Here is a 113,610-nt window from a genome sequence, read left to right as displayed (position 1 = left end):
CGTTGTATCCACTTCAAAAGGTGTCCTAACAGATAAAGAAGCTCGTGAACAAGCCATCGGCGGCGAAGTTCTAGCTTACGTCTGGTAATAAAACGAACAAGACAGGAGGTGCAAAAATATGTCTCGCGTAGGATTAAAAACTCTTGAGATTCCTGAAGGTGTAGAAATCATTCAGGACAACCAAACGATTACAGTGAAAGGTCCAAAAGGGGAACTGACTCGTACGTTCCACGAGGACATCACTGTTACAGTTGAAGATAACGTTCTATCTGTATCGCGTCCAAGCGATCACAAAGAGCACCGCGCTCTTCACGGTACAACACGCAGCCTGATCGGCAACATGGTTGAAGGTGTATCTAAAGGTTTCGAGAAGAACCTTGAAATCATCGGTGTCGGTTACCGTGCTCAGAAGCAGGGCGAAACAGTTGTTGTGAACGCTGGTTATTCCCACCCTGTAGAAATCGAAAAACGCGAAGGAATCGAAATCGAAGTTCCTTCCAACACAAAAGTTACTGTTAAAGGTATCGACAAAGAACTAGTTGGTGCTGTTGCTGCTAACATCCGTGCTATCCGTCCTCCAGAGCCTTACAAAGGCAAAGGAATTCGTTACGAAGGCGAACGTGTACGCAGTAAAGAAGGTAAAACAGCTAAATAAGGTTCTAAGGTAACGTATAGAAAGGAGTGACCAAGATGATCACGAAGGCAGATAAAAATGTCGTACGTAAGAAGCGCCACGCCCGCGTTCGTAAAAATGTTGTCGGCACAGCTGAACGCCCACGCTTGAACGTATACCGCTCTAACAATCACATCTATGCTCAACTCATCAATGATGAGAGCCAGGTAACAGTAGCAAGTGCATCTACTGTAGATAAAGGTTTTGACCTTGACCAGACTGGTAACGTGGAAGCTGCTAAGAAAGTCGGTGAAATGGTAGCACAACGCGCAATCGATAACGGCTTTAAAGTTGTTGTATTCGACCGCGGAGGTTACTTGTATCACGGCCGTGTCAAAGCACTAGCTGAAGCAGCCCGCGAAACCGGACTTGAATTTTAATAGTTAAAGGAGGGACACAAATGAATTTAAACATCGACCCTAACAAACTTGATCTTGAAGAACGCGTAGTCACTATCAACCGTGTAGCGAAAGTAGTTAAAGGTGGACGCCGTTTCCGTTTTGCTGCGCTTGTTGTAGTTGGAGATAAAAATGGTCATGTTGGTTTCGGTACAGGGAAAGCCCAAGAGGTACCGGAAGCAATCAAAAAAGCCATTGATGATGCTAAGAAAAATCTAATCACAGTACCAGTGAAGAACACGACGATTCCACACGAAATCAACGGACGTTTTGGTGCAGGTAACATTCTTATGAAGCCGGCAGCAGAAGGTACTGGAGTTATTGCTGGTGGACCTGTCCGTGCGGTACTTGAGCTTGCAGGTGTTCAAGACATTCTATCTAAGTCTCTTGGTTCTAACACGCCAATCAACATGGTACGTGCTACACTTACTGGACTTAGCGAGCTTAAGCGCGCAGAAGACGTTGCAAGACTTCGCGGTAAGTCTGTACAAGAACTAGGATAAGGAGGGAAATAAAATGGCTAATCAGTTAGAAATTACCCTCACGCGCAGCGTTATTGGTAGACCACAAGATCAGCGTGCTACGGTCAAGGCTCTTGGTCTTAACAAGATCCGACAAACTGTCGTAGTTGAAGATAACCCGGCGATCCGAGGTATGGCTAATAAGGTGTCTCACCTAGTTACGATTAAGGAAGTTTAATAGAAGAAAAGTAATAAGGAGGTGCAACGCATGAAACTGCATGAACTTAAACCGGCTAAAGGTACTCGTAAAGAGCGTAACCGTGTAGGCCGTGGTATGGCTTCTGGTAATGGTAAAACATCCGGACGTGGACACAAAGGTCAAGGTCAGCGTTCCGGCAGCAAAACTCGCCCAGGTTTCGAGGGTGGACAGATGCCACTATTCCAGCGCCTGCCTAAGCGTGGTTTTACAAACATTCACCGTAAAGAGTTCGCAATCGTTAACCTTGATGCCCTGAACCGTTTCGAAGAAGGTACAGAGGTTACTCCTGAGCTTCTACTTGAATCCGGCGTGGTAAGCAACCAAAAAGCAGGAATCAAAGTATTGGCTAAAGGTTCTATCGAGAAGAAACTTACAGTGAAAGCTCACAAATTCTCTGCTTCCGCAAAAGAAGCGATTGAAGCGGCGGGCGGTCAAACTGAGGTGATTTAATGTTCCGGACAATCTCCAATTTTATGCGCGTGGGTGATATTCGACGGAAAATCATTTTCACTTTGCTGATGCTCGTTGTGTTCCGCCTGGGAACCTTCATCCCGGTGCCTTTCACAAACAGAGACGCCATCACTTTCATGGATGAACAGAACGCATTTGGGTTTCTGAATACGTTCGGAGGCGGGGCATTACAGAACTTCTCCATCTTTGCTATGGGGATCATGCCCTACATTACAGCCTCCATCATAATGCAGCTGCTGCAGATGGATGTTGTCCCGAAATTTGCTGAGTGGAAACAGCAGGGTGAAGTTGGCCGTCGAAAATTAGCTCAGTTTACCCGCTACGGAACTATTGTTCTCGCTTTCGTTCAAGCCATTGGTATGTCCATTGGTTTTAACGCTTTGGCAGGAGGTCAGTTGATCTCGGATCCTGGTGTTACCAAGTTCTTAGTCATTGCGCTTGTGCTGACAGGCGGAACAGCTTTTCTAATGTGGCTTGGCGAGCAAATCACTGCACATGGCGTAGGAAATGGTATTTCTATACTGATTTTCGCAGGTATCGTTGCGGCGATTCCGAATGGTGTGAATCAGTTGTATGATCAGTACATCTCCGGTGCAGGAGACGAACTGTTCATCAATCTGGTTATCATCGCGTTGATTGCCTTGGTCATCGTTGCGGTCGTGGTTGGAGTTATCTTCATCCAGCAGGCCCTTCGTAAAATCCCAATCCAGTATGCGAAGCGTTTAGTGAATCGTTCCCCTGTAGGTGGACATTCCACTCACCTTCCACTCAAAGTGAATGCTGCAGGAGTTATTCCGGTCATCTTTGCGATATCCTTTATCATCGCTCCGAGAACCGTCGCCGGCTTCTTTGAAGACAGTGAAGTAGCTTCTGTTATCCAGTATATCTTTGATTACCAGAACTGGCCGGGAATGATTATCTATGTTGCGTTAATTATTGCCTTCACGTATTTCTACACGTTTGTTCAGGTTAATCCGGAACAGATGGCAGAAAACCTGAAGAAGCAGGGCGGTTACATTCCGGGGATTCGTCCCGGGGCTAATACTGAAACGTATCTGACCCGTGTAATGTACCGATTAACCTTTGTAGGATCCATTTTCCTTGCAGCTGTCTCCATCCTTCCAATCATCCTTGGTTCCCTGGCGCAACTGCCGCCGACGGTCCAAATTGGAGGAACAAGCCTGCTCATCGTTGTCGGGGTTGCCCTTGAAATGATGAAACAGCTTGAAAGTCAGCTTGTAAAACGCCACTATAAAGGATTCATTAAATAATAAACATCCTGCTATTGAATAAATGAGAGCGAGGGGAAGACGTTGAATTTAATCCTAATGGGTCTCCCTGGTGCCGGAAAAGGTACTCAGGCAGAGAAAATAGTCGAAAAATATGACATCCCTCATATCTCAACTGGAGATATGTTCCGTTTAGCTATCAAAGAAGGAACATCCCTTGGTCAAGAGGCCAAATCATATATGGACAAAGGCGAACTCGTTCCCGATGAAGTTACCATCGGAATCGTTCGCGAACGTCTAAGTAAGCCGGATTGTCAGAAAGGCTTTCTGCTCGATGGTTTCCCTAGAACCATCGCTCAGGCAGAAGCCCTTCACAACCTTCTGGCCGATATGGAACGGTCACTGGATTATGTTCTTCATATCGATGTTCCAAAAGAGAAGCTTATCGAGCGTCTGACTGGACGACGCATCTGCCCGACCTGCGGTGCTACGTACCACGTTGTGTTCAACCCTCCTAAAGAGGACGGGATCTGTGATAACGATGGTTCAGCATTGACTCAGCGGGAAGACGATCAGCCTGAAACCGTTAAGAAACGCCTCGAGGTCAACGTAGAACAGCAGCAGCCTCTGCTTGATTTCTATCAGGATCAAGGCTACCTGGTCTCCTTCGAAGGTGATAAAGACATCAAAGAAGTATTTGTTGACATTGATCAAAAGCTTGGAGCACTGGCTGAATGATTATATGTAAGACTCCGCGGGAATTAGATATTATGCGTGAAGCAGGTCGCATTGTCGCCCTGACGCACCAAAAGATGAAAGAAAACATCCGACCAGGTATAACTACTGGAGAATTGGATAAGATTGCTGATAAATTCATACGCAGTATGGATGCAATCCCTTCTTTTAAAGGTTATAATGGATTCCGTGGCAGTATCTGTGCATCTGTCAACGAAGAACTTGTTCATGGTATTCCTGGAGACAGGGTCCTGAACGATGGTGATATTATCAGTATCGATATTGGGGCAAAATATAAAGGCTATCACGGTGATTCGGCCTGGACGTATCCGGTCGGCACTGTTGATGAGGGCACATTGGAGCTGCTGAGAGTTACCGAGCAGTCATTGTTCAAAGGACTTGATGAAGCAAAACCAGGTGAACGCCTTTCAAATATATCGCATGCCATCCAAAGCTATGTGGAGCCTGAAGGTTTCTCCATAGTCAGGGAATATGTCGGTCACGGCGTTGGTCAGGAACTTCATGAGGATCCACAGATTCCTCATTATGGACCTCCCAACAAAGGCCCCCGATTGAAACCTGGAATGGTATTAGCTGTTGAACCGATGATCAATGCAGGTTCACGTTATGTGAAAACCCTGAATGATCAATGGACGGTTGTAACGCAGGATGGAAAGATGTGCGCACATTTTGAGCACACCATCGCGATTACGGATGAGGGTTACGAAATATTAACAAAATCCTAAATGAAGGTGATCGTTTTTGAACGAATCTGAGTCGAGTCCGCGAATAGGTCAAATTGTTCGTATTGTGCAGGGGCGTGAGGCAGGACAGTACGCAGTGGTGATCGGTGTGCTGGATGGCCGCTTTGTGCTGCTTGCCGACGGAGAGAAACGTAAGTATGATCGACCAAAGAAAAAGAATCTGCAGCACGTTGAGCTTATGGATTTCATCTCTCCGGAAGTCCAGGACAGCCTTCTGGAAACTGGTCGGGTCACAAATGGCAAGCTTCGATTTGCCGTAGCAAAATATGTCAATGAAGCAGTGACTGATTTGAAGAAGGGAGATCAACTCGATGGCGAAAGACGATGTAATTGAAGTAGAAGGGACCGTCGTTGAAACCTTACCGAACGCTCAGTTCAAGGTTGAACTTGAAAACGGTCATACCGTTCTTGCTCATGTTTCCGGTAAAATTCGCATGCACTTTATCCGAATCTTACCTGGGGACAAAGTAACGGTAGAACTTTCTCCTTATGATTTGACAAAAGGACGTATTACGTACCGTTATAAATAAAACTCCGATCTTAAAGGAGGTATGGATGATGAAGGTAAGGCCTTCTGTAAAACCAATTTGCGAAAAATGCAAAGTCATCAAACGTAAAGGTAAAGTCATGGTTATCTGTGAAAACCCTAAGCATAAACAAAAACAAGGTTAATCTTAAAGGAGGTGCACGTAACTTATGGCACGTATTGCAGGTGTAGATATTCCCCGCGACAAGCGCGTGGTTGTTTCATTAACTTATGTCTATGGTATCGGTAAATCCCTTGCTGCAGACATCCTGGCTGATGCTGGTGTATCTGAGAGTACCCGCGTTCGCGATCTTACAGAAGACGAACTAGGTAAGATCCGTCAAGCTGTTGAACAGCACAACGTAGAGGGTGATCTTCGTCGTGAGAACTCTCTAAACATTAAGCGTCTGATTGAAATCGGTTCTTACCGTGGAATCCGTCACCGTCGTGGTCTTCCACTTCGCGGACAAAAGACGAAGAACAACTCCCGTACACGTAAAGGTCCACGTCGTACAGTAGCTAACAAACGTAAATAATAATTAATACAAAGGAGGTAAACTCATCCTATGGCACGTAAAGGAAACACTCGCAGTCGTAAACGCCGCGTGAAAAAGAATATAGAGACGGGTATGGCTCATATCCGTTCTACATTCAACAACACAATCGTAACGATCACTGATGTCCAAGGTAATGTTATCAGCTGGAGCAGTGCAGGTTCTCTTGGTTTCAAAGGTTCCCGTAAATCTACTCCATTCGCTGCACAAATGGCTTCCGAAGCAGCAGCGAAAGATGCTATGGACAACGGCATGAAAACTCTTGAAGTTACAGTAAAAGGTCCTGGTGCAGGTCGTGAAGCTGCGATCCGTTCACTACAGGCAGCAGGTCTTGATATTACGGCAATCCGTGACGTAACTCCAGTACCACACAATGGTTGCCGCCCACCAAAACGTCGTCGCGTATAATAAGTTCTGAATAGAATTTGTCACCCTGTCTATAATGGGTTATGATAGCTTTTAAATCAGCACCGCAGTAGACAGAGCCATTAAGCAGTTATCTTATATCGGGACTGCCTACCTGAGGAATTTCGGTTAGACCTGTCGTCTAACCGGGGTTTCGACGTTTTGAAGGAGGGTTTTGAGTAAATGATCGAAATTGAAAAGCCAAAGATTGAAACGGTCGAGATCAGCGATGAGTCTACTTTTGGTAAGTTCGTCGTAGAACCGCTAGAACGTGGATATGGTACAACTCTAGGGAACTCCTTGCGTCGTATCCTATTATCCTCACTTCCCGGATCTGCTGTCACTTCTGTTCAAATTGACGGTGTACTTCATGAGTTTTCCACGATTGAAGGCGTCGTTGAAGACGTAACAACTGTTATTTTGAACCTGAAGAAACTAGCTTTGAAAGTTTATTCTGACGAAGAGAAGACTTTAGAAATTGATGTGCAGGGTGAAGGCAAGGTTACCGCGGCTGATATTACGCATGATAGTGACGTTGAAGTTCTAAATCCAGATCTTCATATCGCTACACTCGACAGCAATTCCAGCTTCCGTGCTCGCATTACAGCAGAACGCGGTCGAGGATATCGTCCGGCTGAAGGAAATAACCATGAGGATCTACCCATCGGCGTGATTCCCGTTGACTCTATTTTCACACCGGTTTCCCGTGTGACGTATCAAGTAGAGAATACTCGAATCGGTCAAACATCTAATTTTGATAAATTGACATTGGATGTTTGGACGGATGGCAGCATTCGTCCAGAAGAGGCGATCTCTCTTGGAGCTAAAATTTATATGGAGCACCTCAATATTTTCGTCGGCCTTACTGATGAAGCTCAAAAAGCTGAAATCATGGTCGAGAAAGAAGAGGACCAAAAAGAAAAAGTTCTTGAAATGACGATCGAGGAACTTGACCTTTCCGTTCGTTCCTACAACTGCTTGAAGCGCGCAGGTATCAACACTGTGCAGGAGCTTGCCAACAAGTCTGAAGAAGACATGATGAAGGTGCGCAACCTTGGCCGCAAGTCACTTGAAGAAGTGAAGCATAAACTGAACGAACTAGGTCTTGGACTAAGAAAAGACGATTGATAGAACACATCTAAGAGATCCAGTTAAGGGAGGGATTATCAATGGCTAGAAAACTAGGACGTACTACAGATCAGCGCATGGCTTTGCTTCGCGGCTTGGCAACTGACCTGATCGTACACGAACGTTTGGAAACAACAGAAGCTAAAGCGAAAGAGCTTAAGTCTGTTGTAGAAAAAATGATTACACTAGGTAAACGCGGCGATCTTCATGCCCGTCGTCAAGCGGAAGCATTCCTATATAATGCACAAGCTGATGAGGAAGGAGAGCAGACTGCACTGCAGAAGCTATTCTCTGACATCGGCCCACGCTACGAGGACCGTCAAGGTGGTTACACTCGCGTATTGAAGCTTGGCGAGCGTAAAGGTGATGGAGCTAAAATGGCAATCATCGAACTAGTATAATGATTACCATCGGGGTAAAAGGGCAGGAGTGAATCTCATTATGAGGTTACATCCAGCCCTTTTTTTATACTTTTTTATACCGATGCGGGAATACCTCCCGTTATGAAAGGGAAATTCTCTTTATAACGGGGAATGGTGTCATATTTCCCGGGAAATCGTCAGCTGAGCAGAGGAGGAACAGAGATGGGAGAGAGACAAGTCGAGTTCCGGAACGTATCTTTTCGCTACCAGGAGGACATGCCCTGGGTGTTGAGGAACGTAAGCTTTACAATCGGACCGGATGAATGGGTGGCTGTAATCGGTCATAACGGCTCAGGAAAGTCGACCATAGCGAAATTAATGAATGGACTGCTGTTTCCACAGGAAGGGGAAATCCTGGTAGATGGGATGCCCGTCAACGAAGAAACCATCTGGGATGTTAGAAAACAGGTAGGCATGGTCTTTCAAAATCCGGACAACCAGTTTGTCGGGACTACTGTGAAAGATGATGTCGCTTTTGGTATGGAGAATCACGGCATGCCCAGGGAGTTGATGCTTGAAAGGATCAAAGAGAGCCTCTCAGCCGTAGGGATGGCTGATTATGAGCAGCAGGAACCGCACCGTCTGTCAGGCGGACAGAAGCAGCGGGTAGCTATCGCGAGTGTCCTTGCCGTGTCACCGAAGTTCATCATTCTTGATGAGGCCACTGCTATGCTCGACCCGAAAGGGCGCAAGGAAATTATGAACACGGTCCACCGCGTTCAGGAAGAACGGGACCTGTCCCTGATTACCATCACTCATGATCTGCATGAGGTTACTCAGTCTTCCAGGGTGATTGTCATGAATAAGGGAGAGGTTTGGATGCAGGGATCTCCTAGAGACGTATTTTCCAAAAAAGAACACTTACAAGAAATTGGCTTGGATACTCCATTTGTTAGTAAATTGGCCGACCACCTGAAAGCAGAGGGTGTGCCGCTTACCCGTGAGCCATTGAATCACCAGGAGTTGTTGGAGGAATTATGGACATCACGTTCGATCATGTAAGTTATACGTACCAGCCGAATACACCATTCGAACACAGAGCTTTGGATGATTTGTCCTTTACCATCCAATCCGGTTCTTTTGTAGCGGTCATCGGTCACACCGGGTCAGGTAAATCCACATTGATTCAACACCTGAACGGGCTGCTTCAGCCGACAGAAGGGCAGGTGCAGGTGGGCCCGTATACGATGGCAGCCGGGCAGAAAAACAAACAGCTGATGAAGCTTCGGGAAAACGTCGGCGTCGTGTTCCAGTATCCTGAGCACCAGTTGTTTGAAGAAACTGTGGAAAAAGACATCGGCTTCGGTCCGCAGAATTTCGGAGTTGGACAGGACGAAATCAAACGCCGGACGAAAGAAGCGGTCCAGGCGGTAAAACTGCCGGAAGAGCTTCTGGAACGCTCTCCCTTTGATTTAAGCGGAGGACAGATGCGCCGCGTTGCCATATCCGGTGTTCTCGCCATGGCTCCTGAAGTGCTTGTGTTGGATGAACCGACCGCCGGACTTGATCCGAACGGGCGTAAGGAAATCATGGATATGTTTTATCACCTGCATCAGGATAAGGGTCTTACAACCGTGCTTGTAACCCACAGTATGGAGGATGCTCTTGCCTATGCCGATCATATTATCATCATGAATCAAGGGAAGGTTTACAGGGAAGGGTCCCCGCTGGAGATTTTTAAGCAGCAGCAGGCACTGGAAGATGTGCAGCTGGATGTACCGGAAGTCGTTTCCTTTTTGAAAATGGCCCGGGATTACGGCCTTGATCTTGAATACGAAGGCCAGACGATAGCGGAGTTAGCAAAGGAAATAGCCCTGAAAGTGAAGGGGGGCGGCGATCATGAGTAGTTCCCTGATTATCGGTCAATACATTCCATCGGATTCTGTTATTCACCGCCTGGATCCCCGCTCCAAAATCGCTGTCATCTTTTTTTATGTCGTGATCGTCTTTTTTGCTAACTCTGTTATGAGTTATGGGGTGCTCGCCTTGTTCGCTCTGTCGAGTGCTGTTTTATCGAAAGTTCCATTTTCCTACATCATGAAGGGATTGAAGCCGGTCTGGTTCCTGGTCATCTTCACGTTTCTCCTTCACTTGTTCGTGACAAGGGAAGGGGAGGTTGCGTTCAGCCTGTTCGGCTGGGCGGTTTATGAGGAAGGGTTGATCCAGGGGGCAGCGATTTCCCTGAGGTTCTTCCTGTTGATTCTCGTTACCTCCCTGTTGACGTTGACGACGACGCCGATTGAGATTACCGATGCCATTGAGGAGCTGCTGGGTCCTTTGAAAAAAGTGAAATTCCCTGTCCATGAACTGGCGCTGATGATGTCGATCTCCCTGCGTTTCATCCCAACATTGATGCAGGAGACAGAAAAGATATCCAAGGCACAGGCCTCAAGAGGTGTAGACTTCCGCACAGGCGCTTTTAAAGACCGTGTGAAGGCCGTTGTACCTCTGCTGGTCCCTTTGTTCGTCAGTGCCTTTAAACGCGCAGAGGAGCTCGCTATGGCGATGGAAGCGCGTGGGTATCAAGGGGGCGAAGGAAGAACGAAGCTGAGAGAATTAAAACTGGAGCGGAGGGACTGGCTGCTCTTTGCTGTTTTCATTCTGCTGGCCGCAGCTCTCTTCCTGACCCGTTCATGATCGGAGGTGCTGGGTATGAATCGTATACGTATGACCATCGCCTATGATGGCACCGGTTACGCAGGCTATCAGGTTCAGCCGAATGGCGGCACGATTCAGGCAGAGCTTGAGAAGGCTTTAAAAAAGATTCATAAAGGAAATACCGTAAAGGTGACGGCTTCGGGCAGAACCGATGCCCGTGTGCATGCTGTCGGGCAGGTGATTCATTTTGATACACCGCTTGAGATTCCCGTCAGTAACTGGCGGCGGGCGCTGAACTCCATGCTGCCGGATGACATTCAGGTGAAAGAAGCTGAGCAGCCGTCCGGTGGTTTTCATGCCAGGTATGATACAACCGGAAAAGAATACCGGTATTTTGTGAGGAATCACCCTGATCCAGATCTTTTCCGCCGTCACTACACTTCTCACGTCAAAGCTCCCCTTGACATCACAGCTATGAAAAAGGCGTGCGGCTATATCGAAGGAGAGCATGATTTTACATCCTTCTGTTCACCGAAGACAGATCTGAAGGGGAGCAAGGTACGCACGATTTTCAAAGCGGATGTAGAAAGTCGTGGAGAAGAAGTGGTGTTCACTTTTAAGGGATCCGGATTTTTATATAATATGGTAAGGATTCTTGTCGGCACACTTCTCGAAATAGGAAAAGGAGAGCGTGCCCCGGAGGATATTCCTGTTATCTTAAAAGCCCGCACACGGGAAGCGGCAGGCCGGACGGCTCCTCCTCAAGGGTTGTTCCTATGGAAGGTCGATTATTAAGAGGTTCTGAACAATTTCCATTCATTGGGTCCTCTGTCTCAGAAAAAAACAACGAATCCAGGTGTGCATTCCCTTGACACATGAATATAGAGTGTTATATTATATTCTATGGCATTTTATTTCTGTACCACGGTTAGCCCCGGAAAACTAATCGTACTTTGAGATAAATGATAAAGCAGTTAATCAGTCTATGTGATAATAAAACATTTCAGGAGGGAAACCGATATGCGCACAACTTTCATGGCAAATGAAAACAACGTTGAACGTAAATGGTATGTTGTGGATGCTGCAGGGCAGACACTCGGCCGTTTAGCGAGCGAAGTTGCTGCGATCCTTCGCGGTAAGAACAAACCAACATACACACCACACGTTGACACTGGTGACCACGTCATCATCATCAATGCTGGTGAGATCGAACTAACAGGTAACAAAATCAACGATAAGGTTTACTATCGTCACTCCAACCACCCTGGTGGTCTGAAGTCCCGTACGGCTAACGAAATGCGTACGAAATATCCAGAGCAGATGCTTGAACTTGCTGTTAAAGGCATGCTTCCAAAAGGAAGTCTTGGACGTAAAATGGGCAAGAAACTTCATGTATTTGCAGGATCTGAGCACAAACATGAAGCACAACAACCAGAAGTTTACGAACTTCGCGGATAATTAAAGGAGGTAATCTAGTGGCACAAGTACAATACTCCGGTACTGGTCGTCGTAAGAGCTCAACAGCTCGTGTACGTCTTGTTCCAGGAACTGGTCGTGTAGTAGTTAACAAACGTGATGCTGAAGACTTTTTCCCATATGAAACCCTTCGTATGATTCTTAAACAGCCTCTTGCTGTAACAGAAACTGAAGGTAACTATGATGTCTACGTAAACGTAGACGGCGGTGGATTCACAGGACAAGCAGGAGCAATCCGTCACGGTATCGCCCGTGCATTGCTTAAAGCTGACCCAGAATACCGTACACCACTTAAACGCGCAGGTCTATTGACTCGTGACGCACGTATGAAAGAGCGTAAGAAATACGGTCTTAAAGGTGCCCGTCGCGCGCCACAATTCTCCAAGCGTTAAGTTTTGGACGATCCGAAAGACTCCCGACCATTATGGTCGGGAGTCTTTTTTTTGCTTTCCTATACGTTCAGGGTGTATCCTCCAGTTCCTGCGTTCAGTTTCCAAGCTGGTAGCTGAGGTTGACCTGCTCATATTTTTGTCTCTTGTCCCATACAATGATTCAGGGGAAGTACAAGGGAGTGTGAGCGATTGTGAGTCGACGATTGAAGACCTTTTTGTGGCTGGCTGGTGTGATTGTCCTTGTGTGCATGGTTTCCTATCCGATTCAGGAAGTGAAGGATGCATGGACGGTTTGGTCATCGCCGCTTTCCGGAAAAGTGATCGTTCTTGACCCGGGACATGGCGGTCCGGATGGTGGGGCGGTAGGCGGGGATGGTACAGAGGAAAAAATCATCACCCTGAAGATGGCGGAATACCTGCAGGATTACCTCCAGCAGGCAGGGGCCCTTGTATATATGACGAGGTACGAAGATGCTGATCTTGCTTCGGAGGGAACATCCGGTCTTTCCAGGAGGAAATCGGAAGATATACGTAATAGAGTGGAGTTTATCGAAGAAAAAGAAGCGGACTTATACTTAAGTCTGCATTTGAATGCCATTCCATCTGATAAGTGGAGCGGGGCACAGACGTTTTATTATCCGGAAAGCGAGGAAAGTGAATATCTCGCCAAGTTCATTCAAGCTGAAATACAATCCAACATGGGCAATACAAAGCGCGAGGCTCTCGGGCTCAGCAATATCTATATCCTGAAGCATGCACAGGCTCCCGGCGCCCTTGTAGAGGCGGGGTTTTTGTCCAACGACCGTGAACGGGAACTGTTGAAATCAGACGATTATCAAAGGCAGATGGCTGCTTCGATCTATCAAGGGGTGCTGCGTTTTGTCACGGAACGGGATTTCCCTGAGGAAAATGGATCGTGAGCAAATCACTTAGAAAGCGTTTCATGTATGTTATACTACAGGAAACGATCATTTTCTAAGGATGGTGAACCGGCTTGTTGACACAAGAGAAAGTACTAGAAATCCTGAACCCTATTCAAGATCCATTTTTACATAAAACACTGGAAGAAACCGGTGGAGTGGAAGAAGTAAAAATCAAGGAAGAAAAAAATCATGTCAGCGTGAAGATTCTGATTGGAAAGACGAATACAGCGGAGCAGATGGAACTGCAACAGACCATCGTCAATGCCCTGAAAAGCGGGGGAGCGGCGACAGTCGGTCTTCGTTTTGATCAGCTTCCGGATGAGGTTATTCAGAAATTACAGCCGGCCGATCAGCAGTCGGAGGATGCCTCTTTACTGAGCGGCAATACGAATACAAAGTTCATTTCCATCGCCAGCGGTAAAGGCGGGGTGGGTAAATCAACCGTAACGGTGAACCTTGCCGTAGCCTTAACACGTCTTGGGAAGAAAGTCGGCATCATTGATGCGGATATCTATGGTTTCAGTGTTCCGGATATGATGGGCGTGGAAGAGCGTCCGGTCGTCCGCGGGGAAAAAATCATTCCTGTTGAACGATTTGGAGTGAAAGTCGTTTCCATGGGTTTCTTTGTGGAAGATAACTCTCCGATCATCTGGCGTGGACCGATGCTTGGAAAAATGCTGACAAGCTTCTTTAAGGAAGTGGAGTGGGGAGACCTTGACTACCTGCTTCTAGATCTGCCGCCTGGTACGGGAGATGTAGCGCTGGATGTCCATTCGATGCTTCCTTCTTCCAAGGAAATCATCGTAACGACCCCGCACCCGACAGCTGCTTTCGTAGCCGCGCGTGCTGGTCAGATGGCGATTAAGACGGAACACGAGATTCTTGGTGTTGTGGAGAACATGGCTTACTTTGAAAGTAAAGAAACAGGAAACAAAGAGTTCATCTTCGGCCGTGGAGGCGGAGTGAAGCTTGCGGATACGCTGCAGACAGCTGTACTTGGCCACGTGCCACTTCAACAGCCATATGAGGAAGAAGAAGTCTTTGCTCCTTCTGTTTATCAGTCGGATCACCCGATCGGTGTCATTTATCGGAATATGGCCGCTAAAGTCATTGATAAATATTAATAAAAACCACGCGTCCCTTCACGGGGCGCGTGATTTTTTATAGACTTAACCGCTTTGTCCTTCTTCGCCGCCACTTTCAGATTGACTTCCGCCACTCTGCTGGCCGCTTTCCTCGGAATCGCCGCCTTGTTCTTCCCCGCTTTTCATTTCCTCTGCGGCTTTTAACAGTGTTTCAGTCATTTTTGCCTGGAAGACAGGACTATTCAACGTTTCCTCGATGGTGGTCTCCAAGTGTGCCTTGAACTTCTGTCCCTGCATGACAGTTACCATCTGCTCCATCATTTCAGGGTTTTTATAAATATCGATCATCAACTTCTGATATTCTGCATCTTTCATGAGCCCTTTCATCAATTCTTTCTGCTGATCCTCCAGAACTTTGCTGAATTCCTGGACGAACGCAGGGTCTGAAAAAAGCTTGCTCCAAAAAGCTTTACCTTCTTCAGATATCAACGTCTGCTGGACAGCTTGAGAGACGACTTCGGACTCTAAAGCCATGGACTGCTGCATCTCCTCATCGGAAAGGACTTCAGTCATCGCCTTTTTTCCATCATCGGACTTGAGGATATCGACCATCATTTTCTTGGTGGTATCGTAGTCCGCCTGTTCACTTGCTCCTGATGAACCATTACAAGCGGCCAGGAAAACAAGAACGAGAACGGGCAGCAATATACGGAGTCTGGACATCATTGCATGTCCCCTTTCTTATGTTCTCCATAGCCTTACTATTCGCGTTTCGACAAATTTTATACGTTCGGAGGCAAAGAGACAGGCTTCATGATAAAATACGGGGAGAAAGTTTTTGTACATATAGGGGGAGCGCTTGTGAACAGTCGTAAATGGGTACAGTTATTTTTATCAACGTTATGGATCGGCGGCGGGGTGACCCTGGCGGCCAGTTTCTTTTTTAAATTTGATTCGTACGCCGAGTTTTGGCAGCCCTTTCAATTATTTGAGCTGTTCGGTCTGCTTTTATTTTTTGCGGGTATGGGCTTTATATTCAGTATCATCAGTCAAATGGGTTTCTTCGCCTATTTGACCGTCAATCAATTTGGAAAGGGCCTGTTCCGTTCTGTATGGACACCGGTACAGCTGTTTTTAATTGCCTTTACTCTTTTTGATTTGGTGTATTTTCGATATCAGGCAGCTGAAAATGGGGCATCTGTCTGGGGATATGTCGTGACAGCGGCTGTGCTTTTGGTTCTATCGCTGATTGTTGCTTACATTAAAACAAAAGAGACAAATACCCATGCATTTATCCCCGCCCTATTCTTTATGGTTGTCGTTACAACGGTGGAATGGGTGCCGGCACTTAGAGCGGCAGGGAGTGATTATGTATGGTTGATGGTCATTCCTTTATTTATCTGCAATGCCTATCAGCTTCTTCTGCTGCATCGCCTTACGGGGCCTGCCCGTAGTGAAAATGCCTGACAAAAGCCGCCGTATCCTACGGCGGCTTTCTTTTATTATTGGATCTGACTCGTCCTGGCTTCGCCGCCACTTGCTAATTCGGTGATACTGACGAAGGAAAAGCCTTTTTGTTTCAATCCGGGGATAATGACCTCAAGGGCTTTAGGCGTCTGTTTGACCGAATCGGAAGCATGCATAACAATGATATCTCCTTTAGAGCTTTCGTTTAACACGGCATCGATGATGGCATTGGTGCCTGGATTTTCCCAGTCCCTTGGATTCAAACTCCACTGGACGGCCTGCAAATCGTTTTGTTCGATGGTTTTTAACACTTCTTTATTCATATGACCATGCGGGGGCCGGATCCATTGCATGTCTTCAAAGCCAAGCTTGGCAAACACCTCATCTGCCTTTTTCAAATCGCCGGCTACCTGGTCTGGTTCTTTCTCAAGGTAGCTCTCATATGTGTAGCCCATCATCCCGATTTCATGTTTTCCTTCTTGAATGGTTTTGACGATATCCGGGTGTCTCTCCGCCCATTCTCCGCTCAGGAAGAATGTAGCCTGGACTTGGTGGGCTTCCAGCTGCTTTAACACTTCATTGACCTTTTCCGTTCCCCAGCTGATGTTAAAGGTCAGCGCGATATGGTCCTGATCGCTGCTCCCTTGTGTAAGAGCGCGCGGCTCTCCATTATTAGAGAAAGCGGGCAGCTGCTCCCAGCGGCCGATCCACAGGGCGAAAGCACAAAATAAAGCAAGAAGAGCGATAATGCCGTAACGCTTAAGTCTTTCTGTTTTCCACGTGTAAAAGCTCATGGATCGACTTCCTTTCCTACCAATATGTTCTATACATATGAAAAAGCGGACAACCTATGCTAAAAACAATGAAATTAGGGTAGAAATAAATAGAGTCGTTTATCAGGGAGGTACTTTCAGATGCATGGGTTAATTATTAATGAACAGGAGCGTCGTGAAATAGAGTACTTATTAAAGCGGGAAATGGAAGAGATCACTTTTGATATGGGTGATCACCGGATTGATCAGGGAATGAAGCAGGCGATGGAAGAAAGGTATGAAGTGCTTTTTCAGATCTTCCGACGCTTTGCCGCAAGGGAAGAATGCCTGCAGTATATGCCAAGGAAAAAGAAGCAGAACTAACAGCTCGATAAATCCTGTCATCCGCACAGGATTTTTTTATTAAAAAAACATTAAAAAGTATTGCATTTGTTTTTTAACCTGTGCTATATTATTAAACGTTGTCGGGAAACAAAACGACTTGCCAAGCAGTTTGAAATTGAATTGAAATTGATTTGAAAAAGTTGTTGACACTGCTTCCCACAAATGATAAATTATTACTTGTCGCCGAAAACGACAGCCAAACGCTTTCTCAACTTAATGAAAAAAGTTGTTGACATGAAAAACAACACATGTTAAGATGATTAAGTCGCTGTTTTCGAACGGCCGACAACATTTGATCTTTGAAAACTGAACGAACCAACCAGTACGTCAAAACATTTCTTCTTTAATGAAGGAATTTGAAACAAGCACATTTGGTGTGCAGATGAGCAAGTCAAACTACTTTTATGGAGAGTTTGATCCTGGCTCAGGACGAACGCTGGCGGCGTGCCTAATACATGCAAGTCGAGCGCGGGAAGCGAGCGGATCCCTTCGGGGTGAAGCTCGTGGAACGAGCGGCGGACGGGTGAGTAACACGTGGGCAACCTGCCTGTAAGATCGGAATAACCCCGGGAAACCGGGGCTAATGCCGGGTAATACTTTTCTTCGCATGAAGATAAGTTGAAAGATGGCTTCTCGCTATCACTTACAGATGGGCCCGCGGCGCATTAGCTAGTTGGTGAGGTAACGGCTCACCAAGGCAACGATGCGTAGCCGACCTGAGAGGGTGATCGGCCACACTGGGACTGAGACACGGCCCAGACTCCTACGGGAGGCAGCAGTAGGGAATCTTCCGCAATGGACGAAAGTCTGACGGAGCAACGCCGCGTGAACGATGAAGGTCTTCGGATCGTAAAGTTCTGTTGTCAGGGAAGAACAAGTACCGTGCGAATAGAGCGGTACCTTGACGGTACCTGACGAGGAAGCCCCGGCTAACTACGTGCCAGCAGCCGCGGTAATACGTAGGGGGCAAGCGTTGTCCGGAATTATTGGGCGTAAAGCGCGCGCAGGCGGTTCCTTAAGTCTGATGTGAAAGCCCACGGCTCAACCGTGGAGGGTCATTGGAAACTGGGGAACTTGAGGACAGAAGAGGAGAGTGGAATTCCACGTGTAGCGGTGAAATGCGTAGATATGTGGAGGAACACCAGTGGCGAAGGCGACTCTCTGGTCTGTTTCTGACGCTGAGGTGCGAAAGCGTGGGTAGCAAACAGGATTAGATACCCTGGTAGTCCACGCCGTAAACGATGAGTGCTAGGTGTTAGGGGGCTTCCACCCCTTAGTGCTGAAGTTAACGCATTAAGCACTCCGCCTGGGGAGTACGGCCGCAAGGCTGAAACTCAAAGGAATTGACGGGGGCCCGCACAAGCGGTGGAGCATGTGGTTTAATTCGAAGCAACGCGAAGAACCTTACCAGGTCTTGACATCCTTGGACCTCCCTAGAGATAGGGATTTCCCTTCGGGGACCAAGTGACAGGTGGTGCATGGTTGTCGTCAGCTCGTGTCGTGAGATGTTGGGTTAAGTCCCGCAACGAGCGCAACCCCTAATCTTAGTTGCCAGCATTCAGTTGGGCACTCTAAGGTGACTGCCGGTGACAAACCGGAGGAAGGCGGGGATGACGTCAAATCATCATGCCCCTTATGACCTGGGCTACACACGTGCTACAATGGATGGTACAAAGGGCAGCGAAGCCGCGAGGTGTAGCAAATCCCATAAAACCATTCTCAGTTCGGATTGCAGGCTGCAACTCGCCTGCATGAAGCCGGAATCGCTAGTAATCGCGGATCAGCATGCCGCGGTGAATACGTTCCCGGGCCTTGTACACACCGCCCGTCACACCACGAGAGTTGGCAACACCCGAAGTCGGTGAGGTAACCTTTTTGGAGCCAGCCGCCGAAGGTGGGGCCAATGATTGGGGTGAAGTCGTAACAAGGTAGCCGTATCGGAAGGTGCGGCTGGATCACCTCCTTTCTAAGGATATTACGGAAACGTACTGTGTTGGTTGTTCAGTTTTGAGAGATCAAACTATGAAAATAGCATGTTCTCCATTATTGAATGGGCCTGTAGCTCAGCTGGTTAGAGCGCACGCCTGATAAGCGTGAGGTCGGTGGTTCAAGTCCACTCAGGCCCACCATTCAAAAATGGGGCCTTAGCTCAGCTGGGAGAGCGCCTGCTTTGCACGCAGGAGGTCAGCGGTTCGATCCCGCTAGGCTCCACCATTTAAATGTTCCATAAAACACAAGCGTTCATGTTGTGTTTTATATGTAACCTTAAAATGAATTGAACCTTGAAAACTGGATAAGGAATTATGACTCATCTATCGATGAGATCATGATGACAAGACATCTAATTGATTTATATAAACGTCTTTTCACGAAGATAGTTAAGTGAATAAGGGCGCACGGTGGATGCCTTGGTACTAGGAGCCGATGAAGGACGGGACTAACACCGATATGCTCCGGCGAGCCGTAAGCAGGCTTTGACCCGGAGATTTCCGAATGGGGAAACCCACTGTTCGTAATGGGACAGTATCCTATACTGAATACATAGGTATAGGAAGGCAGACCCGGGGAACTGAAACATCTAAGTACCCGGAGGAAGAGAAAGCAAACGCGATTTCCCAAGTAGCGGCGAGCGAAACGGAATCAGCCCAAACCAGAAAGCTTGCTTTCTGGGGTTGTAGGACACTCCTTTGGAGTTATCAAGGAGGAAGATAGACGAATCGATCTGGAAAGATCAGCCGAAGAGGGTAACAGCCCTGTAGTCGAAATCTTCCTCTCTCCGGAGTGGATCCTGAGTACGGCGGAACACGAGGAATTCCGTCGGAATCCGGGAGGACCATCTCCCAAGGCTAAATACTCCCTAGTAACCGATAGTGAACCAGTACCGTGAGGGAAAGGTGAAAAGCACCCCGGAAGGGGAGTGAAATAGAACCTGAAACCGTGTGCCTACAAGTAGTCGGAGCCCGTTAATGGGTGACGGCGTGCCTTTTGTAGAATGAACCGGCGAGTTACGACCGTATGCGAGGTTAAGCAGCAGAAGCGGAGCCGCAGCGAAAGCGAGTCTGAACAGGGCGAGTGAGTATGCGGTCGTAGACCCGAAACCGTGTGATCTACCCATGTCCAGGGTGAAGGTCAGGTAACACTGACTGGAGGCCCGAACCCACGTAAGTTGAAAATTACGGGGATGAGGTGTGGGTAGGGGTGAAATGCCAATCGAACACGGAGATAGCTGGTTCTCTCCGAAATAGCTTTAGGGCTAGCCTCAGAATAGAAAGTCATGGAGGTAGAGCACTGATTGGACGAGGGGCCCCTATCGGGTTACCGAATTCAGTCAAACTCCGAATGCCATAGACTTTGTTCTGGGAGTCAGACCGTGGGTGATAAGGTTCATGGTCGAGAGGGAAACAGCCCAGACCGCCAGCTAAGGTCCCAAAGTGTGTGTTAAGTGGAAAAGGATGTGGAGTTGCTTAGACAACCAGGATGTTGGCTTAGAAGCAGCCATCATTCAAAGAGTGCGTAATAGCTCACTGGTCGAGTGACTCTGCGCCGAAAATGTACCGGGGCTAAACACACCACCGAAGCTGCGGATTGATCTTATGATCAGTGGTAGGAGAGCGTTCTAAGTGCTGCGAAGTCAGACCGTAAGGACTGGTGGAGCGCTTAGAAGTGAGAATGCCGGTATGAGTAGCGAAAAAAGAGTGAGAATCTCTTTCACCGAATGCCTAAGGTTTCCTGAGGAAGGCTCGTCCTCTCAGGGTTAGTCGGGACCTAAGCCGAGGCCGAAAGGCGTAGGCGATGGACAACAGGTTGATATTCCTGTACCACCTCCTTTCCGTTTGAATGACGGGGGGACGCAGGAGGATAGGGAGAGCGTGCCATTGGATGTGCACGTCCAAGCAGTGAGACGGTCGGAACAGGCAAATCCGTCCGGCAACGTCAAGCTGTGATGGGGAGGGAACTATAGTACCGAAGCTCCTGATTTCACACTGCCAAGAAAAGCCTCTAATGAGGAAAGAGGTGCCCGTACCGCAAACCGACACAGGTAGGCGAGGAGAGTATCCTAAGGTGAGCGGGAGAACTCTCGTTAAGGAACTCGGCAAAATGACCCCGTAACTTCGGGAGAAGGGGTGCTCCTCTGCCGAGGAGCCGCAGTGAAAAGGCCCAAGCGACTGTTTACCAAAAACACAGGTCTCTGCGAAGCCGTAAGGCGAAGTATAGGGGCTGACACCTGCCCGGTGCTGGAAGGTTAAGGGGATGCGTTAGCTTATGCGAAGCGTTGAACCGAAGCCCCAGTAAACGGCGGCCGTAACTATAACGGTCCTAAGGTAGCGAAATTCCTTGTCGGGTAAGTTCCGACCCGCACGAAAGGTGCAACGACTTGGGCACTGTCTCAACGAGAGACCCGGTGAAATTATACTATGTGTGAAGATGCACATTACCCGCGACAGGACGGAAAGACCCCGTGGAGCTTTACTGCAGCCTGATATTGAATGTTGGTACAGCTTGTACAGGATAGGTAGGAGCCTTGGAAACCGGAGCGCCAGCTTCGGTGGAGGCGCTGGTGGGATACTACCCTTGCTGTACGGACATTCTAACCCAGGACCGTAATCCGGTCCGGAGACAGTGTCAGGTGGGCAGTTTGACTGGGGCGGTCGCCTCCTAAAGAGTAACGGAGGCGCCCAAAGGTTCCCTCAGAATGGTTGGAAATCATTCGCAGAGTGTAAAGGCACAAGGGAGCTTGACTGCGAGACCTACAAGTCGAGCAGGGACGAAAGTCGGGCTTAGTGATCCGGCGGTACCGTATGGAAGGGCCGTCGCTCAACGGATAAAAGCTACCCCGGGGATAACAGGCTTATCTCCCCCAAGAGTCCACATCGACGGGGAGGTTTGGCACCTCGATGTCGGCTCATCGCATCCTGGGGCTGTAGTCGGTCCCAAGGGTTGGGCTGTTCGCCCATTAAAGCGGTACGCGAGCTGGGTTCAGAACGTCGTGAGACAGTTCGGTCCCTATCCGTCGTGGGCGTTGGAAATTTGAAAGGAGCTGTCCTTAGTACGAGAGGACCGGGATGGACACACCGCTGGTGTACCAGTTGTTCCGCCAGGAGCATCGCTGGGTAGCTACGTGTGGTCGGGATAAGTGCTGAAAGCATCTAAGCATGAAGCCCCCCTTGAGATGAGATTTCCCTCTGCTTCGAGCAGATAAGATCCCTCAGAGACGATGAGGTTGATAGGTCCGAGGTGGAAGCGTGGTGACACGTGGAGCTGACGGATACTAATGGATCGATGACTTATCTATATGAAGAAGGCGAAAGCGACTGGTCAAATCCGACTGGCTAAGCAAACATTCGTAAAGGCTGTGTTTTTCAGTCTTGAAGAAGGTGTGCTTAGAACAGCGAGGATTTAGGAGCTGCAGCCGGACTGAACTTCGTGAATGATGTTTCATCAATAGTTGTTTCCTTATCCAGTTTTGAGGGTTCACCTCAAACTTTATATCGATGTGGTGGTGAAGGCGAAGAGGTCACACCTGTTCCCATGCCGAACACAGCAGTTAAGCTCTTCAGCGCCGATGGTAGTCGGGTTTACCCCCGTGAGAGTAGGACGCTGCCACATTGATTCTCTTTCCTTATTGTTTTGAAGACTTTTATGATTCCAACGTAGCTCAGTGGTAGAGCAATCGGCTGTTAACCGATCGGTCGTAGGTTCGAATCCTACCGTTGGAGCCACTTGCTTCCATAGCTCAGTGGTAGAGCACTTCCATGGTAAGGAAGGGGTCGCCGGTTCAAATCCGGCTGGAAGCTCTGAAGGTTTTGTACGACTGGCCCGTTGGTCAAGTGGTTAAGACACCGCCCTTTCACGGCGGTAACACGGGTTCGAATCCCGTACGGGTCACCAATATGGAGGATTAGCTCAGCTGGGAGAGCACTTGCCTTACAAGCAAGGGGTCGCAGGTTCGATCCCTGCATCCTCCACCATATTTTAGCCGGCCTAGCTCAACTGGCAGAGCAACTGATTTGTAATCAGTAGGTTGGGGGTTCAAGTCCTCTGGCCGGCACCACTTTTCAAGTGGAGGGATAGCGAAGTTGGCCAAACGCGGCGGACTGTAAATCCGCTCCCATCGGGTTCGTAGGTTCGAGTCCTACTCCCTCCACCATTTTTATTTTATTGTTTCATAAGAAGCTGACTTAATCATCAGCTATTTTTTATGAAAAAATTCCACATGATTGTATAATATTCTTAAGTTGGTTATACTAATTTTGTACTTGTTGGGCCATAGCCAAGCGGTAAGGCAACGGTTTTTGGTACCGTCATGCGCTGGTTCGAATCCAGCTGGCCCAGCCATATTTCCTTTAAGAATAAGACTACCATGTGTTGAGCATATTCCATATATTGAGCGCATTGCTCATAAAAAACGAGTATCATTCTTCATAGGAGCCATTAGCTCAGCTGGTAGAGCATCTGACTTTTAATCAGAGGGTCGAAGGTTCGAATCCTTCATGGCTCATCTCTTTTTCGCGGGAGTAGTTCAGTGGTAGAACACCACCTTGCCAAGGTGGGGGTCGCGGGTTCGAATCCCGTCTCCCGCTCCATATGGGGCCTTAGCTCAGCTGGGAGAGCGCCTGCTTTGCACGCAGGAGGTCAGCGGTTCGATCCCGCTAGGCTCCACCATTACATAGAACCAAATAGATCCTGGTGATCTTTTATACGATAGAAAGCCTGACATAGAACTTGTCAGGCTTTTTTTATATCTGGTGATCGTTGTTTTGGCAGGCAGCTTGTAAACATGCATGATTACCACTATAAGGCAGGAAATAACGTATATATATACACAATGATGTCCAGTTGAGTCATCTTTAATAAAACGGATACAATGAAAATAGTGTAAAAAGGAGGAACTTTAATGAATAAACAGCTTTCAGTAATCGGAGTACCCATGGATCTTGGTCAAATGCGCAGAGGAGTCGATATGGGTCCAAGTGCTATCCGGTATGCAGGGATGGTTGAACGTCTAGAGCAGTTGAGTTATACCATTGAAGATCTAGGAGACATTGAGATTCCTCGTCCGAAGCATCAGACGGATGTAAAGCATGATAACCTCAGGAACCTTCACGAAATAGCTGAAGGAACGAGCAGACTGGCTGAAGCGGTCGATCAGGTCATCGAAAACAACCGTTTCCCTCTTGTATTAGGAGGAGATCACAGTATTGCTATGGGGACTCTTGCAGGAGTCGCAAAACACTACAATAATCTCGGAGTGATCTGGTATGACGCTCACGGGGATTTAAATACAGCGGACAGTTCACCGTCCGGAAATATTCATGGCATGCCGCTGGCAGCAAGTCTGGGGATCGGGCATGAAAAGCTTACGGGTATCCATGGCTATTCTCCTAAGATTAAGCCTGAGAACATTGTCATCATCGGTGCCCGCTCTCTGGATGAAGGAGAGAAAGTACTGATTAAGGAGCAGGGAATCAAAGTCTATACGATGCATGAAGTGGATCGTATGGGAATGACTAAAGTCATTGAAGAAGCCGTGGACTATTTGAAGGACAGGACAGACGGCGTGCACCTCAGCCTTGATCTGGACGGTCTGGACCCGAATGATGCGCCGGGTGTCGGGACACCTGTTATGGGCGGCCTGAGCTATCGGGAAAGTCATCTGGCTATGGAGATGCTTCATCAATCGGAAATGATTACCTCCGCAGAATTTGTGGAAGTCAATCCTATCCTCGATGAAAAAAATAAAACCGCCGGCGTAGCGGTCGGTTTGATGGGTTCTTTATTTGGAGAAACTCTGAAATAAGTTCGATCATTAACAGTAACCTGCTTTACTTAAGGCGGGTTGCTGTTTTTTATATTGTACTTCGTCATATTCATTAAGAAGCTGATCCAGCTTAACGCTCACTTTGACAACTTCGGGGGATGTTAAGTGATGGAGGCGGGCTAAACGGCTCATTTCCAAACGACAAGCTTCGATTTCTTCCGTCAACGAAGTCACTCGCGTCATGTTTTGTAGTCCTCCTAAGAAATTTTTTACATTTACAGCTTTATATCCGATACTAAAAAAAGTTAAACTTATATTTAGGAAAAAGATATATATTTTTTTATATGTTTTTTTGAAACTTTGAGGCGAGGTCATCCGTAAAGGATATCGACCGCACATATAGCGGAGGTATAACAAATGGAAACCATGATAAAACAGAAAATAAAACAAGTGAAAAAGGGAGATCAGGCAGCATTTGAAGACATTGTTTCTTTTTATCAGAACAAGGTCTATCATATATGTCTGCGGATGATCGGGAACTCATACGAAGCTGAAGATCTTGCACAGGAAGCATTTATCCGGGCCTATACAAACCTCCACACGTTTGATGAGCGGCGCAAATTCTCAACATGGCTCTATAGAATAGCCACCAACTTATCGATCGACCGCATTCGGAAGAAGAAGCCGGACTATCACCTCGATGCTGAAGTGAAGGGCACGGATGGACTGGATATGTACTCTCAGCTGGCTGCAGACCAGGCACTGCCTGAGGAAGAGGTCGAAAGCCTTGAGCTGCAGACGTACATCCATAAGGAAATCCTTGCCCTGCCTCCGAAATATCGGAGCGTGATTGTTCTGCGGTATTTGGATGAGTTAGCTCTCCAGGAAATCGCCGAAGTTCTTGATATTCCCGTAGGGACGGTGAAGACAAGGGTGCACAGAGGAAGGGAAGCACTAAGAAAACGGCTTCGCCATGTATGAAGGAGTTGAGAGGGAATGAATTGCAGTAAAGAAGCCATTACACTCATGCATAAGTATTTAGACGGCGAATTAAACACAGAGGAAGAACGACGACTGAGAGATCACCTGCAGAGCTGTCCGTCCTGCCAGAGCCATTTTCATGAATTGAAGCGGACGACTACGCTGATTACCAATACATCTCCAGTTTCTGCACCGCCTCGGTTCACGGCAAATGTGATGAACAGTCTTCCAAAGCAGAAAAAACGGAGAAATTATATACGCCGGCTGCAGCAGCATCCGATTCTGACCGCCGCTGCTGTATTCTTTATTCTCATGTTCAGTGGCATTTTCACAGCATGGAATCAGGATCAGCAGGTAACGGTATCCAAACAGGAAAACCTTGAAATCAGAGAGCACACGGTGATTGTACCGGATGGTGTCACGGTTAAGGGGGACCTTGTCGTTCGAAACGGAGACCTGCGGATTGACGGGGCTGTCGATGGAAATGTGACCATCATTAACGGAGACATCCTGGAAGGAACATCCGGGGACCAGGGATCAGGGGAACTGAACCGTTCAGATCTCAGAGCCTACTCAGGGGAATTGACCGAAGTGAACCAGATTTATGAATGGGTTTGGTATCATACGAAACAAACCGTGTCAGATATTTTCTCCTTCGGGTCCGAACAAGAAGACTAAAGGCAGGATGACATAGGTCATTCTGTCTTTTTTTTGGGTATGATAAGATCAGGACAGGTTCTGATATATTCAAAAAAACTTATGTGATATAATGGTAAATGTGAATTTTTCAGATTTATTTTATTTAAAAGGAAGTGTAGGCATGCTTGATGGGGGACTGGATGTTTTAGATTACCTGCTGATAACTGTGGATATCGCCCTTGTCTGGTTTGTTGTATATAAATTAATCATGCTGATCCAAGGGACGAAGGCGGTCCAGCTTCTAAAAGGAATCTTCATTATCCTGGGGATATGGCTGCTGAGTAATTTATTTGGACTAACCACACTGCGATGGCTCATGTCACAGGCCATCACCTGGGGTTTCCTTGCTATTATCATCCTATTCCAGCCGGAGCTGAGAAGGGCTCTGGAACAGCTCGGGCGGGGAAGCTTTTTCAGCAGGAATTCGTCAGAGGAAGAAGATACGGAAAAAACACTGCAGGCGATCATTAAATCCTGCAACTATATGGCCAAGCGCAGAATCGGAGCCTTGATTACGATCGAGCGCGATACGGGCATGGGAGACTATGTGGAGACAGGGATCCGGGTTAATGGACATTTATCCAGTGAGCTGCTCACCAACATATTCATACCGAATACACCGCTTCATGATGGAGCCGTCATACTTAAAAATGATGAAATCGTAGCTGCTGCCTGTTATCTTCCGTTGTCGGAGAGTCCTTTTATCTCGAAGGAACTTGGAACACGGCACCGGGCGGCGATGGGAATCAGTGAAGTGACAGATGCGCTGACAATTGTTGTATCTGAGGAGACCGGGGCGATTTCCTGTACGAAAAATGGTGAGCTGCACCGCGAGCTCGATCAGGTGAAGCTCGAGGAAATGCTGCGTACAGAGCTTGATTACTCTGCTCCTGCCGTTAAAAGCTGGAACTGGAGGGGGAAAAAGAATGGATAATTGGTTTAAAAGTGTATGGTTTATCCGGATTATCTCCCTTCTTTTAGCCGGTCTGCTCTGGGTGACGGTCAATGTCGATAACAACATGGATTCTGACTCGCTGTTTTTTAATGAGACATCGTCGGAATCTGAAACGATGGAAAACATTCCACTTGAAATCCGCTTTGACAGTGAAGAATATGTGGTCAGCGGGATCCCTCAGGATGTGACCGTGACGGTCGAGGGTCCAGCGGGAGCTGTAGCCCCTGTTTCACGTCAGAAGAACTTCAACGTATTTGTCGACTTGAATGACCTTGGACCTGGAACCCATGAGGTATCCCTCCAGCATTCAGGAATCAGCAGCCAGCTGGCTGTTTCCCTTGAACCGAAAATTATTGAAGTGGAAATTGAAGAAAAAACGACCGAAAATTATGATGTAAGCATCGATTATGCAAATGAGAACAATCTGGACACCAGCCTGGAGCTTGGAACACCGGAAGTCTCTCCGGCTCAGGTGGAGATTACAGGCGCAGCATCGGTCGTTGAACGGGTAGCTTCTGTAAGAGCCATCGTTGATGTGGGCGCAGCTGAAGATACCGTTGAGCAGGGAGAAGCCCCTGTAAAGGTTTACGACAATCAGGGCAATGAACTGAACGTTCTTGTAGAGCCTGCGGCTGTTGATGTAAGCGTCCCTGTATCCAAACGAACGAAAGAGGTCCCTGTGACGCCGGAAGCAAGCGGCGGTACTCAGGAAGGGGTTCTGATTGAAGAAGTAACAACGGAAGTCGAAAATGTAACGTACCAGGGCCCTGAAGAGGTCCTGGCCGGTATTGAAGAACCTGTTGAAATTCCAGTGGATGTTACAGAAGTGACCGAAGATCAGGTGGTTGACGTTGATGTACCCCTGCCGGACGGCACGACAGCCGTATCACCGGAAACGATTGAAGTCACCATTGACGTCCTTGATGATCAGCAGGGAGAGTAAACCAGAATAATTATACTTAATTGATATGCATAGGACAGAAAGAGAGGTTCGTTGAAAATGGGTAAATATTTCGGAACAGACGGCGTTCGTGGGATCGCCAACAAAGAATTAACACCAGAACTGGCTTTTAAACTAGGACGTTACGGCGGTTATGTTGTAACCAAAGGGGTGGAACGTCCGAAAGTTTTAATCGGCCGTGATACTCGTATTTCCGGCGAAATGCTGGAAGGGGCACTTGCTGCTGGTCTTCTCTCTATTGGAGCGGAAGTGATGCGTCTCGGCGTCATCTCCACACCAGGGGTGGCCTTTTTGACCAAAGCGCTTCAGGCAGAGGCTGGAATTATGATTTCTGCTTCCCACAATCCAGTGGAAGACAACGGCATCAAATTCTTCGGTCCGGACGGCTTTAAGCTGACGGATGACCAGGAAGCGGAAATCGAAGCACTGATTGATGCAGAACAAGACGATCTTCCACGCCCATCCGGTGCGGATCTTGGTCAAATCAATGACTATTTTGAAGGCTGCCAGAAATACCTGCAGCACTTGAAGCAGACCGTGGATTATGATTTTGACGGCCTTCATATTGCGCTTGATTGTGCACACGGGGCGACGTCTTCACTCGCTTCTCATCTGTTTGCCGATCTGGAAGCGGATATTTCCTCCATCGGTTCGTCTCCGGACGGCCTGAATATTAATGCTGGGTTCGGGTCGACGCACCCGGAAGCTCTTCAGGCCCTTGTTAAAGAGAAAAAAGCGGATATCGGACTTGCTTTTGACGGCGATGGGGATCGTTTGATTGCTGTCGATGAGAAAGGAAATATTGTAGACGGCGACCGTATCATGTTCATCTGTGCCAAATATATGAATGAGAAAGGTCTCCTTAACCATTCTACAGTCGTATCCACTGTCATGAGTAACCTTGGATTTTATAAAGCTGTGGAAGCCAACGGCATTAAGAGTGATAAAACAGCTGTCGGCGACCGCTATGTGATGGAAGAAATGCGCCGTGGCGGCTACAACCTCGGTGGAGAGCAATCCGGACACATCATCTTCCTTGAACATAACACGACAGGGGACGGGATGCTTTCCGCTCTGCAGCTTGTAAACGTCGTTAAAGAGACAGGAAAGCCTCTCTCAGAGCTTGCTGCGGAGATGGAGAAGTTCCCACAGGTTTTGATAAATGTAAAAGTCATTGATAAAAACCGTGTACAGACTCACCCGCGCATTCAGGAAGCCATCCAGGCAGTGGAAGAGGAAATGGGAGACAGCGGCCGTGTCCTTGTCCGCCCTTCCGGAACAGAACCACTTGTGCGGATCATGGTGGAAGCTCCGACAGAAGAGCAATGTGAAACTTACTGTAACAAAGTCGTTGCAGTCGTTGAAGAAGAATTAGGTATGGAATAAAGCATGGACGCGCAGCTCTTCACAGGATAGGAGAGCTGCGCATATTCTATTACAAGGTCCTTACAATTCATGATCGCCTCTAATTTTTATTGACCTTTTTCACAAGGCTCAGGTAAAATATGACTTGTACTTGAAAAATCTGTCGAAATCCTTTTAATAGGGAAAAGCTAAGGGTAACAGATGAGAGAGGCTTTATTTTGAAACAGATAGGGAGGATAGAGGTCATCAATCATTAAAAGCGCCAGGACTGTGCAGATGGAACGTTTCTATGCGCAGTTGACGAGGTGGAGGTTCATCGAGCATTCGGCGGATGCCTCCCGGCTGTGACACTTCAGCCGTTGGTTCAGCTGTAAAACGGAAAGGCGACTTTTCGAACAATACGGCTGGATAAAGTGCACAAGATATAGATCGTTGAGGGAGAGGGGCAGCGAATAGCCCCGTGCTGACATTCGTTGCCCTTCTCGTAAATTAAGGAGGACAACAATTATGTGTGGAATTGTAGGATATATTGGACAACAGGATACAAAGGAAATTTTGTTAAACGGACTGGAAAAGCTTGAATACCGCGGATATGACTCTGCCGGAATTGCTACCTTGAATGATAACGGCGTTGAAGTAACGAAAGTCAAAGGCCGTATTGCAGCGCTGCGCAGTGCAGTCGATGAAAACGTAGCATCCACTCACGGCATCGGCCATACACGCTGGGCCACTCACGGAGCTCCAAGTGAAGAGAACGCCCACCCGCACCAGAGTACTTCCGGCCGTTTTACACTCGTTCATAACGGCGTTATCGAGAACTATGTAGATGTGCGTGATGAATACCTGGCAGGCGTCGAACTGAAGAGTGAAACAGATACAGAGATCATCGTCCAGCTGATCGAAGTCCTGCACAATGAAATGAACGATGTAGCGGCTGCCTTCCATAAAGCTGTGAAGCTTCTGACAGGTTCCTATGCGATTGCTCTCATCGATCGTGAGAACAAAGACACGATTTATGTAGCAAAAAACAAGAGCCCGCTTCTTGTAGGTCTTGGTGATGATTTCAACGTTGTAGCGAGTGACTCTATGGCGGCGCTTCACGTAACGGATCAGTTCCTTGAGCTGATGGATAAAGAAACAGTGATCGTCCGCCGTGACGGTGTTGAAATCCTTTCTCCTGAAGGTGACGTGGTCACTCGTGAGCCGTTCACAGCTGAAATCGACGCGACAGATATCGAAAAAGGCACCTACCCTCACTTCATGCTGAAGGAGATTGATGAGCAGCCTTTCGTTATCCGTAAAATCATCCAGGAGTACCAGGATGAAAACGACGACATTAAATTGGATGCTGACATCCGCAATGCGATGAAGGAATGCGACCGTATTTACATCATTGCTGCGGGAACAAGCTATCATGCCGGTCTTCTCGGCAAACAGTTCATCGAAAAACTGGCGAATATTCCAGTTGAAGTCCACGTGGCAAGTGAATTTTCCTATAACATGCCGCTCTTGTCCGAGAAGCCGTTGTTTGTATACATCTCCCAAAGTGGGGAAACGGCAGACAGCCGTTCCGTTCTTGTTCAGACGAAAGAACTTGGCCACCCGGCCCTGACGATTACCAATGTTCCAGGATCCACCCTCTCCCGTGAGGCGGATTATACACTGCATCTGCATGCGGGTCCTGAAATTGCGGTAGCGTCCACAAAAGCTTATACAGCCCAGATGGCTGTCCTTGCGATTCTGGCTGTGGATACAGCCCGCGCTAAAGGAATTGAGCTTGATTTTGATCCGATGCAGGAGCTTGGAATTGTAGCGAATGCTATGGAAGCCTTGACGGATCAAAAAGAAGAGCTGGAAGAGCTGGCCCGTGAATACCTGCCGGTGACACGGAACTGCTTCTTCATCGGTCGTGGAATCGACTTTTATGTCGGTCTTGAAGGTTCATTGAAGCTGAAGGAGATCTCCTATATCCAGGCGGAAGGATTCGCTGGTGGAGAGCTTAAGCACGGAACCATCGCTCTGATTGAAGAAGGCACGCCGGTTGTAGCGCTTGCGACACAGGAAAACGTCAACTACTCCATCCGCGGAAACGTACAGGAAGTGGAAGCACGTGGAGCTAACAGCATGATCATCAGCATGAAAGGTCTGGATAAGGAAGGCGATGCCTTTGTCATTCCTCACGTTCATGAGATCCTGACACCGCTTGTATCTGTTGTACCGCTTCAGTTGATTTCCTATTACGCAGCACTGCACCGTGACTGTGACGTAGACAAACCACGGAACCTTGCGAAAAGTGTAACCGTCGAATAAGACCAAAAAAGCTTCAGAGGAATCGGTCCTCTGAAGCTTTTTTTATTCTCCGAACATATAGGTTTTATGATGGTACGATATCGAGAAAGCGATGCCGAGGGCCATCAGGTTTCCTAAGAGGGCACTCCCCCCATAACTGATGAATGGCAGCGGAATCCCTGTAATAGGAAGGAGCTGCACAGACATGCCGATGTTTTGGAAGACGTGGAAGGCGATCATACTGATAATCCCTACCATGACATAGGAGCTGTAATGACTGTTCGCTTTAAAAGCGATTGTCGTGAAGCGGTAGATCAGGAAGAAAAACAGGATAATGACGACACACGAGCCGAGAAATCCATATTCCTCCGCAATGATACTGAAAATAAAGTCCGTTTGAGCTTCAGGCAGATACACTTCCCTTTCCCCGAAGCCTTTACCATACAGCTGCCCCGATCCTATCGCCCGCATGGCTTTGACGAGCTGATAGCCTGAGGAATCTTCATATTTGGTCGGCTGGAACCAGGAATAGATCCGTCCCAGCTGGTATTCCTTTACCCCGAGGTATTTATCCAGAATTTGTGGAGCTTGGATCGCCAGCCAGATCAGGCTTGTCCCCAGTGCTGAAATGACAGCGAATATCGGCAGGATAATTTTCCATTGGATTCCGGAAACCAGGACAAAACCTGCAAGTATGGCTAGAAAGACAAGGCCTGTCCCTAAGTCAGGCTGCTGCATGACTAAAAGGAATGGGACGCCTGCAGCGGCTCCCAGCTTAAGAAGGAGCAGAAAGTCCGACTTCAGCGTCGAGACGCTTTTGCTGTTATGATTAACGGCAATTCTTCCGAGAACGAGTATCGTAAAAATTTTAACAAGCTCTGCAGGCTGCAGAGACAAACCTGGCAGGGTGAACCAGCTTTTCTGTCCTTTAATGACAGGAGCGATGGATGATGGTGCCAGGATCAAGGCAATAAGTAAAACAAGACCGAAACCATATAAGTACCAGCTGATCTTTTTAAAATCTTCGGGATCCACGATCATCATAAACCCAATAACGACTCCGCCGACCCCGTACCAGACCAGCTGTTTGAGTACGAAATTCTCATTGTACTGCGTACTTTGCTGAGCGCTGAACAAGGCGACGGAGCTGATCGCAATAAAACAGCAGATAATAAAGAACAGCTGCCAGTCAAACCTTTCTTCGAATTTCATGATTAGTCCTACATCCTCTCGTGTTGGCGACGCATGCAGAATAAGCGTGCTGTTGACTATTATAAGCACAGAATTGGGTTTTGAAAAGTGACGGCGGCCTATATTTCATAATAATTTCCTTAGGATCAAACCATAAAAAAAAGAAAGACAGCTTCCTTTGTCTTTTTTAAAACGAACAGGTGAACAGGCGTTGGAATTTCATATAGTTATACATCGCACGGGCGTGACGTCCCTCACGGGTCCGTGGGTTCTGGAGCTGTCCTAAACGACGAATGAAAGCATCATCACAATAACAGTAATTCTTTGTATAGCGGTAGCACTCATCATGTGCTTTACAGGCAGCATCGACGGCATTGACCGGCTCTCCCGGGCCGCTGCATCCAGGACCGCAGTATTTGTAACCGGGAAACACACAAAATCCAGGGCGGCGTGCAGGTCTTCTTCGTCCAGGCATAGAATCACCTCCATATCCATGATCTGATGATAGTGTATGCTCAAAGCGCCGATTTGGGGTGGTCACTTGTTTATCCCTGTTTAAAAAAGTAGAAGGCAGCTACGGGTCCGTTTTAAAAGTGGAAGAGGAAACCTCCCTTGTTTATGGAAAGCGGGAACGTCTGATGAGAGGGGGCTTCCCTGCCCCCATCTTTCATCAGTTCCTAAGGGAGAGGCATGACTTTAAGCAAAAAGGGATATAACACTAATACGAGTCATTTTAAAGGAGGCACTTCTATGACCTACAAATCTGTCATCTTAGGAACAGGACCGGCTGGTTTGACAGCCGCCGTCTATCTTGCACGCGCAGACATAGAACCCCTGGTGATCGAGGGACCTGAACCTGGAGGTCAGTTGACCCTGACCACGGAGGTGGAGAACTTCCCCGGTTTCCCGGATGGCATCATGGGGCCTGAACTTATGGATAATATGAAAAAGCAGGCCGAGCGGTTCGGCGCTGTTTTTAAACGGGGCTGGGTAACAGATGTCCAGGTGAATCAGCGGCCATTTACCCTTCAGGTGGATGGCATCGGCGAAATACAGACGAACAGCCTGATTATCTCCACAGGGGCTTCCGCCAAACTGCTCGGTATTCCCGGCGAGAAAGAGAATATCGGAAAAGGAGTGAGCACCTGTGCAACCTGTGATGGGTTCTTTTTCCGCGGGAAAAAAGTTGTGATCATCGGCGGCGGCGATTCGGCGATGGAAGAAGCGACCTTCCTGACCAAGTTTGCGAGTGAGGTGCAGGTGATCCATCGAAGAAATGAACTGCGTGCTTCTAAAATCATGCAGTCGCGGGCACAGGAAAATGATAAGGTGACGTGGGCTCTAAATAAAACGCCGGTGGAGATGGTCTCAGACGGGATGAAAATTTCGGGCATCAAAGTGAAGGATAATGAAACTGGTGAAGAGGAAGTTATCGATACAGATGGGATTTTCGTTGCCATTGGTCACAATCCAAACACAGATTTTCTGAAAGGAAAGCTGGATATGGATGAGAAGGGTTATCTTCTTGTGGAACCAGGAACGACCAATACGAATATCCCCGGCGTCTTCGCCTGCGGGGACGTCCAGGATCAAAAGTACCGTCAAGCCATTACGGCAGCCGGCACAGGATGTATGGCTGCAATGGATTCTGAACGCTTCCTGGAAGGCGAAGCGGCTGTCGATTGGAGCCAGAACCTTTCTTAGTAAAAGGCTGCCCTGGAAGGGGCGGTCTCTTTTTTTTCAGATACACTTAATTGAATTTTTTGGAATTAGTAGGTAGAATACAGTCACTGAATGTGTAATGAAAGAAAGGGGAGGGAAGCTTGATTTGGCAGCAGACGAACGGGTTATTCCTGCAGCGTTTCGACCAGCTTGGGGAAAGATCATGGAGAGAAGACTTTTCTTGCAAGCTGATCTTTTCGCCTGCGGGTAAAGGAAAGTATCAGACGAAGTTTGGAGACATGTTCATAGAAGAAGGAGCATTTCTTCTAATGAATCCAACTGCACCACATAAACAGCCTCATGCCTTTCAGGAGAAATTTCTTGCTGAGGTGGACCCATTCTTTATTCAAACCGCTCCTGCTCTCATATATAAACGAATATCTGTGTTGTTCCATAGGGTTTTATACATAGGCCCACATCCCCGTTGATTGTAAGGTAGAGAATGGAAAAATCGTCTGAAATATTGGTGGAATAACAAGCAAGAATCATAAAGGGTGAAAAGCTTTGAACGTTTATTTAGATTCAAACATCATTTATTGATCCATTCTTTTAAGAAAACTATAGTCTTTTGACTTTAGAGTTAAGCAAGGAATCATAGATATTTTCACGCCTACATTAGTATATGATGAAGCTTGGAATAACTACAAAGAACAAATTGAAGGTATATAGACCATGTAAGCACCCCTCATATCTTTTCTTGATCCATAAGAAGATCAATGAACCAGTGAAACATTAAATATATGGACAACACCCCAATAATATTATGAGATCAATCTCTAACCAACAAGTCCAGTAACTAAACTATATACTCCAAACGACGATAATATAATTCCAGAAATGCGATTAATCAGGCTCAAATAATCATTCTCTAGTCGATTGCCTAATGTTCCTGCAAGGCTACTTAATAATAACCACCATAATGATGAACCTATAAAAATCCCTGCGACTAAAATTAAGCCAGGTGCCGTTGCATTGTTAGTTGTAATTCCTAGGCCTGAGATAATGGCGATAAATGATAAAATTGTAACTGGATTAGTAATAGTTAAAAAGAAAGTAGATATGAAAGCTGAAAACGGTTGGTTACCTTTGGCTTCAGCTGATCTATTTGAAGGTTTTGAAATAAATATTTTCACTCCTAAATAACATAAGAATATACCGCCAATAAGATGAAGCCACAATTGTTGACCAATTAAAAAGTTTGTTATAAATGTTAAACCGAGACCAGCGATTATTCCATATATTCCATCTGCTGTTGCAGCCCCTAATCCAGATACAAATCCAGTTAACTTACCATGTTCAAGAGTTCTGCGGATACATAACACCCCAATTGGTCCAACTGGAGCAGCAATACTAATTCCAATGAACAGTCCTTTTAGTAATAGTTCCCCGAACATTACTGTTCACCTGATTTATTAAATTTTGCTTTTTGTAAGGGGACCCGCAAAGTTTCTTTTGTTGTATCCATCACAATTGTTGTTTTTGTCCTCCGTACACCTGCAAGGTTTTTAATTTCATAACTTATTACTCGGTCCAAATCCTTTGTATTTTGGCAACGAATTTTCAATAAATAATCATCTTCCCCGGCAATATGATGACATTCCTGCACTTCTTCCAAATCCTTGACAAGCCTTAAAAAATCTTTCCTGAATGTTGGTTTTTCTAATGAAACTGCCACAAATGCTGTACATTCTGTTCCTACACTTTCCCCATTTACCATTGCGCCAAGTTCTTTTATTACTTCATTGTTTAACAAACGATTAACACGGTCTGCAATAGATGGAGCAGATAATCCAGTTTGGGAAGCTAATTCAGCCCAAGTAACCCTTCCATTATCAATTAGTGCTTTCAATATTTTGTAACCAAAGTTATCCAACTGATTTTTCCTCCTTTTATAAATTTTTTACTATCATGTTATTTATAAAATAAAAAGTAAAGGTTATTTCCATTAACCTCCTGAAAGGTTTTCGGCATACTAATCCTCATCACAGGTTTGATAAGGTGTTTGCGACGATAAGCGACCGGGGTAAGTTATCCGTTGAGATTGTATGACTGGCGGCAGAAAAGGGGACGATGTTAAAGAATTGTCATAGAATCCTCAGGCTTCTCTTTAGAAAAAAGGGTGTCTTTCCTTTATAATAAAGGTAATGTGAAAAACTTCACAAAAAATACGTGTAAGGAGTTTTCTATAGATTATGAAGCATCTCAGCCGCTTTGCTTTTGCTGATCGAAAAGGGATGACGCTGTTAATCCTCACGTCTCTTCTCATCGGAGCCAGTGTCATCGGTCAATCCTATTATTTCGTTGCGATTGTGGATCGGATTTTTCTTGGTCAGCAAAGCCTCCAGGATGTTCTGCCTTTGTTTGCCGGGCTGTTTCTCGTGTTGGCTGGACGTACTCTCTTCACATGGCTCAATGGAAAAACGGGCATCCGTCTTGCTTCGAGAGCTAAAGAGCATTACCGGCATCGTTTGATTGAAAAAATGTCCAGGCAGTCGATCTCCACATCGGTGACCGGGCGGTCCGGACAAAAGGTGAGTGTACTCATGGATTCCGTGGATGAACTGGACGGCTATTTCAGCAGCTATATTCCACAAATGATCCAGACCCTCATTATCCCTGTGATGATTTTGGCCGTTGTGTTTTCCGCCCATCTTTATTCCGGGCTGATCATGGTAATCACAGCTCCGTTCATTCCGATGTTCATGGCGATCATCGGTGTGATGACGAAGAAGAAATCGGAAGACCAGATGGAGAAGCTTTCGGCTTTTTCCGGACAGTTTCTGGATACCCTTCAAGGACTTGTTACGTTGAAGCTCTTCAACCGCAGTCATCGCCAGCAGGAGGAAATAGAATCGAGCAGTCTCGGATTTAAAACGGCTACGATGGAAGTGCTGAAGGTGGCCTTTGTGTCCTCCCTCATGCTTGAGTTCATCTCCATGCTCAGTATTGGCCTGATTGCTCTTGAGATTGCCATCCGCCTTGTTGTGTATGAAAGTGTCTCTTTTTTCACCGCTTTTTTCATTTTGATTCTTGCACCGGAGTTTTACTTGACACTGAAGGAGTTCGGCAGTGCGTTCCATACGGGACGTGGAGCTTCCGGGGCCTCCAAGCAGCTGGAGGAGACGTTGAACGAAGAGGACCATTCGTTGGTATGGGGAGATCAGGGGCTCACGTATGAACAGCCTCCGGCCTTGTCTCTCCGCGCTGTTCAGTTTCAGTATGAGGAAGGATTCGCTCTTGATCCGGTATCGGTGGACATTCCAGCAGGGAGTCATCTGGCGGTGGTCGGAAAGAGTGGATCAGGCAAGACAACCCTGCTCAATATTTTTTCGGGACTGCTTGCTCCTTCATCTGGTGATGTAGACGTGAACGGACGTCCGCTTTATTCGTACAAGGAAGCGGACTGGTTCAACGGTGTCAGCTACATCTCCCAGCACCCGTATCTTTTTTCGGGTACGATTGCAGAGAATATGGCGATTGGAGTTCCCGGCGCCTCCAGGGAAGAAACGGCCCGTGCAGCGGAGAAGGCCGGCCTTTCCCAGCTGCTTGAGACGTTGGAGGATGGATTGGATACATCAATCGGTGAGGGCGGAAGAGGTTTATCCGGCGGGGAGAAGCAGCGCATTGCACTGGCCCGTGCCTTTTTGAAAAAGCCTTCCGTCATTCTGTTTGATGAGCCGACAACAGGGCTGGATGTGAAAACAGAGACTGTCCTTCAGCGCTCCATTCAAGAGCTGTCGGAGACGGCGACTATGATTACGGTCGCCCACCGCCTCCATACGATTCAGGCGGCCGACCAGATTCTTGTACTCGATGAGGGACGTGCTGTGGGTACAGGCACCCATGAACAATTAAAAGCTGAGCTGCCTCTATATCGGCAGATGGTCACAATGCAGAAAGGAGGAGAGGGGGCATGAAAGATCTCAAAGAAGTCATTCGTCTCGTTACGCTTGAGAAAAAAGATATTCTCCTTTCGATTCTCTTTGGTTTTCTCGCTGGTCTCTCTGCTGTGGGCTTGTTTGCTTCCAGCGGGTACTTGATATCCAAAGCGGCACTGCTTCCTCCTTTATATGCCTTGACTGTCCTGATTGCTTTTTTAAAGCTGTTTGGGTTTGCCAGGGCGCTTGGCCGGTACGCCGAGCGGTACTTTTCCCACAGAGCGACCTTTTCGATTCTGAGCCATCTGCGAGTTACGTTTTATAAGCGGCTGGAACCGATCGCCCCGAGGCTGTTTCAAAAGTATCGGAGCGGAGACCTGCTTGCACGGATTGTCGGGGACGTGGAAAGTCTGCAGAACTTCTTTTTACGAGTGTATTATCCACCCGTCGTGCTCGTCATCATATTCTTAGGGACAATGGTGTTCACGTCCATCTTTTCGCTTTCGGTGGCCGTGGTTCTGCTGCTCGGACTCGTTGTAACGGGACTGGTGATCCCGGCCTGGTACAGTGTGAAGCAGAGGAAATCGAGCCGGTTTGTCCGCGAGTCCAGAGGACAACTTTCTACAGAGGCCACTGAATTCATCTATGGATTCAGAGACTTGAAAATTCATCAACAGCTTTCTGAAAAACAGGAGATGCTGCAGCAGGCTTCACACGTTTACCTCCAACAGCAGGAGAAGGACAGCCGTGAGATGCTTGCCAGCCATTCCTGGAACACGTTCGTGACGCTGATCGTTTCATGGGTCGTCCTGGGCCTCGGAGCGTTTCTCGTCTCTTCCGGGGACTTGAACGGGTTGTTCCTTGCGATGCTTGTGATGATTTCCCTGACTGTTTTTGAAAATGCGGCACCTATGGCTGTTCTGCCTGCGCATTTGGAGGACAGCCGGAGAGCATCTGCCCGGTTATTTTCCCTGGTGGATGAAGAAAAAACAGAGAACGGGACAAAGGAAATGGATGATTCCGATGCCCCCTCTATCCGGATGGAGAACGTCAGCTGGCGGTTTCCTGAAGAACCGCGCCAGGCGTTGACGGATGTTTCCTTTTCCATTCCTTCCGGCAGTAAAACAGCCATCGTAGGAGCAAGCGGCTCTGGGAAGTCGACGATCTTCCAGCTGCTGTTAAAGTTCCATACGGCAGATGCGGGCGTCGTGAAAGTCGGTGGAGAGGATATCCGGACCCTTGACGAAGAGAGTCTCTGGGCCCACACCAATGTGATGCTGCAGGAGAACCACTTTTTCTTCGGTACCATCGGTGACAATTTAAGTATGGCAAATGAGGGTGCGACAGAAGAGCAGCAGCAAGCGGCTCTTGCTTCTACAGGGTTGCCCTTTTCCCTCGATAAACAAGTCCTTGAAAAAGGAGAGAATTTATCAGGAGGGGAAAAACAGCGTCTGGCGGCTGCTCGTGCCTTCTTAAAAGGGAAGCGGCTGTGGCTGCTTGATGAACCGACCTCTTCGGTGGACACGTTGACGGAGAGAGGCATTTACGACCGCTTATTCCACCAGGCTCAAGATGATACCGTCATTCTGATAAGCCACCGGCTGAACGGATTGGAAAGGATGGACCAGATCATCGTTATGGAAGATGGGAAAATTCAGGAATCCGGATCCTATGAGGACTTGATGAGCCGCCGTGGTCTATTTTATGAAATGAAACAGATTGAGCAGACGATTCTTGCGTGAATGAAAAAAGGCCGCCACACGATTGTGGCGGTTGTTTTAAGTTCGTTTGAGATAAGACATAAGCGTGATTCCCTTAGTAATAGTATGGATATGGATAAGGGTAGTAATAGGGATACGGACGGAAGGCGTAAGGGAACAGAGCTAAGGTGGCGAGACCGGCAATCGGATAAATGCCTCTTCGGAACCGGCGGGCCCTTCTGCGTCTATATCCATACTGGCGTTCATCCATCACCTGTCCTTGCTCATCGACGACGACGTCTTCGCTGATCAGGATGGTGAAGCTGTCTCCGGAAACGTCTGTGAGGATCCCATCAAAGGACCGGCCATCCTCCATCTCGACCATCACGTGAAAGTGCTTCATCTTTTTACAATCGCTGTACCCCGGTTTGGAAGGGGTTTGTGGATGACGTTCTTCAGTCATTGAAACCAACTCCTCACCACCCATGATATTCACCCAGCCCATTTTTGTGACTCTTTCTCTACACAAGAAAACGTTATCATTTTATGGAAACTTCTAGTAAACTGAAGATAAATCTAAGGGAGAGGTGAGCCGATTGGAAAAGAAAGCACCCACAGCATTAGGGGAGGATCTGTATCTGATTGACGGTTATGATTTAGGCTTTGAGGGACGTACAGGTACATATGTATTCAAAGAGGAGTCTCCGGTGTTGATTGAAACCGGACCGAGCCCATCCATTCCATATGTGCTGGCTGGACTATCAGATCTGGGGATCCGCCCGGAGGATGTGACGTCGATCATTTTGACTCATATTCATCTGGACCATGCCGGCGGGGTGGGGCTGCTTTTGAAGGAATGTCCCAACGCTGAGGTGATTGTCCATAAGAAGGGGAAACGCCACCTGGCCGATCCGTCCAGACTGGTGAGGGGAGCCCGTATGGTGTACGGGGATGTTTTTGATCAGCTGTTCGACCCTGTCCTTCCTGTTCCGGACGAAAGGCTGGTTGTAAAGGAAGAGGGGGAGACTTTGAAGCTGTCAGATCACCGGACATTGACGTTCTATGACAGCCCTGGTCATGCCGGCCACCATCTCGCCGTCTACGATTCACGAAGCAGAGGGCTTTTCACCGGTGATACCGCAGGGATACGTTATCACCACGTGGAGGACCGGATGGAACCTTTCTTCCTTCCTACAACCTCTCCCAATCAATTTGATCCGGACGTGATGATTTCCTCGATCGAAAAGATGGAGAGCCTTCAACCTGAACGCTTGTATTTCGGTCATTACGGGGCGTCGGAGGATCCTGAACAAGCGTTTGATCAAGTCAAGAAATGGATTCCTGTTTTCGTAAGTGAAGCGAAGGACGCTCTGGAACAAGGAGAAGGTATAGAAGGAATACAGAAGCGGCTTCATCTGCGTGTGTCCGCCTACCTCAACCGAAATGGCGTTCCCGATGTTCACCCGGTATACCAACTGCTTCAGCTCGATTTTGAAGTGTGTGCCATGGGTCTTGCGGATTATCTCCAAAAACAAAATGTCTGACCTCTTGATCTTCGTTTGATAGATCAAGGGCGCTTCCTCTATCCGTCCTTCGGAAAACTTTTTGAAACCAAAGAAGGGCGGATACGTAAATAAGCTGTAGACATAGAAAGGAGTTCTGACTTTTATGATAGGAATGCTGATTACAGCTCTATTATCTTTTATTTTATTTTTCATCCTGACGTTCATCGTCTATTGGAAAAACCGTATGAGAAGAAAGAAGATTATGAGGACAGCCGCCGGCGTATTTATTTTCGGCTTTATCCTCATGTTCGCGATTGCCTATGCGTTCATGCCGACCATTACGATTCCGAATATGCTGATCTTGAACAGTATTACCGCCATCCTGTTCGTGCCGCTTGTTTATGGCGGAGCCAAGGTGCCTGTGCAGTATCAGACGATGCACCGCTCGTTATCGGGCGTCATTGTTCTTGTGACCGCTGTTTTAATCGTAGGCGTATTCGTCTACAGCATTTTTGCCCTGCAGGACAGCCATGATTCGATCGCCAAATCGGAGGAGGCGGAGGCCCGCCCATTGAATGAGGAAAATACACCGATTTCTGTCGCGCCTGAATCGGCCCGTAACAAAGTGCAGAAAGCGATGAGTGTCGTCCCGAACACCCAGTTTTATGATCTTGGAAAGCTTCAGGCGCAGCAGGTGGACGGGGATATCGTCTACGTCGCTCCAGTGGAATTCTCAAGCTTTTGGCGCTATGTACGGGGAAATGAGACGGAAGGATACTTCACGATCGCAGCGACGAACATTAATGCCCAGCCTGAGTTCGTCCAAAGCAAAATGAAGTATACCAACTCGAGTTATTTCAACCATAACGTCCAGCGCGTCGTTTACAGTGCCCACCCGGACCATATTCAAAGCGGGGAAGCCCAGATTGAAGTGGATGATGAAGGGAAGCCATGGTACGTACAGACGATTTACAAACCGCTGTTCTTTTCCAACCGGCCGGATATGCAGGAAGTCAAAGTCGCCGTTGTAGACCCGGTGACCGGCGATGTGGAAACCTATCCAGCTTCAGAAGCGCCGGAATTTGTTGAAGGATCGGTCAGTTCCGAACTGGCTGCCACGGAGAATGAATACTTCGGGAAGTACATCAACGGATGGTTGAACTCCATTTTTGGTAAAAAAGATGTGAAAATCCCGAACGAATCCGGAACAGAGAGCAGTGTGACCCCGATATTCGATGAGAACGGGGCCATGTACTACTTTACGGATATGGCTTCACCGAAAGAAAACATCGATTCAGCCCTTGGTTATACATTGATTGATGCCCGTACTGGTGAACTGACGTATTACAACGGTCAGCAGAACCAGGGGATCATGGACAGTAAAGGGGCAGTGCAGATCGTGAACAAGCAGTATCCAGAGAAAAACTGGACCGGAACGATGCCGGTGCTTTACAACGTGGACGGACACCCGACGTGGATTGTCAACGTTCTGGATCCGAACGGCCTCTTTAAGCAGTACGCCTACATTAAGGCCGCCGATTCTGATTTTGCTGTCTTCGGGGATACGGCCAAACAGACGCTGAACGCCTACCGTCTCCAGATTGCCCAGGACCCAAGCAATGTGGAAGGTAGTCAGGAAGTGGACCTCACGGAGAAGAGCGGCGTCATCAAACGTGTACTCGTAACCTCCACTGAATCCAGACAGTCGGTGCAGTTCCTCCTTGAAGGAGAAACGACCATATATACCGTTACGACCAGCAAGGCTCCGTTATCGATCTTCCTGAAAGAAGGAGATCAGGTGAATCTTGAAGCGCGTATCCGGGAAAATGGAACCGGTACGGTGGAAACGATGCAGATCGAAGGCATCAGCAATTAAGAAGTCAGCAGGGGTTTGGCCTCCTGCTGTTTTTTCTTTATGATAAGATAGAAAACATAGAAAAAATGAGGAGGAATTTTTATGTCTGAAAAAACGTTTGCCACCGCTATCAACTGTATGGATGGAAGAGTACAGCTGCCGGTTATTTACTGGATGCAGAAAAAATACGATACAGCCTACATCGATATGATTACAGAAGCCGGCCCGACGAAGTTCCTTTTGGAAGGGTCAGATGAGCAGCTGGCTGCTGTGAAAACAAAAATCAACATCTCCACCGATAATCATGGATCCAATGTTGTCGCTGTTGTCGGCCACCATAATTGTGCCGGAAACCCAGTCGATCGTGAAGTGAAGGAGGGGCAGATCAAACAGTCTGTCGACCTTGTGAAGTCCTGGGGCTTCGGTGTAGAAGTCATCGGTCTGTATGTGAATGATCAATGGGAAGTGGAAGTCGTTGTAGGATAGAGGATTTTCCTTCCCCGCATCGAATGTATACCGTACAACGGGGGATCGGCCCGCGGTTATACATTTGATACGGTAAGGAGTGGGGAAATGGAGCAGGTGAATGGATTTGACTTCGTTGGCAGCGCGCACGATCCGATTTTTTTGGAATTAAGGAAATTGACAGAGGGTTGTCCAACCGTCACCATCGCTTCCTACACCGTCACGCTGAATGCTTTTTCACTCTTTGAGATCGAAAGCGTCGGCATCCATGACTGTGTAAGTACCTTGGAGCAGTGCTATCGCTACTTATGTACACACACAGCGGAATGACTGGGAAAAGGCGTCTCAGGCTGTAGAAAAGTCCGTGTTATCCAGTTAGAGTTGTCCGTATGTGATGTTGAGAGGGCACGTTCCGCTTATCGGTGGATGCCTGCCGCGGGCACGGCCTCAGCTGACTTGGTCAAGAAAACTATTGGACCAAGTGGATCTTCGGCTCGCGCTGTTCCCGCAGACGTCACCACTGAACGCTCCACGTGCCGATGCCTGTGGGAAGACAGCTTTATCCTATGATATAAGAGAACGTTGAGCATAGCTGCTTCGCCGTTTCAAAAGGACAGGCTGCGTTACGGCCGCCTGCGTGGGGAAATTCTATCCATGACCACTCCTTTGGAGGCACTGGAAAAAAGGTTTCTCCACAGAAAAAGGCGTCTCAAAAGGAGACGCCTTTTTCTATGGAGAGATTTGAGTCCCGGCGCATTGTCCTATACAATAGATGCAGACAATGAGCGTGAAAAGGAGTTCGTTATGAAGAGATATATCATCGTAGGAGCAGGTATTTTAGGAGCCTCGACCGCTTACCATCTGATCAAAGAAGGGGCGGACGTCACTATTGTGGACCGGAAGGATGAGGGTCAGGCCACAGAAGCCGCTGCAGGCATTGTCTGTCCGTGGCTCGCACAGCGCCGGAATCAACGGTGGTACCGTCTCGTCAAAGGCGGCGCAAGGTATTACCCTGAGTTGATCCAGCAGTTGGAAGCGGATGGCGAGCACGAGACCGGTTATAAAAAAGTGGGAGCAATCAGCCTGCACACCAACCCGGAAAAACTGGAGAAGACCATTGAACGGGCGGAAAAACGGAGGGAGGATGCACCGGAAATCGGTGAAATCACACGACTTTCGCCGGAAGAAACACGCACCTATTTCCCTCTGTTATCAGAGGAAAGCTATGAAGCGGTTCATGTCAGTGGCGCGGCCCGTGTCAACGGCCGCGCGCTCCGTGACGCATTAATCCGAGCTTCAAAAAAGCGTGGAGCCGTCATGATGCATGGCGATGCCTCCCTCACTTTTGAAGGGGATACCGTGACAGGCGTGGAAGTGGACGGACGGAAGCTGGAAGCGGATGAAGTGATCGTCACCGCAGGCGCCTGGGCGAAGCCGTTGTTCCAGCCGCTCGGGATCCAGTTCCTTTCCCGTCCCCAGAAGGCACAGATTGTCCATTTGGATGTAGAAGGTACGGAAACCGCAGACTGGCCGGTGGTTATGCCGCCGAACAACCAATATATGTTGTCTTTTGGTGGGGGACGTATGATTGTTGGAGCCACGCACGAGACAGATGCCGGATTCGATCAGCGTCAGACAGCCGGAGGCCTTCATTATATTTTAGATAAGGCTCTGGAGGTGGCTCCTGGTCTTCAAGACAGTACTTTTGTGGAAAGCCGTGTCGGGTTCCGGCCGTTTACGCCGGGTTCTCTGCCGGTGTTTGGCCGGATTCCTGGATGGAAAGGCGTGCTGACGGCCAATGGTCTCGGGGCTTCCGGTCTTACCTCCGGCCCCTATCTTGGCGCAGAGCTTGCCAGCATGGCCCTCGGACGTGATACAGAATTGGATGCAGAAGACTACAGCGTGGCAGAAGCACTGGAAGAAGCGTAAAAGACCGTGTATTCAGTCAAAGTTGTCCGTATATCGTGTGGAGAGACATGTTCAGCGGGAGAACATCGAGCACAGCTTCGCAGACTCAATGGAACCTGTCGTTTGTGTGAGACAGGTCATGTTTGTGAACAAGCGCTGCTGAGGCTTTTAGAGGCACTGGACAAGAACGTGGTTTCTTTACAAGTTGAAAAGACAGGGGACCAAGAGGTTCCCTGTCTTTTTATCATTCCTGCTTGTTCGGATAGTCGCAGTATTCAATGATGGTGCCCTCGGTGTCGGCGGGATTCAGATAAATGAGCCGTCTTCCGTGCTTGTTTGTTCTCCGGGACCATTCCAGGGTGCGTATCCCTTGAGCATGAACCTCTTCTATGGCTTCATCCAGGTTCTCCACTTCGTAGGCGACGTGGTGGACGCCTTTGCCTTTCTGCTTAATGAAGCGGGCGATCGGCGAGGTGGTGTTATTCGTCGGCATCAGCAGTTCTGTGCGGCTGCCGTGCACATCCATCACAGCAATTTCACTTTCCACGCCTTCGGCTTCATTTCGATAGCGGTCAATCAGGGTTCCGCCTAAAACCTCTGTGTAGAATGTAATGCTTTCTTCAATAAGGCGTACGGCAACGCCGATATGGTCGAGTCTTTTTTCCAACATGGATTCTCCTTTACAATCTGCGTGCGTTTATTGTAGCACAGCTGCGGATGTGCGGCAGGCATCTGCCCTTTTTATCCGTTGTCCACTAAAACGTACAAGCTGATTTGGAAAAAATACATACTGTAGAGCAGGAGGTGAAAGTTCATGCCTGCCTGGATTAGTCACAGTATGAAAGTTCTGCTTTCCATCCTGCTGTTTATCTTTTCTACAGCGGTGCTGACAGCAGGACTCCTTTTCGCCTTTCTTACAGGATGGACATTCCTGAAGGGGGCGGGGGCGGCAGTGCTCCTCGTTTTCTGGCTGATCACTTTCGGGGTTCTCTCCCGCCGGCTGTACCACTATTTGTTTCACCCACCAGGGGAGGACCAATAAGAAAAAAGCTTGTAGAAAAACACCATGTTTTTCTACAAGCTTTTTCCATGTCTCCATCCTTCTTTTTGGACAGCCGAAAGGGACCCTGAATCAGGATCCCTTATTTCTTACTGATTTAACTGTTTTACGACTTCTTTGGCTGCGGCTTCTGTGGATTGAGGGTTCTGCCCGGTAACCAAGCGTCCGTCTACTTCTACATGCTCTGCCCAGTTGGCCCCATTTCGGACTTGTGCACCAAGTTCGCTCAGGCGGCTCTCCAATAGGAAAGGCATATGCTCATCAAGGCCTGTTTCTGCTTCTTCCGCGTCTGTAAAAGCACTGACGCGTTTCCCTTTTACGAGAGGGTCGCCGTTGGATAATGTGGCACCGACAAGACCTGCGGGGCCGTGGCAGACAGCAGATACGACTTTTCCATCTTCATAAAATCCTCGAAGCAGTTTCTGCAGTTTTTCGTTATCTGGAAAATCAAACATCGTCCCGTGTCCGCCTGGGAGGAAGATGGCATCGTAATCGTCCGCTTCCACGTCGATCAGCGGGGTCGTATTTTCTAAATGAGGTTTGGTATCCAGGATTTCCTGTGGTTCGTCGTCACTGACACTGTTCGGATCGATCGGAATTCCGCCGCCATTTGGACTGGCGACAGTAATGTTGTAGCCATGCTTGTTAAATTCATTATAGGCTTCTCCGAATTCAGACAGCCAAAGACCTGTGGACTGTTCTTCCGTAATCGTGTCGTGGTTCGTGACGACCATTAGAACGTTTTTAGACATAAACGATTGTTCCTCCTTTATCGGTTCTACAGTAGAAATTCCCGGCAGGGGCGGAGAGTAAACGTCTCCCTCCATTGACAAAAGGAGGAGAGGGACATACGATGAATTTACATTTCTCTTCACTATGGTAAAGGAGGCAGCAGGATGGCTGACGAAAAGGAACAAACGATGACAGAAGAGGACCAGAGCCCCCTGGATGAGGAGACGTTATTCGTCGTTTCCCAGACGTTTAAGGCATTGGGCGATCCAACGAGAATCCGTATCCTGCATTTGTTGTGCGAGAAGGAGATGTCTGTCAACCAAATTGCCGATCATTTGAACCTAAGACAGTCCACCGTGTCTCATCAGCTGCGTTTTTTAAAAAATTTAAGGCTGGTCAAATACAGAAGAGCAGGCACGACGATTTATTATTCCAACGATGATGACCATGTCATTGACCTTCTGCAGCAGACGATCAGCCATGCCAAGCATAATTGATAATTGTATGAAAATGGAATATTTCTCCTTCAAACGATTCAGTTTCCCTGCCATACAGCAGAAAGGTTTCAATGTCTTTGAAGAACGGGTAAAGTACGTAGTAAGGTATGTACCCCATGAGCGGTAAATAGTGGGTCAGCTTCCGTTAATCCCACGGAGGAACCGTACATAGTTCACCTGCAAAAAGACGACGATAAAGTTATATAAAGAGTGAGGAAAATGAACATGAATCTTTCATTTGATCAAATCCCCCAATTGAATATAGAGGCCCTTTACGGCCCAACTGAGCAAACGGTTTCCTCCCTCGCCTTTCATTCCGGACGTATACAGCCGGATGCCGCTTTTTTCTGTTTAAAAGGAGAAACCTTCGACGGCCATGCGTATGTCGAAGAGGCGATTGCCGGCGGGGCCAACGTCGTTATCGGGCATGAGGATGAGCTGTTCCGGCGTATGAGTGAGGTCTATACGCGGACAACGTTTATTGTCACTTCCCATGTACGATCGGCCATGGCTGGTTTCTCCAAGTACTTTTATGGAGCAGCCGATGATGAGCTGAAGACGATTGGTGTCACTGGTACGAACGGTAAAACGACTGTAGCCGCCTACGTGCGGTCTCTGCTTACGCTTCTTGAACTTCCGGCAGGATCCATCGGAACAACAGGAATCTGGACATCCAGCAGAAAGCTCTCCTATAAAAAAAGTACGCCGACCACACCGGAATCAATGGATCTGCATCGCATTTTCCGTGACCTGCGTACCCACGGAGATGAAGCAGCCGTGATGGAAGTATCCTCCATTGCCCTGGATCAATCCCGTGTGGAAGGCATTCAGTTTGATGTGGCGATCCACACCAACTTTTCTGAGGAGCATTTGGAATACCACCATACCATCGACCACTACAGGGAGTGTAAAATGCGTCTCTTCAAACAGGCCGATCACCGCGTCGTGAATATCGATGACGACGGCATGGCCGCTGAACTTCTCGCAATGGGAAGGGAAGGGCTGCTGACGTACAGTATAGAAGGCCGTCCAGAGGCTGATATCAGAGCGGAAGACATTGAGGTGACAGAGGCGGGCTCCACCTTCACACTACAGGTGTACGGACGTTCGGAAAACGTACAGGTACCTGTGTACGGCACCTATAACGTCGCGAATGTTCTGTCTGCCATCGGCACAGCTCTTCACCTTGGATTCACCATCGATCACATCCTCTCCGTCCTCCCGGCCATGCAGGGACCGGAAGGACGCTTCCAAGTTATCGATACTCCAATGAATCAGAAGGTGATTCTTGATTACGCCCATACGCCTGTAGCTTTAAACCGTCTACTGGAAGAAGTGAAAAAGCTGAGACACCGCCGTTTAATTGTCATGATTGCCGGGATCGGCATCCGTGATTTCAATAAAATGCCGAAGATGGCAGCGGCGATTGAAGGCCGGGCCGACGAAATCATCGTAACGGTCGACCATCCCGGCTACCACGATCCGCAGATTATCGTTGATCAAGTCTGCACAGGATTTTCCCATCCGGAATCTCCGCATGTCCATCAGACCCGCACGCGGGAGGAAGGCGTTCTGCGTTCCCTCGAGCTGGGGGGAGAAGGCGATATTATTCTTCTGACCAGCGGGTGCATCAATAATGCGCAGATGGTGAAGGGAGAGGAAATCCCTCATTCAGACGAGGCGATTATAGATAGCTTTTATGCCGGAGTGGCTCAATAAAAACATCCAGTTCCTGTTTGGGAACTGGATGTTTTTTTAATCAAACGTTTGTTCAACCAGTTCTGCGTACTCTTGAAAAAAGGGAGGAGCGTCCTGTTTGGAGAGACCATTGTACATAGCTGAAGCCACCGATTGATAATACCATTTCTGCTGGGAGTATCCCGCGTTGAAGTTATCCCACACCTTTTCCCCGAGGCGCTGCTGGGCCGTATGGATGGAGCGCAGGTTATCAAGCTTATCTGCTGCAATCAGGGACTTGATTTCCATACGGCCGTCCCGGACCACGTTGATGGTGTGCTGTTTGCGCTGCTGCCAGGGAAGCCGTTTGTCCTCCGTATGCGCCGCCACAAGCTCTGTCACCTGATTACCAAACTGCTTCTGAATATCCTCAATGGTCACCTCTGTATCTTCTACGACATCATGGAGCCACCCTGCACAAATAAGTGCTTCAGAAGCTCCGCATCCTCTGAGGATTTCACTCACTCTCTGCGGGTGAACAATGTAAGGGTCAGCTGAGTTCTTCCGTTTCTGCCCTCTGTGGGCTCTGGCTGCCAGCCGTTCCGCCTGCTCAATCATGCTTTTCCTCCTTTTCTTTTGATCATAACAGAAGAACAAGGGCAGAATCATTGCAAAAACTGTCCAAGGTTGATTAAATAAGAATGGATATTATATAATTAGAAGGTTTAATCAACAGGTTGAAGGGGATGCTTTGTTAATGGAACTGATTGAAGTACAAGGACGACCACCTGAGAATCAAGAGCCCGTTGTTTTAATTATCGGGAAGATGGACGGCGTACACCTGGGGCATCAGTCGCTTCTACAGGAAGCAGAGAAGCTGGCCCGTCCGGAAGATAAGATTGCGGTTTATGGTTTTTCTGATCATCCCAAATGGGTGCTGCGCGGCGAGGAATCCTTTAAGTATGGGTTGTCTACACTTGAAGATAAACTGGCCCGTCTGGAACGGTTCGGGGTAGATCGTTACTATCACGTCCATTTTACAAAAGAATATGCAAAAACATCTCCCGATGAATTTGTACTGGAGCATTTGAACCGCTTGAATATCCAGCATGTGATTGTAGGAGAAGATTTCCGATTCGGAAAAGGCCGTGGCTCTGACGCGGAAGGACTGGCAGAGCTGTGCGGGGAAATCGGAGCCGGGGTATCGATTGTACCCGGTGTGATGCTTCATGATTCTAAAGTGAGCAGTACCGATATCCGCACGCATGTATCCAACGGAAGGATGGAAGCGGCCCAGGCGATGCTCGGGCGCCCTTATGAAGTTACAGGTTTCGTTGAAAAAGGGGAGCAGCTTGGACGCACGCTTGGTTATCCGACCCTGAATGTCGGAGGAATCGATGACTACATCAAAGCCAAGCCGGGCGTCTACCTCGGTCTTGTGAAGCTTGTACAGGATTCTCCTGAATATTATTACACATTAATCAGTGCCGGTTACCGCCCGACGGTAAACGGTGATTCTTATAAAGTCGAAGCTTACCTTCTGGATTTTTCCGGTGATCTCTACGACAGGAAAGTGACCGTTCAGTTTTTACGGCACTTGAGAGACGAGGAGAATTTTGACGGGGTCGATGCCCTTGTCACGCAGATGCAGAAGGATGAGCAGAAGGCCCGTCGAATTTTAGGCTTACCCGAATAATACACCTTAGAAAGGAGTACACCTGATGGGAATCGTTGTTGTTGAAGTATGTGACGGCAACTTGATCAATGAACTGGACATCGAAAGCATCATTGAATCCGAATATCCAGAAGTCGCTGTACTCATGAACGAATGTTTATCGTTCTGCGGCATGTGTGCCGTCCGTCCGTATGCCATTGTCAATAATCAGCGCGTTTTCGCAAAAACACCCGAAGACGCCCTGGAGAAAATCCGTACAAAGATTGAAGAAGAACTGGCCATTTACGCTGAATAAGGCAGGAGAGACTCATGGGGTTTTTTGATTCGTTGAAGAATAGTCTGCGCCTTCCAAAAAAAGAGGCGATGTTCCATTTGAATAGAAAAGGCATTACACAGACGATCGGTTATTTGTTTGTGCTTCTGTTTGCTTTGTTCCTGCCGGATATGGTTTTTTCGATTATGTATCTGGAGACGAGCGTTACAGAAGTATCCAGAGGAATGTACATCGTGCAGTTCCTCGTCTTTTATCCGCTGTTGATTGTCTTTTTAATCCTTGTCGGGGTTTCCATATTGGCCGGAGGTGCGCTCCTGCTTTGTAAGGCCCTTGAGAGAAAACTGAGCTATCAGCTGCTGTGGAAGCTGACCGCTTATGCTGCCACACTGCCGTTGATTCTCAGCGTCGTGCTGAAATATGCAGCGGTGCCCAACGTGATCAGTGCTCTTATTTTTTTCATTCTTTTCAGCTTTTATATGTACCGGATGATCATCATCTATCCAAAAGCACCTGTCCGTTCGTAGGACTGGTGCTTTTTTATGTTGCTTTTTTCAAATGAATTATTTAGAATGTTCCTAATTTAACAGGATGGAGGTTCTGCGAATGGGAGCACTCGTATTTCAATCGGATTTCGGACTCGGAGATGGTGCAGTGAGTGCCATGCACGGGGTGGCGCATGGAGTGGATGACTCGTTGAACATCTTTGATTTGACCCATGACATTCCACCTTTTCATATATGGGACGGCTCATACCGGCTGTGGCAGACGATGGGGTATTGGAGAACAGGAACAGTCTTTGTGTCTGTCGTGGATCCTGGCGTCGGATCTGCCCGAAGAAGCATCGGGGTCCGGACCGGGTCCGGCCATTATGTCATTACACCGGACAACGGAACGTTGACGCATATAATGGCGGCCGAAGGAATCGTCGAGGTCAGGGAGATTGACGAGCGGGTCAACCGTCTTCCGCGCTCCGGTGAATCGTTTACGTTCCACGGCCGGGACATTTACGCCTATACAGGAGCAAGATTGGCTTCCGGAGTGATTTCTTTTGAGGAAATCGGTCCTCCTCTTGATCCAGCGGAACTTGTGAAGCTCCCGGTGAAAGAGCCCGTGCTTCAGCCTGGGTCTGTATCGGGGATCCTGGATATCCTTGATGTGCGGTTTGGAAATGTATGGACCAACATTCCCCGTCGGTTATTCCTTCAGACAGGCGTCGATTACGGCAGTCAACTGGATGTGCAGATCACTCACAATGGCCAGGAGGTGTATCACAATACGGTGACGTTCGGCCGTTCTTTTGCAGCTACGCACATCGGAGAGCCTCTCTTATATGTGAATTCGCTCGATCATATGGCCGTCGCCATTAACCAAGGCTCCTTTTCCAAGGCGTATGGTATTCGGACAGGATCGAATTGGGAAATACAATTGAAAAAGCCGTGAGCAGATTAGAAGCCCGCATGAAAGCGTTATGATACACTACAATTTGAAATCCCTAAGCAGAAAAGGAGAATGACAATGAAGACGGTTACGCTACATAGGCAGATTGAAATGCCTCAGCTCGGTTTCGGTGTTTGGCAGGTAGAAGAAAAGGAAGCAGTGCCTGCGGTAACAAAAGCCATCGAAACAGGTTATCGTTCTATTGATACAGCAGCCATTTACGGCAACGAAAAGCAGGTCGGGGAAGCCATCCGCCAGAGTGGCGTTGCGCGCGATGAATTGTTCATTACGACAAAGGTATGGAATACAGACCAAGGGTACGACAATACATTGAAAGCTTTTGAAACTTCTCTTGATAAGCTTGGCCTCGACTATGTGGACCTTTATTTGATCCACTGGCCGACACCGGAATTCGATGAGTACGTTGAAACCTATAAAGCACTTGAGAAACTGTATAAAGACGGTAAGGTAAAAGCTATCGGAGTCTGTAACTTCGACATCGATCATCTGCAGCGTCTATTGGATGAATGCGATGTGAAGCCTGCAGTCAACCAGGTGGAATGCCATCCATATCTTGCACAGAATGAGCTGAAGGATTTCTGCCGTGATCATGGTATCCTCGTAGAAGCATGGAGCCCTCTCATGCAGGGGGGAGAAGTTCTGAAAAACGAAGATGTTCAGTCCATTGCCAAAAAGCATGGGAAAACACCAGCGCAGGTGATCATCCGCTGGCACCTGCAGAACGATACGGTTGTCATTCCGAAATCCGTGACACCATCCCGCATCGAAGAGAACTTTGATGTGTTTGACTTTGAATTGACGGCCGACGATATGGCGGCCATCAACAAATTGGACCGTGGAGAGCGTAAAGGTCCGAAGCCATCAGAAATGAATGTAAGATAATCATGAGGAAAGGGCTGCCGGACGCCGGCGGTCCTTTTTTTATTGGAAAAACAGAGGGATCGTTGATTACATTATTAACCTTTTCCATTATGGGGAAGATAGAACTATACCATTTTGTGAGAAGGAGTATGTTTATGATCATCCGCTTCGGCTATGTATCCCACGCTCTATCGCTGTGGGAGGCCGCGCCTGCAAAAACGATGACTTTTGCCCGCTACGAGAAACTTGGGCGGGAAGAAGCGTTGAAACAGCTTCATACGATTGCAGAAATGAATCTGCGCCGTACCATTCGGATTCTCCACTATAATGTGGCCCGGCAGATCCACCTATACCGGATGTCTTCCTCCTTAATTCCGCTTGCCACCCATGATGATGTGGAGTGGGACTATATTACACCCTTTGAGTATTTGTTCAGGGAAATCGGGGATATTGTCAGAAGGCACCGGATGAGGACGAGTTTCCACCCCAATCAATTTACGTTGTTTACCAGTGACAGGCCTGAAGTCACGATCAATGCCGTCAAGGATATGACCTATCATTACGCGATGCTGGAAGCGATGGGCCTGCATGAGGAAGCCCATATCAACCTTCACGTGGGCGGTGCCTACGGAAATAAAGCTAAAGCACTCGGCCGTTTTCACGAGAATATCAAGCAGCTCCCGGATCCAGTCAAACAGCAGATGACGCTTGAAAATGATGATAAAACCTACACCACATCGGAAACACTTGACGTGTGCGAAAAACACAACATTCCAATGATGTTCGATTATCATCACTATAGGGCCAATCATACAGATGAAGAATCACTGAAGGATCTCCTGCCCCGCTTTTTCCGGACGTGGGAAGGCATGCATGTGCCTCCGAAAATCCACATCTCCTCCCCGAAGTCGGAGAATGCTTTCCGTAGCCATTCGGATTATGTGGACGCTGATTTTATTCAGCCGCTTCTAAAGGAATTGAAAGCAATGAACCAGCCGGTCGATTTTATGATTGAAGCGAAAGGAAAAGATCTTGCTCTCATGAAGCTGGTGGAGGACATGGCTGCTGTCAGAGGTGTGAAAAGGATAGAAGAGGCCGTGCTCGATCTATAAAACAGTCCTTTGCATGCTGCTTCTATCCGTTTATACCGGATTGCTTTTAAGATGAGCATTCACTGACAAGAGGTTTGTGAGCATTTATTCTGCAATCAAAAAAGAGCTGCTTCTTTGCTTCGCAAAAGAGCAGCTCTTTTTTCTCGTCTATCTCTGTCAAAGTCTCCGGGTATTGGAGAGGGATCTTACTTCAGAATTTTGGCTGCTTCCACAAAACGCTGGATGCCTGTGAATAGTTCTACGGCAAAGAACAACAGCGTTGACCAGAGCAGATAATCCGGAAACAACATCATAATGCTGAATAAAAGGAAGCCTTCTGTCCGTTCGGCCGCCCCTGCCTGATAATAGAAGGACTTCACCCCTGCTTTTTCAGACACAGCTCCAACGACAAGGAAAATCGTCATCGAAATGATGATGGAGGCGGTAAGAAGAAGAAGCGGCCACAGCACGTCCGGGTGCACGTAGGCGATCGCAAGAATGATTCCGACTTCGACGACCCGGTCGAACGTAATATCCATCACGGTGCCGAAGGGGGATGTTTTCGTGTGGCGGGCCATTGTCCCATCTACGGCATCGAGAAATCCGGAAAACCATAAAAGGACGACAGCAGCCACCGGATGGCCGAGCATGTAAAGGATACTGGTGCCCAGACCGATGAATAGAGCGGTGATGGTGATTTGATCGGCTGAACGGCCCTGTTTTAATAAATAGTGGGCGGTTTTATCAATGGAAGGCTGTACATATTTCCTGGCGTGGGTATCGAGCATGTGAACACCTGCTTTTCGTTGTTTTCCTGCGTGTTTATCCAATATCCTATCCTCTTAGACGATAGCATAATCAGGGCTGGGAAGAGAATTGAAAAGGTCCATGTGTAAGCTTTCTTACAATCGGAGGACAGCCCATAAAAAAAGCTGACGGGAAAAGTCCCCGTCAGCCGGCTTCCGTACAGGAAGGGTTCAGCTGGCATCTTCCTCTTCCTCAAACAAGGAGATGTTCCGTTTGGAGGTTTTCTTTTTATACACCCGGTTTACGTAGTCATCGGTCAGTGCCGCGATTTCCTTGTGCAGGAACAGGAGCGGGATGATATTCGCAAGAAGGACAAGGGCTAGAAGCAGATCAAGGAACTGCCATACAAACTGAAGGCCTCCGAGAGCTCCGACGAAGACGGCTAGAATATAAACGATTCTCATCCCTTTGGCCGCTTTCAGCCCATATAAGTATTCCGCCTGCTTCTCTCCGTAGAATACAAGAATTCCAATCGTCGTAATGACGAAAAAGAGCAGGAAGACACTGATGAAGCTTCCTCCGAACGCGTCGCCGAACTCACTGCCGATGGCGACGTTGATCATGTTGGAGGCGTCGCTGCCATCGACTTCTGTCCAGGCCCCTGTAACGAGCACGACAAGGCCGGAAACGGTACAGATCAGAATCGTATCTACGAAAACGCTGAAGATCCCCCACAGCGCCTGGCGGGAAGGGTGATCGGTCTGAGCAGCAGAATGGGCGATCGAAGCTGTCCCGAGTCCTGCTTCGTTGGAGTAAAGACCGCGCGCAATTCCCCAGCGGAGCGCCTGGGCTACGGCGGCCCCGGCAAATCCGCCCGTAGCGGAAACAGGGGTGAAGGCGTGCTGGAAAATAAGAGCAAAGACGGCAGGGATTTCACCCATGTTGGCAAAGATGACGTAAAAACAGACAGCAAGGTAAATCAGCACCATCCCCGGCACCATTTTATCGGTGACTTTGGCGATGCGCTGAATGCCACCAAATACCACGAGGGCAATAGCCACGCACATGATGGCGCCGGTAACTTCCACCGGCCACCCAAAGGCTCCTTCGGTCTGGGTGGCAATGGAATTGGACTGGACCATGACACTTGGTATCAGTTCAATCATAAGGAGAAAGGCAAAGGCGGTGGAGACCCATTTCCAGCCGAGTGCTTTTTTTATGTAATACTGCGGGCCGCCGACCCATACGTTCTTTTCATTCTTTTCCCTGTATTTCACCCCGAGAAGAATCTCGCTGTATTTTGTTGCCATTCCAATAAGCGCTACCACCCACATCCAGAAAAGTGCCCCCGGCCCACCGAGCGATATGGCTACCGGAACCCCTACGATATTTGTGGCGCCCGCTGTTGAGGCAAGGGCTGATGTGAACGCCTGGAAAGGAGTGATGCTTCCTTTCTGTTTGTTTTTCTTGAAAATCTGGCCCACGGTTTGATGGAGAACATGGCCGAAGAAGCGGAATTGAAAAAACTTGATGCGGAACGTGAGGAAGATCCCGCCGAGAATTAAAATAATAGCAAGAGGGTATGTCCATAAAAAGTTGGATACAGTGGCTAATGCATCTTTAAAGGCACTCCATAAATCTCCCAATAAAAGAAACTCCTTCCTATTTTTAAATGTTAATCATACATTCCCTTTACCATTTACTGTTAAACGTTGAATTACTCTACATGATGTGGAAGAACATGGATTCTAGTACAATGAAAAGAAAAGGAGGAGAAGCAGGATGAAAATCGGAGAAAATCAGTTTCATGAGCATCGTATGAGTAAGCTGGTGAAAGGGGCCGTCGTCCCTCGTCCCATCGCATGGGTGTCTTCTCTCAGCTCTGATGGTGTGGCCAATCTGGCTCCGTTCAGTTTTTTTACAGTGGCTTCCATGGACCCGGTCACGCTTTGTTTTTCCATTGGTGATGGAGCACGGGAGAAGGATACTCTTGTCAACATAAGGGAAACCGAAACCTTCATTATTAATCTTGTGACAGAACAACTGGCTGACCAAATGCACGAGAGCAGTAAAAATCACAGCCCGGATGTAGATGAGTTCCATGCCGCCGGCGTGGAGTCGGAACCCGGAGATTTTGTAAATGTTCCGAGAGTGAAGGAATCTCCTGTGCATATGGAGTGTGCGCTGTCACAGGTTGTAGAGGTGGGGTCCGGTCATTTAGTGCTCGGCCGTCTTGTTGGTTATCATGTGAAGGACGATGTCTATGTGGACGTGGATAAGATCGATCCCCATAAACTGAAACCTGTTGGAAGGATGGCAGGAGATTATACATACGTCCGGGAGTTTTATTCCCTGCCCACCCACGGAGAATAATGGACAAACATCGAGACGGCCGGGATTTCACCCGGCCGTCTTTTTTTATGATCCGGCAGCTAAAAGTGGGAAGTTGTTATTTTTTCAAACCGGGACTTCTCAAAATATGGAGTGACGTGTATACTACTGTATTAGTAGTAATAATACAGTTAATACAGAAGAGGCGGAGGTGGATCTATGTTTGAGCTGGATATCAGGAGCCGTAAGCCGATTTACGAGCAGCTGATCGACAAACTGAAGCAGCTGATTATTCACGATGTGCTTAAGGAGGATGAAAAGCTGCCTTCTGTGAGGGAACTGGCGCAGCAGTTGACGATCAACCCGAATACGATTCAAAAGGCATACCGGGAGCTCGAGTCCCAGGGCTACATTTACTCGTTGAAAGGGAAAGGAAGCTTTGTTCATCCTTCAAGTAAAAACGGACGGAAAGAGGAGCTGGAAAAAGTGAGGGAAGAGTTGAAGAAATTATTTGCAGAAGCGATGTATTTAGGTATGAGCCGGGAAGAGATTGCTGAACTTTTAAAGGATGTGGAAGGGGGAGAACGTCATGATTGATGTGAGAAACGTCGATAAATCGTTCGATAAACAACAGATTTTAACCAATGTCAGCTTTCATGTGAACAAGGGATCGATCTACGGGCTGCTTGGGTCCAACGGGGCCGGTAAAACGACGATGATGCGGATGCTCGCAGGAATCCTGCGGCAGGACGACGGTCAGGTCCATATTGACAATGCTGGAATTTATGAAAATACGAAAACAAAGCAGCGGCTCATTTTTCTGCCGGACCACCTGTATTTCCTTCCTCAATATACCATTCGGCAGATGGGGGACTATTATCGATCCTTGTTTCCCGGCTGGGATGAAGAGCGGTACGAAAAGCTGAGAACGCTGTTTAAGCTGGACGACAAGCAGAAGCTCAGCCGTTTTTCAAAAGGGATGCAGAGACAGGCAGCGTTCTGGCTCGCATTGTCCACCGTGCCGGATGTATTGATTCTTGATGAGCCGTTTGACGGCCTGGATGCTGTCATGAGACAGAAAATCAGAAACCTGATTATCCAGGATGTGGCTGAACGTGAAATGACGGTTTTGATTTCTTCTCATAACCTGAAGGAAGTGGAGGATATCTGCGACCACGTCGGCATCCTGCATAAGGGCGAGATCCTGCTGGAACGTGATTTGGACGACTTGAAGGAAGACGTGCATAAAATTCAGGCCGCCTTCAAGGAGGATGCGTTCGATCCTGATGAAACAGATCTTGACGTCCTTCATGTAGAAAAACGGGGAAGCGTATATGTTCTTATCGTCCGCGGCACAGAGAAGGAAGTGGCACAGGAAATTCAGTCATGGCATCCTGTGGTTTATGACCGCCTGCCGTTAACGCTTGAGGAAATTTTCATTTATGAAATGGGAGGTGCCGGATATGCGTTCGAAAACATCCTTGTTTAATAAGGAAATATTCAAGCAGGATTTCAGAGCTGTAGGGTGGATCAGCATCGTCTATTTTCTTGGACTTTTCTTTCTCGTTCCGCTGCCGTTGTTTATGGATTTGAATACAGCCGCTCCTATGGCTTCACCGGTGGATAATGACGGAGGGCTCTTCGGTTCGATGTTCGCCTTTGTACTTCAAGCCGTTTTTCTATTGATTCTGCCTGTCTTGATGGCTGTCTTTTTATTCCGGTATCTCCAAACGAAGGATGCCTCGGACTTTGCTCATAGCTTACCGATCAGCCGCGGCAGGCTCTTGAACCATCATCTGGTGTCAGGGATTGTTCTGCTGCTCGTCCCGGTTCTCTTGAATTTCATCATTCTAGTTGTAACTTCACGGGTCGCGGACGTATCGGGTTATTTCACGATCGGAAATGCCGCCTACTGGCTCGCTGTTTTCTGTGTCATGTCCATCCTTTTATTTATGACCGGTGTCTTTGTAGGGACGCTGACCGGTTTATCCGCTGTCCATGCAGTAATTACGTATATTTTCCTGCTATTTCCTGCCGGGATGTACTTATTGATCAGCTATTACCTGGACATGACAGTCAATGGTTTTTCAGGCGTCATCGCTCAGGAAGAAACGATCCAGCATTTATCACCAATCACAGATGTGCTGACGGCGTCCTCTTCCGGTGGTGAAGTCTCCAATCTTCCATTATCCCAAGTTTCTTTATGGACGTACGGTTTGGCATCTGTCGTCATGTATGGCCTTTCTTATGTCATTTACCAAAGGCGTGCGTTGGAAACGGCCACAAAAGCTGTGACTGTACCAGCGCTGCGCCCTGTCTTCAAGTTTGGTGTCACCTTCTGCACCGCGCTGCTTGGAGGGATGTATTTCGGTCTCAGCCTGAGTTCGTACGGCTGGATGGTGTTTGGCTGGGTATTGGGCGGAACCTTCGGATATATGGCAGCAGCTATGCTTTTGGAAAAGACATGGCGTGTCTTCCATATCCGGCTCATGAAAAACTGGCTCATCTATACGGGAAGCGCTGGTGCTGTCCTGGCTCTCCTTCCGTATGGCTGGCAGAGCTATGAAACTTATATTCCAGAACAGGAAATGGTTGTGAAGGCTTATATCAGTGAGGGATATGGTGAATACGAGCAGTACCAGAACGCCGAAACGCCGATCCCTTCTATCACTTCCGGAGAAGGAATTGAGTCGGTGCTGAATTTACATGAAGCCCTTGTCGAATACAGTGAACCTATGGAGATGGGAGAAGACTATTACTTTATCAACTATGAACTGGAAAACGGTCGGAAGGTCCAGCGGCAGTACCAGACGGGTGATCGAAGAATCGAAGCCGCCCGGCAGGCGGTTTATGAAACAGATGAAGGTAGAAACATCCGTTATCCAGCTATAACGCTGGAGAGTGGACAGGTGGACCGCATCCATCTTGATCCTAATGGGAAAGGAAGTCCGCATACAATCGTGGATGAGGAGAAAGTGACCGGCTTGTTGAAGGCTTTGAAAGAAGATCTGCGCAGCCAGTCTTATGAAGAGATGGCCCATCCAAGCGGCATGTATTCATGGATTTCCTTCCGTGTGAGGGACGAATCCAATGAAATCATAACCAATCCTTATCAAACGACCGTATATGAAGGATATGAACAAACGACGGCCTGGCTTAAAAAGGAAGGGTTATATGAGGACTTCATGGTCGGACCCGAGGACATTGCCGAAGCGGAAGTGTTTGAATGGCCGGAGGAACAGTTCACCGAGGATTACCCGAGATTTATCTTTGATCGTTTATTGGAACAGGGCGTGGAGCCACTGGCCGTGGAAGGGAAAGAGAAAATAGAGCCTCTGCTTCAAGGCGGACACAATCAGGATGAGGGCGCCTATATAGTCGCCCTTTACTATGATGATACCAACAAAGACTATAATGAAATTGTGACGTTCACCAAAGAAAATGCTCCCGATTTCGTTCGTCAGCATTTTGAGTAAGGGGGAGATCCGGATGGATATTTATGAACTTTATGAGCGTTATCACCGGCGGGTCTTTTTCTCTGCATATAAAGTGGTGAATAACTACAGCCTTGCTGAAGATGTGGTGCAGGAAACGTACTTGAAAGCCTATCACAAACTGGATGAACTGACGGATGAGGAAAAAGCAGGGGCCTGGTTGTCGACGATTGCCGCAAGAAAAGCGGTCGATCTGCTGAGAAAAGAGCGGCGTGCCGTTGTAGTATCGCTTGAACATTTCCCGCTGCCCGATTCTTTATGTCAACAGGGCTCTCTCGTTGAAGCAACGTGTGAACGGCATCAGCTTGAGGAGGAGATCCTATCATCCATCGGCTTATTATCCCCTAAAATAAGGGAGGTTCTTCAGTTAAGCTTTCAGTACAGCATGAAGGAGAAGGAAATTGCGGACCTTCTGAACATAACCCAGAGCGCGGTGAAGTCGAGACTGCACCGCGGTCGTAAACAGTTAAAACAGAAATTCGAACAGAAGAAGCCGGTGGAAAAGACGGCATGAAAGATTTGTTCTGAAGATGGACTCCCTTCAGCTTGTAGAGGAACCTGTGCTTTTCTATTATCCCCATAAGTCCGGATCATTGGGTGACCTCGGACGCTCTCTGAGTACCATATGCTGTTTCTGAATAAACAAAGGCCGCCCCGGTTTCCGGGGCGGCCTTTGTCGTTCATTTTAAAACGATCCGATTAAAGAGCAGGGGTTGGAGTAGGTTCTGCATACCCGTTTTCATATGCTTCATCAATATCTGCACGGATGTCCTTGATTGATTTCCCCTGCTGATAATCGTTGATGGAAGAGGCAGCAATTTCAAGGCAGACCCCGCATTTCGTTCCGTGGTCATCCCACATGATCTTGCCGTCGTCATGATTTTCATGAACGAAGCAGTCGTAATTATCTTTATGGCCGGCGCTTTCTCCGCAGCCACAGTAACAAGGGATGTTTTCAAGCAGATCGCGGTGCTGGGCAGCAGCCAGGTAGATGTTCTGGACATTTTCAGGTTTTCCGTCCATGAAGTCTGGGAGGACATCCGCTGAAGCCGTTTCTTCACGTAGATCTCCGTTCGCATGTTCAACATGACTCTCTTCACTTTCCGATGCTCCACATCCTGTGAGGGACAGTCCGGATACGAGTATACCCACGATGAGTACATTTTTCAGCAAAACAAAGCACCCTCTTTATATAGATTATCTCTATCATAAAGAGGGCGCAGGAAAGATTCAATCGTTTTCAAAAAAATGACAGACGTTTATAGATTTATTTTCCGAAAGAAGAAAGGAATTTGACTCTATCGCCCATAGGCGGGACATTGTCATCCACAAGGGAAATCTCAAGAACAGCTGGTCCGCTGCTGTTCAAAACCTCTCCGAGTGTTTCTTCATTCACATCTTCCATGGAATGGACGGAAACGGACGGCACACCAAGAGAAGCGGCCATAGCCGTAATATTGACCGCTTCCTGACCAAACCGCTCATGCGCACGCTTATACTGCAGCGTATGCCCGTGATGGACCATGCCGAGCCGTGCATTATTCATCACGATAAACAATACGGGGATGTGGTATTCTTTGGCTGTCAGCAGTTCCATCCCGTGCATGAAGAAGCAGCCATCTCCGGTAAGGCTTACTACAGGTCTTTCCGGCTCTGCAAGCTTGGCACCGATGGCACTGCCGATGCCGCTTCCCATTGCTCCGAAATGGACATTGATATCAAAAGAATCTGTGGAACGGACGTTCATATAGTGAACGACATAAGCCATGAATTCTCCGATATCCACTGTATAGCGCGTATTCAAAGGGAGGAGCTTCTGCAGGGAGAGCAGCACGTTCCGGGAGTTATACTCCGATGTGATTTCCTGTGAGCGCTGTGGGAAGGCAGGCATTCGTTTCTGCCTGTGTCCAAGCTGGTTCAAAGCTGTAATCAAAGAAGATACCGTCACATTGATATCCCCGTGTACAGCCATGTCTACCGGATACTTCCGGTTGAAAACCGTAGCATCGTAATCAACCTGGATAAGCGTACGGTTGGCGGCCAGATTGGGATTCCAGTTGTTCGTAGCCGTTTCTCCGAGGCTCGACCCAAGCACAAGGATGGTTTCAGCTGCATTCGAATGAATGAATGCGGAAGCCTCTTCGTGCCCGGCAAATCCGAATATCCCTTTCAGAAGCGGATGATCATCCGGGATGAATCCCTTCGCCTGAGGGGTCGTGATAATCGGCCATTCCAGTGTTTCAGCCAGTTCCAGTACGTCTTCGACAGCCCCTCGGATCCCTTGGCCGGCGAAGATGAATCCACTCGTTCCGGCGAGTTTTTCAGCCGTTTCCTGGATTTTATCATCATCGGGAAGAAGGGGGACGCGTTCAGGAAAAGCCGGAAGAGCGGGGGGCATAACGGATGAAAGCTGAACGTCGATCGGCATAGCGATATGCACAGGGCCTGGAACACCGGTCAGGGCAATTTCCACCGCTTTATGAATTTCTGGAAGCAGGTCCTCTGCCCGGTCCACACGCTGGCTGTATTTTGTAACCGACTGATACAGAGGGTCCGCATGCAGTTCCTGGGACGCGTTCAATCCGACCGTATCCACAGGGACAGCTCCGGTGAGAAACAGGACAGGTAGGTGCTCCCGCATCGCATTCGCCGCTCCTGTCACCAGGTTTGTCCCTCCGGGTCCACTGCTTCCGATGCACACACTCAGCGAACCGGAATACTTAGCATAGGCTGCAGCCATATAGGAGGCTGCTCCTTCATGCTTAGCAATTACAGGTGTAATGGAAGGCGTATCATAAAGCTCATCAAAAAAGGCATTCACCGATCCAGCCGGAATTCCGAAAATATAAGAGACATTTCCTGAAACTAAATAATCCAGTACAGCTCGAACAGATTTCATTTCGTTAGCTCCTTTGTGATTGTGATGGGACATACCGTTTCTCAAATTCAGATACAGGAAGAGGGCGGCTGTATAAATATCCTTGAATCCAGTAGCACCCGTGCCGGGCAAGGAAATCAGCCTGATCTCTGCTCTCGACCCCTTCTGCAATGACGTTCAGTTTCAGACTGTCAGCCAGAGTGATGATCGTTTTGATGATGGCGGCATTGTTCGCATTCGTTGTCATATGATCAATAAAGGATTTATCAATCTTAAGTGTATCCACCGGGAAATCCTTCAAATAGCCGAGAGAGGAATACCCCGTGCCAAAATCATCAATAGATATCTGCACACCCAGGTCCTTCAGTTCCCGGATCGTTTTAAGGGTTTGATTGGTATTGTTGACGATTAAATTTTCGGTCAGCTCCAATTCCAGCAGCTGTGGTGGAAGACCGGTCTCTTTAAGAATAGCAGCTACCTTGGACGCAAGATCGGTCTGCTGGAACTGCTGCGGCGACAGGTTGGCGGAGACGGCGAGCTGCGTGCACCCTTTGTCGTACCATTTTTTCATCTGACGGCAGGATTCTTTGATGACCCATTCCCCAAGGGCAGTAATCAACCCGGTTTCTTCCGCCAGCGGAATGAACCGGCCGGGGGAAAGCAGACCGAATTCCGGATGATTCCATCGGATCAGTGTTTCCGTGCCGATCAATTCATCGGAGCGGACGTCGAATTTGGGCTGATAATACAGTTCAAACTCTTCCCCGCGCTGGAGGGCTTTGAATAAGTCATTCTCCAGCTTGATCTGTTCAACCGAACGTTCTTCGATATCATTGGAAAAAAGCTGATACCGATTACCTGCGTAATCTTTCGCCTTATACATCGCTACATCGGCATGTTTGATCAGCGATTCGACATTGTCCCCATTCTCCGGATATAAGCTGATACCGATGCTGGTTTTTATGCTTACTTCCTGGGATTGAATCGTAAAGGGCGTATCGAAAGAAGCCAGTACCCGCTCTGCGCATGCGACAGCATCTTCTGTCCGGTCGATTTTAGGAAGAAGGATGATGAATTCGTCGCCTCCCTGTCTGGAAACCGTCGCCTCCTTCGGAATGGCATGCTCCAGACGCTGGGCGGCCTGCTGGAGCACCATATCCCCGAAGCTGTGTCCGAACGTATCATTGATTTTCTTGAATCGGTCGAGGTCCAGAAACAGAATGGCCAGCGATTTTCCTGTTAATTCTGCATAGCTGAGCGCCTGCTTCAGCCTGTCTCTGAACAGGACACGGTTCGGAATATTGGTGACGACATCGTAATAGGCATGGTACTTGATCTTTTCCTCCATCTGCTTGCGTGATGTCACATCTTTGAAGGTCACTACGTACCCGATGGTCTCATCGTTTTCCTGCTTAGGTGTAATGACATATTCGACAGGAAACGATCCGCCGTCTTTTTTTATGAAAAAGTGCTCCTGCCCGCTGTAAGTTTCCTTCCAGAGATAGAGATCCTTGAAGGAGTGGATGTCCACACTCGGATCTTCCCACTTGAAAATCCGTGCGTAGGACAAGCCTACTACATCGGTTTCATCGGCGTAACCGAGCAGACTGGTGGCAGAAGGGTTCGCAAAGGTGATATTTCCATCAAGATCGATGCCGAAAATCCCTTCGCCCGCTGAATTCAAGATCAAATCCTTTTCGCGGCTGATCTGCTTCAATTCTATGAAAGCTTCCTCCAGTTCCCGGTTTTTCTCTATTAATTCAGAGGTGCGGTCCTGGATGATAACCTCCTGCTTTTCTATATACAATAGATTGAATAAAACGGGGGCTGTGGTATCCACGATGGATTCAGCGAGCTGGCGGACAGAGGGGGTGAAACGGAAGTTCGTTTCAGTCAGATTGACGATGGCGATGGCTCCAAGGACTTCTCCAAGTGATACAAGAGGAATCATATACAGTCCTTTAATTCCAAACTCCCTGCAAATGTGCTTGTTGACGCGGTCATCTTCATACACATCCGGGACAAGCACGGACTTTTTCGTTTCAATCACTTCCTGAAAGATCAGGTCTTCCTTATGATCGAACCGTGTCTTTCGGTGAGTGGCGATCCAGTCTTCCTCGGTCCAATCACTATTTTTGTTCAGGCTCGCAGGCTTCAGGCGGTCTTCTGCTACAGGATCGATAAAATGGGCGCCGATGTTCTGGTTTCCAAGGACTTCCCCAAGGTAATAAAAACATTTATCAAGAGCTTCCTGCAGCGAAGAGCACAAAGATAAATCGCGTGTCACGTTAAGGAGAAGCTGCTTTTCTGAAATCAGTTTTTCTTTTCTTGTCAGGTTGTTGGCATTTCGCAGCGCTACAGCGGCCATGTGAATATAGGCTTTGACACTTTCAATCTCAGAGTCCGTCAAATCCATGGGGATCCCGTAGTCAAACAAGAAGACGAGTCCATACAATTCATCTTCATAGGAGATGGGAGCGACAAGCAGCGATTTGATTTTAAACGCCTGGACCGCCCGCTGGTCCGGGCGGTCATCCTTGGAAGTGTCTGGAATATAAATTGCTTCCCGTGTTTCAATCACTTCTTTGGCTAACAGATCCTGTTCCGGATCGACAATGTGCATATCCAATGTCATGCCGTTAATGGTATTGGGTTTTCCTACATACCCCTGGTACGTGCCGTCTTCCCGCGGCAGATAAATCCCCACGGAATCGCACCGCATGATTTCTTCTGATATGGCTGTTACTACATGCTCTAATACTTCGCGCAAATCCAGCTTGGTGTTGATCAGCTTGGTAATTTGAGCTAGTCGAGAATATCTGGTTTGCTCTTCAGCCATGCGTTTCCCTCCATAGTTTCATCTTTTGATAAAGTTCGACTATTATAGTGAACTTCCTGCATAAGATCCAAAGTTTTTTGAATAAGATCGAAAATAAAAGGCACAAAAGAAAGTCTTTTGTGCCTGGTTTCTATAACATATTGAGCACAGCTCCTGCAGCAACCCCGATGATAACGATGGCCCATGCCGGGACTTTAAAGAAATGAAGCAGGGAGAACAGGATGGCGGCGAGAGCGAAATCTTCTCCGCTTAAAATCGAGCTCTTAAGGACCGGATCATAAAAGGCAGCCAGCAGGATGCCGACGACGCTGGCGTTGACGCCTGTTAGAACCCCTTGGAAAGCCGGCCGCTTTCTAAGTTCGTTCAAGAACGGGAGCGCGGCTACAAGAAACAGGAAAGACGGAAGGAAAATCCCTGCCGTCGCGGCGACAGCTCCAGGTATTCCCTGAATCATCGTACCGAGATAGCTTGAAAACGTGAACAAAGGTCCGGGAACAGCCTGGGCCATTCCATATCCGGCCAGAAAATCACTGGCAGATAAAAGCCCGGTCGGAACAACTTCCCGTTCCAGCATCGGAAGGACAACATGACCGCCCCCGAAAACAAGAGACCCGACCCGGAAGAATGTATCAAACAGCTGGATGAACAGATTGTCTGTATTCCTGGCCAGCACAGGCAGGAAAATAAGCAGGCCGACAAGAATGCTGAGGGACGCGATTCCTGCTTTTTTAGAAAAGGTGACAGGAAACGGCTGAATTTTAGATGGATTCAATCCGGAAAACATCTTCCATCCGAAGACGCCCGCAGCGAATATGATGACCAGCTGCATCCAGGCGGATGGATAAAGCAGCAGAATCAAGGCGGCTGCCAGGGCCATCGCAATTCTCGGCTTGTCCGGGGTCAGCTTTTTACCAAGGCCCATCAATGCATGCAGGACGACAGCTGCGGCAACGACTTTAAGGCTGTGGATGAAACCGGCATCTGCCAAGTCAAAGGATTGATAAAGCATAGCGAATAGAATAAGAACCAGAATGGACGGCATCGTAAAACCGAACCAGGAAATCAATCCTCCAATGAACCCTCCGCGCAGCATACCTATGGCAATCCCTACCTGACTGCTTGCCGGGCCGGGGAGAAATTGGCAGAGGGCAATGATATCAGCATAGGTTTTATCATCGAGCCACTTTTTACGATCGATGTATTCGTCCTTAAAATAGGCAAGGTGCGCGATAGGACCGCCGAAGGACGTGAAGCCGAGTTTTGTCGACGTGCGCAGTATTTCCACCCAGTTACTTTTCTTTGATGGACTCATCTGAAATTTTCCTCCAATCTTTTCCTAAGATTTCTTCAGCAAGTTCCTGGACCTGCTGTTTTCCTTCTTTCAGCACCTGCTGTCCTTTATTTGTAATGACATAGTATTTGCGGATTTTTCCTTCTACCTTCTCCTCGTATTTTTCCAGCAGCTCATCCTTGTGCAGCTGCTTGAGCGTAGGGTAGAGGGTCCCCGGGCTGATGTCATAACCGTGGGAAGCAAGCTCCTCCATAAGAAACGCGCCGTATATCGGTTCTATACTGGCGTGATAGAGGATATGGATCTTAATCGAACCAAGAAAAAAATCTCTCAGCACATCGATCACCTCCATTATCAAAATCCGATATCATAATACGATAACGGTCTGGGGAAAGCAATGGAATACCTGTAACCTTTACAAAAGATTTACTTTTGCATTCTATTTCCGCCCTCCGTACAATGGGAGGTAAACACGTGTACGAACATATATGAAGCGGAGAAGGTGACAGAGATGGAAATGTATGATGTAACCATTATCGGCGGAGGTACGACGGGGATGTACGCCGCTTTTTATAGTGGGATGAGAGGGTTGAAGACGAAGGTGATGGAAGACCAGCCGGAAACAGGTGGCAAGGTTTCGTTCTTTTATCCGGAGAAACTAATTTATGATGTCGGCGGTTTTCCCGGGATTTCGGGAGAGAAACTTGCGGCAAATGTGGAAAAACAAGCACAGAGCATTCAACCGGCTCTTGTGACAGGGACGAAAGTAAAAGACCTTCAGAAACAGGAAGATGGGACGTTTCTTCTCGTGACCCATGATGGGTCCGCTCATTATACAAGGACCGTCCTGATCGCTTCCGGACTGGGGACTTTCCAAATGCAGCCTCTCCAGGTGAATGGCGCCGCTGCTTATGATGGCACACAGATCCACTACACGATAAAAAATAAGGAACAGTACAAAGGACTGAAAACCGCTGTTGTATCAGAAAACCGTGTCGGAATCGACTGGGCGCTTGCGCTGGAAGAATCCGCTGATGAAGTGACGCTGATCAATAGGGGGAGCGCCTTTAAAGCTGTTTATGAAAAGGATGAGGAAAAACTGCTGGCATCTTCTGTCCACGTCCAGTACGGCCGGACTGTTCAGCAGTTGAAAGAGGCAGACGGACAGATGACAGGGGTGATTCTGAGCGATGGTACAGAGCTTTCTCTTGATCACCTTCTCGTTTATGAAGGGCTGCAGATGGAGAAAAGTGTGTATGATCAGTGGGGAATCCATACCGATAAAGGACGGATTCCTGTAGAAACGGACATGTGTACCAATATTCCCGGAGTATTCGCAGCAGGGGATGCGGTGGTCTATCCGAGTAAAACGATGCTGATTGCTTCCGGATTCAATGAAGCAATGGCTGCCATCAACAGCGCTGCCATTTTCCTGGATCCTAAAGCGAAGACGCAGGTATACAGTACCGTCATTTATAAATACCGCGATGACAAATAAGTCGCGTCACAGGTCTTTTGTTCTGTAAAAACGGCCATTCGTGGACGAGCGCGGCAATCAAAGGATAAACCCGTACAGTGACTCAGAAATCTTGGTCTCTGTACGGGTTTTATATCGGTATAGAGCTTTTCCGCTTCGTTTTAATGAACGTTGAAGTAACGGGCTTCCGGATGGGCAAAGACCATCGCTGTTACGGAAGCTTCCGGTTCCATCATGCATTCCTCTGTCAGATCAATACCAATATCCTCTGGTTGAAGAAGTCGGAACAGCTTCTTCTGATCTTCAAGCTCTGGACACGCCGGGTAGCCGAAAGAATACCGCTGTCCCTGATATTTGGCTGAAAATCGTTCCTGCATTGTAAAGTCTGTCGCATCCGGGAATCCCCAGCGGTCACGCATTTCCTGGTGAATCTTTTCAGCCAGCGCTTCGGCTGTCTCCAGAGCCAGTGCCTGCAGCGCATGGCTCTCCAGGTACCGGCCGTTATTTTTCAGTTCCACGGACCGCTGTCTGATTCCTTTGCCTGCGGTAACTGAAAAAAAACCGACATAATCCATCTCTCCGCTTGAAACGGATCTTACATAGTCTGCCAGGCAGAGGAACGGTTCTTTCTGCTGCCTTGGAAACGTAAAGCGTTCCATGAGACGGGTTTGATCCCGGGGGTCGTAGATCAGGACATCATCGCCGTCGGACTGCGCGGGGAAAAACTGGTATAAGGCAGAAGGTTCGATCCAATTGTTTTGTTTGGCCTGCGTCAGCAGTTGATTGACGACTTCGTTTAAATGGACGGCTTTTTGATTTCCTTCTGCCAGCAGCTTCTCGAATCTACCCTTTAATCCGAGGTGGTGTCCAATCAACATCTGCTTATTGATATACGGTTCAACGTGTGCGACTGGGTGTCGGCTAATCAAATGCCGCTGAAAGTCATGTGGCTGGTAGACGGGTCCATTTGCAGCAACCGTTGAGACTGGGCGGACAGCCGTGGTTGTGCCTCCGCCTCTGTTTTTTTCCGGGGCTGGACGGTTCGATCGCTCGACTGCAGCTGCCTGTCTTTCAGCCTGTTCACTCAGAAACTGTTCCCTGGAGTCTTCACTGCTTAATTGATTGGATATAGCCAGCCCGTCCATGGCATCCTTGGCATATAAGACAGGCCCTCCATATTCCGGTGAAATTTTTGTATGGGTGAACTTCCGCGACAGGGCAGCGCCGCCGACAAGAATCGGCAGGTGGATGTTCTGCTGTTTCAAGTCCTGAGCGGTTAATACCATCTGCTGGGCAGACTTCACAAGAAGACCGGAGAGTCCGACAATGCTCGGTTTTTCTTGCTGTATCTGCTGAATCAGCTCTGCGGGTGTCACTTTGATTCCGAGGTCGACGACTTCAAAACCATTGTTGCTTAAGATGATTTCGACCAGGTTTTTGCCGATGTCATGAACATCTCCTTTGACTGTCGCAAGCAGAACCTTGCCTTTTTTATTGGAAGCATCCCCTTTTTTCATATGCGGCTCAAGGTAGGCGACGGAAGCCTTCATGACTTCGGCACTCTGCAGAACCTCAGCGACAATCAGCTGGTTATCATTGAACAAGCGGCCGACTTCAGCCATGCCGGTCATTAATGGACCGTTAATAATCGAAAGAGGTGTGTCATACTGTTGGAGGGCGAGGTTCAAATCAGGGATCAGCCCTTCCTTCGTACCTTCCACAACATAATGAGCGAGCCGCTCCTCAAGAGTCATGGTTGATGTCGGCGTTTTGGATTCCTTTTTCTTTCCGCGGTAAAAAGCTGTGAAATCTGCCAGTGTTGCGTCATTGGTATGAAACAGCAGTTCATCGGCGAGGGAGATTTCATCCCCGCCGATCGAGGCGTACCGCTCGAGCTTTTCCGTATTCACAATCGCGTAATCGAGACCCGCTTTTGTACAGTGATACAAATAGACAGCGTTCAGCACTTCCCGGCCGACTGGAGGAAGCCCGAAAGATACATTACTCACCCCGAGGACAGTCTGGCAGAGAGGAAGGTGCTGCTTCATCAACCGGATGCCTTCAATTGTCGCTTCTGCTGACCCGATATACTGCGCATCTCCGGTACCGACGGGGAAGACGAGGGGGTCAAAAATAATATCACGTGGGTTGATTTCGTATTCGTTTACGAGAATATCAAAGGAACGTTCGGCGATTTCCAGTTTCCGCTCTGCCGTAACGGCCATCCCCGTTTCATCAATCGTCCCGACAACAAGTGCCGCTCCGAACTGCTTAGCTAGGGGAAGCACCTCTTTGAAGCGCTCTACACCATCCTCCAGGTTGATGGAGTTAATGATCACTTTCCCCTGGGAAAAGGTAAGTGCTTTCCGGATGACGTGATAATCCGTGGAGTCGATTACCAGAGGCACCTTCACCTTATTGACGACCTGCTTCATGAAGGCTTCCATATCCTTGATTTCCTCCCGGTCCGGGTCGGCGAGACAGATATCGATGACCTGTGCTCCTTTTTTCACTTGGGCGCGGGCAATTTCCGACGCTTCCTCGTATTTTTCTTCTGCAATCAACCGTTTGAACTTTCTGGACCCGATTACGTTCGTCCGCTCCCCTACAAGGATCGGGCGGTCAGCGGGGTCATCATAAATCAACGGCTCGATTCCGGATAGTGCGTGGGCATGGTCTTCCGGGGCGGTTCTTGGAGTGTACTCTTTGACGGCTTCCGCTATGGCACGAATGTGATCCGGCGTCGTGCCACAGCAGCCGCCGACAATATTCAACCATCCTTTTTCAGCAAAACCTGCCACTTTAGATGCGAGAGAAGCCGGGGTTTCATGATAATGTCCTTCTTCATCGGGCAGTCCTGCATTGGGGTAGCAGCTGACGGAGGTGGCAGCAAGATCCGAAAGAGAGCGCAGGTGATCCCGCATAAACTCCGGCCCTGTGGCGCAGTTCAACCCGACGACAGCCGGATTCATATGTTCCAGCGATAAATAAAAGGCTTCTATGCTTTGTCCGGCAAGGGTCGTTCCCATCGGCTCAATCGTACCGGAAATCATAAGGGGCAGCTCGATTCCGAGTGCATGACCGGCTCGTGTAATCCCGAGATAGGCCGCTTTGACATTCAGCATATCCTGGGACGTTTCCAACAACAGAAGGTCGACGTTTCCCCTCATTAATCCGCGTGCCTGTTCCTCATAGGTGTCCGCCAGCTGCTCGAATGTCGTCCCACCGGTGACGGATAAGGTTTTCGTCGTCGGCCCCATCGCTCCTGCAACAAAGCGGGGGTGATGTTCTGTGCTCATTCGTTCTGCAGCCGTTTTAGCGATTTGTGCTGCTTTGATATTGATTTCCTCAGCCAGGTGACCGAGATTGTATTCATCGAGGACAAGGCTCGTCGCACCAAACGTGTTGGTTTCGATAATGTCCGCTCCCGCTTCCATATACCGGGTGTGGATGGTATCAATCAACTCCGGGCAGGTGAGGTTCAAATATTCATTGCATCCGTCGTAGTCCTCGCCGCCAAAATCCTCAGGGCTCAGGCCGGCTTCCTGAAGCATCGTCCCCATGGCTCCGTCCAAAATGAGAATCCTCTTTTTCAGTTGTTCGTCAAACCATGTGGATGCCATCGGACATCTTCCTTTCCTGTTCCTTTGTTTTCTGTTTAATGTACTTCGTTAGTTCCACCGTCATCTCGTAGCGGAGGAACGGGGTGATCAAGTAAATGCCGTTAAACAGGTCAACCGCTGTATCGATGAGGGACTTTGCTATGCTGATGCCCTCGGCCTGTGCTTGTTTCCGGTCCTGTCCGGCTTTTTCCATTTTTTCCAGTATGGAAGGAGACAGGGTGATGCCGGGCACTTCATTGTGAAGGAATTCAGCATTGCGTGCGCTTGTCAACGGCATGATGCCGATGTAAAGAGGGGCTTCCACTTGTTTTGTCGCTTCATAGACTTCGAGAAGCTGCTCTTCGTTAAACACAGGCTGACTGATAAAGTAATCGGCGCCGGAGGTAATTTTCTTTTTCATTCTTCCGACGGCACGGTTCAAATTTCTTACATTCGGATTAAAGGCTGCAGCGACTGAGAATGATGTTTGGTTCCCGAGAGAATTTCCGGAAAAAGAAATGCCTCTGTTCATCTGCTTAATATAGTGAATGAGATCCAAAGATGACAAATCATAGACAGACGTCGCTCCAGGAAAATCCCCGATCTTCGTGGGATCGCCGGTGACCGCCAGGACTTGGCGGATGCCTTGTGTATGAAGACCCATCAAGTGGGACTGCAGACCGAGAAGATTGCGGTCCCGGCAGGCGATATGGACGAGTGGATCGACATCATATTTTTCTTTAATGATCGAAGCCATGACAGAGTTGCTGATTCGTGGAGAGGCTAGGGAGTTATCCGCAATGGTGATCGAGTTAACACCAGCTTCCTGAAGCGCTTTGGACCCTTTAAGAAAACGATCGATGTTCAACTTTTTCGGGGGATCCAGTTCGACAATGATGGACCGGCCTTTCTTCGCCGCTTCATGGAGGTGTGGTCGTTGATCTTTAGTGGATTGGACGGCTGTTTCGGTCTTTTGTCGGACAACTACAATCTTTTCTTTGATCGGTGCTTTTCCTTTTACTTTGGATGCGATGGCTTCAATGTGCTCCGGTGTTGTGCCGCAGCACCCGCCGATGATCCGCGCCCCTTGGTCGTAAAGCGCCCGGGCGCTTTTTTGAAAGTAGGAGGGATCTGTCGCATAAACCAGTCTGCCATCCTGAAAGGCCGGCAGACTGGCATTCGGATAGACCGATAGAAAAGCTTTTTCGGGTAAGGGCACTTCTTCTAAGGACTGGATCATATGGTACGGGCCGAGACGGCAGTTGATGCCTGTCACGTCCGCTCCGATTTTTTCCAGATGAGTGAGCGCGTCAGGGAGTGGTGTACCATCCTGCAGCACCCCGGGTTCATGCATCGATACCTGGGCAATCAGAGGAAGGTCTGTTTCCTTCCGGGCGATCGACAGAATGGTGGAGAGTTCCTCTAGATCATAGAAGGTTTCAAAAAGAAGGCCGTCCACTTGTTCAAACAAAAGACAGTAGAGTTGTTCGCGGAAGCTTCGTTTTATTTCCTCAAGAGAAACAGCTTGTTTCTGAACCCCCCGGATGCCGCCGACCGTTCCGAGTACATACGCCTTGTCGCCGGCGGCATGTCTTGCGAGCTGGACAGCGGCTGTATTGATCTCCTTCACGTGATCCTCGAGGCCGTAACGGCCAAGCTTGATGTAATTGGCGCCGTACGTATTGGTTTGAATCAAATCGGCTCCTGCCTGGACGTAAGCGTCATGAACGCTTTTCACTTCTTCTGGATGCGAAAGGTTCAGTTCCTCGAAACACTGGTCGACCCCGTAGGAATAAAGAAGAGTCCCCATCGCCCCGTCTCCGACCAGTGTTTGTCTATGGAGGGCTTCACGTAATGTCATATACTCACCCTCCTGTCTTCAGTAGTCCGTTCGATTTGGTTCAAAGCCTGCGAAAAGTCTGCGATCAGGTCCTCCGGCTTTTCCAATCCGACCGATAAACGCAGCAGTCCGTCCGTGATGCCGCGTTTGGCCCGTTCCTCCTTAGGCATGGAGGCATGGGACATCCGCGCCGGGTACGATAAGATCGACTCGACAGCTCCAAGACTTACGGCATACACCGGAATTTCGACCGCTTTTGTGAATTGGCGGACCGCCTCCTCGTCACGGAGGCGGAACGATAGAACGGCTCCATACCCGTCGGATTGATACGTGTGGGTGGAATTCCCCGGATGACAGCGGAAGCCTGGGTAGTACACGTGCTCGACCAGAGGGTGACTGGATAAAGCTTCTGCGACTTTTGCCGCTGATTGAGATGATTGGGTGATTCGGCAGTGGAGTGTCTTCAGGCCGCGGAGCACGAGCCAGCAATCGTGTGCGCCCAGAATAGATCCGAAAGAATTCTGTAGAAAAGAAAGAGCCTCTGCGACATCTTCCCTGTTGGTCACAGCTAAGCCGGCAACGACATCACTGTGTCCGGCAATGAACTTCGTTGCACTATGGAGGACAAGATCGGCGCCAAGGTCGAGCGGACGCTGCAGGGCTGGTGTCATAAAGGTGTTATCGACAAAGGTGAGGCAGTTGTTCGCTTTGGCGAGTTTTGCCACTGCCCTTATATCAGTGATTTCAAGTGTTGGATTGGAAGGAGTTTCAATATATAACAGCTTCGTATTCGGCTTTATGGCTGTAGCCACTTCATGAAGATCGGTCATGTCAACAAAGGTGTGATCGATTCCAAAGCGGTGGAGAACATCGTGGATCATTCGGAAAGTCCCCCCGTATACGTCCTTGGTTATAACGATGTGATCCCCTTTGGATAAAAGCATGAACGCTGTGGAAATCGCTGCCATTCCGGAGGCGAAAGCAAAGCCTTTCGTGCCGTTTTCAAGGCCGGCGATCGTCTCTTCCAACGCTGTTCTTGTCGGGTTTCCCGACCGGCTGTAGTCGTAATCCCCCGGTGTGTCAAAATCCTGTTGGTGAAAGGTTGAGGCCTGTTGGATCGGGACACTCACCGCTCCGGTCTGCGGATCGAACTTCTGGTCGTTGTGAAGCAGGCGGGTCTGCAGGGAATGGGTATTCATTGGACGGATTCCTCCTTAGGTAATTGACTCAAAGTAGATTGAAGATCTCTCAAAAGATCATCGATGTGCTCCACGCCTACGGAAAAACGGAGCAGTTTATTGCACACGCCGTAGCGGACGCGTTCTTCTTCAGGGATATCGGCGTGGGTCTGGGTGGCGGGGTAGGTGATGAAGCTTTCCACACCTCCGAGACTTTCCGCGAAACTGATTAAATTCAATCCTCTTAGAAAAGGATCGATCCAGGCTTCTTCCTTTAGTCGGAAGGACACCATGCCGCCTTTTCCTGGGTAGAAAATATCACTCACACATGGATGATCCTCCAGGAATTGAACGACGGCTTTCGCGTTGCCTTCATGCTGCCTCATTCGTAGAGGCAGGGTTTTCATGCCGCGCATGACGAGCCAGGAGTCAAACGGCGACAGGACAGCTCCGGATGTATTTTGATGAAAAGCGAGCTTTTCGCTGATGTCTGCGCCTTTACTGACAAGCAGTCCGGCCAGAACATCGTTATGTCCGGCCAGGTATTTCGTCGCGCTGTGAATGACGACGTCTGCTCCTTCCTTCAGCGGCTGCTGGAGAACTGGTGTATAAAGGGTGTTGTCGACTATCAGCAGGAGGTCTTGTTTTTCTGCTAGTCCGGCCATCTGCCTGATGTCGGTTTGGTGCATGAGCGGATTTGTCGGAGTTTCAATGTAAACGGCTTTCGTACGTTCGGTCACATAAGAAGGCAGGTCATTCAGCTTTTCGTTTTCCAGGTAGGTAAACTGCAGACGGTAACGCTCCTTCATATGTTCAAATAAGCGGTAGGTCCCTCCATATAAATCTTCGGATACGAGAATTTCATCTCCTTCGCGGAAAAGAGAGAGGACGGTCTGGATGGCGGACATTCCGGAACTGAAGGCAAAACCTGCATCACCTTCTTCGATATCGGCGATGGAGGCTTCCAGGATTTTTCTTGTCGGGTTGCCCGTCCGCGTATAATCAAACCCTGTAGATTCCCCGAGCCCTGGGTGCCGGTAAGGGGTGGAAAAGTAAACCGGTGGGTTGATCGCTCCATACGGTTCGTTCCGCTGGTTTCCTGTCTGGACGAATTTTGTTTCCGTGTGACACATAAAAATACTCCTTTCGTTTATGAACCGATCAAGAGAGGAAGCAGTGTGAAAACAAAAAGGACGCCTTCTCTAAGAAGAAGGCGTCCTGGATATCCAAGGCTTCTTCTTATCTTTCAAGTTGATCAACAACTTGCTGGAGTTAGCACCCTTCTGGTCGATACCAGGGGTTGCTGAGGCTTCACAGGGCCAGTCCCTCTGCCTCTCTTGATAAGAATATAATTGTAAGTTCATGTAAATGTTGATGACTACTCTACACTACTCAGAAAGTTTTGACAATATGCATGCGGAAGATTTTCCAATTTTTAATCGGAACGTCCTGATTTTATCCGTATTCCTTTTGGTGGGCCCGTTTTTTCTCAAGGTATTCTTCATCTTCGCGGACTTTGATCCATTTCTCTTCGAAAATCCGGGCTGATTCTGCTTTTTCCTCATCTATATCCCGGTCATTGATATCTCCATCGTCATCGTATTTTTTTCCGCCTTTATAATTGGCGTACCGTCGCGAGCGTGTATACCCCATCTGGAGGAATTTACGGGCCATATCCATGCCGACAAAATCATCGTTTTTCTTATACTCTTCGAACATGGCGTAGATTTTTTCTGACGACTCTTTTGCGATCTCAGGTGTTTTGAAGCGCCAGTGCTGCAGAATTTCACTTTTGTAGGGCTCGACGAGAAGCACCCCCTGTTCTCCGCGCCCGACGCGGTATTTTCCGGGTTCTTCTCTGAAATCAATGGAATCAAAATCCAGATCGTAATCAAAAGGCATGGTCCTTCGTCCTTTCTGTATTTTCTATGCCGAACATATTTAATTTCAGGTCCCTGGACATTTTTTTGATCAAAGCGCCGCCGGCTGTACTGTTTCCCTTTTCATCAATGGCAGGGCCGACGACACCGATGCCCATTCTTCCAGGAACCGTACCGATGATGCTCCCGGATACTCCGCTTTTACACGGGAATCCAGCTTCGACTGCGTAGTGACCGGAGGAGTTGTACATCCCGGAGGTCATCATGATGGCTTTTACGGTTCTTAGGTGGTGGGCAGGAATCAAGCTTTCTTCCGTATCTGGATCGAGACCGCCTTTAGCAAGGAACAAGCCGACCCGGGCAAAGTCATGACAGCACATCATGACTGAATTCATACGATAGTATAAATCCAGCGCTTCTTCCACATCGGTCACAAGGGTTCCTGTGCTGTGCATAAAGTAGGCGAGGGAACGGTTGCGCGAGCCGTTCGCCTTTTCTGCTTCGTACATCTCACCGCTCATTTCTAGATGATCGTTGCTGGTGATTTTCTTTAAGAAATTCATGTAGCGGTCGAACCGGTTTTCCACGCTCTGTCCTTTAATAAGGGAAGCTGTAGCGATGGCGCCCGCGTTAATCATCGGATTGAAAGGCTTGCTTGTGTCATAGGATTCCAGCTGGCTGATGGAATTGAAGAAATCTCCCATCGGCTCCATTCCTACAGTTTGAAAAACACGGTCCTTTCCGAAGTCCTGGAGAGCAAGCATCAAGCTGATGACTTTTGAGGTACTCTGCATCGGAATGTATTTATCATGATCCCCGGCGCTGTAACTCGAGCCGTCTGTCGTGATGATGCTGACGCCGAGGTAGTCTTTATTTGCCTCCCCGTAATCAGGAAGGTTCATATTCACCTTTCCTTGAGAAGCATAGGGACGGCTGTCTTCAATGGCTTCTTCCAAATAGGAGTTCGATAGTTCTGTCATAGCGTTTCTCCTTTTTTGTAGTTCAGTACCCTTTTACAGAAAGTGGGTAAACAAAAAAGAGCAGCCATCCCCGCAGGGAAGTGGCTGCATGTGCTTACTGCTGCTTTAAGTAGCGCCGGTCTTTCAGGAACAACCTCCAGAATAAATAGAAGGCTGGAATCAAAATTCCGAACCCGACGGCGTAAACGATCAGCATCGGATAGAAGGTGGACGCGTTGGTGAACCCATCGCTGACTGTTAAATCAGGGTAAATCAAGTACGGCAGGTGGGCGGATCCGTAGGCATAAATAGCGAATCCGTACTGCAGCACGATCATGATGACGGCAGGTCGGGCCCGTCCCTTTCTTCCGTCCGGTTTTTTCAAAAACAAAAGAACATAGCCGATCAGGAAAAACAATAAGGAAAGACCGAAGATGAGCCAGTTCTGCTCAATATTATCAACGATCCAACCAGCTTCTTCAGGAAACGTTCCAATGGTCAGCATAGCGACGGCGATGCTGACAGGTCCGAGCCAAAGAGCATGTTTCCGGAAGGTATCATACGCGTCCCAATCTTCGGCTTCCTTGGCATAATCCATTAAGAAGACGGAAGAAATGAACAGTTCTGTCGAAAGGCCGAACAATACGTGCATGTACAGCGTCGGATGGGTCAGAAGATCTCCGTATTCCAACCGTGGATAATCATCTTCGAAACTGATGAACCCACCGAGGGTGATCGGGAGAATACTAACGAGCAGGGCAGGAATGATCAGCCCTGTGACCCCGGAGGTGACACGAAGGAGTCCGACAAATTTCCCAGCATAGTGCTGGAACACCATAAAGGTGGTGCGGATCGTCAGGAGCAGCAGTCCGAGCGCGACAGGAACAAGCAGGACACTGCTCAGAAGCGTCGTTGCATAAGGGAAAAACGTGACCACAGATACGACGAAGATGACGAGGAATACATTGGTGACCTCCCACGTCGGAGATAAAAAGCGGTTCGCAATTTGGGAGGCGCTTTTCTCTTCACTTTTTCCATAAATCATCCCCCAGAACCCTGCTCCAAAATCAAGAGAGCCAAGCATTGCGTAAATGAACAGCAGGCTCCACAAAATGGTGACGGCCAGTGTTGAAGCTTCCATGAAATGTTCTTCCTTTCTCTGCCTTTATTGAGAGCTCAAGTCCCGGCTGACAGGGTTTCTCTTGAAATAGAACCGGAGGACGAATCCTGTGACGAACAACAGAGTGATGTACAAACCCATGAACAAGTAAAAGAGAAAACCGACACTTTTGGATTTTGTTGCAGCTTCCCCTGTTCTCAGGACATCTGTAATCGTCCACGGCTGACGCCCGATACAGCTGAAGCACCAGCCGGCTTCAATCGCCAGCAGAGCCAGCGGGCCGCTGACGACAAGGATGGCGAGAATCCATCCGGGAAACTCTTTTTTAAGAACAAGTTTCCAGAACAAGGCGGCAAAAGCGACGGCAATCAGGACGGTACCGATGCCGACCATGACATTGAACAGAATATGGACATACAAGGGCGGCCACAGCTCCTGCGGGTATTCATTCAGACCGATCACTTCGGTATCAAACCGGTCACCAGCAAGGAAGCTCAGTCCGTATGGAATTTCAATGGCGTACTTCACCCGCTGGTCCTCGAGGGATGTGTAGCCTCCGACAGAAAGCGGGGCATAACGCTGAGTTTCGAACAGCCCTTCGGCAGCTGCCAGTTTTCTTGGGTTGTATTCATGCAGCATTTGAGCGGTTTCGTGGCCGTTGATCGCTGTTCCCAAAGACATCAACGCGCCGAAATAAAGGGCGATCATCAACGCTTTTTTATGGTAGGCCCGCTCCTGATCAGTGATTTTTGATTTCATCAAGCGGAGGGCGGCTACGGAAGCCACAAGAAAAGCCACCGTCATGTAGGCGGAAAGGGTAACGTGAATGGCGGTGACGCCGAAGCTCGGGTTGAAAAAGGCCGCCCACGTATCGATGTCTGTAATCTCCCCGTCCGGCAGCATCCGGAATCCCGCCGGGGTGTTCATCCAGGCATGCACATCCGTAATCAGTATGGCCGACGCAGTCGCTCCAAGAGCAACAGAGATGATGCTCACAAGACGGAGCGTCGGCGGCAGGCGGTCCGCCGCATATAAATAAATCGACATGAAAACCGCTTCAATCAGGAAAGCGAAAATCTCCATCTGGAACGGCAGGGCGATGACTTGGCCGACGATTTCCATGAAATCAGGAAACAGCAGGGAAATCATTACGCCGACAATTGTTCCGGATGCGATCGATACAGCAAGCAGGATGGCGAAAGCCTTCGTCCATCTTCGCGCCAGCAGGGCATAATCGCTGTCTTTTTTAATGAAATACATAACTTCCGCAATAATGATCATCACGGGAAGCCCTACACCGATAGTGGCGTAGATGATATGGAAGCCCAGGGAAGTTCCGAAAAGGGCACGGGCCATGACGACGATATCCATTTGATTTCCCACCTCACAACAAGTTTCAATATCCTTTGGTTATTCTTCCTATGAGGTGGAGGATTATTCGTTAGCAGGAACCTTTTTCTACAAGAACCATATACTCGTCGATGGAAAAGTGTTCAACACCTGAATCTGATGATGTAATCGAAAAGTAGGCTTTCGTATGGCTGTCGGCCGATAATAAATCCTGTTCTATGGCGTGCTGTTCTGTTGGAGAAGGCTGGGTGCGGGCCACCCACGACGAAAAGGGGAGGGTCTTCTGTCGTCTCAAGTGTTTCTTCACAATCAGCGATTGGTCGTTGAATAAGGCCTCCCATTCCGATACCTTCAAGGCGCGGACGTGGCTGGGGTCCCTCCTTTTTTCAAGAGCGTTGTAAAAATGATCAAGCCGATCATCTTCAGGGGCTGTGTTATCGATCATGAGGAAGCGGCCGCCAGGTTTCAGGACGCGGGAGACTTCCGATACAAAGGTATCGGGTTCAGGAAAGTGGTGGGGAGCAATCCGGCAGGTGACCGCATCGAAGTAATCGTCAAGAAAAGGAAGCTCTTCAGCATCCGCTATAATGAACGCGATATTGGCCATGCCGGAAAGATGGGCGGCTGTGTTCTGAAGCATTTCCTTTGTCAGATCCGCCGCGTAAACACGGTTCACGAACGGCTGCACGGCCTTGGCCACATGACCGCCGCCTGTAGCTGTATCCAGCACCCTCCAGTGTTTTTCCGGCTTCAGCCATTCGACCAACAGTCTCAAATCATCAGGGTTGTTATGGGTGGTGCTTTGGACATAGGCCTCTTTGTTTTTTGAGAAAGTTTCCTGTACACGCCGTTTCTGTTCGTTTTTCATCACAGACACCCTTCCTTCAATGGAGTTGTTTATAGTGTAATCCGAAGCTTTGGTTTTGGATAATACCAATCTTTGATCTGCCGTGATCACCAGAACAAATCAAAGATCCAATCGTAAAAAGTGACAGAAAATCAGTGGGGGTGTAAAGTGAAATCCACACGTATAATCCGTAGGGGAATGGGCGAAGATGGGGGTAAGAAACTTTTTGACATCCCTGACGTTCCATTGTACGATTAGAGAAGATACGTATAGTTTCATTGACGGGAAGAGTAAATCGATCACCTGACCTGTAGAGAGTCGCTGGCTGGTGGAAAGCGACGGCGGAATCGGTTGAAGATCATCCCTGAGAAGTTCTGCTGAAATGATTGAGAGTAGGTGGAACCGGCTGACGTCCGTTATCCGTTTTTTACCGAGCGCCGTGCGGCTGAACCTGCACGGAATATGGGTGGTACCGCGGAATGAACATCCGTCCCTGTTTTCATACAGGGGCGGATTTTTTGTTTTTTTCAGGGAAACTGTATCCAGTTGTGTCCCATGTGATTATCTATACAAAATAAAAGGGTAAGAGGTGGAAGAAATGCGCAGTGTCAATACGAAGGAAGTGGCTTTAGACCGCGAGAATCGTGTCAAAGATTACTGGAAACAAGAAGATGTCTTCCGACGCTCCATGAATGAGCGCGAAGGCGCAGAAACTTTCGTTTTTTATGAAGGACCTCCGACAGCGAACGGACTTCCGCACGCGGGTCACGTCCTCGGCCGGGTCATCAAGGACTTTGTGGGCCGTTACAAAACGATGCAGGGCTATCAGGTGCTGCGTAAGGGCGGCTGGGATACTCATGGTCTTCCGGTTGAACTGGAAGTTGAAAAGCAGCTCGGCATTTCCGGAAAGCAGCAGATCGAGGAATATGGTGTAGAGAAGTTCATCGAGAAGTGTAAGGAAAGTGTCTTCAACTATGAAAAAGAGTGGCGTGAATTCACGGAATCCATCGGGTACTGGCTCGATATGGATGATCCGTATGTAACGCTTCAGGACCGTTATATTGAAAGCGTCTGGTACATCCTGAGTGACCTTCATAAGCGCAACCTGCTATCCAAGGGTCACCGGGTTACTCCGTACTGCCCGAGCTGTCAGACAACCTTGAGCTCCCACGAAGTGGCTCAAGGCTATGAAGATGTGAAAGACTTGTCCGCGACAGCGAAGTTCAAGGTCAAAGGGACAGAGAATGAATTCTTCCTTGGCTGGACGACGACGCCTTGGACACTTCCGGCCAACGTTACCCTGGCTGTCCATGCAGATCTCGATTACATCAAAGCAGAAAAAGACGGCGAAGTTTACATCGTTGCTGAAGCTCTTGCTGAGAAAAATCTTGGCGAAGATTATACGGTCGTATCCAAGCATAAAGGAAGCGAGTTCAGCGGTGTATCCTATGAAGCACCATTCCCGTTTGTAAAGCCTGAGCGTGGTCATTTCGTTGTCGAAGCAGATTTCGTCAACGCCGAAAGCGGTACGGGTGTTGTTCACATCGCACCTGCCTACGGGGAAGATGACTACAACCTCGTCAAAGAACACAATCTTTCCTTCTTTAACGTTGTAGACGGACAGGGACGCTACACAGCAGATATCCCTCCATTCGAAGGACGCTTCGTGAAAGACTGTGATGTAGATATCGTGAAGTACCTGGCTAATGAAGGTCTTCTTTTCCATAAAGAAAAATATGAGCACAGCTATCCACACTGCTGGCGCTGTGATTCACCACTGCTTTATTACGCAATCGAAAGCTGGTTCATCAAAACGACAGAGCTTAAGGATCAATTCCTTGCCAACAACCAGCAGGTCGACTGGCATCCGGATCACATCAAAGACGGACGCTTCGGAAACTTCCTCGAGAATATGGTCGACTGGAACATCGGTCGGAACCGTTTCTGGGGAACACCGCTGCCGATCTGGATGTGTAATTCCTGTGACCACCAATACGCTCCGCACAGTAAAGCGGACCTTCAGGAAAAAGCGATCGGAGATATCGGAGACGTTGAGCTGCACAAGCCTTACGTCGACCGTGTTCAGGTTTCCTGTGAAAAATGTGGCGGCACGATGGACCGTGTGCCGGAAGTCATTGACGTCTGGTTCGATTCCGGTTCCATGCCGTTTGCCCAGCAGCATTACCCGTTCGAAAACCAGGAGCAGTTTGAAAAGCAGTTCCCGGCTGATGTGATCTGTGAAGGAATTGACCAGACACGTGGCTGGTTCTACAGCCTGCTTGCGGTTTCTACGCTGTTCACAGGCAAAGCACCGTATAAGCGCGTCCTTTCCACCGGCCACATTCTTGATGAAGAAGGCCGTAAAATGTCGAAGAGTAAGGGAAATGCCCTTAATCCGACAGACATCGTCAATAAGTTCGGTGCCGATCCGTTCCGCTGGGCGCTTCTTGCGGACAGTGCCCCTTGGAACAACAAACGTTTCTCTGAGCGTGTCGTGATTGAAGCCAAGTCCAAAGTCATTGATACCCTTGTGAACACGCACGGTTTCTATACGCTGTACGCGAATATCGACGGCTACACGTTCAATAAGGATGAAACCGGGGAGAAGACGCTGCTTGACCGCTGGGTCCTTTCCCGTTTGAACAGTGTGACAGCTGTCGTGGAAGAAGCCCTTGAGGATTACGACTTCACCAAAGGAGCGAAGGCTCTTGAGAAATATATCGATGAAGTGAGTAACTGGTACATCCGCCGCTCCCGTGACCGTTTCTGGGAAGAAGGCATGACCGAGTCCAAAAAAGCGGCCTACCATACGCTTCATGAAGTGCTGACGCAGCTGAGCCAGTTGATGGCTCCGTTCACACCGTTCTTGGCTGAGGATATCTACCAGAACTTGACGGGTGAAAGTGTGCACCTGGCCCACTTCCCGAAAGTGGACGATGCTGTCGTCAATAAACAGCTGGAAAAAGATATGGACGCTGTCCTGCAGGTGGTCGAGCTTGCCCGTGGTGTGCGTAATACAGAAGCGATCAAGACGAAACAGCCGCTCTCTGAGCTTGTCGTCATTCCGGTCAACCCGGATCTGGGCAAGGCGCTGGAGGAATACAGCAGCATCATCCGTGATGAGATCAACGTCAAAGAAGTTGTTGTTAAGCAGTCTTCCGAGGATCTTGTCCGTTATGAAGTGAAGCTGAACTTCCGCGCAGCCGGCCCGGTACTTGGTAAGAATGTCGGTCTCGTCAAAGGCTATCTGGAAAAGCTGTCGGAAGAAGAAGCCGCAGCCGTTGTCCAAAATGAAAAAGCAGTCGTGCCAACAGCCGATGGTGAGGTTGAAGTACCGATGGATCTGTTGAACGTGGAACGTGTGGCCGACGCCGGCCTGTCCATGGGGTCCAACCAGGACTTCCACGTCGTTCTTGATACATCCATCACAGAAGAGCTCCGCCTTGAGGGCCTTGCCCGTGAAGTGATTCGTGTGATTCAGGATGAGCGGAAGCAGCAGGACCTGCCGATCGATCTTCGTGTCGACATCGCTCTTGCCGGTGATGAAGAAGTACAGGAAGCCATTAAGCAGAACGAACAGCTGATTCGTGAGAATGTCCTCGTTAAGGAGCTCACGGTCGGCGAAAAAGAGGAAATGAAAGAGTATACCGTTGGTGATCATACACTGAAACTGGCTCTTACACAGTAAGGATGGAAAGTCCCGGCTCCGGCCGGGGCTTTTTTGCCGTTCCGGTGTTTTGACTTTTTTTGCAGGATGTCCCAAAATAAGAAGCAGATGAAGAGGTGAAATCATGGCAGAAAAGGTATCAAGCACACGATGGTTTGGGATGGCTGTTCAGGCCCTTGTCGTCCTTGCTGAAAATGAAGGACTCTGCCCGAGTGGAAAGCTTGCCGAAAAGCTGGAATCCAAATCTGTGTTCTTAAGAAAGATCCTCCGTCACTTAGTGAAGGCGGGATTGATTCACGCCAAAGAAGGTAGAGAAGGGGGCTATTCCTTAGTGAAAGACCCCGAAGATATAAAGCTGTCAGAAGTCTATGAAGCAATGAGAGCGGAAACTTTTCCGAAGGGTTTCTTTAATGTCGGAGGCAAAGAATGCTTTGCGCCTTCTACAAGGGAATCCTTGATTGAACTCCGTAATGATATGGAAAGCTGGGTTGTAGCCGGGCTTGAAGAGAAAACCATTGCCGACCTGATTCAAAAGGAATCGTAATGTTGTTTTAGACGGACTGTCGAGAGAATTCTCGGCAGTCCTTTTTTTCTGTAAAATCCGAGATGTTTTTTGTATGGAAAATGGACGACCTTTTATTCAACAAAGGGCACCCTCAAATTCAGCTCATGATTAGTAAGGTCACGTTCCGCTTATCGGTGGATCTTTTTCCCACAGGCGTCACTACGGAAAGCTGGAGTTGATCTCGCCATTCCATTCGTAAAAAGGGTCTTATGAACAGAAACGGATGGAAGCGAAACGTTATGTCGGGCTTTTCTTGGGTTATCATAAACTGTAGTTGACAAAGGAACAGTTAAATCATATACTGTTCTTGTGATAAATACAGTTTAAAGGAGCATCATCATGTCTCAAAATACAATGAGTAAAGAAGAATACCTAAATAAAGTAAAAGAAATCGATACAACGAAAGAAGCACCGAAGCAGCTGGAGGATACGGATTTTCTAACCGTAGCCAAAGAACGCCGCTCTGTCCGCCAGTATGATCCTGAATTCAAAATGGAAGAAAGTGAAATCCGTGAGATTCTGGAAACAGCGGTTCTGGCTCCATCTTCCAGTAACCTTCAATCGTGGAGATTCCTTGTCATCGAAGATCAGGCGGAAAAAGAAAAGCTTCTACCTATCGCCAGCAATCAGCAGCAGATCGTCGATGCATCCGTCGTTGTGGCTGTTCTTGGTGACCGTGAGGCCTATAAAAACGCAGACCAGATTTACAGCCAGATTGCTGAAAAAGGCAACATGCCTGAAGATGTGAAAAACATGTACGTCAACAGCATTTTTGATAACTACGGAAACTTCCCGACAGAGCGTCTTGCGAAAATCGCTCACATTGATGGCGGAATCGTGGCCAACCAGCTGATGCTTGCAGCAAAAGCGAAAGGCTATGACACCGTACCGATGGGCGGTTATGATGAAGCGCAGTTCCTGGAAACTTTCAATGTTCCTGAAAACTATGAAGCTGTTATGCTGATTTCCCTTGGAAAAGGTACAAAAGCTGGTTTTCAAAAGACCCGTCTTCCATTGGACGAAGTGGTGCAGTGGAACCGTTACGAATAAATAAAGCATGCCGTTCCGATATGGGGACGGCTTTTCTTTTCGGGAATTTTCTATCCACGGAAGGGAATGGACGTTGTCTGTCGAATGATGTAGAAGAAGAATTTAAAGGAGGTTTTCCTATGTTTAAAAAGCTGGCCAGTGATGCCCTCGGGTTGAGTGATATCGGGAGAATTATTTCTAAAGAAGATTTTGATAAGACCCAGTCGGATGATTTTGTCCTGACGGAAGATGGAGAAAAGATCCACTTTCTGATCAAATCAAAAAGTGATGAGTACTGCTTTACCAACCGGGCCCTCATTCACCTGGACGGGGAGAAAGCCTCCAGCAGCAAACGGAATATTCTGCGCTACGACTATTACAAAAATCCGATTCGAAACGTAACCATAGAAACCGCAGGAACCATCGACCTTGATCTGGAAATCAAATTTGCCATCGGCAGTCAGTCCATGAGTATTGATATTGCTAAAGATGAAGGCGAGGCCATTGCCGATCTTTATAAATCCCTTACAGCGATTTCTCAGATTCAGGAAGACCATCAGCTCCATGCGGAATATGCGAGAGAAAGTCTGGAGGCTGCCCGTGATCTTCTGCGCGAAAACAGGTTCCATGACAATCAAGTCTCCTCTGAGTTTAAGGAATCCGTAACGTTCACCTATGATTGGCTCGCTCAAAAGCACACCGAGCATACACGCAAGGATTTCAGGGAGATCTTCGAAAAGTACATCCAGAATTAAGTTCTCTGCGCAGTATAATAAGAGGGCCGTCCTCTGATGATCCTGGTTATAAAAAAGCCTGTAAAGACATCGTGTCTTTACAGGCTTTTTGTATATTTAGTTATTCATCCCGTTCACTGATCCAGTTCTTTGAGTTCGTACAACGGAACTTTCTGAACGATATTCGGCTGATCCGTCGGGTGAATCCTCGCCATTTCACTGCGTTCTATCACTTCTTCAATATAAATTTCCCGGTCCTTATGATGGACCTGGATCCTATCAGGGGAATGAAAGATTTCTTTGGCGCGTTCTTTGTTCATCATGGAGACCTCCTGTCGTTTACGTTTACTGTCTGCCTCCACGACGGTTTATATGCATCACCGCCCGATAATGAAATCGAGCTTTCTTTTGATTCCGTTCAAAAACATCTCCAGGGAAACTTCCTCTTCATACACGTACAATAGAAACTCGAAAGCCAGGGAACTGTATATGATTTCGGCAGCCTGATTGGCGTTAAAATCCGCGGGCAGGAGCTCTTTTTCCTTCATCTCATTCAAAAGAACGATCATTTCGTCCACCAGCATGAAGTCGATACCGATCATTTTTCTGCGATTTTCGGCGTCGCCTTCCATCACGGGGAAGAGGCTGTTCATCATTTCTTTGAACACGGATTTATCCATCGACGTGAACTCCTTCATCCGGTTCCATAAGTACATATAAATCATTTCCGCCGGCTCTTGATTCGTCGATGGATGGACCTCTACAGAGGTGGTCTCCAGCTGCTGAATAAAGCTTTCAGAAAAGGAATCAATAAACAAATCCATCAGGGATGGGTAGGTACGGGCAGCTGACACTTCAGAAACTTCCGCTTGTCCGGCGATTTCCTTTACGCTCGTTCCACTGAATCCTTTGGTGGAAAAGAGGCTGTAGGCCGCCTTCAGCATCCGCTGCTGTTCTTCTTCGTTCATGTGCATAGGGATCAGCTCCTTCAAAACAGTAAGTACTCTCCTTTTGAGTGTACGCTCTTTTGCAGGAAATGCAACGGAATCTAAGCGTGATCCAACATCCGGTTCAGGGCAAGACGTGCCGGCCCGGCCACTTGTTCGGCCACTTTGATCCGGTTCGGAGGTTGGCCTTCAGCCAGCGATTCGAGAGCCCATGCCAAATGGGGGAGGTCAATCCGATTCATCGTCAAGCATGGACACATCCTTGGGTTAAGTGAAAGGATATGCTTGTCCGGGTGCTCCTGGATGATCCGGTTTACGAGGTTCATTTCCGTTCCGATTGCCCATGCGCTGCCCGGAGGAGACTGTTCGATAGACTGGATAATCATATTAGTGGATCCGGAAATGTCAGACGCTTCGACAACCTCTCTTGAGCACTCCGGGTGGACGATGATCTTCATATCCGGATATTCCGCACGAATGTGATCCACATTCACGGTGGTGAAATTTTCATGAACAGAGCAGTGTCCTTTCCATAAGATAACCTGGACCTCATCCATGGGGCCGCTGCCCACCAGCTCTTCCTGAACCGGATCCCATACGGCCATTTTTTCTAGAGGAATTCCAAGCTCGAAAGCTGTATTCCTGCCCAGATGTTGATCAGGGAGGAATAACAGGCGCGGTTTTTGGTTGAACGCCCACGTCACCATATCCGCTGCATTCGATGACGTGACTGTCGCCCCGCCATGTTCCCCGACGAACGATTTAATCGCAGCTGTGGAATTTACATAGGTGAGAGGAAGAATCGTGTCTCCAAACAAAGCCGTCAACTGCTCCCATGCCCGTTCCGTCTGGCGGATATCAGCCATGTCAGCCATGGAACACCCTGCCCGCATATCGGGGAGGAAGACGTGCTGATCTTCTCTTGTTAAAAGGTCCGCCGTTTCCGCCATAAAGTGAACACCACAAAAAACGATGGCTTCCGCCTCGTGCTGAGTGGCGGATAGTTGGGCAAGCTTTAACGAATCTCCGCGGGCATCAGCAAATTGGATGACTTCATCTTTTTGGTAGTGGTGTCCGGGAATGAATAACCGAGGACCCCATTCTTGTTTCACTCGTATAATCCTCTCTTCAAGCTCTTCATCAGCCATCCTCTTGTACCGTTCAGGCAGGGAGGGGCGTGTCGAATTCAAAGTTTCAAAAAGGTTCATAACATCTCCTCCTTCATTAAAACCGCCCGGGCGCTGAAATCAAGCGATCGGACGCTGTGGGTTAAAAAGCCGAGGGAAATGTAGTCCACGTTCAAATGGCGGTAAGTGGAAAGGTTGTCCAGATGGATGCCGCCGGAAACTTCGGTCGTGATGGTCTCTGGAATAGAAGGAAGCATCCGTTCAATGTCTTCAGGAAGACGGTTGTCAAACATAAGGACGTCCACCCCCGCATCCACCGCTACCAGCACCTGTTCGTCTGTCTCGGTTTCCACTTCGATGTTCACCATATGGCCGGTTTTTGCTTTGATATGCTGGACGGCGTTTGTAAGAGATCCATAAAAAGCGATGTGGTTGTCTTTTAACAGGACAGCATCATATAGTCCGAAGCGGTGATTGTATCCGCCACCGGCGCGGACGGCTTCCTTTTCAAACATCCGCAGCCCCGGCGTCGTTTTCCTCGTGTCACAAAGACGGATCTTTGGATTCCCGAGGGTCCGGACAGCTTTCCTGGTCAGAGTGGCGATGCCGCTCAGCCGCTGAATGCAGTTAAGGACGACCCTTTCCCCTTTCAGAAGATCCGTCATCGGTCCGTAAACCTCAGCCAGACAGGTGCCCGGCTGGAATTCGTCTCCGTCCTGGACAAGCACCTTTGTTCTAACCTTTTCGTTGAGGAGATGGTAGCTGTCTGTAACCACCCATCCTCCGCAGAATATTCCTTTTTCTTTAGCGGTGATGCGCAGCATGCCGTGCTGATCGGCAGGAAACAGCAGATCCGTACTGACATCGTAATCTCCAATATCCTCGATTAAGAAATCCTTCAGTTTATCCAAGCGTTTGATGCGGTTCATCATTCGTCTCCTTTGTGTGGGATTGAAGCAGGATAGTCCGGTCCTTCCACTCTGCCTGTTCTTCGGGATAGTCAGAACGAAAATGACTGCCTCGGCTTTCCTTTCGTTCCAAAGCAGCGGTCGTAATCAACCGGGCTGTATGGAGCAGGAATAAAACCGTTACCTGCTCCTTCGTCAACATCCCTTTATCAAAACCATGACCCGTTGGGAAAGAGTCCAGCCATTTTTTATGGGCATGCAGATCCTTATGGTTTCTTACAATTCCTGCTGCTTCCATCGTCCGCTTCTGAATAACCTGCCGTTCAGGGAGATGAAGGGGAACGGCAGGCGGCGGACTTTTTTTCCGTCGCTGCTCGGGGAGAGAGGATGACAGGGAGTTCAAAAACCGTGCGGCTCTTCTGCCGAAAACGAGGCCTTCCAACAGGGAATTGCTCGCCAGTCGGCTGGCACCATGGACTCCTGTACAGGCGTTTTCTCCAACAGCATATAATCCGGGAACGTTCGTCCTGCCCCTGTCATCTGTTTTGACCCCTCCCATAATAAAATGACACCCAGGTGCCACAGGAATCAGACCTTGCTGAAGGTCGACCTGATGCTTCAGGCAGAGGGCGGTGATGGAAGGAAACCGTTCCTGAAAACGAGGCACGTGCCGGATGTCCAAAAAGACCGGCCGGCCTTTTTGACGGTAGTGAAAGATGGTCTGAGCCGTCACATGGCGCGGGGCAAGATCTTCCATCGGGTGGATCCCTTTCATGATTCTTCTGCCGGTCTCATCGACAAGCACAGCTCCCTCTCCTCGTACAGCTTCGGAAATTAACCCGGCGCCCTGCCCGTTAATGTAAAGAAGGGTGGGGTGAAACTGGATATACTCCATATCAATCAACTCCGCTCCAGCCTCAAAAGCAAGAGCGATGCCGTCCCCTTCAGCGGATGCTGCATTGGAAGTACAGGCATACACCTGGCCGCACCCTCCTGCAGCGAGGACGGTATGGGGAGAAAGGAAGGTATGGATCTTCCCGTATGCATCCTTACTTCGTGCACCAAAACATTCTCTCTGATCGTTGATAAGTAATTCAAAAACGAACTGATTTTCCAGAACAGTTACGTTTGGCGGCAGCACATCTGCCAAGCATTCCACAAGCCTCCTGCCGGTTTGATCTCCCCCTCCGTGGACAATGCGGCTTTGTCCATGGGCGCCTTCCCGTCCCAGCTGAAACTGTCCCAATGAATCTTTATCGAATGCGCAGCCGATAGAAGCCAGATCATGGATGACGGAGTTCGCTTCCCGGGTCATAATGTGAAGGGGCCGCGATGCATTGGTAAAGCGGCCGGCTTTAACGGTGTCGTTGTAATGGGAGGAAGGGCTGTCATCCCCGCCAAGTGCTGCCGCAACTCCGCCCTGCGCCAAGAAAGAATTGCTGTGTTGTAATGTGGACTTTGTGAGTAATATCACATTCATTGTCGGACGAAGGTGTCTGGCAAGCTGTAAAGCAGAAGCGCCGCTTCCAATGATCAAAACATCTGCATCCATGTCGTTTCCTCCTGTTAATGTATATACATATGTATTGACACTAATGTTCACATAAATTTAAACTGAAGGCAAGCGTTTTTTGAACAGGGGGATCGATCATGAATCGATATTTTGATTATGCGGCCACAAGTCCGGTGGATCCAGAGGCATTGGAGGCTTATGTCCATGCTGCCACTCACTACTATGGAAATACGCAAAGTCTCCACGATCCAGGAACAAAAGCTTCCTCATTATTGGAACACTGCCGGAAGAAGCTTGGGGAACTCCTTCACGTCCCTTATGAAGGAATTGCTTTTACGAGTGGAGGAACAGAAAGTAATGAACTGGCTGTATCGGCATTAATAAGGGCACTTAACAGTCAGCATCTTGTCATTTCCGGAGGGGAACATTCTTCCATTCACAATCTGGCAGAGCGGATGAAAGGACAGGGCATCCGAGTGACGATCATCCCGCTGCATCCAAATGGGCAGGTCGATCTTACAAAACTGGAAAAAGCCCTGTATGATGAACCTGCTGTCGTCGCTCTTCACCATGTCAATGGAGAAATCGGGTCCATCCAGCCAGTGGAAGAAGCTGTCCATACGGCAAGGAAGTATGGATCTCTGCTCCACTGTGACTGCGTACAGTCCTTTGGGAAAATTTCCTTAAGCACCATCGGATCCATTGTGGACAGTTTATCGGTTTCCAGCCACAAAGTGTCCGGGCCCAAGGGGACAGGGGCTGTATACATACGTCCTGATCTTTCCTTTCAGCCTCTTACCCCAAACGTGACCCATGAAAAAGGGGTACGCCCGGGAACCGTGGATGTACCGGGGGCCGCCGGATTCGTTACGGCTGCGGAAAAAGCAGTCAAGCACCTCCCTGTACGTGCTGCTTATCATCAACAATTAAAAACATCTTTTCTTGAGGAGTTAACACCGGGATATTGGCAGCTGGCCGGAGACACCGAACATCAGCCTGTGCCCATCATAGGTCTGATGATCGATAACCATCAGGGGCAGTGGATGATGCTGGAAGGCAGCCGGAAGGGGTACTTCTTTTCGACGGGCAGCGCCTGCCGCACCCATACGCAGCAGCCATCGTATACGTTAAGCGCCATGGGGGTGAAAGAAGAAGACGCGAAGTCTTTTATTCGGATATCCTTCAGCCATCACCATTCAAAAACGGATATCCTCGATCTTGCCCATCATCTGAATCAGTATCTGCCTCGGGAGCACGTTTGAAAGGCAGGGACATGCTTCCTATTTTTCTTTCATACAATGAGGGAAAGGGGGGATAGGATGGGGATTTTTCATGAATTCAAACAGTTCACCATCCGGGGAAGCGCTGTCGATATGGGGGTTGGAATGGTGCTTGGAGCTGCATTCAGCGGTTTTATCGACTCCCTCGTCACCGACCTGCTTCTTCCTCCCATCGGTGTTCTGTATTCCAGTATGAATTTCGAAAATATGTTCATCAGTTTGGACGGCTTGTTTTACCCTTCCCTCGCGGCAGCGAAGGAAGCAGGAGCGGCAACCATCAATTATGGACTTTTTCTTACCGCTTTCATCCGTTTCGTCATTATTCTATTTGCTGTCTTCCTCGTTGTAAGGCAGATGAATCGTTGGAAGAAACCACATCAGCACCCGCTGGACGGCCTGACAAAAAAAGAGTGTCCGTACTGTTGTCTTCCTATTCCGCCCCGGGCAGTCATCTGTCCGCATTGTTCATCCTCGCTGGAAGAGCAGAAAATTTCCTCCCGGACACATGGCACGACGTGGAGAATCAAATAAAAAGGCGCAGTGATGACACTGCGCCTTTGGTTATGTGCGTTATTCAGCTGATTCTTCCTCAGATTCTTCTTCAGAACCCTCTTCGGAATCTTCGCCTTCCATTTCAGAGGAATCCTCTGATTCTGTATCACCGGATTCCTGCTCTTCTGTCTGCTCTTCCTCTGTGTTGCCTTCCTCTTCACTTTCTCCGCCGCATGCTGCCAGTGTTAAAACAGAAACCATACCTAAAGCCAGTAACCATTTCTTCAACATCAATAAACTCCCCTTTCAAAATTGAGGTACGTCCACAAGATACCTCCTCATTGTTAAGATAAATTGAATAACTTGTTATATTATGGTAAAGTCTGATAATTTAAAAAGATTTGGTTCATTGGTCGGGTGACTTTAGGAGGGATTTATTTCCTGAGGAGTGGAGGGAGAGATTCAATGATTTGGGACATCCTACAACTATGAAGATGTAGGAGGTGCCGCTTTGGATAACAAAGTCAGCGGCTGGTGTCTCGTCAGTATGGCTTCTATACCTCTTGTGATGACGCTTGGCAATTCCATGTTGATTCCTGTACTTCCGATTTTTGAAAAGAAGGTAGGCATTACGTCTTTCCAGTCCAGTACGATCATTACCAGCTATTCCATTGCTGCTATTATTCTCATCCCTATTGCCGGTTATTTATCGGACCGCTTCGGGAGGAAGATGATCATCCTGCCCAGTCTCGTACTGGCTTTTATCGGGGGTTTGATTGCTGGTTTTGCATCCTGGAAGCTGGAGGAGCCGTTTCTATGGATCACCATCGGCCGCGTCCTTCAGGGAATGGGAGCAGCGGGAGCAACGCCCATTATCCTTCCGCTTGTGGGGGATTTGTACAAGGATGATGATGCAAAGGCAAGCTCATGCCTGGGGATCATTGAAACATCCAATACGTTCGGGAAAGTGCTCAGTCCCATTTTGGGAGCAGCTTTTGCAGCCGTCTTATGGTTTTTACCATTTTTCTCGATCTCTTTTTTCAGCCTCATCTCAATTGTTTTAGTCTTTTTCTTTATTCAGGTGCCAAAAGGCGGGGAAGAAAAACCCCGGCCTTTTAAGCAGTTTATTAAAAAAACGAAAGAAATTTTTAAGCGGGAGGGGGCATGGTTATATCCTGTTTTTCTTATTGGTGCCTATGCCATGCTCGTTTTATTTGCCGTCTTGTTTTTTATGTCGGATATGCTGGAGAAGGTCCATGATATTAAAGGAGTAAAAAAAGGATTTGTGCTGGCCATTCCTTTATTCACCTTGTGTATGTCTGCCTTCATCACAGGGAGAAAGATTAAGGGAGATACTGACGTCATGAAAAAGGTGCTCCTTTTTTCTCTGCTGACGGCCGCTGGTAGCGTCGTATTTACAGGCTATATGCATGAGCGGCTGGTATGGCTGCTTGTCATGACTAGTATCCTCGGCACGTCTATCGGGGCGATGCTGCCTACGCTGGATGCTTTGATTACAGAAGGTATTGAGAAGGAGGAAAGGGGGACCATCACCTCGTTTTACAGCTCTTCAAGGTTTATCGGAGTAGCCGCAGGTCCTCCGCTGATGTCTCTTCTGATGAAAGAATATATGAACGTCAGCTATATGGCGGCAGGGGCAGCAGGGGCTTTGTTGTTTATCATCGTATGGAAGCTTGTGCAGCCTGACAACCAAAAAACAGCATAAACCAGACGGTCGATAGTGTTCGCGGCCGTCTTTTTTTGATAGAGATCATCCGGCCCCGCCCTTAAAAGTCATCCTTTCTGGAAGGATGAAAAAAGCCTGCAGGAAAACATGCGGTTTTCTCTGCAGGCTGAAAGGTTTCAGCAGTATTCGTTGTAGGCCTTCGTCAGGTTCGCGGTAATTTCCTCGACCTCATAATCTTCGATGTCTTCTCTTGGAATGAAGTGGACGACCTGTCCGTCTTTCAATAAAGCCATGGAAGGAGAGGAGGGTTCGTACCCTTCGAAGTAATCACGCATACGCGCAGTCGCTTCGCGGTCCTGTCCGGCAAATACGGTAACAAGGTGTTCCGGTGCCTTTTCGTTGTTCAATGATTCTCTTGCAGATGGGCGCGCAAGTCCTGCAGCACAGCCGCAGACGGAATTGACGACAACGAGGGATGTTCCCTTCGTTTCGCCGATGAATGTATCGACTTCTTCCGGTGTTGTTAATTCAGTAAAGCCGGCGTTCGTTAATTCATCACGCATCGGCTGGGAGATTTCTTTCATATACTGCTCATATGGGTTCATGGGGTGGACCTCCTATTGTTGTTTTTGCTGAGTGGCCTGTGTCATCTGATGCCACACAGATCCTTTGGCTTCTTCTCCGCCTTCAATTCTTTCTATAGCCATATTCACCTGCAGGCGTACTTCGAATTCCGGGTCATCCGCCGCTTTTCTTAAGGCAGGCAGAGCAGATTCATCTCCGAGTTCGTAAAGGAACATGGCTGCACGCCAGCGGACAAGCTTGTTGGAATCACTTAGAGATTCCATCATTTTGGGCATGGCTTCCTTGAAGCCGAGGTCGGATAAGCAGTCGCCGGCTGTGCGCCGGACAGTGACTGTCTTATCATTCAATGCTTTGTACAAATAAGGAAGGGTTTCCAGCTCTTCGATCATGCCGAGATAAGCAGTCGCAAGCCTGCGGATCGAAGCTTTCCCGTCATCAAGCGCTTTATCGAGAATCCGGTAATCCTCAGCTGTCGGATCCATTTGATCCAGAGCGGCATACCGGACCTTCCAATCGTCATGATCCAGAGTCTCCAAGGTAATGGAGGCTTGTTTTTCCTGATTATCTTCGACAGGAATCTCCTCATCAAACGCTTGTTTAACGAGCGTTTCCAGTCGGTTTTGATCATAGCTTGCGGAAATCTCTTCTTTTACCTGTTCCCCGATTTCCTGGACATCACCGTAACGCGGGCTCTGCTCGACCCACTTTCGTTCCATAATCATGTTTGGAGAGGCAGGAGAGGCTTTCATAGCCGCTTCCATAAAACGTTCAGGAAGTCCTACCCGCGTCTCCTCGTCCCCTTCTTCGAGTTTCACCTGCATCGGAAGTCCTTTGAACATTTGGATGAAGACGCGTACTTCGCCGAAATGCTCGTCCGGCTGAACGGGTTCTTCCGTCTGTTCTGCCGCTTCTGCCTCGCCAAAGACTTCACGTACTTGGGGAAGAATAGCTTCCCAGGACACACGGGCATTTCTCTCGAGGGCTATGAAGTCGGTCACATGATAGGCTCCCTTGACGCCTTCCACAGCAAAGAGCTGCTGGATGAAATTCGGGGATTGTTCATGGTCGTCCCCTTTTTTGTAGTTATGCGTTTCGCCGTCCGGGAGTGTCTCACTTAAGTTAATCTTCATGGAGTTCGGACTGGGTGTTGGTTCAATCGAAACAATTCTCATTCAACATTCCCCCTAAACGTTCCTTATCTTTTCATTTTACCAAAGATAAGCAGCAGCATCCAAAAATCCTCCTTCTGTCCATTCGGGCATTTGGATGAAGGGGGAACAACGAAAAATGAAACCATTTGTGAAATAAAGACGTATGTATATTGGAGACTAAGAAAAAAGGAGGGGAAAGAAATGTCGGAAGCAGTCATGCAGCTGAAGAATGTTAAGAAGACCATCGGCAGGAAAGAAATCATCAAAGGGTTGGATTTTGATATCCATGCTGGAGAGGTTTTCGGTTTTCTTGGTCCGAACGGGGCTGGAAAAACAACTACAATCCGAATGATGGTCGGATTGATTGAAATGACCGAAGGCGATGTTGTAATTAAGGGACACAGCATAAGCAGAGAATTCAAGCAGGCGGTCCGCCACGTTGGTGCCATCGTTGAAAATCCGGAGATGTACCCGTTCCTAAGTGGCTGGAAAAACCTTGTTCACTATGCAAGAATGATGCCGGGGATTACAGAAGAGAGAATTCATGAGGTGGTCAAACTTGTCGGCCTTGAAAATCGGATCAAGGAAAAAGCAGGGAAGTATTCCCTCGGCATGAGACAGCGTCTTGGTATTGCCCAGGCCCTTCTCCATAATCCATCCGTATTGATTCTGGATGAGCCGACCAACGGACTGGATCCATCAGGTATCAGGGAAATCCGTGCCTACATAAGAAAACTTGCGGAAGAAGAAGGAGTGGCCGTCATCGTATCCAGTCACATCCTTTCCGAGATGGAAATGATGTGTGACCGGATGGGCGTGATTAAAAATGGCGAGCTGATTTCCATCCAGATGGTTCACGAAGCACACCAGAGCGAGGATGTCGAAGTCGTATTCACGACATCACCGGTCGGTCAGAGTGCCGCAGCCTTGAAAGAGTTGACGGGTAAAGACGTAGAGGCCGGGGAAGAGACATTGACCGTCCAGATGACAAAAGAGGCGATCCCTGACGTCGTTTCCGGGCTCGTTCAAAAAGGGATCCGGATTTATGGAGTAAATATCCACCGCTCCACACTCGAGGATAAATTCTTAGATTTGATTGGAGAGGGAGCCATTGAGTAATTTTTTTCAATTAGTCAAAAATGAATGGATGAAGCTGCTCCATCAGAAATCCACCTGGATTATGATGGTAATCCTGGCCGTGCTGGTTTTAGGGGCGGGCATCCTTTTTAAAGTGGATGCAGCCTTTACGAACGGCGACGTGCCGAGCGGGGATAACTGGAAGCAGGAATTGCAGGAGCAGAACGAACAATTGATGGAGGATCCCACAGGAGAAGTAGAATATCCGAACTACCGGAATATGGAGGAGAACCAGTATCGGATTGATAACGATCTTGCACCGACCGCATATAACGGCTGGGACTTTGTCGGAGATAATCTGGGACTCTCTGCACTTGTCGGCTTGTTTGCTATTATTGTAGGTGCGGGAATTGTTGCAAATGAATTTCGCTGGGGAACGATCAAGCTGTTATTGATCCGTCCGATTACTCGGCTGAAAATTCTATTGTCCAAATACGTTACAGTCCTTACATACGCGCTGGCCATGATGGTGTTTTTGTATGTGTTCTCGTTGATTACGGGCGCTGCTCTGTTCGGTCTCGAAGGTTTTTCAGAAACTTACGTCTATCAACAGAATGGTGACTATCAAAACACAGGGTTGTTTTCTTTTTCATTGTTGAAATATGGTTTGAGCTTTATAGAATTAACCATTATGACGACTTTTGCATTCATGATTGCTGCTATATTCCGGAACACATCGCTTGCCATCGGTTTAAGCATTTTCTTGATGATGGCCGGAAGTTCCATCATTTTCTTCCTTATTGAAAAGGAATGGGCGAAGTTTATTCTTTTCGCTAACACGAACTTGAACCAGTTTTTCGAGGGATCACCGATCATTCCCGATCTGACTCTTGGGTTTTCTGTAACGGTTTTAGCGGTATATTATATAGTATTCCTGCTATTATCCTGGGTATTTTTCACGAAGCGCGACATCGCTGGATCATAATTAAAGGAGGAATTGGATATGAAACGAACAGCAGAAATTGTACTTACGGTTATCGGTATTGTCTTGTTTGGACTGCCTGTTATTTTGAGCGGGGTCCTTTTGAATGCAAAGGATAATCCGCAGGTGCGTCAGGAACTAGAGAGCTTTATGAATTCTCCGGAAATGCAGATGGAAGGTCAAATGAACATCAATCAAATTGTAGACGCTATGGGATCTTTTGCAATGTTTGTCCTCATCGCTTCGCTGATTGCCATCGGCTTGGGAATACTGGCAATCGTCTTCCTTAAAGGGGATAAAAAGCCGAAAGCCGCGGGTATCATTCTGATCATTACCGCTGTCATCTTCACCTTTGCCACCTTCGGCATGGGTCTTTTCGGAGCGGCAGCCTTCCTGATTGCAGGAATCGTCGCTCTTGTTCGTAAGAAGAAATCAACCGTAGAAGATGAAGGCACAATCGATTATTAAGGAAAAAGCACAGCCGCGGCTGTGCTTTTTTTAATCCATGTAGCGGTTCTGCTCGTCCACTTCGGCAGCCTGGCGGTCATACACACGCCCGTACTGGGGTTGGAATCCACTCCCTCCACAAATCCGGCACGTGTAACGCCATGCCTCATCGTCCATTAATAACCCTTCGCCGTTACAGGCGAGGCACAATTTGTCCTGTTTCATCACTCAGATCCATCCTTCCCTTCTCCTGCTTTCCTGCTCTTACTTTTTCACAGGGAGAATTTGTTATGCAGGGATTATGTTTTTTCAGAACGGGGAATGCAGTAATCATTGGAGGGATGAGTCATGAGCAGGGAAGAGGATTACGTGGAAGAACAGGAAGAGCATGAAGAGATAAAAAACGGAAAAAAAATAGACCGGCCCGGCCGGCAGTTTTATATTCCATCCCAGATCGTCGACGAATTCGGGGAAAAGGGAAGAGATCACTTAAATAAACCGTTCAGGGCCCAGTTTCTGCTGGCTTTGACAGCGGGTTCCTTTATGACCTTCGGGGCGGTGTTCTCCATCCTTCTTGCTGTTGGAGTGGAGACGAAAGGACTTTACCATCTGCTATCCGGCCTCGGATTCGCCGCCGGGTATTCGATGGTGTTCATTTCGGGAGCGGTTTTGTTTACAGAAGTCAACGTTCTTCTGCCCTCCTACTTATTTAACAAGCAGGGATTAATGAGCAGGAATATTTATAAATTCTGGCTGTCCTCTTATGTAGGTAACATTCTTGGTGCCTTTATGGTAGCTGTACTCATTTATATGTCCGGCTCTTTATCCACTACGTTCAATACTGAACTATCCATGTATCTGGATCACAAAATGAAATTTCTTGATCATGGATGGAAAGGTTGGTTCCAGATTCTGATTTCCGGGGTGCTGGCTAACTGGCTGATTGGTATGGCCGCGTTCCTGACAACGGCTGCCCGCGATATTACAGGGAAAATCCTGGGAACGATGCTGCCGGTTATCCTGTTTGTTGCTGGTAACTTCCAGCACAGTGCAGCAAATATGGGCTATTTCAGCATGGGTTTTCTAATTTCAGATCAATACACATGGTATGAATACATCCTTCTTAATCTGCTTCCCGCCAGTATCGGGAACTTGATTGGAGGAGGGATTCTCGTTTCCCTGCTGTTTTCCTACGCCTATAAGGAAGATATCCAGACCACACTCGGGAGAACCAATGGTTCAAAGAAAAAATAAGAAAAAAGCCTGCGGAGAAACCCCTGTTTCCCCACAGGCTTTTTTTCTTGCCGTCAGGAGCACCACTTCTTGAAAGTACCTTGTGACCCGAGGCAGGCATCCACTGATAAGCAGAACGTGCCCCTCCATACGACATACGGCCAACTCTACCTGGATAACACGGACTTTTTTCCGTGGAGACTTCGATGTTTAGAGGCGCTTGGTGATGATGTCTTTGAAAACAGGTGTCTATTTTCATTCAAACAGCAGCACTTCAAGGTCTTTGTTGTAGGAATGCACCAGCATAGCCTGCAGCTGCCCGCGGTGATGGTACATATGAGCAACGATCTGGACGAGCCATTCATACCGGGTGTAGCGTACGTCCCACCAGGAGGTCGTCTCTTCCTGGAGTTCTTCTTCTGTATAATATTCAAACTGGGCTTTCAACTGGGCAAAGTTATGAAAAAGATGATCGAGAATTTCCTCTTTCGTTTTCATGTTGACCGTTTCATAGAACCTCTCCATCTTTTCTTTTGAGGCCCCTTCTGTTATGTATCCGTCGGCCGCCGGAATAGTGGCCATATGGGCCAGCAGTTCGCCGATGGAGTATTTGCCCCGGGTCGGCCTTAACTGCATATCTTCTTCTGTCAGCTGACCAATAATTTCAGAAAGGGAGGCGATGACTACTTCCAACTGATGAAACGCACTTTGGCAATACATATTCATAAGAACACAACCTCATTTATAATGGTATTTCATGTTTTACTTCTGCGGATTCTGTCTGAATTCCTTTTTGAGGTGAAAAACTACATAGAACGACGAAATAAGTGTTTTTTTTCAATGCCCTGTTTCGTGAAAAAGGATTGACCCTTACGCTGCGTGAGCGCTTATGGTTAAAGAGGAGGTGATGATCGATGTACAAAGTGAAGGAAATGGCGGAACTTGCCGGCACCAGTATCCGGGCGCTCCATCATTATGATGAGATCGGCCTGCTCACGCCCAAATGGACAAACGAGAAAGGCTATCGGTTTTACGGAGAGGATGAAGTGAAAAAACTTCAACAGATTCTTTTTTTCAAAGAGATGGACTTCCCGCTTGCCAGGATTCAGCAGATTATCGAAAATCCGGACTTCAACGAAGCGGAAGCCCTGTCCCAGCATAGAACGGTGCTCATGAAGAAAAAAGAACGACTGGAAAAACTGATCTCGTCTGTCGATCAATCCCTTCAGTCCCTGCAAGGAGGAAAAGAGATGACACATGAAGACAGATTCACGCCCTTTAACAAAGAGGAAATCGAAAAGCACCAGCAGCAGTATACTGCTGAGGTAGAGGAGCGGTGGGGGCATACTTATGCCTACAAAGAGTCGAAGAGAAGAACAGATCAGTATAAAGACGAGGACTGGAAAAAAATCCAGGAAGAAAGCATGGCTATTGACCGGAGCCTCTCGGCGAGAATGAAGGATGGACCCGCTAATTCAGAGGTGCAGCGGTTGATTGGTGAAAAGCGCAGACATATAACCGATCATTTTTATCCGTGTACACTGGAAATATTCAGGGGACTGGGAAGCATGTATGTGCACGATCCGCGATTCAAGAAAAATCTGGAGCAGTGGGGAGAAGGGTATGCCGCTTTTCTTCATGAAGCCATCGACATTTATTGTGACCGAGTGTCCTCGTGAAAAAAGGTGGAGGCGGCCCGTATGGGCGGCCTCCATCTTTTTTTACCGCGGGCGGCAGATCAGTCCGTTATGAACTTTGATATAACCGTGCCTGAGGATATCAAAGCCGTTCTCATACATATATAAACCCATCTGTTCAACGGTCATCAGTTCTCTGTAAGTATGATTCATCACATCAGCCATTACATGGTAATACAGGCGGGACCGGAGCTGGTTCCTCGGAGTTGTAAGAACGGCATAGCCGTTGTCCTTCAAAAAACGCCTGTGCCAGTCTACCGCTTCCTGTTTATACTCATCAGGGAAATGCTCCAGCAGACCTACCGAAAGTACGATGTCGAATTCTTTCCCATAAGGAAGGTTCCGGATATCGTTCACCACATATTCAATGTTCAAGTCATCCTTGTAGACGATTTTATCCTGGCCAGTTTTTGGGTTGTGTCCGAGAAAAGGGTAGCTTTCCGGAAACTCAGCAAAACGTGTCGTTTTGCAGTATTCATCGTAATCAACCATGACAATTTCTGCACCGGGGTACATGGCAGCGAGCTGCATGGCTTCATATCCTTCCGCAGCTCCGAGAAAAAGAATACGGGGGCGGTGGACGAGCAGTCCCTGGAACAGGGCTCTTTTTCCCCGTGGATCCCAAATGCCGTCCTGGATTCGGTGCACGTAGTTCCATAAGTGCAGTCGTACAAGGTTTCCGAGTGCCTGATTTACTTCAGACGGTTGAAACGAACGAAGACTGCTCAGGAATTCCTGTTTGGTCCGGTCTTTTTCCTCGGGTACATCTTTCATGAACCACTCATGAAAGGCTCTGTTGAAATAGGTCCATGAGGTGTGAGGATCCATCGTTACTTCGTTGGATTGTTCCCATTCCTTCCGTTCTTTGGCGTACCTTTTTACTTCGAAAGGTTTTCCGACGTCTTTCCAGGACAACAGTGACCAGTCGGACACCGTATTGACGCGGACGAACTTATTGTATTCCTTTTCCGAATATTTCCTGAGGTCAACGCGATGCCGGGGGAGGACAACTGTATTTCCGACATCCTCTTCACGGTAAGGTTTGGATGACTGGTTTTCGAGTACGGCTTCCTTCATCAACGATCCCACCTTTTCCTTTGTTAGGTTCACTATACTTATTTTTGTAAACGTTTACAATATTTCGCTTCATTATATGGGCATCCTTCTTTCTTCTATATATTACAGACTGGTAAAGTCCTTGTAATGTATGAAACGTATTTGTTGCTCTTCTGTTATTGGAATCCTCGCTGTACATGTTAGAGTAGGTCTTGTGATTTTAAAGCAGCGCTTAGCCGAGAGCTGAGCGAGACTGTTTACCAAGGAGGAAATTGAATCATGATGAAAAAAACTATCGTTTCTTTGGCGGCGGTCGCATCGGTTTCGGCAGTAACAGCAACAGCAGTAAGTGCAGAAGAAGTAACAGTGAATAAAGGAGACACACTTTGGGGCATTGCTCAAAACCATAATGTGTCTGTGCAAGATATAAAAAATAACAACGGATTAAACTCTAACTTAATTTTCCCGAATCAAACGCTGACCGTAAACGGAGGCAACAATAATGGACAAGCTTCCTCATCCAGCGATGTCCACAAAGTCGTTTCCGGCGACACACTATTCAGTATTGGTCAAGACAATGGCGTGAGTGTAGAACAGCTTCAGGCCTGGAACAACATTGATTCCCATTTAATCTACCCTGGCGAAGAGCTTTCTCTTCAAGGCTCGGCTGTAGAAACGTCTACAGAGCAGAGCGCTCCTGAAAGCCATTCATCTGATCAAGAGGCAGAAGCTGAACAGACATCAGCAAATCCTGCCGGTGGGGACGAAGCCGTTAAAACAATGACAATGGAAGCGACAGCTTATACAGCGTTTTGTGAAGGCTGCTCCGGTACGACAGCAACCGGTATTGACCTTAGAGCCAACCCGGACCAGAAAGTGATCGCTGTCGACCCTGATGTGATTCCGCTAGGTACAGAAGTTTATGTTGAAGGTTACGGCAAGGCTGTAGCCGGCGATATTGGTGGTGCGATCCAAGGGAACCGTATTGATGTTTATATGGAAGACCGTTCTGACGCGCTTGATTTCGGACGTAAATCTGTAGAAGTAAAAGTTTATGAATAATATAGAAGAAAGACGGCCCTGATCCGGGGCCGTCTTTTTTTACATTTGTTTGAGAAATGCTCTCCAATTAACGAAAATACGTTTAAAAATCAAACACAGCGGAAACCGTTGAGTAAGGATGATTCCTGATATAAAAGGATGTAATAGAAAAAATGCTATAAAACATAAATTTTGCTTGCATTAACGTCGTTTTACTAATAATATCAAGAGGAATCATTTCATATCCTAAAAAGAAAAGGAGGACACCACGATGACTCTGCTCTATTCAAAAGCCCGTGAGTTGTTCGATCAGGACTACAAAAACAGCCCTGAAGGTCAGGCACAGGAAAAAGGTAAAGGGGTAAAACGCACACGGAGTGGAAAGGTTCTTTTCTCTTTCCGTAAGCAGAATAACAAACGTAAATAACTTTAGACGTGGTGAAGCCAGCTATGAGAAGAAATATGAGACGAATAAACATGGCCGACTATTTAAAAAATAGAGTCCCATGGATCAGCGCTTATTTGACGGAATCAGTCAATAGGCGCTGATTTTTTTATGCAAAGGTTTAGGTCGTCCTCGTTGCGGTAATGGTGTAGTCACAAGGAGGCGGACAAGGATGACCATTTTTTCTAAAGAAGCTCTGAAGGGCGAACATATCATCGTAACGGGAGCAACAGGTGGAATTGGATATGAAGCAGCGAAGGAAATTGTCCGTGCAGGAGGACATGTAACCATTACCGGCCGGAACGAGGAAAAGCTTTCTTCATTGAGAGAGGATTGCGCCAGCATCAATGGGGCGGCACAGATTTATGTAAGTGTAGCGGATCTGAACAAGACGGAGGACCGAAAGAAAATTGTCCACGATGCAGCACAGGCCATCGGGCCCGTTACCGGAGTTGTCAACTCTGCGGGGATCATTGGCGGCGGGCCGCTGGAAGACCTCACAGAGGAGGAGATGCGGAAGGTCATGGAATTGAACTATTTTTCCACGGTTCTTTTTACTCAGGAAGCTTTTCAAATGATGAAGGCACACGGGAAAGGTTCGATCGTAAATTTGTCTTCACTTTCTGGTCTGCGAGGAACGCACAGCAATACAGCTTACAGTGCCTCGAAGTTCGCGATCACCGGCTTTACACAGTCTTTTGCGTTTGAGGCCATTGAACATGGGATCCGTGTAAATGCGGTCTGCCCGGGGTACGTGGATACAGCAATGGGGCAGGAAGCCATCCGTACAAAAGGAGAGAGGGAAGGAAGAAGCTACGAGGAGCAGCGGGCACTCGCTGAAGAGGGCATCCCGTCTGGGAGGTTAAGCAGCCCGGAAGAAGTCGCACGTTCAATCGTTTACTTGCTCTCTTCTGCTTCAGAAAACATTGTTGGAGAATCATTGAAAGTTTCAGGTGGGACGGTCATGAGATAAGGAACGGTTTCCCACTCTTTTGTTTTCCAAAGACTCAAACAGGGAAAAGATAACTATTCGCCTATTCTATAAGGAAAGGAGTGATTTCGATGGGACGGTTGATTCGAAAAGTAGCCAAGTATGGACCCATTGTCTATCCACTGATTAAGAAGTTTATGAGAAAAAGAAAAGGAAGATATTAAAACGTGCTGATACCAGCGCGTTTTTTTGTAGGAAGATCACCATGTATACGGTATTCTTCATCCTAATCTTAAAAAATATGAAAATACCACTTGTGTAATAAAGGACAGCCATGGTATATTATTAAACGTCGCATTAAGAGCGACTCAACGGAAAGAAATACGCCGTGAAAAACACAAAAATAGTTGTTGACTTCAATGACCATGCGTGTTAAATTAGTATTTGTCGCCGAAAACGACAGCCAAACGCTTTCTCAACTTAATGAAAAAAGTTGTTGACACGAAAAACAACACATGTTAAGATGATTGAGTCGCTGTTTTCAAACGGCCGACAACATTTGATCTTTGAAAACTGAACGAACCAACCAGTACGTCAAAACATTTCTTCTTTAATGAAGAAATTTGAAACAAGCACATTCGGTGTGCAAATGAGCAAGTCAAACTACTTTTATGGAGAGTTTGATCCTGGCTCAGGACGAACGCTGGCGGCGTGCCTAATACATGCAAGTCGAGCGCGGGAAGCGAGTGGATCCCTTCGGGGTGAAGCTCGTGGAACGAGCGGCGGACGGGTGAGTAACACGTGGGCAACCTGCCTGTAAGATCGGAATAACCCCGGGAAACCGGGGCTAATGCCGGGTAATACTTTTCTTCGCATGAAGATAAGTTGAAAGATGGCTTCTCGCTATCACTTACAGATGGGCCCGCGGCGCATTAGCTAGTTGGTGAGGTAACGGCTCACCAAGGCAACGATGCGTAGCCGACCTGAGAGGGTGATCGGCCACACTGGGACTGAGACACGGCCCAGACTCCTACGGGAGGCAGCAGTAGGGAATCTTCCGCAATGGACGAAAGTCTGACGGAGCAACGCCGCGTGAACGATGAAGGTCTTCGGATCGTAAAGTTCTGTTGTCAGGGAAGAACAAGTACCGTGCGAATAGAGCGGTACCTTGACGGTACCTGACGAGGAAGCCCCGGCTAACTACGTGCCAGCAGCCGCGGTAATACGTAGGGGGCAAGCGTTGTCCGGAATTATTGGGCGTAAAGCGCGCGCAGGCGGTTCCTTAAGTCTGATGTGAAAGCCCACGGCTCAACCGTGGAGGGTCATTGGAAACTGGGGAACTTGAGGACAGAAGAGGAGAGTGGAATTCCACGTGTAGCGGTGAAATGCGTAGATATGTGGAGGAACACCAGTGGCGAAGGCGACTCTCTGGTCTGTTTCTGACGCTGAGGTGCGAAAGCGTGGGTAGCAAACAGGATTAGATACCCTGGTAGTCCACGCCGTAAACGATGAGTGCTAGGTGTTAGGGGGCTTCCACCCCTTAGTGCTGAAGTTAACGCATTAAGCACTCCGCCTGGGGAGTACGGCCGCAAGGCTGAAACTCAAAGGAATTGACGGGGGCCCGCACAAGCGGTGGAGCATGTGGTTTAATTCGAAGCAACGCGAAGAACCTTACCAGGTCTTGACATCCTTGGACCTCCCTAGAGATAGGGATTTCCCTTCGGGGACCAAGTGACAGGTGGTGCATGGTTGTCGTCAGCTCGTGTCGTGAGATGTTGGGTTAAGTCCCGCAACGAGCGCAACCCCTAATCTTAGTTGCCAGCATTCAGTTGGGCACTCTAAGGTGACTGCCGGTGACAAACCGGAGGAAGGCGGGGATGACGTCAAATCATCATGCCCCTTATGACCTGGGCTACACACGTGCTACAATGGATGGTACAAAGGGCAGCGAAGCCGCGAGGTGTAGCAAATCCCATAAAACCATTCTCAGTTCGGATTGCAGGCTGCAACTCGCCTGCATGAAGCCGGAATCGCTAGTAATCGCGGATCAGCATGCCGCGGTGAATACGTTCCCGGGCCTTGTACACACCGCCCGTCACACCACGAGAGTTGGCAACACCCGAAGTCGGTGAGGTAACCTTTTTGGAGCCAGCCGCCGAAGGTGGGGCCAATGATTGGGGTGAAGTCGTAACAAGGTAGCCGTATCGGAAGGTGCGGCTGGATCACCTCCTTTCTAAGGATATTACGGAAACGTACTGTGTTGGTTGTTCAGTTTTGAGAGATCAAAGCATCTTTCAAATTTGTGAACCTTGAAAACTGGATAAGGAATTATGACTCATCTAGCGATGAGATCATGATGACAAGACATCTAATTGATTTATATAAACGTCTTTTCACGAAGATAGTTAAGTGAATAAGGGCGCACGGTGGATGCCTTGGTACTAGGAGCCGATGAAGGACGGGACTAACACCGATATGCTCCGGCGAGCCGTAAGCAGGCTTTGACCCGGAGATTTCCGAATGGGGAAACCCACTGTTCGTAATGGGACAGTATCCTATACTGAATACATAGGTATAGGAAGGCAGACCCGGGGAACTGAAACATCTAAGTACCCGGAGGAAGAGAAAGCAAACGCGATTTCCCAAGTAGCGGCGAGCGAAACGGAATCAGCCCAAACCAGAAAGCTTGCTTTCTGGGGTTGTAGGACACTCCTTTGGAGTTATCAAGGAGGAAGATAGACGAATCGATCTGGAAAGATCAGCCGAAGAGGGTAACAGCCCTGTAGTCGAAATCTTCCTCTCTCCGGAGTGGATCCTGAGTACGGCGGAACACGAGGAATTCCGTCGGAATCCGGGAGGACCATCTCCCAAGGCTAAATACTCCCTAGTAACCGATAGTGAACCAGTACCGTGAGGGAAAGGTGAAAAGCACCCCGGAAGGGGAGTGAAATAGAACCTGAAACCGTGTGCCTACAAGTAGTCGGAGCCCGTTAATGGGTGACGGCGTGCCTTTTGTAGAATGAACCGGCGAGTTACGACCGTATGCGAGGTTAAGCAGCAGAAGCGGAGCCGCAGCGAAAGCGAGTCTGAACAGGGCGAGTGAGTATGCGGTCGTAGACCCGAAACCGTGTGATCTACCCATGTCCAGGGTGAAGGTCAGGTAACACTGACTGGAGGCCCGAACCCACGTAAGTTGAAAATTACGGGGATGAGGTGTGGGTAGGGGTGAAATGCCAATCGAACACGGAGATAGCTGGTTCTCTCCGAAATAGCTTTAGGGCTAGCCTCAGAATAGAAAGTCATGGAGGTAGAGCACTGATTGGACGAGGGGCCCCTATCGGGTTACCGAATTCAGTCAAACTCCGAATGCCATAGACTTTGTTCTGGGAGTCAGACCGTGGGTGATAAGGTTCATGGTCGAGAGGGAAACAGCCCAGACCGCCAGCTAAGGTCCCAAAGTGTGTGTTAAGTGGAAAAGGATGTGGAGTTGCTTAGACAACCAGGATGTTGGCTTAGAAGCAGCCATCATTCAAAGAGTGCGTAATAGCTCACTGGTCGAGTGACTCTGCGCCGAAAATGTACCGGGGCTAAACACACCACCGAAGCTGCGGATTGATCTTATGATCAGTGGTAGGAGAGCGTTCTAAGTGCTGCGAAGTCAGACCGTAAGGACTGGTGGAGCGCTTAGAAGTGAGAATGCCGGTATGAGTAGCGAAAAAAGAGTGAGAATCTCTTTCACCGAATGCCTAAGGTTTCCTGAGGAAGGCTCGTCCTCTCAGGGTTAGTCGGGACCTAAGCCGAGGCCGAAAGGCGTAGGCGATGGACAACAGGTTGATATTCCTGTACCACCTCCTTTCCGTTTGAATGACGGGGGGACGCAGGAGGATAGGGAGAGCGTGCCATTGGATGTGCACGTCCAAGCAGTGAGACGGTCGGAATAGGCAAATCCGTCCGGCAACGTCAAGCTGTGATGGGGAGGGAACTATAGTACCGAAGCTCCTGATTTCACACTGCCAAGAAAAGCCTCTAATGAGGAAAGAGGTGCCCGTACCGCAAACCGACACAGGTAGGCGAGGAGAGTATCCTAAGGTGAGCGGGAGAACTCTCGTTAAGGAACTCGGCAAAATGACCCCGTAACTTCGGGAGAAGGGGTGCTCCTCTGCCGAGGAGCCGCAGTGAAAAGGCCCAAGCGACTGTTTACCAAAAACACAGGTCTCTGCGAAGCCGTAAGGCGAAGTATAGGGGCTGACACCTGCCCGGTGCTGGAAGGTTAAGGGGATGCGTTAGCTTATGCGAAGCGTTGAACCGAAGCCCCAGTAAACGGCGGCCGTAACTATAACGGTCCTAAGGTAGCGAAATTCCTTGTCGGGTAAGTTCCGACCCGCACGAAAGGTGCAACGACTTGGGCACTGTCTCAACGAGAGACCCGGTGAAATTATACTATGTGTGAAGATGCACATTACCCGCGACAGGACGGAAAGACCCCGTGGAGCTTTACTGCAGCCTGATATTGAATGTTGGTACAGCTTGTACAGGATAGGTAGGAGCCTTGGAAACCGGAGCGCCAGCTTCGGTGGAGGCGCTGGTGGGATACTACCCTTGCTGTACGGACATTCTAACCCAGGACCGTAATCCGGTCCGGAGACAGTGTCAGGTGGGCAGTTTGACTGGGGCGGTCGCCTCCTAAAGAGTAACGGAGGCGCCCAAAGGTTCCCTCAGAATGGTTGGAAATCATTCGCAGAGTGTAAAGGCACAAGGGAGCTTGACTGCGAGACCTACAAGTCGAGCAGGGACGAAAGTCGGGCTTAGTGATCCGGCGGTACCGTATGGAAGGGCCGTCGCTCAACGGATAAAAGCTACCCCGGGGATAACAGGCTTATCTCCCCCAAGAGTCCACATCGACGGGGAGGTTTGGCACCTCGATGTCGGCTCATCGCATCCTGGGGCTGTAGTCGGTCCCAAGGGTTGGGCTGTTCGCCCATTAAAGCGGTACGCGAGCTGGGTTCAGAACGTCGTGAGACAGTTCGGTCCCTATCCGTCGTGGGCGTTGGAAATTTGAAAGGAGCTGTCCTTAGTACGAGAGGACCGGGATGGACACACCGCTGGTGTACCAGTTGTTCCGCCAGGAGCATCGCTGGGTAGCTACGTGTGGTCGGGATAAGTGCTGAAAGCATCTAAGCATGAAGCCCCCCTTGAGATGAGATTTCCCTCTGCTTCGAGCAGATAAGATCCCTCAGAGACGATGAGGTTGATAGGTCCGAGGTGGAAGCGTGGTGACACGTGGAGCTGACGGATACTAATGGATCGATGACTTATCTATATATACTTCGTGAATGATGTTTCATCAATAGTTGTTTCCTTATCCAGTTTTGAGGGTTCACCTCAAACTTTATATTGATGTGGTGGTGAAGGCGAAGAGGTCACACCTGTTCCCATGCCGAACACAGCAGTTAAGCTCTTCAGCGCCGATGGTAGTCGGGTTTACCCCCGTGAGAGTAGGAC

109 protein-coding genes, 12 tRNA genes, 6 rRNA genes, 1 riboswitch and 1 other annotated feature (1 of these 129 only partly in view) are annotated in these 113,610 nt (G+C 48.4%); of the genes, 89 read left to right on the top strand and 38 right to left on the bottom strand.

Annotation, left to right across the window (positions count from 1 at the left end):
- The 24 genes from rpsH to ACXADP_RS00520 form a co-directional block, all read left to right on the top strand.
- Nucleotides 1-88, top strand: partial view of a 30S ribosomal protein S8 gene (rpsH, locus tag ACXADP_RS00635; protein ID WP_027953409.1) — the end only. The gene continues 311 nt to the left of window position 1, outside the view; only the last 88 of its 399 coding nucleotides appear in the window; its start codon lies beyond the left edge, outside the window; it ends in the stop codon at nt 86-88.
- Nucleotides 89-118: 30 nt separating this feature from the next.
- Complete coding sequence (gene rplF, locus ACXADP_RS00630; RefSeq protein WP_474970244.1) at nt 119-655, top strand: 50S ribosomal protein L6; 537 nt, start codon at nt 119-121, stop codon at nt 653-655.
- 35 nt (nt 656-690) lie between these two features.
- Nucleotides 691-1,053 (top strand): 50S ribosomal protein L18, encoded by a 363-nt coding sequence (gene rplR / locus ACXADP_RS00625; protein WP_206936248.1) that lies wholly within the window; start codon nt 691-693, stop codon nt 1,051-1,053.
- A gap of 20 nt (nt 1,054-1,073) precedes the next feature.
- Nucleotides 1,074-1,574 carry a 30S ribosomal protein S5 gene (gene rpsE / locus ACXADP_RS00620; RefSeq protein ID WP_027953406.1) on the top strand — a complete coding sequence of 167 codons (501 nt, stop codon included), beginning with the start codon at nt 1,074-1,076 and terminating at the stop codon, nt 1,572-1,574.
- Between the two features lie 13 nt (nt 1,575-1,587).
- On the top strand, nt 1,588-1,770 hold the full coding sequence (rpmD, locus tag ACXADP_RS00615) for a 50S ribosomal protein L30 (RefSeq protein WP_027953405.1): 183 nt from the start codon (nt 1,588-1,590) through the stop codon (nt 1,768-1,770).
- A gap of 30 nt (nt 1,771-1,800) precedes the next feature.
- Complete coding sequence (rplO, locus tag ACXADP_RS00610; protein WP_027953404.1) at nt 1,801-2,241, top strand: 50S ribosomal protein L15; 441 nt, start codon at nt 1,801-1,803, stop codon at nt 2,239-2,241.
- Entirely contained in the window at nt 2,241-3,533 is a 1,293-nt protein-coding gene (gene secY / locus ACXADP_RS00605) for a preprotein translocase subunit SecY (RefSeq protein ID WP_027953403.1), read from the top strand. Before rplO ends, secY begins: the two co-directional genes overlap by 1 nt.
- 42 nt (nt 3,534-3,575) lie before the next feature.
- Complete coding sequence (locus ACXADP_RS00600) at nt 3,576-4,229, top strand: adenylate kinase (protein ID WP_027953402.1); 654 nt, start codon at nt 3,576-3,578, stop codon at nt 4,227-4,229.
- Nucleotides 4,226-4,972, top strand: a complete 747-nt coding sequence (map, locus tag ACXADP_RS00595) for a type I methionyl aminopeptidase (protein ID WP_474970245.1) — start codon at nt 4,226-4,228, stop codon at nt 4,970-4,972. The genes ACXADP_RS00600 and map overlap by 4 nt, the downstream gene beginning before the upstream one ends.
- Before the next feature lie 16 nt (nt 4,973-4,988).
- On the top strand, nt 4,989-5,324 hold the full coding sequence (locus ACXADP_RS00590) for a KOW domain-containing RNA-binding protein (RefSeq protein ID WP_027953400.1): 336 nt from the start codon (nt 4,989-4,991) through the stop codon (nt 5,322-5,324).
- Nucleotides 5,302-5,520, top strand: a complete 219-nt coding sequence (gene infA, locus ACXADP_RS00585; RefSeq protein WP_027953399.1) for a translation initiation factor IF-1 — start codon at nt 5,302-5,304, stop codon at nt 5,518-5,520. The genes ACXADP_RS00590 and infA overlap by 23 nt, the downstream gene beginning before the upstream one ends.
- A 28-nt stretch (nt 5,521-5,548) precedes the next feature.
- Nucleotides 5,549-5,662, top strand: coding sequence for a 50S ribosomal protein L36 (gene rpmJ, locus ACXADP_RS00580; protein ID WP_002509257.1), 114 nt, complete (start codon nt 5,549-5,551; stop codon nt 5,660-5,662).
- Between the two features lie 24 nt (nt 5,663-5,686).
- The gene (rpsM, locus tag ACXADP_RS00575) at nt 5,687-6,052 is read left to right on the top strand and encodes a 30S ribosomal protein S13 (RefSeq protein ID WP_474970247.1); all 366 of its coding nucleotides are present in this window, start codon (nt 5,687-5,689) and stop codon (nt 6,050-6,052) included.
- Between the two features lie 30 nt (nt 6,053-6,082).
- Nucleotides 6,083-6,478, top strand: a complete 396-nt coding sequence (gene rpsK, locus ACXADP_RS00570) for a 30S ribosomal protein S11 (protein ID WP_027953397.1) — start codon at nt 6,083-6,085, stop codon at nt 6,476-6,478.
- 180 nt (nt 6,479-6,658) lie between these two features.
- On the top strand, nt 6,659-7,603 hold the full coding sequence (locus ACXADP_RS00565) for a DNA-directed RNA polymerase subunit alpha (RefSeq protein ID WP_474970248.1): 945 nt from the start codon (nt 6,659-6,661) through the stop codon (nt 7,601-7,603).
- A gap of 41 nt (nt 7,604-7,644) precedes the next feature.
- Nucleotides 7,645-8,004: a 50S ribosomal protein L17 gene (gene rplQ, locus ACXADP_RS00560; RefSeq protein ID WP_027953395.1), complete on the top strand. Its 360-nt coding sequence runs from the start codon at nt 7,645-7,647 to the stop codon at nt 8,002-8,004.
- 183 nt (nt 8,005-8,187) lie between these two features.
- The gene (locus ACXADP_RS00555) at nt 8,188-9,027 is read left to right on the top strand and encodes an energy-coupling factor ABC transporter ATP-binding protein (protein WP_474970249.1); all 840 of its coding nucleotides are present in this window, start codon (nt 8,188-8,190) and stop codon (nt 9,025-9,027) included.
- A complete protein-coding gene (locus ACXADP_RS00550; RefSeq protein WP_474970250.1) occupies nt 9,003-9,872 on the top strand; it encodes an energy-coupling factor ABC transporter ATP-binding protein in 870 nt (289 codons plus the stop codon). Before ACXADP_RS00555 ends, ACXADP_RS00550 begins: the two co-directional genes overlap by 25 nt.
- Entirely contained in the window at nt 9,865-10,662 is a 798-nt protein-coding gene (locus ACXADP_RS00545; protein WP_474970251.1) for an energy-coupling factor transporter transmembrane component T family protein, read from the top strand. The genes ACXADP_RS00550 and ACXADP_RS00545 overlap by 8 nt, the downstream gene beginning before the upstream one ends.
- 15 nt (nt 10,663-10,677) lie before the next feature.
- Nucleotides 10,678-11,418, top strand: a complete 741-nt coding sequence (truA, locus tag ACXADP_RS00540; protein ID WP_474970252.1) for a tRNA pseudouridine(38-40) synthase TruA — start codon at nt 10,678-10,680, stop codon at nt 11,416-11,418.
- 225 nt (nt 11,419-11,643) lie between these two features.
- Nucleotides 11,644-12,081 (top strand): 50S ribosomal protein L13, encoded by a 438-nt coding sequence (gene rplM / locus ACXADP_RS00535; RefSeq protein WP_474970253.1) that lies wholly within the window; start codon nt 11,644-11,646, stop codon nt 12,079-12,081.
- Between the two features lie 17 nt (nt 12,082-12,098).
- Nucleotides 12,099-12,491, top strand: a complete 393-nt coding sequence (gene rpsI / locus ACXADP_RS00530) for a 30S ribosomal protein S9 (RefSeq protein ID WP_027953389.1) — start codon at nt 12,099-12,101, stop codon at nt 12,489-12,491.
- Between the two features lie 191 nt (nt 12,492-12,682).
- Entirely contained in the window at nt 12,683-13,411 is a 729-nt protein-coding gene (gene cwlD, locus ACXADP_RS00525) for an N-acetylmuramoyl-L-alanine amidase CwlD (protein ID WP_027953388.1), read from the top strand.
- A 74-nt stretch (nt 13,412-13,485) separates the two neighbouring features.
- The gene (locus ACXADP_RS00520) at nt 13,486-14,538 is read left to right on the top strand and encodes an Mrp/NBP35 family ATP-binding protein (RefSeq protein ID WP_474970255.1); all 1,053 of its coding nucleotides are present in this window, start codon (nt 13,486-13,488) and stop codon (nt 14,536-14,538) included.
- A 45-nt stretch (nt 14,539-14,583) separates the two neighbouring features.
- Here the strand turns inward: ACXADP_RS00520 and gerD are convergent, their stop codons facing one another.
- On the bottom strand, nt 14,584-15,222 hold the full coding sequence (gene gerD, locus ACXADP_RS00515; protein WP_474970256.1) for a spore germination lipoprotein GerD: 639 nt from the start codon (nt 15,220-15,222) through the stop codon (nt 14,584-14,586).
- Between the two features lie 138 nt (nt 15,223-15,360).
- Between gerD and ACXADP_RS00510 the strand changes: the two genes are divergently transcribed.
- Nucleotides 15,361-15,966: a KinB-signaling pathway activation protein gene (locus ACXADP_RS00510; RefSeq protein ID WP_474970257.1), complete on the top strand. Its 606-nt coding sequence runs from the start codon at nt 15,361-15,363 to the stop codon at nt 15,964-15,966.
- 35 nt (nt 15,967-16,001) lie between these two features.
- On the opposite strand, the gene pdaB is transcribed toward ACXADP_RS00510, so the two are convergent.
- Complete coding sequence (pdaB, locus tag ACXADP_RS00505) at nt 16,002-16,760, bottom strand: polysaccharide deacetylase family sporulation protein PdaB (RefSeq protein WP_474970258.1); 759 nt, start codon at nt 16,758-16,760, stop codon at nt 16,002-16,004.
- A 120-nt stretch (nt 16,761-16,880) separates the two neighbouring features.
- Here pdaB and ACXADP_RS00500 point away from each other — a divergent pair, with 120 nt between their 5' ends.
- The 17 genes from ACXADP_RS00500 to rocF all read left to right on the top strand — a co-directional run bounded on the left by ACXADP_RS00500 (nt 16,881) and on the right by rocF (nt 24,921).
- The gene (locus ACXADP_RS00500) at nt 16,881-17,102 is read left to right on the top strand and encodes a hypothetical protein (protein WP_027953383.1); all 222 of its coding nucleotides are present in this window, start codon (nt 16,881-16,883) and stop codon (nt 17,100-17,102) included.
- A gap of 422 nt (nt 17,103-17,524) precedes the next feature.
- Nucleotides 17,525-19,089, top strand: a 16S ribosomal RNA gene (locus ACXADP_RS00495).
- Nucleotides 19,090-19,175: 86 nt separating this feature from the next.
- Nucleotides 19,176-19,252, top strand: a tRNA-Ile gene (locus tag ACXADP_RS00490).
- Nucleotides 19,253-19,261: 9 nt separating this feature from the next.
- Nucleotides 19,262-19,337, top strand: a tRNA-Ala gene (locus ACXADP_RS00485).
- Nucleotides 19,338-19,499: 162 nt separating this feature from the next.
- Nucleotides 19,500-22,416: ribosomal RNA gene (locus ACXADP_RS00480) — 23S ribosomal RNA — on the top strand.
- Nucleotides 22,417-22,616: 200 nt separating this feature from the next.
- A 5S ribosomal RNA gene (rrf, locus tag ACXADP_RS00475) occupies nt 22,617-22,730 on the top strand.
- A gap of 38 nt (nt 22,731-22,768) precedes the next feature.
- Nucleotides 22,769-22,843: transfer RNA gene (locus tag ACXADP_RS00470), tRNA-Asn, on the top strand.
- A 3-nt stretch (nt 22,844-22,846) separates the two neighbouring features.
- A tRNA-Thr gene (locus ACXADP_RS00465) sits at nt 22,847-22,918 on the top strand.
- 19 nt (nt 22,919-22,937) lie between these two features.
- A tRNA-Glu gene (locus ACXADP_RS00460) sits at nt 22,938-23,012 on the top strand.
- Between the two features lie 4 nt (nt 23,013-23,016).
- Nucleotides 23,017-23,092, top strand: a tRNA-Val gene (locus ACXADP_RS00455).
- A 7-nt stretch (nt 23,093-23,099) separates the two neighbouring features.
- Nucleotides 23,100-23,175 (top strand) — tRNA-Thr (locus ACXADP_RS00450).
- A gap of 10 nt (nt 23,176-23,185) precedes the next feature.
- Nucleotides 23,186-23,271, top strand: a tRNA-Tyr gene (locus ACXADP_RS00445).
- A 113-nt stretch (nt 23,272-23,384) separates the two neighbouring features.
- A tRNA-Gln gene (locus ACXADP_RS00440) sits at nt 23,385-23,459 on the top strand.
- Between the two features lie 90 nt (nt 23,460-23,549).
- Nucleotides 23,550-23,622: transfer RNA gene (locus ACXADP_RS00435), tRNA-Lys, on the top strand.
- A 10-nt stretch (nt 23,623-23,632) separates the two neighbouring features.
- A tRNA-Gly gene (locus tag ACXADP_RS00430) sits at nt 23,633-23,707 on the top strand.
- Between the two features lie 3 nt (nt 23,708-23,710).
- Nucleotides 23,711-23,786, top strand: a tRNA-Ala gene (locus tag ACXADP_RS00425).
- Between the two features lie 232 nt (nt 23,787-24,018).
- Entirely contained in the window at nt 24,019-24,921 is a 903-nt protein-coding gene (gene rocF, locus ACXADP_RS00420; RefSeq protein ID WP_474970259.1) for an arginase, read from the top strand.
- A gap of 9 nt (nt 24,922-24,930) precedes the next feature.
- Here the strand turns inward: rocF and ACXADP_RS00415 are convergent, their stop codons facing one another.
- Entirely contained in the window at nt 24,931-25,125 is a 195-nt protein-coding gene (locus tag ACXADP_RS00415) for a Spo0E family sporulation regulatory protein-aspartic acid phosphatase (protein WP_474970260.1), read from the bottom strand.
- Between the two features lie 174 nt (nt 25,126-25,299).
- Between ACXADP_RS00415 and sigW the strand changes: the two genes are divergently transcribed.
- The 6 genes from sigW (at nt 25,300) to glmS (ending at nt 32,153) form a co-directional block, all read left to right on the top strand.
- Nucleotides 25,300-25,863, top strand: coding sequence for an RNA polymerase sigma factor SigW (gene sigW, locus ACXADP_RS00410; RefSeq protein WP_027953318.1), 564 nt, complete (start codon nt 25,300-25,302; stop codon nt 25,861-25,863).
- A 15-nt stretch (nt 25,864-25,878) separates the two neighbouring features.
- Entirely contained in the window at nt 25,879-26,541 is a 663-nt protein-coding gene (locus ACXADP_RS00405; protein WP_474970261.1) for a zf-HC2 domain-containing protein, read from the top strand.
- Nucleotides 26,542-26,683: 142 nt separating this feature from the next.
- Nucleotides 26,684-27,496 carry a diadenylate cyclase CdaA gene (gene cdaA / locus ACXADP_RS00400; protein ID WP_027953316.1) on the top strand — a complete coding sequence of 271 codons (813 nt, stop codon included), beginning with the start codon at nt 26,684-26,686 and terminating at the stop codon, nt 27,494-27,496.
- The gene (locus tag ACXADP_RS00395) at nt 27,489-28,460 is read left to right on the top strand and encodes a CdaR family protein (protein WP_474970262.1); all 972 of its coding nucleotides are present in this window, start codon (nt 27,489-27,491) and stop codon (nt 28,458-28,460) included. The genes cdaA and ACXADP_RS00395 overlap by 8 nt, the downstream gene beginning before the upstream one ends.
- Before the next feature lie 57 nt (nt 28,461-28,517).
- A complete protein-coding gene (gene glmM / locus ACXADP_RS00390) occupies nt 28,518-29,864 on the top strand; it encodes a phosphoglucosamine mutase (protein ID WP_474970468.1) in 1,347 nt (448 codons plus the stop codon).
- Between the two features lie 486 nt (nt 29,865-30,350).
- Nucleotides 30,351-32,153, top strand: a complete 1,803-nt coding sequence (gene glmS, locus ACXADP_RS00385) for a glutamine--fructose-6-phosphate transaminase (isomerizing) (protein WP_474970264.1) — start codon at nt 30,351-30,353, stop codon at nt 32,151-32,153.
- A gap of 42 nt (nt 32,154-32,195) precedes the next feature.
- Here glmS and ACXADP_RS00380 read toward each other — a convergent pair whose 3' ends face one another.
- Both ACXADP_RS00380 and ACXADP_RS00375 read right to left on the bottom strand, forming a co-directional pair.
- A complete protein-coding gene (locus ACXADP_RS00380) occupies nt 32,196-33,344 on the bottom strand; it encodes an FtsW/RodA/SpoVE family cell cycle protein (RefSeq protein WP_474970265.1) in 1,149 nt (382 codons plus the stop codon).
- A gap of 166 nt (nt 33,345-33,510) precedes the next feature.
- Nucleotides 33,511-33,798, bottom strand: coding sequence for a phospholipase (locus tag ACXADP_RS00375; protein ID WP_474970266.1), 288 nt, complete (start codon nt 33,796-33,798; stop codon nt 33,511-33,513).
- A gap of 275 nt (nt 33,799-34,073) precedes the next feature.
- Here ACXADP_RS00375 and trxB point away from each other — a divergent pair, with 275 nt between their 5' ends.
- Nucleotides 34,074-35,027, top strand: coding sequence for a thioredoxin-disulfide reductase (trxB, locus tag ACXADP_RS00370; protein WP_474970267.1), 954 nt, complete (start codon nt 34,074-34,076; stop codon nt 35,025-35,027).
- 794 nt (nt 35,028-35,821) lie between these two features.
- On the opposite strand, the gene ACXADP_RS00365 is transcribed toward trxB, so the two are convergent.
- Nucleotides 35,822-36,439 (bottom strand): LysE family translocator, encoded by a 618-nt coding sequence (locus tag ACXADP_RS00365; protein ID WP_474970603.1) that lies wholly within the window; start codon nt 36,437-36,439, stop codon nt 35,822-35,824.
- Nucleotides 36,439-36,918: an Lrp/AsnC family transcriptional regulator gene (locus ACXADP_RS00360; protein ID WP_474970602.1), complete on the bottom strand. Its 480-nt coding sequence runs from the start codon at nt 36,916-36,918 to the stop codon at nt 36,439-36,441. The genes ACXADP_RS00365 and ACXADP_RS00360 overlap by 1 nt, the downstream gene beginning before the upstream one ends.
- A gap of 319 nt (nt 36,919-37,237) precedes the next feature.
- Here ACXADP_RS00360 and cydD point away from each other — a divergent pair, with 319 nt between their 5' ends.
- Both cydD and cydC read left to right on the top strand, forming a co-directional pair.
- Nucleotides 37,238-38,962: a thiol reductant ABC exporter subunit CydD gene (gene cydD / locus ACXADP_RS00355; protein ID WP_474970601.1), complete on the top strand. Its 1,725-nt coding sequence runs from the start codon at nt 37,238-37,240 to the stop codon at nt 38,960-38,962.
- Nucleotides 38,959-40,665 (top strand): thiol reductant ABC exporter subunit CydC, encoded by a 1,707-nt coding sequence (cydC, locus tag ACXADP_RS00350; RefSeq protein WP_474970600.1) that lies wholly within the window; start codon nt 38,959-38,961, stop codon nt 40,663-40,665. Before cydD ends, cydC begins: the two co-directional genes overlap by 4 nt.
- A gap of 73 nt (nt 40,666-40,738) precedes the next feature.
- On the opposite strand, the gene ACXADP_RS00345 is transcribed toward cydC, so the two are convergent.
- Nucleotides 40,739-41,086, bottom strand: coding sequence for a hypothetical protein (locus ACXADP_RS00345; protein WP_474970272.1), 348 nt, complete (start codon nt 41,084-41,086; stop codon nt 40,739-40,741).
- Between the two features lie 133 nt (nt 41,087-41,219).
- Between ACXADP_RS00345 and ACXADP_RS00340 the strand changes: the two genes are divergently transcribed.
- The 5 genes from ACXADP_RS00340 (at nt 41,220) to ACXADP_RS00320 (ending at nt 46,377) form a co-directional block, all read left to right on the top strand.
- A complete protein-coding gene (locus ACXADP_RS00340) occupies nt 41,220-42,167 on the top strand; it encodes an MBL fold metallo-hydrolase (RefSeq protein WP_474970599.1) in 948 nt (315 codons plus the stop codon).
- 124 nt (nt 42,168-42,291) lie between these two features.
- Nucleotides 42,292-44,004 carry a DNA-binding protein gene (locus tag ACXADP_RS00335; RefSeq protein WP_474970598.1) on the top strand — a complete coding sequence of 571 codons (1,713 nt, stop codon included), beginning with the start codon at nt 42,292-42,294 and terminating at the stop codon, nt 44,002-44,004.
- 81 nt (nt 44,005-44,085) lie between these two features.
- Entirely contained in the window at nt 44,086-44,469 is a 384-nt protein-coding gene (locus ACXADP_RS00330) for a carbonic anhydrase (RefSeq protein WP_474970597.1), read from the top strand.
- An 87-nt stretch (nt 44,470-44,556) separates the two neighbouring features.
- Nucleotides 44,557-44,778: a hypothetical protein gene (locus ACXADP_RS00325; RefSeq protein WP_474970276.1), complete on the top strand. Its 222-nt coding sequence runs from the start codon at nt 44,557-44,559 to the stop codon at nt 44,776-44,778.
- A gap of 474 nt (nt 44,779-45,252) precedes the next feature.
- On the top strand, nt 45,253-46,377 hold the full coding sequence (locus ACXADP_RS00320) for an NAD(P)/FAD-dependent oxidoreductase (protein ID WP_474970596.1): 1,125 nt from the start codon (nt 45,253-45,255) through the stop codon (nt 46,375-46,377).
- A 223-nt stretch (nt 46,378-46,600) separates the two neighbouring features.
- Here ACXADP_RS00320 and ACXADP_RS00315 read toward each other — a convergent pair whose 3' ends face one another.
- Nucleotides 46,601-47,023, bottom strand: coding sequence for a VOC family protein (locus tag ACXADP_RS00315; protein WP_474970469.1), 423 nt, complete (start codon nt 47,021-47,023; stop codon nt 46,601-46,603).
- A 147-nt stretch (nt 47,024-47,170) separates the two neighbouring features.
- Here ACXADP_RS00315 and ACXADP_RS00310 point away from each other — a divergent pair, with 147 nt between their 5' ends.
- Entirely contained in the window at nt 47,171-47,398 is a 228-nt protein-coding gene (locus ACXADP_RS00310; RefSeq protein WP_474970278.1) for a hypothetical protein, read from the top strand.
- 107 nt (nt 47,399-47,505) lie between these two features.
- Here ACXADP_RS00310 and ACXADP_RS00305 read toward each other — a convergent pair whose 3' ends face one another.
- The gene (locus ACXADP_RS00305; RefSeq protein ID WP_474970279.1) at nt 47,506-48,168 is read right to left on the bottom strand and encodes a type 1 glutamine amidotransferase domain-containing protein; all 663 of its coding nucleotides are present in this window, start codon (nt 48,166-48,168) and stop codon (nt 47,506-47,508) included.
- Nucleotides 48,169-48,312: 144 nt separating this feature from the next.
- On the opposite strand from ACXADP_RS00305, the gene ACXADP_RS00300 reads away from it, so the two are divergent.
- Together ACXADP_RS00300 and ACXADP_RS00295 are read left to right on the top strand one after the other, a co-directional pair.
- A complete protein-coding gene (locus tag ACXADP_RS00300) occupies nt 48,313-48,645 on the top strand; it encodes an ArsR/SmtB family transcription factor (protein ID WP_474970595.1) in 333 nt (110 codons plus the stop codon).
- A 225-nt stretch (nt 48,646-48,870) separates the two neighbouring features.
- Nucleotides 48,871-50,364 carry a UDP-N-acetylmuramoyl-L-alanyl-D-glutamate--2,6-diaminopimelate ligase gene (locus tag ACXADP_RS00295; protein WP_474972281.1) on the top strand — a complete coding sequence of 498 codons (1,494 nt, stop codon included), beginning with the start codon at nt 48,871-48,873 and terminating at the stop codon, nt 50,362-50,364.
- 36 nt (nt 50,365-50,400) lie between these two features.
- On the opposite strand, the gene ACXADP_RS00290 is transcribed toward ACXADP_RS00295, so the two are convergent.
- Complete coding sequence (locus tag ACXADP_RS00290; protein WP_474970282.1) at nt 50,401-50,940, bottom strand: HD domain-containing protein; 540 nt, start codon at nt 50,938-50,940, stop codon at nt 50,401-50,403.
- 139 nt (nt 50,941-51,079) lie between these two features.
- On the opposite strand from ACXADP_RS00290, the gene ACXADP_RS00285 reads away from it, so the two are divergent.
- The 6 genes from ACXADP_RS00285 to uvsE all read left to right on the top strand — a co-directional run bounded on the left by ACXADP_RS00285 (nt 51,080) and on the right by uvsE (nt 55,702).
- The gene (locus ACXADP_RS00285; RefSeq protein ID WP_474970594.1) at nt 51,080-52,018 is read left to right on the top strand and encodes a bifunctional riboflavin kinase/FAD synthetase; all 939 of its coding nucleotides are present in this window, start codon (nt 51,080-51,082) and stop codon (nt 52,016-52,018) included.
- A 25-nt stretch (nt 52,019-52,043) separates the two neighbouring features.
- Nucleotides 52,044-52,292: a YuzB family protein gene (locus ACXADP_RS00280; protein WP_027953290.1), complete on the top strand. Its 249-nt coding sequence runs from the start codon at nt 52,044-52,046 to the stop codon at nt 52,290-52,292.
- A gap of 14 nt (nt 52,293-52,306) precedes the next feature.
- On the top strand, nt 52,307-52,795 hold the full coding sequence (locus ACXADP_RS00275; RefSeq protein WP_474970593.1) for a DUF1189 family protein: 489 nt from the start codon (nt 52,307-52,309) through the stop codon (nt 52,793-52,795).
- Nucleotides 52,796-52,874: 79 nt separating this feature from the next.
- Entirely contained in the window at nt 52,875-53,711 is an 837-nt protein-coding gene (locus ACXADP_RS00270) for an SAM hydrolase/SAM-dependent halogenase family protein (RefSeq protein WP_474970285.1), read from the top strand.
- Between the two features lie 75 nt (nt 53,712-53,786).
- The gene (locus ACXADP_RS00265; RefSeq protein ID WP_474970286.1) at nt 53,787-54,611 is read left to right on the top strand and encodes an aldo/keto reductase; all 825 of its coding nucleotides are present in this window, start codon (nt 53,787-53,789) and stop codon (nt 54,609-54,611) included.
- A gap of 134 nt (nt 54,612-54,745) precedes the next feature.
- Complete coding sequence (gene uvsE / locus ACXADP_RS00260) at nt 54,746-55,702, top strand: UV DNA damage repair endonuclease UvsE (RefSeq protein ID WP_474970470.1); 957 nt, start codon at nt 54,746-54,748, stop codon at nt 55,700-55,702.
- A gap of 185 nt (nt 55,703-55,887) precedes the next feature.
- On the opposite strand, the gene ACXADP_RS00255 is transcribed toward uvsE, so the two are convergent.
- Nucleotides 55,888-56,469 carry a CDP-alcohol phosphatidyltransferase family protein gene (locus tag ACXADP_RS00255; RefSeq protein ID WP_474970471.1) on the bottom strand — a complete coding sequence of 194 codons (582 nt, stop codon included), beginning with the start codon at nt 56,467-56,469 and terminating at the stop codon, nt 55,888-55,890.
- 189 nt (nt 56,470-56,658) lie between these two features.
- The gene (locus tag ACXADP_RS00250) at nt 56,659-58,074 is read right to left on the bottom strand and encodes an alanine/glycine:cation symporter family protein (protein ID WP_474970287.1); all 1,416 of its coding nucleotides are present in this window, start codon (nt 58,072-58,074) and stop codon (nt 56,659-56,661) included.
- A 136-nt stretch (nt 58,075-58,210) separates the two neighbouring features.
- Between ACXADP_RS00250 and ACXADP_RS00245 the strand changes: the two genes are divergently transcribed.
- The 5 genes from ACXADP_RS00245 to ACXADP_RS00225 all read left to right on the top strand — a co-directional run bounded on the left by ACXADP_RS00245 (nt 58,211) and on the right by ACXADP_RS00225 (nt 62,767).
- A complete protein-coding gene (locus ACXADP_RS00245; protein WP_474970288.1) occupies nt 58,211-58,801 on the top strand; it encodes a flavin reductase family protein in 591 nt (196 codons plus the stop codon).
- Nucleotides 58,802-58,978: 177 nt separating this feature from the next.
- A complete protein-coding gene (locus ACXADP_RS00240; RefSeq protein ID WP_474970289.1) occupies nt 58,979-59,356 on the top strand; it encodes a GntR family transcriptional regulator in 378 nt (125 codons plus the stop codon).
- Nucleotides 59,349-60,248 (top strand): ABC transporter ATP-binding protein, encoded by a 900-nt coding sequence (locus tag ACXADP_RS00235; RefSeq protein WP_474970290.1) that lies wholly within the window; start codon nt 59,349-59,351, stop codon nt 60,246-60,248. Before ACXADP_RS00240 ends, ACXADP_RS00235 begins: the two co-directional genes overlap by 8 nt.
- Entirely contained in the window at nt 60,223-62,235 is a 2,013-nt protein-coding gene (locus ACXADP_RS00230; protein WP_474970592.1) for a DUF6449 domain-containing protein, read from the top strand. Before ACXADP_RS00235 ends, ACXADP_RS00230 begins: the two co-directional genes overlap by 26 nt.
- A 13-nt stretch (nt 62,236-62,248) precedes the next feature.
- Entirely contained in the window at nt 62,249-62,767 is a 519-nt protein-coding gene (locus ACXADP_RS00225) for an RNA polymerase sigma factor (RefSeq protein WP_474970292.1), read from the top strand.
- 185 nt (nt 62,768-62,952) lie between these two features.
- Here ACXADP_RS00225 and ACXADP_RS00220 read toward each other — a convergent pair whose 3' ends face one another.
- The 5 genes from ACXADP_RS00220 to ACXADP_RS00200 all read right to left on the bottom strand — a co-directional run bounded on the left by ACXADP_RS00220 (nt 62,953) and on the right by ACXADP_RS00200 (nt 69,598).
- The gene (locus ACXADP_RS00220; protein ID WP_474970293.1) at nt 62,953-63,426 is read right to left on the bottom strand and encodes a PCYCGC motif-containing (lipo)protein; all 474 of its coding nucleotides are present in this window, start codon (nt 63,424-63,426) and stop codon (nt 62,953-62,955) included.
- Nucleotides 63,427-63,520: 94 nt separating this feature from the next.
- Nucleotides 63,521-65,152 (bottom strand): thiamine pyrophosphate-binding protein, encoded by a 1,632-nt coding sequence (locus tag ACXADP_RS00215; RefSeq protein ID WP_474970294.1) that lies wholly within the window; start codon nt 65,150-65,152, stop codon nt 63,521-63,523.
- A 4-nt stretch (nt 65,153-65,156) separates the two neighbouring features.
- Complete coding sequence (locus ACXADP_RS00210) at nt 65,157-67,970, bottom strand: sensor domain-containing phosphodiesterase (RefSeq protein WP_474970295.1); 2,814 nt, start codon at nt 67,968-67,970, stop codon at nt 65,157-65,159.
- Between the two features lie 130 nt (nt 67,971-68,100).
- A complete protein-coding gene (chrA, locus tag ACXADP_RS00205) occupies nt 68,101-69,282 on the bottom strand; it encodes a chromate efflux transporter (protein WP_474970591.1) in 1,182 nt (393 codons plus the stop codon).
- Nucleotides 69,260-69,598, bottom strand: a complete 339-nt coding sequence (locus tag ACXADP_RS00200) for a PadR family transcriptional regulator (RefSeq protein WP_474970590.1) — start codon at nt 69,596-69,598, stop codon at nt 69,260-69,262. Before ACXADP_RS00200 ends, chrA begins: the two co-directional genes overlap by 23 nt.
- Nucleotides 69,599-69,772: 174 nt before the next feature.
- Here ACXADP_RS00200 and ACXADP_RS00195 point away from each other — a divergent pair, with 174 nt between their 5' ends.
- The gene (locus ACXADP_RS00195) at nt 69,773-70,759 is read left to right on the top strand and encodes an NAD(P)/FAD-dependent oxidoreductase (RefSeq protein WP_474970589.1); all 987 of its coding nucleotides are present in this window, start codon (nt 69,773-69,775) and stop codon (nt 70,757-70,759) included.
- Nucleotides 70,760-70,899: 140 nt separating this feature from the next.
- Here the strand turns inward: ACXADP_RS00195 and metH are convergent, their stop codons facing one another.
- The 9 genes from metH to ACXADP_RS00150 all read right to left on the bottom strand — a co-directional run bounded on the left by metH (nt 70,900) and on the right by ACXADP_RS00150 (nt 83,535).
- Nucleotides 70,900-74,361 (bottom strand): methionine synthase, encoded by a 3,462-nt coding sequence (metH, locus tag ACXADP_RS00190; protein WP_474970588.1) that lies wholly within the window; start codon nt 74,359-74,361, stop codon nt 70,900-70,902.
- On the bottom strand, nt 74,342-76,201 hold the full coding sequence (locus ACXADP_RS00185; RefSeq protein ID WP_474970587.1) for a bifunctional homocysteine S-methyltransferase/methylenetetrahydrofolate reductase: 1,860 nt from the start codon (nt 76,199-76,201) through the stop codon (nt 74,342-74,344). The genes metH and ACXADP_RS00185 overlap by 20 nt, the downstream gene beginning before the upstream one ends.
- A complete protein-coding gene (gene metC, locus ACXADP_RS00180) occupies nt 76,198-77,379 on the bottom strand; it encodes a cystathionine beta-lyase (protein WP_474970301.1) in 1,182 nt (393 codons plus the stop codon). The genes ACXADP_RS00185 and metC overlap by 4 nt, the downstream gene beginning before the upstream one ends.
- A complete protein-coding gene (locus ACXADP_RS00175; protein WP_474970302.1) occupies nt 77,376-78,491 on the bottom strand; it encodes a methionine biosynthesis PLP-dependent protein in 1,116 nt (371 codons plus the stop codon). Before ACXADP_RS00175 ends, metC begins: the two co-directional genes overlap by 4 nt.
- Before the next feature lie 103 nt (nt 78,492-78,594).
- Nucleotides 78,595-78,705, bottom strand: a riboswitch (SAM riboswitch).
- 108 nt (nt 78,706-78,813) lie between these two features.
- On the bottom strand, nt 78,814-79,260 hold the full coding sequence (locus ACXADP_RS00170; protein WP_474970303.1) for a DUF4385 domain-containing protein: 447 nt from the start codon (nt 79,258-79,260) through the stop codon (nt 78,814-78,816).
- Nucleotides 79,250-80,218, bottom strand: a complete 969-nt coding sequence (gene glsA, locus ACXADP_RS00165) for a glutaminase A (RefSeq protein WP_474970304.1) — start codon at nt 80,216-80,218, stop codon at nt 79,250-79,252. Before glsA ends, ACXADP_RS00170 begins: the two co-directional genes overlap by 11 nt.
- Before the next feature lie 94 nt (nt 80,219-80,312).
- The gene (locus tag ACXADP_RS00160; RefSeq protein WP_474970305.1) at nt 80,313-81,338 is read right to left on the bottom strand and encodes a cytochrome d ubiquinol oxidase subunit II; all 1,026 of its coding nucleotides are present in this window, start codon (nt 81,336-81,338) and stop codon (nt 80,313-80,315) included.
- Between the two features lie 24 nt (nt 81,339-81,362).
- On the bottom strand, nt 81,363-82,688 hold the full coding sequence (locus ACXADP_RS00155; RefSeq protein ID WP_474970306.1) for a cytochrome ubiquinol oxidase subunit I: 1,326 nt from the start codon (nt 82,686-82,688) through the stop codon (nt 81,363-81,365).
- Between the two features lie 70 nt (nt 82,689-82,758).
- The gene (locus ACXADP_RS00150) at nt 82,759-83,535 is read right to left on the bottom strand and encodes a class I SAM-dependent methyltransferase (protein ID WP_474970472.1); all 777 of its coding nucleotides are present in this window, start codon (nt 83,533-83,535) and stop codon (nt 82,759-82,761) included.
- 248 nt (nt 83,536-83,783) lie between these two features.
- Nucleotides 83,784-84,012 (top strand) — a binding site (T-box leader).
- A 100-nt stretch (nt 84,013-84,112) separates the two neighbouring features.
- On the opposite strand from ACXADP_RS00150, the gene ileS reads away from it, so the two are divergent.
- The 4 genes from ileS to ACXADP_RS00130 all read left to right on the top strand — a co-directional run bounded on the left by ileS (nt 84,113) and on the right by ACXADP_RS00130 (nt 89,530).
- A complete protein-coding gene (gene ileS, locus ACXADP_RS00145) occupies nt 84,113-87,202 on the top strand; it encodes an isoleucine--tRNA ligase (RefSeq protein ID WP_474970307.1) in 3,090 nt (1,029 codons plus the stop codon).
- 103 nt (nt 87,203-87,305) lie between these two features.
- Nucleotides 87,306-87,725, top strand: a complete 420-nt coding sequence (locus tag ACXADP_RS00140; RefSeq protein WP_474970308.1) for an RrF2 family transcriptional regulator — start codon at nt 87,306-87,308, stop codon at nt 87,723-87,725.
- A 360-nt stretch (nt 87,726-88,085) separates the two neighbouring features.
- Complete coding sequence (locus ACXADP_RS00135; RefSeq protein WP_474970309.1) at nt 88,086-88,796, top strand: nitroreductase family protein; 711 nt, start codon at nt 88,086-88,088, stop codon at nt 88,794-88,796.
- A 119-nt stretch (nt 88,797-88,915) separates the two neighbouring features.
- Nucleotides 88,916-89,530 carry a PH domain-containing protein gene (locus ACXADP_RS00130; protein ID WP_474970310.1) on the top strand — a complete coding sequence of 205 codons (615 nt, stop codon included), beginning with the start codon at nt 88,916-88,918 and terminating at the stop codon, nt 89,528-89,530.
- A 113-nt stretch (nt 89,531-89,643) separates the two neighbouring features.
- On the opposite strand, the gene ACXADP_RS00125 is transcribed toward ACXADP_RS00130, so the two are convergent.
- From ACXADP_RS00125 to nadB, 5 genes are all read right to left on the bottom strand, one after another.
- A complete protein-coding gene (locus ACXADP_RS00125) occupies nt 89,644-89,829 on the bottom strand; it encodes an H-type small acid-soluble spore protein (protein WP_474970311.1) in 186 nt (61 codons plus the stop codon).
- Between the two features lie 57 nt (nt 89,830-89,886).
- Nucleotides 89,887-90,483 (bottom strand): TetR/AcrR family transcriptional regulator, encoded by a 597-nt coding sequence (locus tag ACXADP_RS00120; protein ID WP_474970312.1) that lies wholly within the window; start codon nt 90,481-90,483, stop codon nt 89,887-89,889.
- Nucleotides 90,484-90,557: 74 nt separating this feature from the next.
- Nucleotides 90,558-91,664: a quinolinate synthase NadA gene (gene nadA / locus ACXADP_RS00115; RefSeq protein WP_474970586.1), complete on the bottom strand. Its 1,107-nt coding sequence runs from the start codon at nt 91,662-91,664 to the stop codon at nt 90,558-90,560.
- A complete protein-coding gene (nadC, locus tag ACXADP_RS00110) occupies nt 91,661-92,512 on the bottom strand; it encodes a carboxylating nicotinate-nucleotide diphosphorylase (protein ID WP_474970585.1) in 852 nt (283 codons plus the stop codon). The genes nadA and nadC overlap by 4 nt, the downstream gene beginning before the upstream one ends.
- Complete coding sequence (gene nadB, locus ACXADP_RS00105) at nt 92,487-94,043, bottom strand: L-aspartate oxidase (RefSeq protein WP_474970584.1); 1,557 nt, start codon at nt 94,041-94,043, stop codon at nt 92,487-92,489. Before nadB ends, nadC begins: the two co-directional genes overlap by 26 nt.
- Nucleotides 94,044-94,141: 98 nt before the next feature.
- On the opposite strand from nadB, the gene ACXADP_RS00100 reads away from it, so the two are divergent.
- Both ACXADP_RS00100 and mscL read left to right on the top strand, forming a co-directional pair.
- Entirely contained in the window at nt 94,142-95,266 is a 1,125-nt protein-coding gene (locus ACXADP_RS00100; RefSeq protein WP_474970583.1) for an IscS subfamily cysteine desulfurase, read from the top strand.
- Nucleotides 95,267-95,323: 57 nt separating this feature from the next.
- Entirely contained in the window at nt 95,324-95,815 is a 492-nt protein-coding gene (mscL, locus tag ACXADP_RS00095) for a large conductance mechanosensitive channel protein MscL (RefSeq protein ID WP_474970317.1), read from the top strand.
- Between the two features lie 39 nt (nt 95,816-95,854).
- On the opposite strand, the gene ACXADP_RS00090 is transcribed toward mscL, so the two are convergent.
- Nucleotides 95,855-96,067 carry a hypothetical protein gene (locus ACXADP_RS00090; RefSeq protein WP_474970318.1) on the bottom strand — a complete coding sequence of 71 codons (213 nt, stop codon included), beginning with the start codon at nt 96,065-96,067 and terminating at the stop codon, nt 95,855-95,857.
- 256 nt (nt 96,068-96,323) lie between these two features.
- Here ACXADP_RS00090 and ACXADP_RS00085 point away from each other — a divergent pair, with 256 nt between their 5' ends.
- Nucleotides 96,324-97,502, top strand: coding sequence for an MFS transporter (locus ACXADP_RS00085; RefSeq protein ID WP_474972280.1), 1,179 nt, complete (start codon nt 96,324-96,326; stop codon nt 97,500-97,502).
- A gap of 137 nt (nt 97,503-97,639) precedes the next feature.
- Here the strand turns inward: ACXADP_RS00085 and ACXADP_RS00080 are convergent, their stop codons facing one another.
- A complete protein-coding gene (locus tag ACXADP_RS00080) occupies nt 97,640-98,068 on the bottom strand; it encodes a BrxA/BrxB family bacilliredoxin (RefSeq protein WP_027953252.1) in 429 nt (142 codons plus the stop codon).
- 12 nt (nt 98,069-98,080) lie between these two features.
- Nucleotides 98,081-99,220, bottom strand: coding sequence for a conserved virulence factor C family protein (locus ACXADP_RS00075; protein WP_474970319.1), 1,140 nt, complete (start codon nt 99,218-99,220; stop codon nt 98,081-98,083).
- A 180-nt stretch (nt 99,221-99,400) separates the two neighbouring features.
- Here ACXADP_RS00075 and ACXADP_RS00070 point away from each other — a divergent pair, with 180 nt between their 5' ends.
- Genes ACXADP_RS00070 through ACXADP_RS00060 form a run of 3 tightly spaced genes read left to right on the top strand, consistent with a single transcriptional unit; the run spans nt 99,401 to nt 101,726 of the window.
- Nucleotides 99,401-100,318: an ABC transporter ATP-binding protein gene (locus ACXADP_RS00070; RefSeq protein ID WP_474970582.1), complete on the top strand. Its 918-nt coding sequence runs from the start codon at nt 99,401-99,403 to the stop codon at nt 100,316-100,318.
- Entirely contained in the window at nt 100,311-101,261 is a 951-nt protein-coding gene (locus ACXADP_RS00065; RefSeq protein WP_474970321.1) for an ABC transporter permease, read from the top strand. Before ACXADP_RS00070 ends, ACXADP_RS00065 begins: the two co-directional genes overlap by 8 nt.
- 18 nt (nt 101,262-101,279) lie before the next feature.
- The gene (locus ACXADP_RS00060; protein WP_474970581.1) at nt 101,280-101,726 is read left to right on the top strand and encodes a DUF4064 domain-containing protein; all 447 of its coding nucleotides are present in this window, start codon (nt 101,280-101,282) and stop codon (nt 101,724-101,726) included.
- A 30-nt stretch (nt 101,727-101,756) separates the two neighbouring features.
- On the opposite strand, the gene ACXADP_RS00055 is transcribed toward ACXADP_RS00060, so the two are convergent.
- Nucleotides 101,757-101,933: a hypothetical protein gene (locus tag ACXADP_RS00055; protein ID WP_474972337.1), complete on the bottom strand. Its 177-nt coding sequence runs from the start codon at nt 101,931-101,933 to the stop codon at nt 101,757-101,759.
- Between the two features lie 120 nt (nt 101,934-102,053).
- On the opposite strand from ACXADP_RS00055, the gene ACXADP_RS00050 reads away from it, so the two are divergent.
- Entirely contained in the window at nt 102,054-102,959 is a 906-nt protein-coding gene (locus ACXADP_RS00050; protein WP_474970323.1) for a formate/nitrite transporter family protein, read from the top strand.
- Between the two features lie 234 nt (nt 102,960-103,193).
- On the opposite strand, the gene ACXADP_RS00045 is transcribed toward ACXADP_RS00050, so the two are convergent.
- The gene (locus ACXADP_RS00045; protein ID WP_027953246.1) at nt 103,194-103,664 is read right to left on the bottom strand and encodes a DinB family protein; all 471 of its coding nucleotides are present in this window, start codon (nt 103,662-103,664) and stop codon (nt 103,194-103,196) included.
- Nucleotides 103,665-103,852: 188 nt separating this feature from the next.
- Between ACXADP_RS00045 and ACXADP_RS00040 the strand changes: the two genes are divergently transcribed.
- Nucleotides 103,853-104,617 carry a MerR family transcriptional regulator gene (locus ACXADP_RS00040; protein WP_474970580.1) on the top strand — a complete coding sequence of 255 codons (765 nt, stop codon included), beginning with the start codon at nt 103,853-103,855 and terminating at the stop codon, nt 104,615-104,617.
- A 42-nt stretch (nt 104,618-104,659) separates the two neighbouring features.
- On the opposite strand, the gene ACXADP_RS00035 is transcribed toward ACXADP_RS00040, so the two are convergent.
- A complete protein-coding gene (locus tag ACXADP_RS00035; protein ID WP_474970579.1) occupies nt 104,660-105,712 on the bottom strand; it encodes a class I SAM-dependent methyltransferase in 1,053 nt (350 codons plus the stop codon).
- Between the two features lie 261 nt (nt 105,713-105,973).
- On the opposite strand from ACXADP_RS00035, the gene ACXADP_RS00030 reads away from it, so the two are divergent.
- The 6 genes from ACXADP_RS00030 to rrf (ACXADP_RS00005) all read left to right on the top strand — a co-directional run.
- Nucleotides 105,974-106,753: a 3D domain-containing protein gene (locus ACXADP_RS00030; protein WP_474970474.1), complete on the top strand. Its 780-nt coding sequence runs from the start codon at nt 105,974-105,976 to the stop codon at nt 106,751-106,753.
- 250 nt (nt 106,754-107,003) lie between these two features.
- Nucleotides 107,004-107,159, top strand: coding sequence for a hypothetical protein (locus ACXADP_RS00025; protein ID WP_169516172.1), 156 nt, complete (start codon nt 107,004-107,006; stop codon nt 107,157-107,159).
- A 190-nt stretch (nt 107,160-107,349) separates the two neighbouring features.
- Nucleotides 107,350-108,150, top strand: a complete 801-nt coding sequence (locus ACXADP_RS00020) for an SDR family NAD(P)-dependent oxidoreductase (protein ID WP_474970326.1) — start codon at nt 107,350-107,352, stop codon at nt 108,148-108,150.
- Between the two features lie 626 nt (nt 108,151-108,776).
- Nucleotides 108,777-110,341 (top strand): 16S ribosomal RNA (locus ACXADP_RS00015).
- A gap of 170 nt (nt 110,342-110,511) precedes the next feature.
- Nucleotides 110,512-113,428 (top strand): 23S ribosomal RNA (locus ACXADP_RS00010).
- Between the two features lie 78 nt (nt 113,429-113,506).
- Nucleotides 113,507-113,610 (top strand): 5S ribosomal RNA (gene rrf, locus ACXADP_RS00005); the annotation flags it as partial.

It is taken from the genome of Halobacillus sp. AWH4_228, from assembly GCF_056158365.1.
Note: the sequence above shows the minus strand (reverse complement) of the source record. Positions and strands in the feature narration are given on the sequence as shown.

What these genes read in the sequence shown, in the direction of transcription:
- ACXADP_RS00380 (WP_474970265.1), bottom strand. Translation starts at nt 33,344, where the DNA reads ATGAAATTCGAAGAAAGGTTTGACTGGCAGCTGTTCTTTATTATCTGC.
- glmS (WP_474970264.1), top strand. Translation starts at nt 30,351, where the DNA reads ATGTGTGGAATTGTAGGATATATTGGACAACAGGATACAAAGGAAATT.
- ACXADP_RS00310 (WP_474970278.1), top strand. Translation starts at nt 47,171, where the DNA reads ATGCCTGCCTGGATTAGTCACAGTATGAAAGTTCTGCTTTCCATCCTG.
- ACXADP_RS00365 (WP_474970603.1), bottom strand. Translation starts at nt 36,439, where the DNA reads ATGTTCGGGGAACTATTACTAAAAGGACTGTTCATTGGAATTAGTATT.
- rpsK (WP_027953397.1), top strand. Translation starts at nt 6,083, where the DNA reads ATGGCACGTAAAGGAAACACTCGCAGTCGTAAACGCCGCGTGAAAAAG.
- ACXADP_RS00150 (WP_474970472.1), bottom strand. Translation starts at nt 83,535, where the DNA reads ATGAAAAACGAACAGAAACGGCGTGTACAGGAAACTTTCTCAAAAAAC.
- ACXADP_RS00175 (WP_474970302.1), bottom strand. Translation starts at nt 78,491, where the DNA reads ATGTGTCACACGGAAACAAAATTCGTCCAGACAGGAAACCAGCGGAAC.
- nadB (WP_474970584.1), bottom strand. Translation starts at nt 94,043, where the DNA reads ATGGATGCAGATGTTTTGATCATTGGAAGCGGCGCTTCTGCTTTACAG.
- ACXADP_RS00045 (WP_027953246.1), bottom strand. Translation starts at nt 103,664, where the DNA reads ATGAATATGTATTGCCAAAGTGCGTTTCATCAGTTGGAAGTAGTCATC.
- ACXADP_RS00050 (WP_474970323.1), top strand. Translation starts at nt 102,054, where the DNA reads ATGAGCAGGGAAGAGGATTACGTGGAAGAACAGGAAGAGCATGAAGAG.
- ACXADP_RS00565 (WP_474970248.1), top strand. Translation starts at nt 6,659, where the DNA reads ATGATCGAAATTGAAAAGCCAAAGATTGAAACGGTCGAGATCAGCGAT.
- cydD (WP_474970601.1), top strand. Translation starts at nt 37,238, where the DNA reads ATGAAGCATCTCAGCCGCTTTGCTTTTGCTGATCGAAAAGGGATGACG.
- ACXADP_RS00075 (WP_474970319.1), bottom strand. Translation starts at nt 99,220, where the DNA reads ATGAGAATTGTTTCGATTGAACCAACACCCAGTCCGAACTCCATGAAG.
- ACXADP_RS00060 (WP_474970581.1), top strand. Translation starts at nt 101,280, where the DNA reads ATGAAACGAACAGCAGAAATTGTACTTACGGTTATCGGTATTGTCTTG.
- ACXADP_RS00090 (WP_474970318.1), bottom strand. Translation starts at nt 96,067, where the DNA reads ATGTTGAAGAAATGGTTACTGGCTTTAGGTATGGTTTCTGTTTTAACA.
- ACXADP_RS00135 (WP_474970309.1), top strand. Translation starts at nt 88,086, where the DNA reads ATGTCTCAAAATACAATGAGTAAAGAAGAATACCTAAATAAAGTAAAA.
- ACXADP_RS00025 (WP_169516172.1), top strand. Translation starts at nt 107,004, where the DNA reads ATGACTCTGCTCTATTCAAAAGCCCGTGAGTTGTTCGATCAGGACTAC.
- ACXADP_RS00195 (WP_474970589.1), top strand. Translation starts at nt 69,773, where the DNA reads ATGGAAATGTATGATGTAACCATTATCGGCGGAGGTACGACGGGGATG.
- ACXADP_RS00125 (WP_474970311.1), bottom strand. Translation starts at nt 89,829, where the DNA reads ATGAACAAAGAACGCGCCAAAGAAATCTTTCATTCCCCTGATAGGATC.
- ACXADP_RS00140 (WP_474970308.1), top strand. Translation starts at nt 87,306, where the DNA reads ATGGCAGAAAAGGTATCAAGCACACGATGGTTTGGGATGGCTGTTCAG.
- rpsE (WP_027953406.1), top strand. Translation starts at nt 1,074, where the DNA reads ATGAATTTAAACATCGACCCTAACAAACTTGATCTTGAAGAACGCGTA.
- uvsE (WP_474970470.1), top strand. Translation starts at nt 54,746, where the DNA reads ATGATCATCCGCTTCGGCTATGTATCCCACGCTCTATCGCTGTGGGAG.
- ACXADP_RS00550 (WP_474970250.1), top strand. Translation starts at nt 9,003, where the DNA reads ATGGACATCACGTTCGATCATGTAAGTTATACGTACCAGCCGAATACA.
- ACXADP_RS00255 (WP_474970471.1), bottom strand. Translation starts at nt 56,469, where the DNA reads ATGCTCGATACCCACGCCAGGAAATATGTACAGCCTTCCATTGATAAA.
- nadA (WP_474970586.1), bottom strand. Translation starts at nt 91,664, where the DNA reads ATGAACCTTTTTGAAACTTTGAATTCGACACGCCCCTCCCTGCCTGAA.
- ACXADP_RS00215 (WP_474970294.1), bottom strand. Translation starts at nt 65,152, where the DNA reads ATGAAATCTGTTCGAGCTGTACTGGATTATTTAGTTTCAGGAAATGTC.
- ACXADP_RS00500 (WP_027953383.1), top strand. Translation starts at nt 16,881, where the DNA reads ATGCATGGGTTAATTATTAATGAACAGGAGCGTCGTGAAATAGAGTAC.
- ACXADP_RS00395 (WP_474970262.1), top strand. Translation starts at nt 27,489, where the DNA reads ATGGATAATTGGTTTAAAAGTGTATGGTTTATCCGGATTATCTCCCTT.
- rplM (WP_474970253.1), top strand. Translation starts at nt 11,644, where the DNA reads ATGCGCACAACTTTCATGGCAAATGAAAACAACGTTGAACGTAAATGG.
- ACXADP_RS00225 (WP_474970292.1), top strand. Translation starts at nt 62,249, where the DNA reads ATGGATATTTATGAACTTTATGAGCGTTATCACCGGCGGGTCTTTTTC.
- ACXADP_RS00265 (WP_474970286.1), top strand. Translation starts at nt 53,787, where the DNA reads ATGAAGACGGTTACGCTACATAGGCAGATTGAAATGCCTCAGCTCGGT.
- glmM (WP_474970468.1), top strand. Translation starts at nt 28,518, where the DNA reads ATGGGTAAATATTTCGGAACAGACGGCGTTCGTGGGATCGCCAACAAA.
- ACXADP_RS00275 (WP_474970593.1), top strand. Translation starts at nt 52,307, where the DNA reads ATGGGGTTTTTTGATTCGTTGAAGAATAGTCTGCGCCTTCCAAAAAAA.
- ACXADP_RS00405 (WP_474970261.1), top strand. Translation starts at nt 25,879, where the DNA reads ATGAATTGCAGTAAAGAAGCCATTACACTCATGCATAAGTATTTAGAC.
- pdaB (WP_474970258.1), bottom strand. Translation starts at nt 16,760, where the DNA reads ATGAGCTTTTACACGTGGAAAACAGAAAGACTTAAGCGTTACGGCATT.
- mscL (WP_474970317.1), top strand. Translation starts at nt 95,324, where the DNA reads ATGGGGATTTTTCATGAATTCAAACAGTTCACCATCCGGGGAAGCGCT.
- ACXADP_RS00330 (WP_474970597.1), top strand. Translation starts at nt 44,086, where the DNA reads ATGTCTGAAAAAACGTTTGCCACCGCTATCAACTGTATGGATGGAAGA.
- rpmD (WP_027953405.1), top strand. Translation starts at nt 1,588, where the DNA reads ATGGCTAATCAGTTAGAAATTACCCTCACGCGCAGCGTTATTGGTAGA.
- sigW (WP_027953318.1), top strand. Translation starts at nt 25,300, where the DNA reads ATGGAAACCATGATAAAACAGAAAATAAAACAAGTGAAAAAGGGAGAT.
- rocF (WP_474970259.1), top strand. Translation starts at nt 24,019, where the DNA reads ATGAATAAACAGCTTTCAGTAATCGGAGTACCCATGGATCTTGGTCAA.
- ACXADP_RS00185 (WP_474970587.1), bottom strand. Translation starts at nt 76,201, where the DNA reads ATGACATTACGTGAAGCCCTCCATAGACAAACACTGGTCGGAGACGGG.
- ACXADP_RS00300 (WP_474970595.1), top strand. Translation starts at nt 48,313, where the DNA reads ATGGCTGACGAAAAGGAACAAACGATGACAGAAGAGGACCAGAGCCCC.
- rpsM (WP_474970247.1), top strand. Translation starts at nt 5,687, where the DNA reads ATGGCACGTATTGCAGGTGTAGATATTCCCCGCGACAAGCGCGTGGTT.
- rplF (WP_474970244.1), top strand. Translation starts at nt 119, where the DNA reads ATGTCTCGCGTAGGATTAAAAACTCTTGAGATTCCTGAAGGTGTAGAA.
- infA (WP_027953399.1), top strand. Translation starts at nt 5,302, where the DNA reads ATGGCGAAAGACGATGTAATTGAAGTAGAAGGGACCGTCGTTGAAACC.
- ACXADP_RS00295 (WP_474972281.1), top strand. Translation starts at nt 48,871, where the DNA reads ATGAATCTTTCATTTGATCAAATCCCCCAATTGAATATAGAGGCCCTT.
- ACXADP_RS00120 (WP_474970312.1), bottom strand. Translation starts at nt 90,483, where the DNA reads ATGCACATGAACGAAGAAGAACAGCAGCGGATGCTGAAGGCGGCCTAC.
- ACXADP_RS00245 (WP_474970288.1), top strand. Translation starts at nt 58,211, where the DNA reads ATGAAAATCGGAGAAAATCAGTTTCATGAGCATCGTATGAGTAAGCTG.
- metH (WP_474970588.1), bottom strand. Translation starts at nt 74,361, where the DNA reads ATGGCATCCACATGGTTTGACGAACAACTGAAAAAGAGGATTCTCATT.
- metC (WP_474970301.1), bottom strand. Translation starts at nt 77,379, where the DNA reads ATGAATACCCATTCCCTGCAGACCCGCCTGCTTCACAACGACCAGAAG.
- nadC (WP_474970585.1), bottom strand. Translation starts at nt 92,512, where the DNA reads ATGAACCGCATCAAACGCTTGGATAAACTGAAGGATTTCTTAATCGAG.
- ACXADP_RS00305 (WP_474970279.1), bottom strand. Translation starts at nt 48,168, where the DNA reads ATGTCTAAAAACGTTCTAATGGTCGTCACGAACCACGACACGATTACG.
- chrA (WP_474970591.1), bottom strand. Translation starts at nt 69,282, where the DNA reads ATGAGTCCATCAAAGAAAAGTAACTGGGTGGAAATACTGCGCACGTCG.
- ACXADP_RS00280 (WP_027953290.1), top strand. Translation starts at nt 52,044, where the DNA reads ATGGGAATCGTTGTTGTTGAAGTATGTGACGGCAACTTGATCAATGAA.
- ACXADP_RS00080 (WP_027953252.1), bottom strand. Translation starts at nt 98,068, where the DNA reads ATGAACCCATATGAGCAGTATATGAAAGAAATCTCCCAGCCGATGCGT.
- cdaA (WP_027953316.1), top strand. Translation starts at nt 26,684, where the DNA reads ATGCTTGATGGGGGACTGGATGTTTTAGATTACCTGCTGATAACTGTG.
- ACXADP_RS00555 (WP_474970249.1), top strand. Translation starts at nt 8,188, where the DNA reads ATGGGAGAGAGACAAGTCGAGTTCCGGAACGTATCTTTTCGCTACCAG.
- ACXADP_RS00070 (WP_474970582.1), top strand. Translation starts at nt 99,401, where the DNA reads ATGTCGGAAGCAGTCATGCAGCTGAAGAATGTTAAGAAGACCATCGGC.
- ACXADP_RS00325 (WP_474970276.1), top strand. Translation starts at nt 44,557, where the DNA reads ATGGAGCAGGTGAATGGATTTGACTTCGTTGGCAGCGCGCACGATCCG.
- gerD (WP_474970256.1), bottom strand. Translation starts at nt 15,222, where the DNA reads ATGTCCAGACTCCGTATATTGCTGCCCGTTCTCGTTCTTGTTTTCCTG.
- trxB (WP_474970267.1), top strand. Translation starts at nt 34,074, where the DNA reads ATGACCTACAAATCTGTCATCTTAGGAACAGGACCGGCTGGTTTGACA.
- ACXADP_RS00230 (WP_474970592.1), top strand. Translation starts at nt 60,223, where the DNA reads ATGCGTTCGAAAACATCCTTGTTTAATAAGGAAATATTCAAGCAGGAT.
- ACXADP_RS00270 (WP_474970285.1), top strand. Translation starts at nt 52,875, where the DNA reads ATGGGAGCACTCGTATTTCAATCGGATTTCGGACTCGGAGATGGTGCA.
- ACXADP_RS00100 (WP_474970583.1), top strand. Translation starts at nt 94,142, where the DNA reads ATGAATCGATATTTTGATTATGCGGCCACAAGTCCGGTGGATCCAGAG.
- ACXADP_RS00155 (WP_474970306.1), bottom strand. Translation starts at nt 82,688, where the DNA reads ATGGATATCGTCGTCATGGCCCGTGCCCTTTTCGGAACTTCCCTGGGC.
- secY (WP_027953403.1), top strand. Translation starts at nt 2,241, where the DNA reads ATGTTCCGGACAATCTCCAATTTTATGCGCGTGGGTGATATTCGACGG.
- rplQ (WP_027953395.1), top strand. Translation starts at nt 7,645, where the DNA reads ATGGCTAGAAAACTAGGACGTACTACAGATCAGCGCATGGCTTTGCTT.
- ACXADP_RS00335 (WP_474970598.1), top strand. Translation starts at nt 42,292, where the DNA reads ATGATAGGAATGCTGATTACAGCTCTATTATCTTTTATTTTATTTTTC.
- ACXADP_RS00375 (WP_474970266.1), bottom strand. Translation starts at nt 33,798, where the DNA reads ATGCCTGGACGAAGAAGACCTGCACGCCGCCCTGGATTTTGTGTGTTT.
- rpmJ (WP_002509257.1), top strand. Translation starts at nt 5,549, where the DNA reads ATGAAGGTAAGGCCTTCTGTAAAACCAATTTGCGAAAAATGCAAAGTC.
- ACXADP_RS00415 (WP_474970260.1), bottom strand. Translation starts at nt 25,125, where the DNA reads ATGACGCGAGTGACTTCGTTGACGGAAGAAATCGAAGCTTGTCGTTTG.
- ACXADP_RS00030 (WP_474970474.1), top strand. Translation starts at nt 105,974, where the DNA reads ATGAAAAAAACTATCGTTTCTTTGGCGGCGGTCGCATCGGTTTCGGCA.
- ACXADP_RS00235 (WP_474970290.1), top strand. Translation starts at nt 59,349, where the DNA reads ATGATTGATGTGAGAAACGTCGATAAATCGTTCGATAAACAACAGATT.
- cydC (WP_474970600.1), top strand. Translation starts at nt 38,959, where the DNA reads ATGAAAGATCTCAAAGAAGTCATTCGTCTCGTTACGCTTGAGAAAAAA.
- rplO (WP_027953404.1), top strand. Translation starts at nt 1,801, where the DNA reads ATGAAACTGCATGAACTTAAACCGGCTAAAGGTACTCGTAAAGAGCGT.
- ACXADP_RS00130 (WP_474970310.1), top strand. Translation starts at nt 88,916, where the DNA reads ATGTTTAAAAAGCTGGCCAGTGATGCCCTCGGGTTGAGTGATATCGGG.
- ACXADP_RS00040 (WP_474970580.1), top strand. Translation starts at nt 103,853, where the DNA reads ATGTACAAAGTGAAGGAAATGGCGGAACTTGCCGGCACCAGTATCCGG.
- ACXADP_RS00210 (WP_474970295.1), bottom strand. Translation starts at nt 67,970, where the DNA reads ATGGCTGAAGAGCAAACCAGATATTCTCGACTAGCTCAAATTACCAAG.
- map (WP_474970245.1), top strand. Translation starts at nt 4,226, where the DNA reads ATGATTATATGTAAGACTCCGCGGGAATTAGATATTATGCGTGAAGCA.
- ACXADP_RS00240 (WP_474970289.1), top strand. Translation starts at nt 58,979, where the DNA reads ATGTTTGAGCTGGATATCAGGAGCCGTAAGCCGATTTACGAGCAGCTG.
- ACXADP_RS00290 (WP_474970282.1), bottom strand. Translation starts at nt 50,940, where the DNA reads ATGATTGAGCAGGCGGAACGGCTGGCAGCCAGAGCCCACAGAGGGCAG.
- glsA (WP_474970304.1), bottom strand. Translation starts at nt 80,218, where the DNA reads ATGACAGAACTATCGAACTCCTATTTGGAAGAAGCCATTGAAGACAGC.
- rplR (WP_206936248.1), top strand. Translation starts at nt 691, where the DNA reads ATGATCACGAAGGCAGATAAAAATGTCGTACGTAAGAAGCGCCACGCC.
- ACXADP_RS00085 (WP_474972280.1), top strand. Translation starts at nt 96,324, where the DNA reads ATGGCTTCTATACCTCTTGTGATGACGCTTGGCAATTCCATGTTGATT.
- ACXADP_RS00345 (WP_474970272.1), bottom strand. Translation starts at nt 41,086, where the DNA reads ATGACTGAAGAACGTCATCCACAAACCCCTTCCAAACCGGGGTACAGC.
- ACXADP_RS00035 (WP_474970579.1), bottom strand. Translation starts at nt 105,712, where the DNA reads ATGAAGGAAGCCGTACTCGAAAACCAGTCATCCAAACCTTACCGTGAA.
- ACXADP_RS00545 (WP_474970251.1), top strand. Translation starts at nt 9,865, where the DNA reads ATGAGTAGTTCCCTGATTATCGGTCAATACATTCCATCGGATTCTGTT.
- ACXADP_RS00020 (WP_474970326.1), top strand. Translation starts at nt 107,350, where the DNA reads ATGACCATTTTTTCTAAAGAAGCTCTGAAGGGCGAACATATCATCGTA.
- ACXADP_RS00170 (WP_474970303.1), bottom strand. Translation starts at nt 79,260, where the DNA reads ATGCCTTTTGATTACGATCTGGATTTTGATTCCATTGATTTCAGAGAA.
- ACXADP_RS00285 (WP_474970594.1), top strand. Translation starts at nt 51,080, where the DNA reads ATGGAACTGATTGAAGTACAAGGACGACCACCTGAGAATCAAGAGCCC.
- truA (WP_474970252.1), top strand. Translation starts at nt 10,678, where the DNA reads ATGAATCGTATACGTATGACCATCGCCTATGATGGCACCGGTTACGCA.
- ileS (WP_474970307.1), top strand. Translation starts at nt 84,113, where the DNA reads ATGCGCAGTGTCAATACGAAGGAAGTGGCTTTAGACCGCGAGAATCGT.
- ACXADP_RS00160 (WP_474970305.1), bottom strand. Translation starts at nt 81,338, where the DNA reads ATGGAAGCTTCAACACTGGCCGTCACCATTTTGTGGAGCCTGCTGTTC.
- ACXADP_RS00320 (WP_474970596.1), top strand. Translation starts at nt 45,253, where the DNA reads ATGAAGAGATATATCATCGTAGGAGCAGGTATTTTAGGAGCCTCGACC.